The organism is Bacillus sp. OK048, from assembly GCF_900103525.1.
Classification (GTDB): domain Bacteria; phylum Bacillota; class Bacilli; order Bacillales; family Cytobacillaceae; genus Neobacillus.
In genome coordinates, this window is record NZ_FNHN01000008.1 from 173,015 (window position 1) to 283,851 (window position 110,837).

Below are 110,837 nucleotides of genomic sequence, written 5' to 3' on the forward strand. Positions count from 1 at the left end.
AGTTGGATTCAAAACTTAATTAGATTAAAATGGGTGTATGGAAGGGGATTGAAAATGAAGAAAACCTTGATTACACTCATTTTAATAGGTACTTTTGTTATTTCATCAGTACCAGCTTACGCAGAGATAGAGAGAGAAAACCGGGAATGGCAGGACGAGACCATCTATTCCATAATGGTTGATCGGTTTTTTAATGCCGATACAAAAAATGACACGGATGTTAATACACTGGACCCATTAGCCTATAATGGTGGAGATTTTCAGGGGGTCATGGACAAGTTGGATTACCTAAAGGACATGGGATTCACAGCAATCCGACTAACATCCATTTTTGATAATTCTGCTGGCGGATACCATGGCTATTGGGTGAAGGACTTCTATAAAACAGAAGAGCATTTTGGATCGCTGAAAACATTTAAAAAACTTGTTAATGAAGCACACAATCGGGATATGAAGGTCATCATTGATTTTGTGACAAATAATGTTTCGAAAGAACATCCATGGGTTAACGATGCAACAAAGCAAAATTGGTTTATTGAGAAGCAAGAAATTAGTGATAGTGATGCTTTACCTGTTCTTAACCAGGACAACCCAGAGGTGAAGGCATATTTATTGAATGCTGCTAAATGGTGGATAAATGAAACGGATATTGACGGATATAGTCTTCCTGAGGTAAATCATGTATCCGAGTCCTTTTGGAATGATTTTTCAACAGAGGTAAAAAAGGAAAAGGAGAACTTTTTTCTCTTAGGGATTACTTCTATGAACAGTAATGCTGACCTTGATAACTATTTGAATGTTGGAATCGACAGCCTTACTGACTATCAACATAGTGAGGATTTAAGAAATGTTTTCGCAACAACCAATCAATCTTTTAGTGTAATAAAGGAAAGTAACCTACAAAAACCTGAATTGCAGCCACAATTTTTTGATAACGAACTTACAACAAGATTTACAAGTGATATAGTGAAAAATAAACATTTTCCAGGGGCTCGCTGGAAGACCGCATTTGCCTATACATATTCTACTCCAGGTATCCCGGTAATCTTTTATGGAACTGAAATTGCATTAAACGGGGGCGAAATTCCGGATAATCGCCAGCCAATGAATTTTCGTACTGAAAAGGAGCTAATTGATTATATTACAAAGCTAGGTGAATTGAGAAAACAGCTTCCATCATTGACTAGAGGAAGTATGGAAATGCTGTATGAAAAAGATGGAATGGCTGTTTACAAACGAGTATACCAAGATGAAACAGCGATTATCGCCATTAATAATACAAGTGAATCTCAAAATGTGAAGTTAAACAATGAACAAATTGAGCGTGGAAAAGAACTGCGTGGGTTGCTAAAAGGAGACCTTGTCAGGAGTAAGGATGATCGATATGATCTAATCATTGACCGCGATGAAGCGGAAATCTATGTATTAGCCAATAAGAGTGGAATTAATTTACCGTTAATAGGGTCATTAGCAGTCGTCTATATCTTATTCACCATCTTTATCATTAAAATAAGGAAAAGAAGAAAAGTGTAGAAAAAATGCGATACGCAAGTATCGCATTTTACATTGGAATGTTTCCTATCCATTGACGATTTTCCCACCGTTTACATGGATAATTTGTCCGCTAACATAGGAAGAATCATCAGAGGCTAGGTATACATAGCTTGGGGCAAGTTCATACGGCTGGCCAGCTCTACCCATAGGTGTATCCGTACCAAAGCTGATAACTTGGACTTCTGTAAATGTTGATGGTATTAGCGGTGTCCAAATCGGCCCTGGCGCTACACCATTGACTCTAATACCTTTGGATGCAAGCGATTTTGCAAGTGAACGGGTGAACGTTACGATTGCACCTTTTGTGGCAGAGTAATCCAATAATTGCTCATGGCCAGCATAGGCCGTGATTGATGCTGTATTGATAATTGCAGCTCCTTTTTTCATATAGGGGAGCACCATTTTAGACATATAAAAGTAGGAGAAAATATTGGTCCGAAATGTCTTCTCAAGCTGTGCAGAGGTGATATTTAATAGACTTTGCTGTGGATGCTGCTCTGCTGCATTGTTTACTAAAATATCGATTTTTCCAAATTGATTTATTGCATTATGAACAGTCTCTTTGCAAATATCTTCATTGCCTACGTCACCGGGAAAGAGCAGGCATTTTCGTCCTTCTGCCTCGACGAGTTTCTTTGTTTCTTCGGCATCTTGATGTTCCTCTAAGTAGACAATCGCTACATCTGCACCTTCTTTGGCAAAATAAATGGCGACGGATTTACCAATTCCACTATCACCGCCAGTTATTATGGCTGTTTTACCTGCTAATTTTCCTGCACTTTTATAATTTGGATCCACTGATACCGGACGAGGATTCATTTCACTTTCAATTCCTGGTTGATGGTTTTGATGCTGTGGTGGAAAAGCTTTCTTTTGCTTCGAGTTGTTATTCGTCATTCATACTACCTCCTAGGTGGATTACCTATTTAGTTTGAGGAGATTGAAGAAAAATATTAGGAAATAATAAAAGTGAAAAGGATTTTCCTTTTCACTTTTAACTTACCTATAGTTTATAAACTGAACATCAACAGTAAGGTCTGCTTCTCGGACCAATGAAATGATTTTCTGTAAATCATCACGGTTTTTACCACTAACGCGGATTTGGTCATCTTGAATTTGGCTTTTCACCTTAACGCCGCTATTTTTAATGATCGTGTTAATTTTTTTAGCATTTTCTTTATCGATGCCTTGGACAAGTTTTGCCCTTTGACGGACTGTCGCGCCGGAGGCTTTTTCCATTTTCCCATAATCGAGATTCTTAATAGGGACACCCCTTTTGATTAACCTGCCCAGCAAGACGTCTTTAAGCTGGTCCATTTTGTATTCATCATCTGAAACCAGAACGAGCTCTTCTTTATCCAGTGTTACCTCACTTTTACTGCCCTTAAAATCATAGCGAGTTTTTATTTCCTTCATCGTTGCCGTAATTGCATTTGTGACTTCAGTGAATTCAACTTTGGATACAATATCAAATGATTCATCTTTTGCCATCGTAAACCCTCCAGTAAAGTATGTATTTTTATCTTGATATTGATTTTGCTAAAGTTTCCCTTTATGGCTATATTATAGTAAAATAAATCAGTTCAAACAACCTGGGGAAAACTGAAATGAAGAGAAAAGGTGAGTAAAAATGTCTTTACAAGAACTTATTGGTCAAACTGTAACCTTAACTGTAGCACGAATAGCAGACTTCGGCTATTTTTTAACAGATGGTAATGAAGATGTATTATTGCATATGAATGAGGCGGATCGAGAATATGGACTAGACGATTCGGTCGAGGTCTTCCTTTATGTTGATTCCGAAGGCAGAACGTCTGCCTCTACAACCATTCCTGAAATTGCTATTGGCAAATATGCTTGGCTAAAAGTAGTCGATAGTAACCCTCATGTTGGGGTGTTTTTAGATATTGGTCTAAAAAAGGATTTATTGTTAGGAATCGATGATCTCCCTGTCCATAAATCAGTCTGGCCTAAGGAAGGCGATTTGGTTTATGTTACCTTAAGGGTGAATAACAATTATCTTTTATATGCAAAACTTGCAACGGACCCTGTCATAGAATCGATTTCTACTCAAGCTACACGTACAGATTTCAACAAAAATATTCAAGGCCATATCTATCGAACAGCGAAAGTGGGGAGCTGGATTTATACGATAGAAGGCTTTAAAGGATTTATTCATGAGTCGCAAAGACAAATAGAGCCTCGTTTAGGACAAAAGGTAGAAGGACGGATAATTGATGTAAAAGAAGACGGGACGGTCAATGTCTCGCTGCTTGCTAGGAAACAGGAATCACAGGATTTAGATTCTGAGCGAATTCTTGAATATCTAAACAGTAGAAACGGAGCCATGCCTTTTAATGACAAAAGCATGCCCGAGGAAATTCAGGAACGCTTTCAGTTAAGTAAAGGTGCGTTTAAACGAGCGCTTGGTAAACTTATGAAAGAAGGCAGGGTGTATCAAGAGGGCAGTTGGACATACTTGAAAAAAGATTAGAAACGATACATACTCCCTTTCGAAATGACGGACACTAGTCATTGAAGGAATTTTGAAAGGGGTATGGATATGCCGCATACATCTGATAATGATAAAAAGGCGCAAGACAATAATGCAAATAGTCATGAAAAAAACATGATGCGAGAAAAAAACCGTCAAGCTGGTAAAAATCAATATTCGAAGAAAACAGATCATAAATAAAAACAAGCGGGAAAATCCCGCTTGTTTTTATTTATGAAGGTAACTTGTTCAAAAAGAAAATGGCGATAGCACCAGGGCCTGTGTGGGCTCCAACAGCGGAGCCAATGTTGGTGATGCAGATTTCTCTTGGCTGTAATTCTTCCTCAATTAACGCTTTTACTTCTGAGAGGTTTTCTGGAGTATCAGCATGGCTAATGCCGATAACCTGATCTTTAAAGTCTGACCCGCGTTCCTTCATAATTTCAACTAAACGTCGATAAACCTTCTTTTTTCCCCGTATTTTTTCAATAGGTACAAGCTTGCCATCTTCGACATTGAGGATCGGTTTGATGTTTAATAATCCGCCTAAAAAGGCTGATGCTTTCGATACACGACCGCCCTTTGCCAAGTAATCCAAGTCTTCTACCGTAAATACCTGCTCCATATGTTGACTACGGAATAACACATCTTTTATTATTTCTTCCTTTGATGAATTTTCTGCTGCAAGCCTTGCTGCTTCTTTTACAACTAGCCCGAATCCAAGTGAAGCACACTTTGTATCCACAATTGTTAAATTAAAGTTTGGATATTTTTCCTTGACTTGGTCAAGAATCATAACAGACGTCTGATATGTACCGGATAATTCTGAAGAGAAGGCAATATAGATTCCATCTTCACTATTTTCAGCCATTCTCGTAAATACCTCCTCAAATAATAATGGAGATACCTGGGAGGTTTTAGGTACATCACCACTGCGAATAGCGTCATAAACAGTTTTAGGGTCAATAGTTTTTACATCCTCATATTCCTGCCCCTGAACCTGGACCTTTAATGGAAATAAGGTAACGTTATGTTCAGTATAAAATTCTTTTGGTAAATCGCATGCGCTGTCAGCTAGTATTTTTACTGGCATAAGCTCACCTGCTTTCAAGCTAATATAGTTAGTTTTAGTTTATCGGTTTCATGTGAAAAATACAATTATCAAGATGAATTACATATAAAAAACGAAGGAGATGAAGCTTTTGATATGGCTTCAATCAAAAAAAATAGTAATTGTTATTATTGGCGCATTCCTCAATGCATTAGCAATCAATTTCTTTTTAGTTCCAGCAAATGTCTATTCGAGCGGATTTACAGGAATCGCCCAATTGTTATCCAAAGTATTGAGTGAACAGACTCCACTTACTGTATCGATTGGTTTTTTATTACTCGTATTAAATATTCCAGTAGCCATCCTCGGCTGGTTTAAGGTTGGGAAATCTTTTACCGTGTATAGTTTTTTAAGTGTTGCCTTATCATCTATGTTTTTGGAATTAATCCCTATTACTCAGGTATCGGAGGATATTCTTCTTAATTCCGTTTTTGGTGGAGTTATTTTAGCGGTAGGTGTGGGTATAACCTTAAAATGGGGTGCATCTACGGGAGGGCTGGACATCATTGCGATGGTATTATCAAGAATGAAAGATAAACCTATTGGTACTTATATATTCATTCTAAATGCATTTATTATTATAACGGCAGGATTTCTTTTTGGGTGGGAAAAAGCCCTTTATACAATTGTTTCTTTGTATGCCACTACAAGAGTCATTGATGCCATTCATACAAGGCATGCTAAAGTCACTGCGATGATTATTACAAAAAAAGCAGACGAATTAAAAGCAGCTATACATTCACAGCTTGTTAGGGGAATTACCATGATTCCCGCAAAAGGAGCTTTTTCAAATGAACCAAGAGACATGTTAATGATCGTAATTACCCGGTATGAATTATTTGATTTAGAACGAATTATCCGGGACGTTGATCCAAATGCCTTTACCAATATCATTCAGACAACCGGAATCTATGGTTTCTTTAGGCGGGAGTGATAGATAATATAGAAAAGCTGGCATGCGTCATCAACGTGCCAGCTTTTCTATTATTGAATTTGTTCAAGCTCATTTTGCATTTCTTGGAGCTGATGTTGTTCTGCGACCGTTGAATTAGCAAAAGCAGAACTTAATGCATTCTTTGCTTTCGAAACCACAGCATCACGATCAGCAGGGTCGGCAGATTTCGCCATTTCAACAAATCTTCTGGCTTCTTGGAACAACTGGTTACCCATCGTTATATTCCCCCAAGCGAGGATTCACGCACATTGGCCATTTTCTGGGCTTCCGCTTCAGCGTAGGTCATGTGGTAAGGAATACGTTCAGAATGTTTACTTACGGTATCCACTCCTTGCTGGACAAAGCGTTTTGATTTGTTTCGTTTACCCATTGAAATCCCTCCAATTTGGTGAGCTTGGTGTGAAGCAGTGAAACTGCCTCACAAAAATAGTATGCGCAAAGTCTAGTATTTCATTTAGGTAAACTCTGGTGTATCACTGCACTTATTTTAAGTTTAACAAATCTGACAAATATACTCCGATACCGTCTTCTTCATTTGTCAGGGTTACCTCGTTTGCAATAGTTTTTACTTTGTCTATCGCATTTCCCATCGCTACACCACGTCCAGCATATTCAAGCATTTCTAAGTCATTATCTTCATCACCAAATGCAATAATTCTTTCAGGTGGGATGTTGAAATATTCTGATGCCTTTTTTAAACCAACAGCTTTACTTAGGCCAGTTTTAATAATTTCAATTACATGCCATGGTGCCGCCCAGCTGCGATGGTCAATCACCTCTGCGTGAACGTCAGAAAGATGTTTACGGATTTGCTTTAGTTCATCTTCCTCCGTATGGATTAACAAACTTGTTGGAGAATCTTTTAAGAAATCACGGAGGTCACCTGTAGTGACGTTTGGATTGCCCATACCGAAAATATCTAAAAGTTTTTCGTCATGATAGTGGAAATAAACTTCATCAATAACCTCTGCAATAATATTGTGGAATTTAAAGGTTCGGCATGCTTCCACAACATCTTTGGCTACTTTTATGTCGAGAGGATCATGGAAAAATCCCCAGCTTGAGTCGAGCGGATGATGCATAAAGGCACCATTAAAATTAACAATTGGCGTGTCTAGCTGGAGCTCGCGATAATAGGGTTCACTGGAACGATAGGGTCTTCCCGTTGCAATCATCACCACGTGTCCTTCTTCCCTTGCTTTACTTAATATGTTTTTTGTTTTCGTTGAAATGGTTTTATCATCTTTTAATAAAGTTCCATCTAAGTCTAATGCGATTAAATGTTTTTCTGCCATGATGACTCCTTCTTTGAATTGTTTTTTTATACAATAAGTCAAAGCTTTAGTATCTTTGAGAACAAAATGATACACTACAACTATGAATTTTCTTTGAATGTTTGAAAATCAAACTTGTATAAATACTATGTTAACAATTTTATACCTTGCATGTAAAAAAATTCACTTCATAAGAATAAAAATTTCGCTATAATTAATTTTTCCTAGGGGGTTCTGTCATAGTGATTATCGTTGAAAAGGGTTTGCTCAAAACGAAGCCTTTCCTACACATCGTCAAAAAAGATCGACAACAACAGAAACTTCCGCTCATTATTTTTGTCCATGGATTTACCAGTGCAAAGGAGCATAATCTTCATTATGCCTATTTATTAGCGGAGAAAGGTTTTCGTGTCATTCTGCCAGAGGCGATGTATCATGGTGAAAGGGAGCAAGGTTTAACCGAGAATGCGCTATACAAACATTTTTGGGAAATTGTCATTAAGACGATCCATGAATTAAACGATTACAAGGAATACTATGTTAATGAAGGCTTAGCAGACCAGGAGAAAATTGGACTTGCTGGAACTTCAATGGGCGGTATTGTGACCTTGGGAGCTTTAACTCAATACAAATGGATCAAAGCAGCTGTGAGCTTAATGGGGATGCCAGCTTATGAGGATTACTTACATTGGCAAATAGAACAAATGCAAAACCTTGGGATTGGTCTTTCTTTTACAAATGAACAGATTGAAGAGCAATTATCGTTGCTCCGTCAATATGATTTGAGTAATCAACCAGAAAAACTTAAGAATCGACCATTATTATTTTGGCATGGGAAAAAGGATCCAATCGTACCCTTTCACTTAACGTATCAATTTTATCAATCGATAAAGAATTATTATGAGAAGACACCAGCTAATATTCACTTTATCAGTGATGCACAAGCTGATCACAAGGTTAGCAGGGAAGGTTTAAAGGCAACTGTTGACTGGTTTGAGAAACACTTATTAAAATAATATAGAAGGAGTGTATTATAAATGAATGAAGAATTAAAAGAAAATATTATGGGTGCATTAGAGCTTGTAATCGATCCAGAATTAGGTGTTGATATCGTCAATTTAGGTTTAGTATACGATGCCGAAATGGATGATGATGGAAATGTAACGATTACCATGACATTAACCTCGATGGGATGTCCATTAGCTGGAACGATTGTTGACCAAGTTAAAAGAGCATTAGCTGATATTCCTGAAGTAAAAGAAGTAGAGGTTAATATTGTCTTTAATCCGCCATGGAACAAAGAAATGATGTCCCGTTATGCAAAAATCGCCTTAGGTATTAGATAAGGAAGTCAGAAAACAGCAGAAAAACTCTGCTGTTTTTTTATTCACAAAAAGGACAAATCATATTGGAGCGAATGTGAGGTAGTTCACTTATAGATAGTGGAATCCCCTTTATAATACAGGTAATAAGGCTGTTTGGTTTTTGAAATGGCCGTTTTAGGAGGCGTTTCATATGGCTTTTGGCCGAGATTTTAATAAAGATCCATTTATCGTTATTTGGGAACTTACACGTGCATGTCAACTAGCTTGTTTACACTGTCGTGCTGAAGCTCAATTAAAAAGAGACCCACGTGAACTTTCATTTGAAGAAGGTAAAAACCTAATTGATCAAATATACCAAATGAATAATCCAATGCTTGTCTTTACAGGTGGAGATCCATTAATGAGACAAGATGTTTTTGATATCGCTAAATATGCAGTAGAAAAAGGTGTTAGAGTTTCAATGACTCCAAGTGCAACACCAAATGTTACGAAAGAAGCAATAGAAAAAGCGAAGGAAGTTGGGCTTTCCAGGTGGGCGTTTAGTATCGATGGACCAACTGCTGAAGTACATGATCATTTCCGTGGAACTGCTGGATCCTTCGACCTTACAATGGAAAGAATTAAATATTTGCATGAACTTGAAATTCCAATCCAAATCAATACAGTAATATCCAGATATAATATAGAGTACCTAGATGAAATGGCAAAAATGGTTGAGGATTTAGGCTGTGTCCTTTGGAGTGTCTTTTTCCTTGTCCCAACAGGCAGAGGTCAAGAGTCAGATATGATATCACCTGTTGAGCACGAGAAAGTGTTCAGATGGTTATATGACCTTAGTAAGCGTGTTTCCTTCGATATTAAGACTACAGCGGCCCAGCATTATCGCCGTGTTGTGATTCAGCAAAAAATGCGTGAAGCAAAAGATCAGACAGATGAAATAAATTATCTAAGTGCTTTAACAGAACAGGGGTTAACAGGTTCGATTGATGGTCTTGGACGAGCACCTAAAGGTGTGAATGATGGAAATGGATTTGTCTTCATCTCCCATATTGGGGATGTATATCCAAGCGGATTATTACCGGTTAAAGCAGGAAATGTTCGTGAAACACCATTAGCAGAAATTTATCGTGAGTCACCAATATTCCAATCATTAAGAAATCCAGATCTCTATAAAGGGAAATGTGGCGTATGTGAATTCCGCCATGTCTGTGGCGGCTCAAGATCAAGAGCCTATGCGATGACAGGAGATTACCTAGAAAGTGAACCGTTCTGTGTTTATATTCCAAAAGCATTAAGAGAAAAACAAATTCAATCATAATACAAAAGATGGAAGCAATCGCAAATGATTGCTTCCATCTTTTTATTCAATACTGCAATATACAGCAGGACAATTTTCACAGCCGATTTCATCTTTTAAATAGTGAAGATTTAAAATAGTGATTTTCCCTTTTTTGACATTGATAATTTTATCTTTCTTCAATTCACTTAGGATGCGGTTTGTACTCTCTCTTGAAGTTCCGCAAAAGTTGGCAAGCTCTTGATTGGTTAGCGGTAAATCAATTAATATTTCATTATCTTTATGAATACCGTAGCTATTAGACATCCGAATTAAGGTAGAAAATAGTGCCCCGCGTTTCCCATTTAAGACAAGGTCACGAAATTTTGTCTGCGTTTTTCGGAAATGGTCACTCATCCATTTCATAAACTCGAAAGCTAGCTTACTATTTTGGAAAATCTCACTTTCAATCACATCTTTTTTAATGGCAACAATTTCACCTTCCTCTAATACTCTTGCACTTAATAAGTATCTTGGGTTTTCAGTAAAAAGGGTTAATTCACCACAAATATCATTCTCTCCACAGATCCTTAAGGAAAGTTCACGTCCATCAGAAGTGATTTTACTTATTTGAACTTTACCAGAAACAATAATATAAAGTTCTTCGGCAAGCATTCCTTCTTGAAATAAAAAGCTTCCCCGTTCACTTTTAATTCTCCTGTCAGCAAATTTAAGTAATTCTTTTATTTCAATTGAATGAGTAGGTTTTATTTTCGTCATCATTTATATTCTCACCTCGAGAGTTATCGTTAGCCTTCAGCTTTTTTCTGATATTCATTACTCTTATTTTAACGTAGGTTTTGACCAATGACAGAAGTAAACAATGACAATATAGTGAAAACTCGTTTGAATATTTTAATAAATCTATGAGGAGACATTAATTTATTGTAAAAGAAATGTTATGATAGTGAATAATGTAACAGTATTTTAAACTCATAACTGGTACACTTGAAAATATACAATTCGCTTTTTAAAAATAATGGAGTTGATATAATTGGAGAAGACCATTATTAAAGATAAATTAAATCGTCCATTACGGGATTTAAGAATCTCTGTGATTGACCGTTGTAACTTCCGCTGCCAATATTGCATGCCTGCAGACCAATTTGGTGATGATTTTGAATTCCTGCCCAGAAGTGCACTGCTAACATACGAGGAAATTGAACGTATTGCAAAAGTATTTGTTCGATTAGGCGTTGAAAAAATACGTTTAACAGGCGGTGAACCTCTGCTTCGTAAAGACCTTCCAACTTTGGTAGATAAGCTTTCACAAATTGAAGGTTTAAGAGATATCGCTTTAACGACGAACGGAGTCCTTCTTCCCAAACTTGCTGATAAATTAAAAGAAGCAGGCCTAAAAAGAGTCAACATAAGTCTTGATACCTTAGATGATGAGTTGTTTGGTAAAATTAAGGGTCGAGGTGTCGGCACGCAGCCGGTATTAGACGGAATTGAAGCCGCTAAGAAGGCTGGTCTCATGGTGAAAATCAATATGGTTGTTAAAAAAGGCCTTAATGATTCTGAAATTATCCCAATGGCTGACTTTTGCTTGGAGAATGGCTTGGAGCTTCGCTTTATTGAATATATGGATGTAGGTTCTTCTAATGGTTGGAAGATGGATGATGTGATTACTAAAAAACAAATTTATTATCTTCTAAAAGAACACTATCAATTAGATTCACTTGACCCAGCTTATTTTGGAGAAGTCGCAAAGTTATATAATTATCATAACACGGATGTTAATGTAGGCTTTATCTCTTCTGTTTCAGAGTCATTCTGCAGTAGTTGCACGCGCTCACGCCTTTCAGCAAATGGCCAAATTTTTACTTGTTTATTTAATGGTAATGGTCATGATATCCGAAACTTCATGAGAAATGGTGCTTCAGAAGAGGAATTACAAAACCGAATTACTGGCATTTGGAATGGCCGAGATGACAGGTATTCAGACGAACGAACAGAAGAAACAACAAAGAACCGTAAAAAAATTGAAATGTCCTATATTGGCGGCTAACCTCTCTTTTTTGAGAGGTTTTTTTACAAAGAAAAAGAGGCTGATAGTTCAGCCTCTTTTAATCCTTTATTAGAAATATCTAGGGAATAAGATGTTATTTTCAAGATGAACGTGCATAAATGTTAGTCCTTCTAGATCTTCTAGCCGCTTGTAAACTAAACGATATGTTCCACATGCGTCAAGAGGAAGTGTATAATCAGAGGTTACGGCACGAATCTGTCTAAGGATCTCTCCAGCATGATCGTGTTCTTTTTCAAGCTCAACAATCATGTTGATTGCTGCCTCTCGATTTTCCACTGTTCCATCTGCTAGTTGTTTAATTAATGGAAATACAATTTCTTCTTCTTTTGTCATATGCTCAATTAATTCTTTTTTAAATTCATAAAAGAGTTCATATACTTTTAGCAGTTCGGGATGATTGTCACCATGAACACGAGAAACCTTAGTAACATAAGGGCTGAGTAATGATAATTCCTCTTCAGATGTGCGGTGATAATGGTTGATAACGTGATCAATAATAGTAGAGGAATCGGATTTAGTCCAAACCTCTAAGTCAGTTTCAGTTGAACTGTACTTTCCAAATATTGCTTTTAATTCATTCATTAAATCTTCTTCATTTAATCCATTTACAGCAATTGCCTGTGATAATGGAATATTGCCACCACAGCAAAAATCAATTCTAAATTTCTTGAACACATCACTCGTTTTTGGCAGCTCATTTACTATGTCTTTAACCAATGTATTTGTAGAGAAAGGGAAAGTAATCATATTTTCCTCCTAATAATTTTTATTCGTTTATGTTTAACACTAACTTAAGGATAAGTGATTTCCAAAATAATTTGGGTGACCTGCATCACACATTTGATATAATTTCTAACTTTTTGATATATGGTTGTGATGTTTGCTATAGTACAAACCTTACGATACGCTTATAATTAAATAAGTTTGAATGATAAATTATGAACTTTACTAGTTATGGCAGGAGATGTTAATTTTGCTAGAGAGAAGAAGACCGATCCCAATTGGTGAAGCAGTTAAAAAGATAATGGAATTTCAATTAACAGGAAAAACAGAATATGTTTCTATAGATGATAGCTACGGACGCTTTTTGTCAGAAGACCTTAAAGCAACAAGTGATGTACCCCATTTTGACAGAGCACCATACGATGGTTTTGCAGTTAGATCGATTGACACCAAGGCAGCCTCTTCAAACAATGAAGTAGAGTTTAAGGTGGTCGATCATCTTGGAGCAGGTATGACGTCTTCAAAAGTAATTAGAGAATATGAAGCAGTCCGAATTATGACCGGTGCCATGTTGCCTGAAGGAACAGACGCAGTTGTGATGTTTGAAGTTGCAAAAGCATATGAAAAAAATGGGACACCATTCATGTCAATAAAACGCAGCTTTAACAAGGGCGATAATGTTTCCTATAGCGGGGAAGATGCAAAAGAGGGAGAAATCTTAGTAAAAAAGGGAACGTTAATAAACCCTGGTATACAAGCGATGTTGGCAACGTTTGGCTACCATCAGGTGCCTGTTGCGAAAATGCCAATCGTCGGGTTATTTGCTACTGGAACAGAATTGCTCGAAGTTGATGAAGAATTGGTACCTGGCAAAATTCGAAATAGTAATTCATATATGATAGCGGCTCAAATACAAAGGGCAGGTGCGATTGTTCATTACTTTGGTAAATTGCCGGATGTATTTGATACTTGTTTTACAGCAGTTAAAGATGCAATGGATAAAGTGGATTTACTGATAACAACCGGTGGAGTTTCTGTTGGAGATTTTGATTATCTCCCAGCAATCTATGAAAAGCTTGAAGCTGATGTCTTATTTAATAAAGTTGGGATGAGACCAGGCAGTGTAACGACTGTTGCGCAATTACACGGGAAGTTACTTTTTGGTTTATCTGGTAATCCATCTGCATGCTATGTTGGGTTTGAGTTATTTGCAAGACCAATCATTCGCAAAATGCTCTTTTCACCTAGACCTCACTTACGAAAAGAAAAAGCAGTACTTGAGGTTGATTTTCCAAAGGCAAACCCATTCACACGGTTTGTCCGCAGTGCTTATTCAATAAATAATGGCAGGATAATGGCAGAACCAAGCGGTTTAGATAAGTCCAATATCATTATGAGTCTTTCGGGGGCAAATTCCTTAATGATTCTTCCAGGAGGTACTAGAAGCTTCAAAGCGGGAGATGAGGTTGATATTCTGTTGCTCGAAGACCAAGTTGGCAGTGAATGGCCTTGGTAAAGCCAATTATTTATCAAGTGGTAGGATATCAGAATTCCGGCAAAACCACATTTTTATTAAAACTAATTCAAGTCCTAAAAAAGGTTGAATTAAAGATTGTAACCATTAAACATCATGGTCATGGAGGCTGTCCAGACGTATCAAAACAAAAAGATTCATCCAAGCATCTAGATGCAGGAGCAGCTGCATCTTTGGTTGAGGGAGAAGGTAGGATCGTCCTCCAAGCAGAAGATTCCGATTGGAACCTTGATGAACAAATTAGATTAATGGTTTTTTTTCAACCAGATATTATCCTGATTGAGGGGCACAAGAAGCAGCCTTATCCAAAATTACTTATTCTAAGAAATGAAGATGATCTTTTACTTTTGAATAATGTAAATAATATTACTGCCGTCATTGTTTGGAAGTATGCTTTATTGGAACAGGTTCGAGGAATTCTTAATGTTCCTGTATTTCATATTTCAGAGGAACAATCAGTAACAGAGATTTCAAAACAAATAAAAAAACTTGTTCATGCGTAAAAAAAAATCGGTCTAAGTGACCGATTTTTTTAGTCTATTTTACAGATTTCTATTGAGCAGTCTTCACAATCAATTTCATTCTTTAAATAATCTAAGTCATGAATTGTAATAGAACCTTTATCGATTGAAATAATTCCTGTTTTTCTTAAATCACTTAACAGCCGATTTACAACTTCTCGCGATGTCCCGCAGAAATTTGCCAATTCTTGGTTCGTTAAAGGTAATTCAATTAGGATTCCTTGATTTGTGTTACTCCCGTAACTGTTAGTGATACGGATGAGTGTTGAATATAATGCACCTTTCTTACCATGCAAAACAAGGTCTCTAAATTTCGTTTGAGTTTTTCGATACTGTTGACTCATCCATTTCATAAATTCAAGTGAGAGCTCATTATCATGTGTAAGCTTTTCTTCTAAAACATCCTTCATAATAACAGCCACTTCGCCACTTTCAGCTACACGGGCACTTAAAAGATACTTAGCTGCAGAGGAAAATAGATCAAGTTCCCCAATGAAGTCTCCTCTTGAACACATTCTGAGTGTAAGTTCCCGGCCGTCAGGAATAATCTTGCTGATTTGGATAATTCCACTTTGGACAATATATAACTCATTTGCAGCAGAACCTTCTTGAAACAGAAAAGTCCCCTTTTCAATTTTCTTAGTATGGTGAACGGTATCAAATAGTTGAGTCAACTTTACAGGTATTTCTTTTATTGACTGCATATGAATAACCACCTTAAAGGGGCGAAATCAATCGCTAATTTGCTTTGCCAAATAAAAACAGTCAAAAGTTTATTTACTAGATAGTACTATAATTATATTGTTAACAAAGCTTATTTATCAATAATTGTGCCATAAATTCATACAATCGTCAAAAGTTTATCATTAATTGAAAATTATTCCTATACTGACTACTGATTTAATGGAAATAATAAAGATGTACATGAAAAGGAGGGACAACAATGGGGCAAAACCGTCAATTTCGGTCTGGTCAAAAGGCACCAAATAATGGTGTATATATAGAAATCGGTGATACAGAGTCAAATGTCAATAATCCAAAAAAGATAAAGCTAAAAGCCGGAGACAGGTTTCCTGAAACGTCCAATGACGAACGCATTTGGACATACCAGCGTAAACCTTAAATCATTTTAAAAAAGTCATCCAAGACGGATGGCTTTTATTTTATATCTGAGTACATAATCGTATATAATAGAATCAAATAGGTCAAAAATGGTCAAAGAGGTGTGGAATATGGATTTAAATCGAATGACAGAGCGATTGCAGAAGGGTATTTTAGATGCCCAATCCTTAGCAATAAAATGCAGACATCAAGAGGTGGACGAACCACATTTATTCTTAACACTTCTACGTCAAGAGGATAGTCTGTTACGTGCAATTTTAAATAAAGCAGACATTCAGACAAAAACAGTTGAAAAATTTTTACAATCAGTACTTGATCAAAAGCCACAAGTGACTGGGAGCGGTGCAGAGCAAGGGAAATTATACATTACGTCTAAGCTGCAACGACTTTTTGTAAGTGCGGAAGATCTTGCATCAAAGTTCTCTGATGATTTTATATCTATCGAACATATTTTATTAGCTGCTTCCTATGCTAGAGATTCTGAAATGCAGAGGATGCTAAAATCAAATGGAAAAACGGCGGAGTCCATCTTATCCGCCATTAAGGAAATAAGGGGGAATCAAAGAGTGACGTCACAAAATCCCGAAGCTGTCTACGATGCACTTAATAAATATGGAAGAGACCTTGTTGCCGAAGTAAAAGCAGGGAAACTTGATCCCGTTATTGGAAGGGATACAGAAATCCGCCATGTCATCCGGATATTATCTAGGAAGACTAAAAATAATCCAGTATTAATTGGTGAACCCGGAGTGGGAAAAACCGCTATTGTTGAAGGGCTTGCACAGCGAATTGTTAGGAAAGATGTTCCAGAGGGTTTAAAAGATAAAACCATTTTCTCATTAGATATGAGCTCTTTGATTGCGGGGGCAAAGTTTAGAGGAGAATTTGAAGAGAGATTAAAAGCGGTATTGAATGAAGTAAAAAAAAGTGAAGGGCAAATTCTTTTATTTATTGATGAGCTTCACACCATCGTTGGAGCAGGAAAAACGGAAGGGGCTATGGATGCGGGCAATATGTTAAAACCGATGCTGGCTCGAGGTGAGCTTCATTGTATTGGGGCAACAACCCTTGATGAACATCGAAAATATATTGAGAAAGACCCTGCACTGGAGCGCAGATTTCAACAAGTTCTTGTTCAAGAACCAAATGTGGAGGATACTATCTCCATATTGCGTGGGTTAAAGGAAAGATTTGAGGTACATCATGGAGTGAAAATCCATGACCATGCGCTTGTTGCAGCTGCAACGTTATCAGATAGGTATATAACCGAACGATTTCTGCCGGATAAAGCGATTGATCTCGTGGATGAAGCTTGTGCACTTATTCGAACTGAAATCGATTCCATGCCAACTGAACTAGATGAAGTAACGCGAAGAGTCATGCAATTGGAAATTGAAGAAGCTGCTTTGAAAAAAGAGCAGGATGCCGCTAGTAAGAAAAGACTAGAAGTCCTTTTAAAGGAGCTTGCAGAGTTAAAAGATCAAGCAAATAACATGAAAGCTATTTGGCTCCAGGAAAAACAAGCCATACAAAAGGTGCAAGTAAAGAGGGAACAACTGGAGAAGCTACGCAGAGAATTACAGCAGGCGGAAGACAAATATGACTTAAATCGTGCTGCAGAGCTTCGTCATGGACAAATACCTTTGGCGGAAAAGGAATTGAAAGAACTCGAAACAGCAACATCCGACCAAGAACGGTTACTTCGCGAGGAAGTAACAGGAGAAGAAATTTCAAATATTGTAGCAAGATGGACGGGAATCCCCCTTGCTAAGCTGGTCGAAGGTGAAAGAGAGAAACTTCTAAGATTAGAATCGATCCTGCATGAACGGGTAATCGGGCAAAATGAGGCAGTGCAATTAGTGGTTGATGCAGTTTTACGGGCTCGTGCTGGAATAAAGGATCCAAACAGACCCATTGGATCATTTCTCTTTTTGGGACCAACGGGTGTTGGAAAGACAGAACTAGCTAAAGCACTTGCCGAGGCATTATTTGATAGTGAAGAGCAGATGATTCGTATAGATATGTCCGAATATATGGAGAAACATGCAGTTTCAAGGCTAATCGGTGCACCACCTGGGTATGTAGGTTATGAGGAGGGGGGACAGCTTACTGAAGCGGTCAGAAGAAGACCTTATTCTGTTATTCTGATGGATGAAATTGAAAAAGCTCATCCAGAGGTATTTAATATCCTCCTACAGGCACTTGATGACGGAAGAATAACAGATTCACAAGGACGAATAGTGGATTTTAAAAATACTGTCATTATCATGACTTCTAATATTGGTTCCCATTACTTATTGGAACGAAAGGAAGAGGAGGAAGATATTTCGGAAGTGACAAGGGAAAAGGTCCTCGGTCAATTAAAGAGTCATTTCCGACCTGAATTTTTAAATAGGATTGATGAAACGATTTTATTTAAACCATTATCAATAGTTGATATAAAAGGTATTGTGGTAAAAATGCTGAAAGAACTTCAGGACAGGTTAAAGGATCAAGATATTGAGGTAACAATCACAGACCAAGCAAAAGAGTATATTGCTGTAAATGGATTTGACCCAATTTATGGTGCAAGACCATTAAAGCGGTATATCCAAAGGAATATCGAGACAAAACTGGCGAGGGCAATTATTGCCGGTACGGTTCATAACCATTCTGTTGTAAAAATAACAAGCGAAAATGAAGAAATAACAATCTCGATTGATTAAACAAAAAAGGTCATCCAAATGAATGGATGACCTCTTTTACTTATTAGTGTTTTTCAACAGGTTGATTTGGAAGTACTGCAGTTGCAATAATAATTAAAATGGAGACACCGACTGAAATAATTGCCCCAGCCTTGAAGTCAAAAACTCCGCCTTCTGTCATTGAACTAACTACATATGAAAGCATTTGCACTAATAGAAACGTCCAAAAGAATGTCCAAAAGTATCGCATTATGTATCACCTCTACCCTATTTTTCATCTCTCATAATAGTACCATATGCGTATAAAATAATAAACGCAAATTTAGCGATTAGGCAATGGACTAAAGCTTTATCATAAATTCCCAAGTTTAGAAATGAATATTGGGCTATATTCCCTTTCAACTAATGTGAAATCACATACAATATCTTGAGGAAATATGTAAAAGGAGATTTAACGATGGAGAACCGGAATTTTCAGATGGATACCCAGTGGAATATCATCCATTACCCTGAAAAGCCCACAGGTTTTGGAATCTTAATAATTGGAGATGAAAGGCATTTTGTCGACGAAAATAAATGCTTTTGGAGTCAAAATGAAGGTAAACTTGCCATTATCGATGAATTAAAAAAATCAGGATATACTATTTTTTCCTCAAATTTGTATGGGCGAAACTGGGGAAGTGACCATGCGGTTGAGCTTGCGCAAAGGCTGTACCAGCAAGTAATACGCAGTGAAATTCTGAATAATAAAATTCATCTATTAGCAGAGGGTATGGGAGCACTCGTAGCAGTAAGATTAATGGAAAAAATGAAAGGCCAGCTAAGGTCTGTCGTTTTACTTAATCCCATTCTTTCTTTAAAAAATCATATTGAATTAGAAAAAGAGCATAAATTTTTTTATAAAAAATTAATGAGAGAACTGACATCAGCTCATATGAAGGATCAAGTCACGCTTGAAAAAGAACTAAAAAATATGAGCGTAGAGCTAAATTTTGATTGGAGTGTTCCGATAAAAATTATCAATATTATGTCCAGCGGAAAATCGTATAACCAATCAAAACAGATGCAATTATTACTTGCTAAAACAGATATCAATCCAACTTATATTGTTCCTGAAAAAAAGAAACAGCTCGGCTATATGATGAAAAAGTTTTTCAATCAATATGAAAAGTTGTTGTAAATGCATCCCTCCCCAAAAGAGATATATTTCTTAATGAAACCGCATAGGATTCAGTAAAGAAGCTTGGGGAGGCAGGAATAGTAATGGACAAGGTAGTAATTATTGGAGTATTTGATTTTGTGAATTTTCATGTTTGTAAAGCGTTACTAGATAAAGGGATAGAGGTCAAGGGGGTACAGATTGAAACAGAGGAGAATGGGGATTTGCTAGTTGAGAAAAGATTAGAAATCGGGCGAAATGCCAACTTTTCTGTGATTTCAATCGGGGAATTAACAGATGAGCACAACCAGAAAGGGACAATGGTACTCTCTGTTTACGACCTATATATGCAATATCAGGAAGATTTTTTACTTAGTGAGGATATAAAAAAACCATTCATGAATTTTAATAATTGGGAAAAAATTGTTATCCTTGCTCCAAGCCAACTAGTAACGAATGAAAACATAACAGAAGCTGGAGTTATTATGCTAAATTTTATGAAAGGGATAAAGTCCCTAGCGAATAACATACAATTCCTCTATTTACCAACTATATATGGTCCATGGCAGCCAGATACCTTTATGTTTCAACATTCTATTTTAAATGAATGGAATGGGGAGGGGACATTTAGAGGGCTGCGGGAGGAGATAACAGATGCCTTGTTTGTAGAAGATGCAGTAGCATCTATCATTGAAATTGTCGAAAAGAACTCTCCTGGCAGATACCTTCTCCAAAGCGGGAAGAACAATCAATGGGAACAATGTGCAGCTTTTCTAGGAATTGGTGACCACATTTCCAACCAAAGTACAAAAGAGCTGGTAGACAATGAAATTAACAAATTATCCGTTAAAAGTATCATCCCACTACCTGATGCCTTAACCAAGCAAATAGAACATACCCACCGCGTGTATATTTAATGTTGGAAATGTAGAGAAAAAGCTGCCGTTTACCTCGGCAGCTTATTTTTTATTTAAAAACCGTTCGACAAAGGGATAAACCATTTGAACTAATGGTTTTAAATTCTGAGAGGATTCCTTTAATTTCTCAATATTATCAAATATGGCTTCCATATTTATTGATGAAGGGTTCGAATCTGAAACTTTATGAGGTTTCGTCCGCATATCCTCACTTCTGTTCCCAAACATCATTCTTGAAAAACGGTCTTCCGGGTTCTGATGGTGACGATATTTTTCTTTGTCCATATCATAACTCCTCGTATATTTATTTTAGTCTTTGCTCCTTTTAGATTATGAAAGATGTGAACAAATGGTATAGTCATTAGTTGAGTTAAAGCATTTAATGGTTGCTTAAATACGTCTTTATTTGATAAAATTAGTACCAAGTCATAATAATTGATAATAATATCAAGTAAATTATATAGGGAGATGATTCCTTGAACGCTGGAATTATTGGGATTGGCAGGTATTTACCAGAAAAGATCGTTACAAATGCAGATTTAGAAAAAATCATGGATACAACAGATGAATGGATTCGCTCGCGTACAGGCATTGAGGAACGTCGTATTGCAGGCGATAACATTAATACATCTGATATGGGGTTTGCTGCTGCCCAAAAAGCAATCGAAGATGCAGGAATTACTCCCGAAGATATCGATTTAATTTTGGTCGCAACCGTAACGCCAGATCAGCCATTCCCTTCCGTTGCATGTATGCTACAAGAACGGTTAGGTGCTAAAAAGGCTGCAGCGATGGACGTTAGTGCAGCCTGTGCAGGTTTTATGTACGGTATTATTACCGGTAAGCAGTTTGTTGAATCAGGAGCTTATAAGCATGTTCTGGTAGTGGGTGTTGAAAAACTTTCAAGGATTACCGACTGGAATGACCGAAACACCGCAGTCCTATTTGGAGACGGTGCAGGAGCCGTTATCGTTGGTGAGGTTTCCGAAAATAGAGGGATTCTTTCTTTTGAGTTGGGTGCAGATGGTACTGGTTCTAAGCATTTATATCAAGATGAGTATATTATTATGAATGGACGGGAAGTCTTTAAATTTGCAGTACGACAGATGGGGGAAAGCTGTGTTCATGTTCTCGAAAAGGCTGGATTGACAAAAGAAGATGTTGATTTCCTAATTCCTCACCAAGCCAATATCAGGATTATGGAGGCATCTAGACAAAGGCTGGAGCTGCCGATTGAAAAAATGTCTAAGACCGTTCATAAATACGGGAATACTTCATCTGCGTCTATTCCGATTTCTCTCGTTGAGGAAATAGAGGCTGGAAAAATCAAAGACGATGACCTAATTGTTATGGTTGGTTTTGGTGGCGGCTTAACTTGGGGTGCCATTGCGATTAGATGGGGAAAATAAAGGCAAATAGCTAACTATACAATGAAGTGTAATGAAGGAGATGTCTAAATGGAAAAGCGCAGGGTTGTGGTTACAGGTGTAGGAGCAGTAACTCCACTTGGTCTCGATGTTGAAACCACTTGGAAAGGGATTATTGAAGGGAAATCTGGAATTGGGCCGTTAACAAGAGTGAATGCAGATGAGTATCCAGCAAAAGTTGCGGCACAGGTAAACGACTTTACACCCGAAACAATTATGGATAGAAAAGACGCGCGTAAAATGGATCGTTTTACTCAGTTCGCGGTTGCAGCAGCATTAATGGCCGTTACTGATGCGAATCTTACTATTAATGACGATAATGCTAATCGTATAGGAGTTTGGATTGGATCAGGGATTGGCGGAATGGAAACATTTGAAGAACAATATGAAATCTTTCAAAAAAGAGGGTACAAAAGGGTTAGTCCATTCTTTGTACCAATGCTGATTCCAGACATGGCAACCGGGCAGGTTTCTATCAGACTAGGTGCAAAAGGATTTAATTCCTGTACGGTAACAGCATGTGCAACAGGAACAAATTCAATTGGAGATGCTTTTAAGGTAATTCAGCGAGGCGATGCAGATGCCATGATTACTGGTGGAGCCGAAGCGCCAATTACAAAAATGTCTGTAGCTGGTTTCTGTGCAAATACTGCACTTTCTACCAATCCTGACCCGAATACGGCAAGCAGACCATTCGATAAAAATCGTGATGGCTTTATCATTGGTGAGGGTGCTGGTGTTATCGTCCTTGAAGAGTTGGAATTTGCATTAGCCCGAGGGGCGAAAATATATGGAGAGATCGTGGGCTACGGTGCAACGGGTGATGCCTATCATATAACAGCTCCAGCTCCAGGTGGTGAAGGTGGGGCACGTGCCATGAAAATGGCGATTAATGATAGTGGTCTAAAACCAGAGGATATCGACTATATTAATGCACATGGAACAAGTACGGAATATAACGATAAGTTTGAGACGCTCGCTGTGAAAGAGGTATTTGGTGACCACGCGTATAAACTAGCGATGAGTTCAACCAAATCAATGACTGGTCACCTTCTTGGAGCAGCAGGAGGAATTGAAGCGATTTTTTCTGTGCTCGCCATGAGAGACAGTATTCTACCTCCGACCATTAATTATGAAACACCAGACCCTGAATGTGATTTGGATTATGTTCCAAATAAAGCCCGTCAAAAAGAAATCAAAGCAGTAATGAGTAACTCACTAGGCTTCGGCGGTCATAACGCAACGATTGTTTTCAAAAAATATGAAAAATAATTAGCTCGGCTAGGGAATTTCCTGGCCGGCTTTTTTTTTGAGAAGAATGAACCATTTTCCGAACCTATGCACATATCATTCATAAAATGTAAAAAACATATGGAGTGAGGAAATGGGCATCATTCGAACGGATAAATGGCTTGACGAGGAGTTTGATCGTCCAACAAAAATATGCGATAAACTGCTCCCGGTTTTCAAAGGGAGTAGTGCTCCAAAAATTTATCAACAATTAACAGAGTTTGGGATGTATAAACCATCCAGTAGGACGAAGGGGATTTTTCATTCGCTGAAGGAAAACAAAAAATGGGAAGAAGTGGAACGTATTTTACAGGAGTATCAAAAGAAATGGCGAGGTCCAGATATTCCAATCTACCTTTTTCCAATCGGTCAACAGAGGAGTTTCTTTTCCAGACAAGAAGATAAAGTTAAGGGTGGAGTTTCCTACCCAGATAAAATGTTTTTATTTCTTTCAAACAGCCTAACATCCAAAGAGTTAGAGGCGTTATTTGTTCACGAATACCATCACATTTGCAGGTTAACGAATCAAACGAAAAGGTTCGAAGAATATACGCTTTTGGATTCACTCATCATTGAAGGGCTTGCAGAATACGCCGTTTTAGTGAATTGTGGGAGAAACTATTTAGCAGATTGGTGCAGTATGTATTCGGATTCTGAATTGATAAAATTGTGGGATAAATATCTAAATGACAATTTGGAATTGAAAAAAAGTGATAGGAAGCACGATGATTTACTATATGGCACAGGAAGGATTCCTAAACTGCTGGGATATGCAGCAGGCTTTAGGATTGTTGAAGAGTATTATAAAAACAATCAATTTTCTATAAAACTTTCCTTTAAATTACCTGCAAAGAAATTTTTACTAGCTGAGAATAGCTTTACAAAAAAAGGCCGAAAAAAATGAGGCTTTTTTTTTATACATTCCATCTAAGGAATAAATTAACTTATGTCTGCCCATACTGATTGACAAACAGTTTCTTGAAGTGAGGGGTTGTACAATGTTGTATCTTCATGATGTTTGGGTAAATTGGTTTGAAGGGGAAGAAAACGGATATAATGTGTGTCACTTTCATGAATGGCGCAAAGACGATGGTGTAGAGCTGTTAGACCAAGCTCCTTTGTTAAAAGTAGAACCGATTCTCTTTAACTATATAGAGAACGATCTCTCGGAATTACCTCAACAGCTTCTAGATGATATTTTTCAAAAAGCATATTTAAGAAAAAACCATGAAAGAATTCAACTAGATTACTGCTTTGTGGTAACGGATGGGGTTGGAATACTAGCTATTGATACGATTGGATATTCGATACCTATTAGAAAAAGTAGACTAATTCCACGACAAGAGCAACTTGTCTATGAAATGATTGCAACACACGAAGCAAAAGAATATCATTTTCAAACAATCTCAGTGGACAAGGATTTTCATATTTTAGCACCAGAACCTGAATTAATGACAGGACTAACGAGAAAAGAGCGTCAACTAAAACAGCTATTATTTATGGCACTGGATCAATTACATACATCAAAGAACGAAGCAGAAGTGCGTTATTGGTTTACTGAATGGTGTCCAGAGCGTTACTCAGCTATACAAGAATTAAACTTTGAGAGTGCATGGCAGCAGTTGTTTGAAGAAGCGAAATATGGATGGTCTAAACGGCATGAAACATTTTGCGAAAATCTAATTAAAGGTCAGCCATTCTTCGAAAAACTATGGGAAATGGAGCATGGACCAAAAGTAAACTGAAAAAATGCCCGGGCACGAAATAGCTTTCGTGCCCGGGCATTTTATTATTTTCTTTTCCTTCCTAATCCCATGGCATTTTCCATTTTCTTAACTGTTTTACTGGCAACTTGGTTTGCCTTTTCAGCACCTTCGTCTAAAATCCTATCAAGTTCGCTAGATTCCATTAAGTTATTATATTTTTCTTGAATCGGTTTAAATACATTTACAACCACGTCGGCTAAATCCCCTTTGAAATCTCCATATCCTTTTCCATGATACATTGCTTCAATCTCTGGGATGGTCTTATTATCTAATATGGAATAAATCGAAAGCAGATTAGAAATTCCTGGCTTATTGGCCTGATCAAATTTAACAATACCTTCTGAGTCAGTAACAGCGCTTTTAATTTTCTTTTCTATTTGTTTTGGATCGTCAAGCGGTGTAATAAAAGCTTTACTATTTGGGTCGGATTTGCTCATTTTCTTTGTTGGTTCCTGTAACGACATAATTCTGGCACCAACTTCAGGTAGACGAATATCAGGGATCGCTAATACATCTCCATATTTTTTATTAAATCTTTCCGCTAAATCGCGCGTTAATTCCAAATGCTGCTTTTGATCTTCTCCAACAGGTACTAAATTGGCATTGTATAATAGAATGTCGGCAGCCATTAATGGCGGATAGGTTAATAAACTTGCGGATACTGCATCTTTACCCGTAGATTTATCTTTGAATTGTGTCATTCGTTCCAATTCACCAATATAGGCGATACATTGCATCATCCATCCAGCCTGAGCATGAGCTGGAACTTCTGATTGGATAAATAATGTTGCCTTTTCTGGGTTGATGCCAACAGCTAAATAAAGTGCTGCCAAACTTCGGATATTCTTACGAAGTACTAAACGGTCCTGTGGAACCGTTATCGCATGTTGATCAACAATACAAAAGTAGCAATTATAATCATTTTGTAATTCTACAAACTGCTTCATTGCCCCAATATAGTTTCCCAGTGTTATCGTACCACTAGGCTGAATTCCTGAAAAAATCGTTTGCATGACCGCAACCTCCTAAATTTTTATAATAAAAAAAACCATTCATCCCCACAACGATAGGGACGAATGGTTCGCGGTACCACCCTAAATTACTCAAAAGAGTCACTCATTTCCTGAATATCTTGATTGAATAGCCTCAGGACCCTTTTAACGCAAGGTAACGTCTTTTCCTACATTTCATAGAAATTCGGAAAAGAAGCTCGAAAGTCCATTCGGTATTTTTCCGTGTTTGTTTCCACCAACCACAAACTCTCTGAACCGGATAAAAATACGTACTACTCTTTGTCATTGCCAACTACTTTAATTTACTTATTCTTATTATAATTAAATATTTATTCGTAATCAAGTAAACTACAGGGTTTTATTGTTACTTTTTATTGCCGCCAACACTTTTCCAACGTGTTTGGTATTTGGCACTTTGATCTACAAATTCAGAGCGTTTCTTTCCTCCAAAAACGTTTTCGCCAAAGCCATTGGTTATTACACCCATAAGTGCAGTAATACCAATAATAAGAATTGCAACCATTGTTAAATCAGCTATGTATCCACCCATGATAAAACCTCCATTTCAATTCAAAAGTTATGATAACATTTGTATTGTATTTCCCCTCCCTATTATATTAAAAGAACTTGGCAATTATTAAAAGAGGTAAACGAATAAAAAACCATAATAGGCTATAAATTATGTATGCGTTTTCATTAAAAAGTTTTAATTGAGAATAATCACGGGATAAATTTGAAAGCTATATAGTTAAATCGAAATAAAAGTTCAGATTTTTATGTGAATACCTACACAAAAGGAACAACAAATTCGAAGATTGTACTAAATGGTTCTAACTAGGGAAAAAAACAAGATTTAACGATCAAAAAGTATGAAACTTCTTTGTAGTTTATTCGTCTAAGATAATATATATAAAAATTAACGTTACATATTTGACATTCAATAAATTTTGAAAAAAGGATACCTTTTTTAGAAACAGTGGTGTATAATTAATGATATAAATTACTTATTTATAATTATTTTAATCAAGAATCACTTAGTGAATGCGTTTACTATAGTATTGAATAGTAATTAAAAGAGGAGTGTGGAGACAAATGGTTACATTATACACTTCACCAAGTTGTACATCATGCAGGAAAGCGAAATCATGGTTAGAAGAGCATGAGATTCCATATACTGAAAGAAATATTTTTTCCGAACCATTGTCAATTGAAGAAATTAAGGAAATCCTTCGAATGACAGAAGATGGTACGGATGAAATTATATCAACCAGATCAAAAACCTTTCAAAAATTAGACGTAAATCTAGATACAATGCCACTTCAGGATTTATTTGAATTAATAAAAGCTAACCCTGGATTATTACGTCGTCCAATTATCATCGACGAAAAGCGTTTACAGGTTGGTTATAATGAGGATGAGATTAGACGGTTTCTACCGAGGAGAGTACGTACTTTCCAATTGAGAGAAGCCCAGCGTATGGTAAATTAACATGTTGAAAAAGCCTTCAGATATGAAGGCTTTTTTTGCACCACCTTTTAGTTTGAGATTTCCAAGTCATTTTGTTACAATGTAAGGAATATCTAATTAATAGGCAAATGAATGGTTTTTTGCAATTAAGAGTAATATTATTTCCCAATTTAATACTTTTGTCATAAAATGAAAGTACAAGGATTATAGTCTTTTTTTACAACACTATTGATCCTTTCTACTTGGGTAATTGCTAAAAGCATTGTCTGTTTGGGGGTATATAGTCCCTTCAATAAGGAAACGGAAGGGAGTGGCTAAGATGGAAATCGAACGTATTAATGAGAATACCGTAAAATTTTACATCTCATATGGTGATATAGAAGAACGAGGCTTTGATCGTGAGGAAATTTGGTACAATCGAGAACGAAGCGAGGAACTGTTCTGGGAAATGATGGATGAGGTTCATCAAGAGGAAGAGTTTGTTGTGGAAGGACCATTATGGATTCAAGTGCAGGCTTTAGAAAAGGGGTTAGAAATTCTTGTAACCAAAGCACAAGTTTCAAAGGATGGTCAAAAGTTTGAGTTGCCAATTCCAAATGAGAAATTGAAAGATTTACCAGTTGATAATAACATTGATGATATCTTGGATTCTCATTTTAATCCAGGACATCGTGATGATGATGACCTTATAATCGAAGAAGAATCTTTAGAGTTTTTAATTGCCTTCAAAGATTTTGAGGATGTCATTATGCTATCAAATCGTGGCGGCCTTGATGAGTTAATTACCGTATTACACAATTATGAAAATAAATACTATTTATATACTGAGTTTCCAGAAGATGTGTTTGAAGAGGACGAAATTGATGATATTTTAAGTATTTTGCTTGAATATGGCTATGAAACACAGCTAACGATTCATCGTATTCAGGAGTATGGTAAAGAAATCATTTCTAAAGATGTTTTTGCAGAAATAAGAAAATATTTTAAATAAACATGCCGATTTCTATTATTGAAATCGGTGTTTTTTTACATAGGCAGATTATTATTGGTGGTGATGAGACTGAAAAACACAGTAAGAGTTGTATTGTTTGTGCTCGTTTTATCCATACTTTTATATTTCTTTAAGGAATATTTACAGGGTGGAATTTTTGGTTTTTTGAGCCTGTTAATCACGTTGTCTGTCATTTTTATTGCGTTTGTTATTTTTCTAGAGAATCGCCATCCAACCCAAACCATTACCTGGTTGGTTGTTTTAGGAAGCTTTCCATTAGTAGGATTCTTCTTCTATTTACTTTTCGGGAGAAATTACCGGAAAGAGAAAATGTATCGAAAGAAATATTTTCTTGATAAACAAACGTTTTTAACGGTAGAGGGTGAAAATGACCCCAGAAGTGAAGAAAAGCTTAGTTTAATGGGGGAACACCAAGCCAGACTTTTTACTTTAGCACAAAAATTAGGAAATAGCCCAATTTCCTTTGATACCTCAACCAAGGTCTTAACCAATGGAGAGGAAACCTTTCATCATATCCTTGAACAAATGAAAAGAGCCAGACATCACATCCATATGGAATATTATATCGTCAGGGATGATCGGATTGGAGAAGAAATTAAAGAGGTCCTAATTGAAAAAGCGGCTCAAGGGGTTAAAATCCGGTTTCTCTACGATGCAGTGGGTTCGTGGAAATTATCAAGAAAATATATTAATGATTTGAGGAATGCAGGAATAGAAACAGTATGTTTCGGTCCAGTTAAGCTGCCATTTTTAAATAATAAATTTAACTTTAGAAATCATCGAAAAATCATTGTGATTGATGGCATGATTGGATTTGTTGGTGGACTTAATATTGGAGATGAATACTTAGGCAGGAATCCAAATTATGGCTATTGGCGCGACACACATTTAATGTTAAGAGGAGAAGCAGTTCGGTCGCTACAGCTGATTTTTTTACAAGATTGGTATTACATGACCAACCACAGCTTTTTAACAGCAGAGTATTTGTCCCCGCAAATAGATGAAAAAAATCATGGAGGTGTCCAGTTAATTGCCGGTGGTCCGGATAATGAATGGAGTGTCATTAAAAATATATTCTTCTCAATGATCACTTCTGCAAAAGAATCTGTTTGGATTGCTTCGCCATACTTTATACCTGATGAGGATATCTTTTCAGCGATAAAAGTGGCTGCCCTTAGTGGCATTGATGTGAGATTACTTGTACCAAATCGTCCAGACAAACGAGTTGTCTTTCATGCCTCTCGCTCCTATTTTCCAGAGCTTTTAGAAGCAGGAGTAAAGGTGTATGAGTATGAACGCGGGTTTATGCATAGTAAAATCGTAATAGTCGACCACGAGCTAGCTTCTATTGGTACATCAAATATGGATATGCGTAGTTTTCATTTGAATTTTGAGGTAAATGCCTTCCTATTTCGAACAAAAAGTACTCAAAAGCTTGTGGCTGAATATATCAATGACCTTGAATATGCAAAACAGCTTGAACTATCATTGTTTAGAAAAAGACATATTGGCTTACGATTACTTGAGTCAACAGCAAGGTTACTTTCACCGCTTCTTTAAGTTCACAAACTCGTCATAATGACGAGTTTTCTTTTTGTTTAAAAAAGGATTTCTTGTCATGGAAAACGAATGTAAGGGATAAAAGGAGGCTGATATTCATTTGTTAACGGCACGAACAAAATCAGGAACTATATTTAGCTTAAGTAATAAATATGAAAAAGAGAATTTATTGATACTTCGGAACCATGAGAAATTTTTTTGTCCGGTTTGTGGGGAAGCAGTTTCCCTTAAATTAGGAAATCAACGAATTTATCATTTTGCTCATCGAAGTGGTACGGTTTGCAGTGATTTTCATGAAAGTGAATCCCTATATCATATAAAAGGTAAGCTTCAGCTCTTTCGGTGGTTACAAATTCAAGGGATTCCTGCAGAATTGGAGTATTATGATTCGGTGATCGGACAGCGGCCTGATATCATGTTTGATTTTGGTGGCAACAGGTACGCACTAGAATATCAATGTTCACCGATACCTGAAGAGGTATTTATTAAGAGGACGGAGTCATACATCCAACATCATTACATTCCCCTCTGGATATTAGGCAGCAAGCATGTTAAAGCAAAAAGGAGTAATGTTTTCTCCTTGTCCAATTTCAATTATTTCTTTTTAAGAAAAATAACGAACAGGCAATTGGTACTTCCTTCTTATTGCCCCGAAGAAAAAAGGTTTCATATCCTCTGTTCAATCCAGCCATTTTCTATTAAAAACGCTACCGCCAACCACCAACAATTTTCTATTCATAAGACAGGAATTGAAGAAATTCTTGAACCTAGAGTATTTAATTCATTTAACTACCCAAAATGGGCAAATGAAATGGAGAAATTCACGATAAATTGGTCACTCCATCCTAGCCCCGATGTAAATCGATTTCTTCGCGAAATCTATCATCATAACCTCAACTTATATTTGCTACCACCAGAAATCGGATTACCCGTTAGCCATTCCCTCTTGATTCAAACACCACCTATCATCTGGCAAACTTATTTGTATTTGGATGTTTTTCAGAATAAATCACCTCGTTCCTTAATTGATTTAAAGGGTGTGGAGAAAGCTTTCAATAAAAGAGCAAAATTGAATGAACTCTTTCTCAGGAAGTTACCACAACTCCCTAATGAGACCCCTTTTATAGCTGTACGGGAGTATTTTCAACTACTAGAAAGACTCGGTATCATTATAAAAAGGGGCGAATCCATGTATCAAGTGCAAAAAGGATTCATAATCCCAACCTCTAACCGTGAAAAGGAAGAGGGAAAGCACGAATTTTATCAAAAAAATAGAACCATCCTTGGGAAAATATAAATGAAATGATTCTTTAGGGCATAATATAATGGGTAAATCTTTTTAAAAATTAAAGGAAATTGCAGGAAAAAGGAGAATAGTAATAAGGTTAAAGTTCTTTTCGTATACCTAAAAAAGTGAATGGAGGAATTAATATGGCAAACGAAACGGCTGTAAAAGCTCTGCCTGCAAGAAGTGAAATTCCGGTTGAAGATACATGGAGATTAGAAGATATTTTTACTAGTGATGATGTATGGGAAAAAGAATATCAAGAAGTAAAGAGCCAAATTTCAGGGATTAAAGAGTTTGAAGGAAAACTGGGTGAGAGTGCTGATACACTTTATCATGCTCTTCAATTCCAAGATAAACTTCTTGAAAGAATTGGAAAGCTTTATACATACGCCCATATGCGCTATGATCAGGACACGACGAATTCTTTTTATCAAGGATTAGATGACAGAATGAAAAACCTATACTCTCAAGCGGGCAGTCAATTAGCATTTATTGTTCCTGAAATTCTTGCCCTAGAGGAAAGTAAGGTTAATGGGTTTTTAAACGAGAAATCCGAATTAAAGCTTTATGAACATGCGATTGAGGAAATTAATCTGCAAAGGCCACATGTTTTATCTGCAGAGCAGGAAGCTTTGCTAGCAGAAGCTAGTGAAGTCATGGATGCGTCAAGTAACACCTTCGGGATGTTAAATAACGCAGATTTAAAGTTCCCATCTGTTAAAGATGAAAATGGTGAAGAGGTCGAGATCACTCATGGACGGTACATCCGTTTTCTTGAGAGTGGGAAGCAGGAAGTTCGCCGCGTTGCTTTTAAAGCGGTTTTCGAAACCTATGGAAAGTTCCGTAATACCTTTGCCAGCACGATTAGTGGAAATGTGAAAAAGGATAATTTTAATGCAAGAATTAGAAAATATAATTCTGCGAGACATGCAGCCCTTTCAGCCAATAATATTCCTGAAAGTGTATATGATAATTTAGTTAATACGATTAACGATAATTTGCACCTATTGCATCGTTACGTTAAACTCCGAAAAAAGGTGTTAGGGGTAGAAAAGTTGCATATGTACGATTTATATACACCCTTAGTTAAAGATGTGAAAATGGAAATTCCATATAAAGAAGCAGAAGAGTATGTGGTTAAAGGGCTTGCTCCATTAGGTGAGGAGTATTCACAAATTCTAAAAGAAGGTTTTGAGAATCGATGGGTAGATGTTCATGAAAATAAAGGAAAGCGCAGCGGCGCGTATTCATCTGGCGCTTATGGAACAAACCCTTATATTCTCATGAATTGGCAAGATAATGTGAATAACTTATTTACGTTGGCTCATGAATTTGGTCATTCTGTCCATAGCTACTATACAAGAAAAAATCAGCCATATCCGTATGGAAATTATTCAATTTTTGTAGCGGAGGTTGCCTCAACGTGTAACGAGGCATTATTGAATGATTATTTATTGAAAACGATCGGGGATGAACAAAAACGAATCTATTTATTAAATCATTATTTAGAGGGCTTTAGAGGTACCGTATTCCGTCAAACGATGTTTGCTGAATATGAGCATTTAATTCATCAAAAGGCTCAAAATAATGAAGCTTTGACAGCCGAACTTTTAACGAATGAATATTATGCTTTGAATAAGAAGTATTTTGGCGAAGAGGATATAGTAATTGATGAGGAAATCGGCTTAGAGTGGGCTAGAATCCCTCATTTCTATTACAATTATTATGTGTATCAATATGCTACCGGCTATAGTGCGGCAACTGCATTAAGCAAACAAATCCTTGAGGAAGGGGAGCCAGCTGTTAAACGCTATATTGATTTCTTAAGTTCTGGAAGCTCCGATTACCCAATCGAAGTTCTTAAGAAAGCTGGAGTAGATATGACGAGCGCAGACCCCATTAAGGATGCATGTAAGGTGTTTGAAGAAAAGTTAAATGAATTAGAACAGTTATTGTCATAAAAATTTGGGATGGTCCTGCGGGACCATCCCTTTAAAACCCTCTGAATCTTCTTCTGTCGTTTAGATAAAATAGAAACGTAAGGATTCCAATAAATAATAGCGGAGTACTGATGATTAATGGGAAAACTTTCATTAAGGCTAGGATATGAAGAGAAAATCCAATAATAATAAACAAAATCAAGAGGATAATCGGTAAATTTTTCACTGAAGCATGCCACCTTTTTATAAGAGTACGTTTCAACCCTAGTAATAGTTTATTGTCCAAACCAAGATAATATGTTTTTGACAATTATGTGAAATAACACACAATCACATTGTCAAAGAGCTCAAATCCATGTTATATTTTATACGTGAAGTTAATCACAACAAACATATACCCCTTTGTTTGACCGTGAAAAATTTCTCCCATCCCCTTTGTTCGTATTAATAGAAAAAGACCTTGCAGTTTTGCTGCAAGGTCTTTTCACGTTCATGTGGAAATTACCGGTTAGTTTCTTCTCCAATATATCGCCAAAATGTCCCATATTTTGCTGGTAGCAGTTCCACTTTCTGAAGTAAAAGCAATTTTTTCATTTCCCGGTCGACCTGCGAGATAGACATATTATAAACAACGGCAACCTCTTTAGAAGCCACTACTTTAAAATACTTCAAAAAACTCTCTATTGGTGGGGGCTGATTTTTTATCGGCTGTTCAGAAAGCATTTCTTCTAGAATCTGCTCATAGACTTCATATGGGTATGGTCCAGTAATTTTAATTCCTTCATCCTCAGCGTTCTCGTTAAAAAATACAAGAGTAGGAATCTCTTGTACCTCCATCTCTGTTGTAATTTTTAGATCACACTGAAATGCTTTGGCAGCACTATCTGAATGGAAATCAGAGATGAACTCCTCAACATCTAATCCCGCACTTTTTGCACAGGTTTTAAGTACCCCAATATGGGAAATGTTTTGTTTATCAATAAACAGTATTTCTTGCAGCTTACGTAAGAACCGCAAACCTGCACGTCTTCCTTGTAGCTCTGCAGCTTTTATCGCAATTGAAGCAACATAAGGGGATGTTACAGGATTTTCTAACCAAAGGTTCCCGTCACAGGACATACCTGATCTGCTAGCAGTCTTTTCCCATAAATCTGCGATAACTTCATAATTCTTCTTTTTGCGATGATTTAAATTAGAGATCCGTCCACTTAATACATATTTCATGGAAAAATATCGACCATATTCGATATACAGTTTTTTTAGGATTGGTTCAAGTGCCCAACACTCTGGGCATAAAGGATCGATGAACATATATAATTCAAGTGGCTTCTTTTCATTACTATAGGATTGAGGTTTAGAAGTGAATCCTGTGTTACTCACGAATTTTCACCTAATATCTCATCTTCATCTGGTGTGTTGACCATGTGTTGTGCAGTTAGATAGAGCCTAGAATAAAATTCATCTCTTTCTTGACCCTCTAATCCAGTCTTGTCCATCGCTTGTTCCATGCAGAAAAGCCATGCTTTTGCGCGGGTAGGAGTTATGGGAAAAGGCAAATGTCGTGCACGCATCATAGGGTGACCATGCTCCTCTGTATATATTGGAGGTCCTCCCAAATATTGTGTTAAAAATTGCTTTTGTTTTCGGGCAATTTCTGAAAAATCATTTGGAAAGATTGGAGCAAGGTCAGGATGTTGTGCAACCAAACCATAAAAAGCATCCACAAGGCGGTGGAGTGTATTTTCGCCTATGGCCTCATATGGAGTAGGCTTTTTCTCAAACATTTTGACAACTCCTTTAGATATGTTTGTTTTCTTCATTTTATCAATGGATTTTTGATATCTCAAATAAACCGCTTAGAAAATATATTTTTGTCGATAAAACCGTGCAATTTTATTGAAAGTTTTGCGTATGGGAATGTCATGGCGCTGGAGTAGATCTTGGAAATCCAGTTGACCAACATGTATATCCTCCACTTCGTATTCCACCTCATAGTCTTCTGTTTGTAAATAAAAACTATGATCCAATACAAGCAGTCCGTTCTTGTATGGGAATTCAGCCCTATTTGTTAGTAGAGATCCGAAATACTCGATACGGTTTATTGATATATTTAATGTTTCCAACCGCTCATAAACGATTCCCTTAGGAAATGCTCCATGTTCAATGGCTGTTTGGTATTCATTATCTGATAAAAGTTGCGTAGATTCTAAAAGACCAACAGCAGCGGGCTGTTTTAAAGTAAATTCAAAGTTATTATTCTTTTCTCTTATTCTTAGTGCAGCTCCCAAATTCTTTAATTCAAAACCGGGTGTGTCAAAGTAATGATTTTTTTGGCTTATGATTTGCTGTCTTTCTACTTTAAATATATTGAGGAGAATTTCATATTCCTCTTTTGTAAGCAAATTTTTAAATTCTATTTCAATTGTTTCTGACATTTGGTCCATTCCTTTCTCTTCATATTTATTGTATCTTAGCTTATGGTTGAACCGCAATTCTTGGGAGAAATGGGTAGATTATGCTAAAATGGTAGAGTGAATACTGGAGGTAGAAAATGAATAAAAAAATTACAATCAAAAAAGCAACTATTGTAGATAACAAATTATTATTACTTACTGATGAGTCAATTAGCGGTCTTCTTCCATCTGAACAAATTCTTGTTGATTCTAAGCTATTTTCTTTTGTTTATTTAATGGAGAATCCAGAGGGGTATACATATATCGACATTCCAGAACCATTTTGGCCATTGTTAAAAAGCACATATGGAGAACAAACCCCAGTGTTTATTCAAAGCCAGGAAGAGGAAGTAGAATTATCTAATTTCTATGAGGAGCTAGCTTATGTTATTAACAACATAAGGGGTAACAGTAATTACGGTAAAGACATGGTTGCAAAAGTAGAAGAGCATTTTTAAATATATATTAGTTTTTGTTGAGGTGGAATCATGAAGCATTGGGACCAATTTTTAGCTCCATATAAACAAGCTGTGTCTGAGCTGAAGATCAAATTAAAAGGGATGAGAGGTCAATTTGAGCTTGATTCGAGCCATTCTCCAATTGAATTTGTGACTGGCAGAGTAAAGCCAATCGCAAGTATCCTTGATAAAGCAAATCAAAAAGGGATTCCGCTAGATAAATTGGAAGAGGAATTGCAGGATATTGCTGGTATGCGAATCATGTGTCAATTCGTCGATGATATTCATCATGTAGTAAGATTATTAAGAAATCGAAATGATCTGGTCATCATTGAGGAAAGAGATTATATTTCACACAAAAAAACGAGTGGATATCGCTCATACCATGTTGTAATCCAATATCCTGTCCAAACGATACATGGAGAAAAAAAAATCCTTGCTGAAATACAAATTAGAACATTGGCGATGAACTTTTGGGCGACAATTGAGCACAGTTTAAACTATAAGTATAAAGGAATTTTTCCCACTGATATCCAAATGAGGCTACAACGGGCCGCGGAGGCGGCATTTCGCTTGGATGAAGAAATGTCATTAATTCGTGGTGAAATTCAAGAGGCGCAAGCATTTTTTACTAGAAATAAAGAGTTCAAACAAGAGGAGAAAAGCTGACTGGAGATTTGTAAGCATTTCAGTATGAGGAGTTAATAAATATGAAATTTGCGATTACATCCAAAGGGGATCAAAAATCTAATATCTTAATGCACAAGATGCGGACATACCTACTCGACTTTGATCTTATTTATGACGAAGACCAACCAGATATTGTTGTTTCAATCGGTGGTGATGGGACACTTCTATATGCTTTCCACCGATACAGCAGCCGCTTGGATAAGACTGCTTTCGTCGGAATTCATACTGGACATCTCGGCTTTTATGCTGACTGGACCCCTGATGAGATTGAAAAATTAGTCATTGCAATCGCCAAAACACCATACCAAGTGGTTGAATATCCGTTAATTGAAGTGATTATTCGTTATCAGCACGCCGGTAAGGAGTCACGGTACCTTGCTCTGAACGAATCCACTGTCAAGAGCGTGGAAGGGACATTGGTTATGGATGTAGAGATTCGCGGACAGCACTTTGAACGTTTCCGAGGCGATGGATTATGTATATCCACTCCATCTGGCAGTACTGCCTACAATAAAGCACTAGGAGGGGCCATAATCCATCCATCTATTCCTGCGTTACAGGTCGCTGAAATGGCGTCAATTAATAACCGAGTGTTTCGGACAGTAGGATCACCGTTAATTCTGCCGTCCCACCATACTTGTATGCTGAAGCCAGTAAATCGTGTTGATTTCCAAGTAACTGTTGATCATCTTACTTTGCTTCATAAGGATGTTAAATCGATACAATTTAGGGTTCCAGACGAAAAAATCCGCTTTGCTCGTTTTCGGCCATTCCCTTTTTGGAAAAGGGTCCATGATTCTTTTATATCAGATTCCGATTAACTTAAAAGCTGGAGGAAAAATAACATGAATTCACGTTTTCAACTTCAGTGGGAAGTTAATCCATTTCAAGCTGGTCAAACAATCAAGGAATTCCTGAAAGAAGAGGAAATATCTCGGATTGCCCTAACGGATATAAAATTCAGGGGCGGGAATATTCTGGCAAATGGCATAGAAGTGAATGTTCGGTATGTGTTAAAAGAAGGGGAAACCTTAACCGTTATCTTTCCACCTGAAAATCCAAGTGAAGGGATAGCAGGAGAAAGAATCCCATTAGAAATTCTTTTTGAAGACAAATATCTATTAGTTGTAAACAAACCTGCGGGAATGAGTACCATTCCATCAAGGGAACATCCAACAGGAAGCATGGCAAATGCCTTGATGGGTTACTATGAAGAAAATGGTATCAGAGCAACTGCCCATATCGTCACCCGTTTGGACCGGGATACGTCAGGTATTGTATTAATTGCAAAACATCGGCATATCCATCATTTATTTAGCAAGCAGCAACAAAAAGGTAAGGTACATAGAATATATGAAGCATTTGCAGAAGGCAATCTTATCCTTGAGCAGGGCACGATTGTAGAACCGATTGGAAGAAAGAGTGACAGTATTATTGAAAGAGAAGTACGCGGTGATGGACAATATGCACGGACTGATTACAAAGTACTGAAAAGATATAAAGAATTCACCCATGTTGAATTACAGTTAAAAACTGGGAGAACTCACCAGATTAGAGTACACATGTCTTTTATCCATCACCCATTATTGGGAGATGACCTGTATGGCGGCAGTCTTTTGCATATTAAACGTCAGGCGCTCCATTGTAAAAAGATTCATTTTCATCACCCTTTAACTCGCATGGAAATGAATTTTACTGCACCACTTCCATTTGATATGAATGAATTACCCAAAAAGGGCTGACTTTTTAAAGTTCGACCCTTTTTTGCGTAATTTGATGATTTCCTAGGAAATTTGTCGATATCCTTAGGCTTATTTTCCCTATTTCTAAGGAAAGTCTTTAAATTTTTCTCCTATGTATGGCATAGTAGAATCTACAGAAACAATTTCCATCTCTGGGTATCGGAGTAAAGTAAGTTTTCCTCCAAAAACTGCTCCAGTATCAATATTATATGTGTTATTGATAATTCTTGGTTCTTTCACAGGTGTGTGACCGTAAACGATAGTGGCTTTTCCAGTATATTGCTTGGCCCAATCTCTTCTTACGGGTGAACCATCAGGGTGTTTTTCGCCTGTAATATCTCCGTATAGGACAAATGTCTTAACTTTAGAATCTTTCATCCCGATAAATTCTTCCTTTATTCCAGCGTGTGCAATCACAAGCCTATTTTGATCTAAGACTAAATGAAGTGGAGATTTTTCATATAATTCAATAAATTTATTTTGAATTGATTTCTGTTCTTTTTTCGCTAATGATTTATATTCAGCAACAGTTGTTTCAAGTCCATGCGTTTCCTGAACCTTATTTCCAATAAAGTAGCGGTACAATTTATTGCAATGGTTTCCAGGTGTGTAAAAAGCCTTTTTTTGCTCAATTACAAGTCTCCAAATAATTTCAGCTACTAGTAGAGAAGATGGTCCGCGGTCAGTTAAATCCCCAACAAATCCTAAGAACCTATTATCGGGATGTAACGGGATTCCGTCTACCCATTGGTAACCACATTTCTTTGTAAGGACTTCGAATTCTGGCAAACATCCGTGTATATCACCGATAATATCAATTTTCATTGGAATAGTGCCCCCTTTAAATATAGTTTTTGTTTTTTTGTAATTTTTATTAAAGAAACGAAGGAGGAGGATTTATGGAACAGCATGTTTCTGTAATATCTTTATTAGTGGTTGTGACCATTGCTTTTGTAACCCCGATTTTACTCCACCGATTAAAATTAAACTATATCCCAGTGGTGGTTGCAGAAATTATTATGGGGCTGGTGATTGGGAAAAGCGGTTTCGATGTTGTTCACGGTGATATGTGGTTATCAACGCTCTCTACACTTGGCTTTATTTTTTTAATGTTTCTGAGTGGATTAGAAATTGATTTTACTGCTTTCAATGGGGGAAAGCAAAATAATATCCTTCTTAGCGGCAAAAAAGAACCGAACACCTTCTTGGTCTCATCAATTATTTTTATTGGAATATTTATCTTTTCATTAGGCTTATCCTATTTATTTGTCTTCGCTGGATTTATGGATAATGCCTTTTTAATGACTATTATTATATCAACAATTTCTCTAGGGGTCGTTGTACCAACTTTAAAGGAAGCCCATCTAATGAAAACGAACATCGGCCAAATTATATTATTAGTTGCAGTCGTAGCTGATTTAGTCACGATGATCCTTATGGCAATTTTTGTGTCAATCTATGACAAAGGCCAGGGGAATACATGGCTGCTGTTGATTTTGTTTGCAGCAGGAGTTGTCTTGTATTTTGTGGGGAAACGGTTTAAAAATCGCCCATTATTAGAATCGTTGTCAAAAGGGACAGTACAAATCGGCACACGTGCTGTATTTATGCTCATTATCGTGTTGGTTGGACTATCTGAGACGGTAGGGGCAGAGAACATTTTAGGTGCCTTCCTTGCAGGGGTACTCGTTTCGCTCCTATCTCCAAATCAGGAACTGATCCATAAACTTGATTCCTTTGGCTATGGTTTCTTTATACCTATCTTTTTTGTGATGATTGGGGTGGAGTTGGATGTATGGTCTCTGTTTGCGGATAAAAAGTTATTGCTATTAATACCGCTTTTATTGATTGGATTCCTACTTTCGAAGCTTGTCCCAGTTTATTTATTGAAAATCTGGTATGATGCGAAAACCGTACTTGCATCGGGTTTTTTACTAACATCCACACTATCTCTTGTCATCGCAGCAGCTACGATTGGAGAACGGATGAGGATTATCACTTCGGAGATGAGTGGGACACTGATATTGGTAGCTGTCATTACCGCTATATTTACGCCGATTGCTTTTAAAAAATTATTTCCAAAACAAGAAGCGGTTGATCGAAAACTAAGAATTGCTTTTTTAGGCGCAAACCAGGTGACACTCCCTGTTTCAAGGGAGCTAAAGTCAAGTTTATATGAACCGGTTTTGTATCACACGAGAATGGACAAATCAGATAAACTAACATCAAACTCATTATTTGATATTGTTGAGATTCCAGATTATTCTTTGGATTCCATTGAAAGGAATAAGATTTTTCAAGCTGATATTCTTGTTATATCTACCGGTGATGATCAAAAAAATGCTGATTTGTCTTTTAATGCGAAAGAAAAAGAGGTTTCAAGAATCATAACACGAATTGAAACTCCTGAAATTGAGCAAATCTTAAGGGAAAATGACATTGAAGTCTTCTCGTCTTTCATGTCAACAAAAACATTATTGCGTGCCTTAATCGAAACACCGAGTGTCATTAACATCCTAACGAATCAAGAAACAGCACTTTATGAAATAAGCATGCAAAATGAACAGTTTGATGGTATGACATTAAGGAGGTTCCCATTTACAGGAGATGTTATCTTTGTCCGGATATTCCGAGGAAAAGACTCGATTGTCCCTCATGGAGACACAGAGCTCTTGTTAAATGACCGTTTGATTGTTACTGGGTCAAAAGAATATGTAGATGAGTTGAAAAGAGAACTTGAATACTAGTTAAGAGGTTGATACTTTTCATTTTTTAATAAATGGTGTAATATTAGTACCAAGTACTAATAACTAATATAATGCTTCAAATGGGAGGACTTTTTCTTTATGAATCTTTCTTTAAAAGGAAAAACATATGTGGTAATGGGTGTTGCAAATAAACGGAGTATTGCTTGGGGAATCGCTCGTTCATTGCACAATGCAGGCGCGCGTTTAATCTTTACTTATGCTGGTGAAAGACTTGAAGGGAATGTCCGTGAATTAGCCGAATCTTTACAAGCGGAAGGGACTTTAGTACTTCCGTGCGATGTAACAAGTGATGAAGAGGTAGCTAAATGCTTTACGGAGATTAAAGAAACTGTAGGAACGATACATGGTTTTGCACACTGTATCGCTTTTGCAAACAAAGAAGAATTAAAAGGTGACTACATGAACACAACAAGAGATGGCTTCTTGTTAGCACATAATATTAGTTCCTATTCTTTAACTGCGGTAGCAAAAGAAGCAAAAGGATTGATGGTTGATGGCGGTAGTATTGTGACCTTAACATATCTTGGTGGAGAGCGTGCATTGCCTAACTATAATGTAATGGGTGTGGCAAAAGCTTCTCTTGATGCAAGCGTTCGCTACCTGGCTGCAGATTTAGGGAAAGAGGGAATTCGTGTTAATTCCATCTCTGCTGGTCCAATTCGAACATTATCAGCAAAAGGGGTTGGCGATTTTAACGAGATTACGAAAGTAGTCGAAGAAAGAGCGCCGTTGCGAAGAGCGACAACAACGGAGGAAGTTGGCGATACTGCTTTATTCCTTTTCAGTGACCTTTCAAGAGGTATTACGGGAGAAAATATTCACGTTGATTCAGGATATCACATTTTATAATGGTAAAGCCCGCTAATAATTGATTAGCGGGCTTTTTCTATGGCAATTTTTATGAACGAGGATAGGCAATTTGCATACATATAGTATGTAGGGCTAGGTAAATGGAGGTGAATTGGGTGGAGAAAAACACAAAAAAGGGACCATTATTATATGTCTCACAGACTTTTCTAAATACACCTGTAAAAAATAATCAGGAAGTATTTACAAATAGGCAGGAGGTCCGACTGCCAATTGAAGAACCACAGCTAGAGGTTGATAGAGACAAGAAAAAAGTCTTTGAAGTTTCACTGGCTAAGACAGAGTTACCTAATGAATCTAAGTTAAAAGAAGTGAAAGAAGAAAATAAAGCTCAAAAAAATCAAGAAAAACAACGTACTTTCAATCGGGTAAAAGGCTTTAAGGAAATGAAACTTATTGAACGTTTGGAATACCTGGCGAACTTTCCTAAAGCATTGCCGTCTGTTCCATGCGTCTTTATTACTAAAGAAAAGAATTATCAGGGATATTTAGTTGAATACAATGATCAAGATATAACTATTCGAATTCCAAATCAAGAAACAGAAACGATACAAATAAAAGATTTAACAAATATTATGATGATTGGTATAAAAAGGTAAATAAAAAAAGCCAGCCGGGTTATCGACTGGCTCATTTTATTACTAGAATTAATCGCATAGACCTAAGTCTACATCGGCAATACATTGTATTGCACAGAAGCAATTTAAATCAACGGTAATACAGTCATTGCTGGCGCGGAAACGATCCACTTGACAGACTCTTTCAAGGTTAATACAGCACTTGTCTCCTCCAGCCACAAGGTTAACAGGAATGAATCTCCCGTTGTCATCCCTGCGTCCTGGTATTAGGACACGTAGTGTTGCACAGCAATTATCAAATACATCTTCAACGCGGAAGAAAATTGATACGCATGCATTGTTTTCACCGCTAAAGAACGCGTGGAATGGTGAACCATCAGCGTTTTTTAAGACAAATACACGTGTATCAGCGCGATCTCTTCTTGCGGGTGACACCAATGAACCAAGTGGTTCTAAGAAACAACTTGGGCAATCTACACACTCATCATCTAGTGCAGCATTATCCTGGATGTCTTTTATAGCACGAACAACATCGCATACACAGCCATTGCTGCTGTTTGAGTTACTATCTCTACCACAACCCATTAATTTACTCCTCCTATCCGTGATATATATCTTACATTATTAACATATTTCAACAGCACCTTTTGGGTAACGGACAATCGCCTTCTTGAGAAAAATTAGGCTTATTACAGGGAAAGGACAATATCAGAATGGATATCGATTTATTTACTTTTATTCTCTTAGCATTGGCAAGCTTTCGCTTAACCAGGTTAATTGTGTTTGATAAAATTACCCAGTTTATTCGTCAGCCGTTTTTTGATGAAATCAAAGAAGAAAATGAAGAAGGTATCATGGAGGTATTTTACCTGCCGAAACGTACACCAATAAAAAAATTCATTGGCGAGCTCCTAAGCTGTTATTGGTGTACTGGTGTGTGGATTTCGACAGCCGTTGTTGTTGGATTCCTTTTCTATCCAACTATATTTTTGCCCATCATGCTTGTGTTTGCAGTTGCAGGATTAGCAGCAATTTTAGAATCCATTCTTCAGCTCTGGTTATAAAAAATAGCATAAAATAGTCGTTCGTTGAGACGAGTTATAATTTTTCCTCATATCCTATAAATAGAAATAATAATGATGCAGGAGTGGATAAATAATGAACATAGAAAATAAAAAAACTCAATCAACAAAGCCTTCGCTAACGAAAAAGACGACGAAGAAAAAAGGCTGCGGCTGCGGTAAAAAAACTCAAAGATAATAAGGTAAACTGCCAGTATGGGTGGCAGTTTTTTTATTGCCAAAATAAATAAAGTAACAAAACATAAGTCTTTGTAGTCATAATTTTGGTCAAACTCGAAAAAACTATAGTGTAGTGGTATTTCTATATTTCGGATAAGGGAAGGAAATGAAATGGTCTACATACTTCGACTAATGATTGTAACGGCATGTGTATCCTTATTGGTCTCCTGCAGTCAGGGTAAAAACGTAAATGACAGCCAATTGGCGCTAATGAAAACGACCAATCCTAACCCGATTGTTACAGAGAAGAATAACGGCGAGGACACCGTTAAAAAAATTGAAAGAGAAGTCAGCAGTTTTGATGAACTCTATGATGTGGCAGTAGTAAAAGGCAAAAAAGATACACTTGTTGTCTATAAAGTGAAGCATATGCAGCGTTTTAAGATGAAAAAGATTGAAAGGGACTTAACAAAACGGCTAGAAAAAAATTACCCAAAAGAAAACATTGCAGTGTCAAGTGACTATAAGATTTTTCTTGAAGCTGTTCGGTTAGTTGAGAGAAAGAATAAAGGAAAACTATCCGAAATGAAGGCGGAGAAACGGCTTAATGAGATTATCAAAATGACATCTGATTTGAAGTAGGAAGGGTTGGTTGACATGGCTAGCAAGCAAAAAAATATGACGCCACAGCAGCAGAAATATCAGCAGCTTCAACAAAAGCATGAACTGAAAAGACCAGTTCTAAAGAATTGCATAAAGGCCTTTTGGGTTGGCGGTTTGATTTGCGTTGTTGGTCAGGCTATAAGTTATTTATATATTTATTTTTTTGATTTTACAGAACAAAGTGTTGGTAATCCTACAGTGGCAACAATGGTGTTCTTATCAATGCTATTAACAGGTTTCGGTGTATACGATCGCCTTGGACAGTTTGCAGGTGCTGGGAGTGCGGTGCCTGTCACCGGGTTTGGCAATGCCGTGATTTCTGCGGCAATCGAGCACAGGACGGAAGGGTTTGTATTAGGTGTTGGCGGAAATATGTTTAAGCTTGCTGGCTCGGTCATACTCTTTGGAGTATTCTCTGCGTTTGTTGTTGCACTCATTAAAACGTTACTGGGAATGTGGGGGGTTTTGTAATTGTTAAAAGGGCATCAGTCTTGGGTCTTTATGAACCGGCCAATGATAGCTGCAACAGGTGTTACCGGAGGTCCCTTTGAGGCGAATGGAAATTTAGCCAATGACTTTGATATTTTACATGAAGATTTATGGATGGGAATGGATTCGTACGAAAAGGCACAACGAGTGCTGCTTGAAGAAGCAATAAGAACAACATTAGCCAAAGCTAAAATGGAGAAAGAGAAAATTGAATTTTTATTTGCTGGAGATTTAATCAATCAAATCACACCTACGAGCTTTGCTGCAAGGACGATGCAAATCCCTTATTTCGGACTTTTTGGAGCATGCTCTACATCAATGGAAGGTTTGGCGTTAGCCTCCTTTGTTGTCAATTACCAAGGGGCAAGAAACGTCTTGACAGGAGCCGCAAGCCACAATGCAGCTACTGAAAAACAATTTCGTTATCCAACAGAGTATGGAGGTCAGAAGCCTCCTACTGCACAATGGACAGTTACAGGTGCTGGGGTAGCATTGGTTACTCAAAATAGTCCCGGACAACAGGAGCCTGTCACGACATCGGCAACAATTGGAAAAGTGATTGACATGGGATTGTCTGATCCGTTTAATATGGGCGGTGCTATGGCACCTGCAGCGGCGGATACGATTATGGCTCATTTCAGGGATATGGAATTAGATCCATCCTACTATGATTTAATTATTACAGGTGATTTAGGCAGAATCGGCCATGATACCACCTTTGAATTATTAGGCAAGAGCGGACTTAAATTAGAACGGAAACAATTCCAGGATTGCGGGCTATTATTATATAAGGACGACCAGCCTGTTCAAGCGGGGGCAAGTGGTGCTGGGTGTTCGGCTACAGTAGTATATGGTCATTTGTTGAACCAGATGAAGAAGGGAATGTATAAGCGAATTCTAGTTGTTGCAACCGGAGCATTGTTGTCACCGCTAAGTTTTCAGCAAAAAGAATCGATACCTTGTATTGCACATGCAGTGGCTATTGAGATGAATGAAGAGGGAAGGTAATACTATGTTAGCAATGTTTTTTTGGGCATTTGTGGTTGGCGGAATAATATGTGTGATCGGACAACTGTTATTCGATGTTGCTAAGCTAACACCTGGTCACACTCTAAGTTTGCTGGTAGTAGCAGGAGCCGTTTTAGATGGATTTGGTCTGTATGAACCACTGGTGGATTTTGCTGGTGCAGGAGCAACGATTCCAATCACAAGCTTTGGAAATTCATTAGTGCACGGCGCCATGCAGGATGCAGAAAAGCATGGTTTGATTGGAGTATTAACTGGGATGTTCCAAGTTACAAGTTCTGGTATATCTGCCGCCATTATTTTTGGATTTATCGGTGCATTAATCTTTAAACCAAAGGGATAAAAAAAATTCAAAGGTTGTCCTTAGAGTAGCGCCTAGTACACTTTGATGCTAAATCTCATATGTTATTAATGAGACTTACCCAAAGTGAGGTGACACTTTATGTTCGGTGGATATGGTGGATATGGCGGCTGTGGCTACGGTGGTGGATATGGCGGCGGATATGGCGGCGGTTCAACTTTTGTTTTAATCGTCGTATTATTCATTCTTTTAATCATTGTCGGTGCTAGCTTCTTTTAATCATTGTCGGTGCAAGCTTTTCATAAAAAAATGCAAAGCTTGCAGCGAAAGAAAGGTTGGCCATATCAGTGGCCAGCCTTTTTCTTTTAGGCATTCCTTTCACATTTTTCATCTTCCTTCATACACTATCAGTAGTTTATGAAGGAGCGTGAAATATACTATGGATAATGGTTTTTTTAAAAACGTCGAAAAGAAAACGGGCGTTAATATGAAGGATATTTTTGATCTAGCTAATTCCTTGCAAAATGCAAATTTTAAAGATGAAAAGACAGTTCGCAATGTTATCAGACGCGTTTCACAGATTGCGAATAAGCCTGTTAATCAAGAAACGGAAGATAAAATTGTCCAATCAATTGTTGCTGATGGAAAGCAGCTTGATTTTAGTACGATATCAAAAATGATTAATAAGAAATAAAATAAATGGCCTACTTCCACATTGGAAATAGGCCATTAACTTTATTTCTTCTTTTTCGTTAAAGGTGTTAAAAACCGAGTCGGATATGCTTTTTTTCCTCTTCGATTCTGGGGAACTGAAATTAGCAGTTCATGTTTTGCACGAGTCATTGCTACATAAAAGAGTCTTCTTTCTTCTTCAAGTGCAGTAAAATCACCATTCCTACTGCTATCTAATGCATAATCATGCGGTAGACTGCCGTCTACTGACCCAATGATATACACATTTTTATACTCCAAACCCTTTGCACGGTGAATGGTACTTAGGCTGATCGCTTCAGAAAAATGCTTGCTTAAATTTTTAATTTCTTTATTCATCGCTGACATATGTTCTGCATGTGACAATAAAGCTTGAATACTATCAAAGCTTTTTGCTGCAACTTTTAAGTCTTTTAAATCATCAGAGCCTTTATCTTGTTGATTCGATTCATTACCTCTTTTTTTCAAAAAGTCGAGGAAACCTAATTCCTTTTCAATGGTTTCAATGGCCTTAAGGGGAAAGGAATATTTTAATGAACGGATAAGTTGTACGGCTTTCTTTACTTTCTTTTCTTGAAAAGCATGTTTTGTTTTTACATATGAAAGCGCCTCAAGGTAGGTACAATCTTTTAGAATGCTTTCAGCCTTTAAATCTTTTAGTACCGTCTGCTTTAAAAATAAAATAGGTAAAATATCAGATAAAGCCTGATGATCATCCTCATGTTTGCTTATTTTTAGAAACGAAAGAACACTTTTTACAATACGTCGTTCATAAAATGCTTCTGAATCTATATCAATTTTAAAAGGCAGGTTTGAACTTGCTAATCGCTCAAATATTGCCCGTGAACTAGCATTCGTCCGATATAATACCGCAAAATCAGATGGATTTGCACCTTGGACAATTTTTTCTTGGATATCGGTTACAATCAAGGTTGCTTCCTCCTCCTCATCATAGGGAAAGAAAAGAATAGGAGGTGTTTTTGATTCAAATTGTGCGTGCATTTTTTTGCTTCTTCTAATTTTGTTTTTTGAAATCATTTCATTGGCCACTGAGACAATTTCATGTGATGAACGATAATTTTGTTCGAGTGAAACCATCTTTGCGTATGGAAAATCCTTTTCAAATTCCAGCAAATAGCGTGGATCACTGCCTCGAAAAGAATAAATCGCTTGATCATCATCCCCAACTGCACAGACATTTTTATGTTTGCCAGAGAGTAGTTTGATCAGCTCATACTGCACTTTGTTAATATCTTGAAATTCATCAATAAGAAAATAATGAAAGCGATTTTGATATAGTTCGAGCAGAGTTGGGGTAGAAATCAGTAGCTGATAGCAGCCAATCAACATATCGTCAAAATCAAAAAGACCTTGTTGGTTTTTATATTCCTCATATTTTTTATAAAGGAAAGCAGCTTTTTCTTCCCAATCAGATGCAGGTTTTACTTCATGTGGAAAAAGTAACGAGTTCTTCCAAAAGCCAATTTGCTGAAGAGCTAAATCATAGGCAAATTCTTTTTCAGATAACTCGAGTTCCTTTCCTGCTTCTTTTAAAATCTTATCGCGTTGCCAATCCTTTTTCAAAAGACGATCCGAGGACCAATTTCTCCCCTCATGGAACATAAGAATTCGATAAAAAATGCTATGGAAGGTGCCTGTCACCACCTTGTTTATTTGATCCTTTTTCATCTCGGGATAGGAAAGCAAACGATTTTTCATTTCACCTGCAGCTTTTGATGTAAAGGTGACGAGCATGACTGTGCGAGGATCAATTTTTTTTACATCGAGCATATAGGCTGTCCTTGCAGTTAGTACTCTTGTTTTACCACTTCCAGCACCCGCTAGGACTAATAGTGAGCCTTCCGTTTCGACAACAGCGGCTGCCTGACTTTTATCTAGAATGACGCCATTTGCTGCCAGCTTCCCTAAATAGGAGTCTTGTTCAAGATGGTTAGTACGTTCAGTTTTTTTAAATGAAGTAGGGCATTCTAACGTTTTTGCTGGGCGAAATAAACTAGTGCTTTTGGGTGTATTGATCAGTGTTCTTCCTTGGGGAATACGAAATCCATTTCGCTCAACAAAAACAGGTTCAATGTTTTCAATAACTGGTTCCGGGCATGATTTATCCGGAGAATTTATATGATAGAAATGTGGTGTTTCTTGAATTCCAAGTAATAAACGCACTTTTTCTTTGCAAATCGGGCAAGTTAACTCTCCATTTTTACCCTGCATATATATTCGTTGATATTGTTCTCTCGCTACTTGATCGAGAATTACCCTTTGATTTTGATTCATAGCAGATTTCATTTTTTAGCCTCTTTTTTCAAAAAATACGACAAACTACATCATAACAAAATTGGTGCAAATCGAAAAGTGCCCGATCGTTCAAGGAAATACAAAAAGCACTTGCCTCACGAAGGCAAGTGCTTGGATTTAAATATTTTTTATCATAGTTTTATGAGGAATGCCTGCATCTAAAAATTCCTCCGAAACGACCTCATACCCAAGACGAGCGTAAAATGGAATGGCATGAGTCTGAGCATTTAACTTTAATTTATGTAGCCCTTTTGCTAAGGCATAAGCCTCAATTTCCTCCATCAATGCTTTACCAGAACCAGTTTTTCTAGCTTCTTTTAACACACAAATTCGTTCTACTTTCCCATATCCATCAACAATTCGAAAGCGGCCTGCAGCAATTGGTCTGCCTTCCAAGTAGGCTGCAAAATGGGTAGCTTCATTCTCTAACTCATCAATTTCTTCTTCTTCAGGGACATTTTGTTCATCGATGAAAACCGTTCTTCTAACAGAAAAGGCATCTTGTAATTCTTTTTCATTTTCTACAATTTTTACATTCACAATCCATTATTCCTTCCCGAGGCGAAATGTTTCATATACCGTCCAAGAACCATTATCTAATTGATACAGTAAATGGAAGCGGTCAATCGTTTCTTCATGGTCAAATCTTTTCATCCGCAACGAGCCGTAAACATCAGAATGCTCATCACTGGATAGTTTTTGACCAATCGTTATATGTGGAACAAAGGCATAATCTAAACTTTGCTCACTAATTTCTTGGTTAATTTCATTATGCAATTTATTTAATTCTTTAGTAGGTTCAATTTTAAAGTAAATAACATTATTTACTGGCTGGAAAGAACTGATTTTCAATGTTTTTAACCGGAATTCATTATTATTTTTTGCTATTTGCCTTAATTTATCTGCAAAATTTACTACTTCCTCTTCGTTGGCTTCAAATCCATTTTTCAACGTTAGATGTGGAGTAATAAGCGAATAATGCGGGTCATACCGTTTTCGAAAAGAATTTGCTAAATCTTGTAGTTTTTTTGATGGAAAAATGACAACCCCAAATTTCATAGATCTTACCTCCATTTTTCTAAAATTTTCATGTATGAGGTGAGTGCTTTCGATGATCTTCATGATATTATAACAAATATTCAAAAAATATGAAATGATAGTTAAAACAGCATCTTTAGTGCTCTTTTTAAATCGGGTTGCCAATGGGTCCAAGTATGGCCGCCGTTGAATTCATCATAGAAATATGTAAAGGATTTGTTTGTAATGATTTCTGAAAGCTTGCGGTTTGGCTTTAGGAAGTCGCTTATTTTGCCGCTAGTGGTTTGGACTTCTGTTTCTTGGTTTCCAACGATATGATATATTTCTAAAAGATCTGGTTCTGTAAAGCTTTCGACCAATCCAATTACCTTTTCATCAACATATGGTGATTGCAGCAGCACTTTTCCAAAGCTGTGCGGATATTGGAGTGCAGTCATTAACGATATGGTTGCTCCCAGTGAGTCACCGATTAGCGCTCTTGTAGAGCCCATGTGATAGGTTGGAAACTCATTATCTAGGAACGGTACTAATTCATGTGCTAAAAAGCGAATGTATGGTTGATGTTGATCACCATCAGGGTGGTATTTCCTGCGGCGATCCGCTACGTCCTTATAGGGTATCCCAACAATGATTAAATTTTCAATTTTTCGTTCATAAAGGTACTCATCTGCTAAACGGCCAATTCTACCAAGTTGAAAATAATCGCGGCCATCCTGGGCAATTAACAGTGAATATTTGAATAATGGTGAGAAATTTGCTGGTAAATAGACAAGAAGAAGCACTTCTTCCCCTAGTTCACTGCTCTGTATAGTAAGTTCTTTTATCGTGCCTTTTGGTATCTCCATGTGAAAATTCCCCCAATGTTAGTTGGATACAACTGCATTTTATCATAACTGTAATGGAATTGCTCAATTGGAAAGGGGAGCATAGTAGAAGGTGATTTAATGAAGGAATTGGTCCTTTAAACGGTTATTTGGCATAATGGATAAGATATTTTCCCGGCGAAAGGTACGAATCTGTTTTCGGAGCAGACAATAAGCACGAATGTACTCATCATTGACTTCTTTCACAAGTAATTTGCGCTGTGAAATATGCTGGTCTTCCGATAGGTAAATCATCTCTAACGGAAAATTCTCTCCAATTGAACGTAATAAAAGCCCATCCATGTAAATCCCGCCTTTCTTTATCATATTATCATTATATCCGAACGTTTGTTCTTTATTCAATTTATTTAAGAATGTGCGTTCTTTTTTAAAACTATTGACTTTTTTTAATTTTTTACTATAATTATATTTGTAGCTTAATTCGACTTGTTAGCTCAGTGGGAGAGCACTTCCTTGACAGGGAAGGGGTCGTGGGTTCGAATCCCTCACAGGTCATTAAATTAAAAAATCCTAACATCTAAATGATGTTAGGATTTTTTCTTTATTAAAGGGTCAGTCTCCTTAGGGGGCTGACCCTTTCTACGTCTCTAGCCCTAATTGAAAATCAAGCTCAGGCTCAATTATATGAAGCTTAGAAAAAAGGTAAGATGATATCAAGAAAGACAAAGGAGGAAAACAAAATGAAAAAATTTGGTTTAGTTTTAGCAGGAGGAATTGCAGCCATCATCTTACTTTCTTCAATCGGTCCGATGATGGGGTTATTGGTAAGTCTGGCGCTTCTATATTTCATCTATAAACAGTTCTTAAAGGCAGAATCAACCGGAGGAAAAATTGCGCTTGGTATTATCGGAGTTATTTTTCTAATGGCATCTATTTCTAATGCACCTGCCATCATTGGCGTCGCTGCAGCCTATATTCTGTACCTTGTTTATAAAAACTGGGGTGCCAGTAAACACACTGTAATCAAAGAAGAATCTGATCCATTTGTCAATTTTGAAAAGCAATGGAATGAACTAAAAAACTATTAATTTAAGGAGAGAGAATAAAATGACAAACCTTTTCACAAGAATTAAAAATACAGTAACTGCTGACTTAAACGAGGCACTTGATAAAAAAGAAAAACAAAATCCAATTTCAATGCTTAATCAATACCTGCGCCAATGCGAACAGGAAACAGAAAAAGTTGCAAAGTTCTTGGAGCGTCAATCTGCACTTAAGGATGAGTTTACAAAAGAGCTGTATCATGCAGAGCTGTTCGCTGAAAAAAGGAAATATCAAGCTGAAATTGCTTTAAAAGCTGGTGAAACAGAGCTTTATCAATTTGCCTCAGAGGAGCAGCAACTATATTCTAATCGCGCCGAGAGATTAAGAGCATCTCTCGAGCAAGTAAAAGGGCAGCTAGGTGAACTAGAAAGAAAGCATGTAGAAATGAACAACAAACTAAAAGATATGCAGCTTCGCCGGATGGAGCTGATGGGACGTGAAAACGTAACAAGAGCCAACCATCGAATCAATCAAGTATTAGAGTCTAACACTTACTCTGATAAATCAATCTCACGTTTCGAAGAAATTGAAAATTATATCGACCGTCTTGAGAACCAAGTAAATCGTTCGTATAATCAAACAACGATTGACGCACGTATTGAACAATTAGAAAAAGAAATGAAAAATTCTATTCAGAACTAAAAAACAACGCATGGGTGAGAATGTATCCATGCGTTGTTTTTTTTACTTTTGTTTGTTTATCCAATTTATAAAATTATCCATCACAGTATCGATGAACTGAACGGTTGGCTCATGAACCAGTTTTCCAGATTCGTCGAGCTTTTCATGAACTGCACCAATAAATACTTCATTTCCTGGTAAAGTTAGCGCAGATATACCAGGAGAATTTAAAATCTGTCGTAAGTGCATTTGTGCACGTGCGGTTCCTAATACCCCTGGGGAACTGCCGACAATCATGACAGGTTTGTTCACCATTACTTTATCAACACGAGAAAACCAATCAATTGCATTTTTTAAAAAAGCAGGAATAGAGTGGTTGTACTCAGGTGTAACAAATAGAACACCGTCACTTTCAGCCACCTTTTGCTTAATCTCCGTTACGATTTCTGGCGGTGTCAGCTCATCATCTTGATTATACATCGGTAGTTTTTCAATAGGCAAAATTTCAATCTCTGCGGTCATCTGATACCGATTTTGCATATAGAAAGCTAATTTTTTATTAAATGATTCCTTCCGGTTACTACCAACAAGTACTACGATCTTCATGCATATCTCTCCTTTCAAGTCAGTATTAATAGTATCACTATCATGATTGAAATTCATTTTAAAAGAACTTTTTTTATTATTGTTTGCTAAAATTAAGACAGACATGGATAAGGGGGAAAATAATTGGAAAAGTATACGTTTGTTAAGGGATATCGAGAGAACGAACCATTAAGGGATAGTTTTAATCAACTGGCTACTAAGACTTTTGGTATAGATTTTGAAATATGGTACCGAAATGGTTTTTGGACAGACAAGTACCAGCCCTATTCATTTACCGATAATGGGAAAATAGTAGCGAATGTTTCGGTAAACATTTTAAATTTAGTCATTAATAATGAAGAGAAACAAGCCGTTCAAATCGGGACAGTGATGACACATCCTGACTATCGCAATCAAGGGTTAGCCAAACAATTAATGGACAAGGTGTTAAAGGATTATTCGAATGTTGATTTGATCTATTTATTTGCGAATGATTCTGTTTTGGACTTTTATCCAAAGTTTGGTTTTGAATCTGTTGAGGAAATTCAATTTTCGATGGATTATGGCCATGTACCATCGAATCAAGTAAGGGTAAGAAAATTAGATGGAAGAAAACCAGATGATTTAGCGTTTATCAATAATTTGGCAGCTAGAAGGCATCCTATTTCAAGGATTTTTGGTACTACAAGCACTGAAGAGCTCCTAATGTTTTATTGCGTAATGGTTTTTAGTCAAGATCTATATTACTTAGAGGAAGAACAAGCACTAGTAATCTATCAGATTGACGAAAATGTTTTACATCTATACGATCTCGTCAGTATGGAAAAAGTTAAAGTTTTAGATATTTTAAGCAAGATTTCCAATGAAAATATCAATCAAATTGTCTTTCATTTTACTCCTGATGAAAATGAACTTGAGCTGGAAAAACAGTCATACCATTCAGATACAGTCCTGTTCGTTAAGAATATAACAAGGGCAGTGTTGCCCCTGGAGTTTAAACATCCTATTACTTCTCAAGCGTAAAGTAGGAGTAAAGTTATTGGTAAAGTATTGGTGCAAGCGGAGTCTTCTGACCAACTGCAGACGGGGGGAAACAGGCAGCTAAATTACTAAATAATATGCATAAGTTGTATTTGGGCTTCTTCCTGCCAACAAGGCATCCAAATTAGATCCAATCGAATCATTAAGATATGAATAGATTACTAGGGGATGAAATATTATTTTTCATCTTTCTTTTTCGCGTGTTATTATTTGAATATTCTGTAATAAAATTTTATAATAGTTTAAAACTAACAATGTTTAGTTAAATGATAGGAAAAAGGGAGACGAGCTGAGTATGGAAAACGTGAGTGTAGAGAGTAAAGGTTATTTTGGCGAGTTTGGCGGAAGTTTTGTCCCTCCAGAGCTTCAGCAAGTACTAGATGAGATGGAAAAACAATTTTTAAAGTATAAAGAGGATCCTGATTTTATCGAGGAATTCAACTATTATCTAAAGGAATATGTTGGACGTGAAAATCCGTTAACATTTGCTGAAAATTTAACAAAACAACTAGGCGGTGCGAAAATCTATCTAAAGCGGGAGGATCTAAATCATACTGGTGCCCACAAAATAAATAATGCGATTGGACAAATATTATTAGCAAAACGAATGGGTGCAAAACGAATTATTGCCGAAACAGGCGCGGGTCAGCATGGTGTTGCAACGGCATCTGCCTGTGCCATGTTTGGGATGGAATGTATAATTTATATGGGTAAGCTAGATACAGAGCGTCAGGCACTAAACGTCTTTAGAATGGAATTGTTGGGGGCAAAGGTTATCCCTGTTGAGAAAGGCCAGGGTCGGTTAAAAGATGCAGTTGACGAAGCATTAGCAGACTTAGTACAAAACTATCAGAACACCTTCTATCTTTTAGGGTCAGCTGTTGGACCGCATCCATATCCATCTATGGTTAAATACTTTCAATCGATCATCAGTGAAGAATCGAAACGTCAAATTATCGAAAAAGAGGGAAGGCTGCCAACTGCAGTAATTGCCTGTGCCGGTGGCGGTAGTAATGCAATTGGTGCTTTTGCCCACTATATTGACGAAAAATATGTACGTTTAATTGGCGTAGAGCCTGAAGAAGCAGCGACCTTAACAAAAGGGACGCCAGCCATTATCCACGGTTTTAAATGCTTAACATTATTAGATGAATATGGTAATCCGCAGCCAACCTATTCGATTGCAGCTGGTTTGGACTATCCTGGCGTCGGACCAGAACATAGCCATTTGAAAACAGTTGGAAGAGCTGAATATGTAACCGTTACTAGTCAGGAGGCATTAGAGGCATTTCTCCATCTAAGTAAAACAGAGGGGATCATTCCAGCTTTAGAGAGTTCCCATGCTGTAGCATATGCTATTAAACTAGCAAAGGAATTACCACATGATGATGTTTTGATCGTAAACCTATCAGGTCGCGGTGATAAGGATGTAGAGCAAGTATTTAAGATGTTGAAGAAATAAGCAAGATGAAAGGGACGTTTCGGCCAACGATTCGTCTTTTTGTTTTTTAAACGAACTTTACCAGAATAATCTTGTAAATCCCAGGAAATAGTGAGAATCTTGATTATATAAAATACTCCAACGGGAGTGACGCAGATGATCAAGAAAAAAATTCGCCATATCCAACGCTATCGTGACATCGTATATACGTTTACAAAGTACGGATTTGGCTTTGTTATGAAAGAATTAGGGTTACTAGATATTTTATCAATTCCGAAGCGGGTATTTGTTGAAGGAAACAAATCACTCAACTCAAGATCAACAGGTGAAAGGATAAGAATGTTTCTCGAGGAACTTGGACCTACCTTTGTAAAAATAGGTCAAATTGCCAGTACAAGGCCCGATATTATACCTGCAGATATCCTTAAAGAGCTGGTGAAACTTCAGGATCGTGTTCCTCTTTTCTCATTTGGAGAAGTTAAAAGAATAGTAGAGGAAGAATTGGCTGATTCTCTCGAAAACTCCTTTGCTGAATTTTGTGAAATACCTTTAGCGGCAGCTTCGATTGGACAAGTTCACTATGCTGTTTTGCTTACAGGAGAGCGTGCTGCCGTTAAGATTCAACGACCAAATATTATGAGTGTGATTGAAACCGATTTAGAAATTCTGCAGGATCTAGCCAGACTCGCAGAGAGTAGGATTGATTGGGTAGAAAGGTACCAAATTCGGACGATTGTCGAAGAACTATCCAGGTCACTGCGTGAAGAATTGGATTATGAAAATGAAGGTAGAAATGCTGAAAAGATAGCCAAACAATTCGATAATGATCCAAAGATTCATATTCCAAAGGTATATTGGGAATTCACAACCAAAAAGGTATTAACGATGGAATTTATTGATGGAACTAAATTAAATGAAATAGAAAAGCTACATCAACAAGGATATGACACGAAAGTTTTAGGTGAAAAAGTAGTCTATGCTATTTTTCATCAAATTCTACTAGATGGATTTTTCCATGGTGATCCCCATCCTGGTAATATCGTTGCACTGCCGGGACAGGTTATAGCCTTTATGGATTTTGGGATGGTGGGAAGGATTACGCCTGAAATGAGATCACATATGGCCTCTTTCGTCATTGCGTTAATGCGTAAAAACACTGCAGAAGTAGTGAAGGCTATTACGAGTATGGGGCTTGTACCTGATGATGTAAATGTGAAACAGTTGCATTCAGATATCGATAATCTTCGTGAAAAGTATCTCGATGTACCCTTTAGTCAGATGAGTATCGGAACCGCTGTGAATGAACTTTTTTCTGTTGCGTATCGACATAGGATTACCATCCCAACAGATTTAACGATATTAGGAAAAACACTGCTGACTTTGGAGGGAACAGTAGAAAGGTTAAATCATGAGATTAGTATATTAGCTGTGGCTGAACCATTTGGGCGGCAATTACTAATGGAGCGCTTTAAGCCAAAAAATGTGGCAGAGTTCGCTTGGTCAAACTTTACGGAATATGGGGATATTCTTCAGGAATTTCCGAAAACAATTAAAGATTTTACATCGGTTATGAAAAAAGGCAAGATGCAGATTGAACTATCAACTCCTGAAATCGAACCTGTTTTAAAAAGACTGAATCAGATAAGTAACAGGCTGTCCTTCAGTATTGTCCTGCTGTCTTTTAGTATTATTTTGGTAGGAATTATCATTGGTGCCTCCTTATCAGGACATACCTCCAAACTTCTAACAAGTTTACCAGTGATCGAAATAGGTTTTGGAATTGCTGCCATTATGTTCCTCTTGCTCATTTTTTCTATTTTTAAATCCGGGAGATCTTGAACCTCAAATGCAAATGGAATAAAGCAAAGTAAAAGTTTTAGATCGCAAAACAATGCCCATTCATTAAGAGTGGGCATTGTTTTTATCGTGTATTTCAAACGCTCTGCCATAGACCGAATCATTGCTTCAGTTACATAAAATATCTTAACCTGCTTTTTTATGCTTAAGTAAAAATCCCCTTAAAACCTCGTTAAAGGCTTCTTTTGCCTCGAGCTTAGCAACGTGTCCTGTATTTCTAAATATGACAAATTCAGAGTGTTTAATCTGTTTATGCATGAATAACTGGATCCAAACAGGTATAACGGTATCGTATTGACCGCCAATAATGATGGTCGGGACTTTTATCTTTGGGAGCAGGTATAAATTATTTATCTCAAGGCATGCTTGCATGGATGTAAGGTAATATTTCCGGTTGGGCTGATAAAATTTATAGAAGTTCTCAAAGTTTTCTTCAGTCCATGAATAAAGACAAGCTCGTGCAGCTATATTTTTTTGTTCCTCAATGGAAAGGTTTTTTGAACGAGCCTTTTTCAATAGTAAAAATAACTCTCTGAAACATCTAGGTGCATAGTGAAGGGTACTTACGAGCATAAGGGACCGGCACATTCCTGGTTCTTGACGATATATTTCTTGTGCAACCATTCCGCCCATTGATAACCCGCATATGTGAGCGTTGTTAATTCCAAGCGCCTTTAACAAACAAATTACATCACGCGCAAAATTGGCAATGGAGATTTCCCCAGTTGTAATAAACTCACCATGGCCCCGTAAATCTGGAATAATCAGGTCATATTGTTCTGCAAATTCAAACTGGTTGGACCAACCTTCCTTTATTTCACCAAGACCATGAATAAAAACCAATGGTTCACCTGCACCCATACGCAAATATGGTATACCAGAGAATAACTTGCCCAAATAAACTACCTCCTTTGGTTAGTCATATTACATCTTTTTTGCCATAAACAGGTAAAATATTGTAATTAACATATTATACAAAACATCTTTACTTAATAGTACCAATAGGTGTAATTCACATATATGTAAAAGTAAAGAGGACAATCAAATGACGAATGTCCATTATACTTGCTATCCTTCTATCCCACTGTCATCACTGCCTCGGCCTCTACCCTTATCATCATCAGTTTCTACCTTGTAAAAAGTTTGACCATGCTCTGTTTCTACCTCGATTTCTTGACCTTTTTTGATTTCAGGAAAGCTTTGTGTATAAAAATTTATCATGGAAGATTTGTCAGCGTTATTGATGGAATCCTCTTGACGTGTATCGTTCTTCTATTCGTTATAATAAAGACAAAAACCTTTCGAACATATGATCATTCATAAAAGTAAATTTTTCAAAAAATATTACATTTCTGTGAACGAAAAACGATTCTCAATCGTAAAAGAAAAGGATGAAGGTTTTTGAAGGGGGAAAAATTTTGACCACTATCATTGAAGTCAATCAGGTAAGCAAACATTTTAATAATCGAGAAATATTAAAGGATGTTTCTTTTGCCATAAAAGAAGGAAGTATTAATGGACTGCTTGGTCCTAATGGTGCAGGTAAAACGACGATCATACGTTTATTAAATGGGGTCATTGACGCAACAAGTGGAATGATGAGCGTGATGGGTTTTGATCCAAGCACACAAGGGGATGAAATTAGAAGCAGAGCAGGAATTGTCACGGAGAGTGCAAGTCTCTACCATGATATGACGGCATGGGACAATCTGGTTTTCTTTTCTAAAATATACGGTAAATACGACCCCAGGAAAATTACATACTTACTACAGCAGTTTGATATGCTGGCATATAAAGATCAACTCGTAGGGAGCTTTTCTACAGGAATGAAAAAAAGAATATCACTTGCAAAAGCTTTATTGCATAGTCCAAGTCTTTTGTTTTTAGATGAACCGACCAATGGCTTAGATCCAGAGGGGATTAAAGAAGTGATTCATTATTTAAATAAAGTGAATCAAGAAGAAGGGGTAACAATCTTGATTTGTTCTCATGTGCTCCACCAGCTTGAATCTATATGTGATGCTTTTTTGTTCCTTAACGAAGGCAGAATCGTAGAAAAAGGAGCTAAGAAGGAATTAGAAAATAAATACCTAAAAGAAATTCATTTTTTAGTAGAAACGGGGCTCAATCCAGTTAATAGCCAAAACTACAAGGGGTATTCCTATACAAGAAAAGGCCCTAATCAATTAGAATTTCTCTTGGCCTCAAAGGACGAAATTACTCCTTTATTAACGAAAATTATAAGTGAGACATGGGTTCATAGCAGTGAAATAACCAATAGAAGTCTCGAGGCGATTTACTTTAATATAAGGGGAGGAAGAGGGCAATGAATAAAAATATAATCTTAACCATTGCGCGAAAAGATATGAAAGCAACCTTCTCCTCCAAAAAGGTTTGGGTGCCAATGATCATTGTTGCCTTACTATTGTGTATTGTGGTGCCAGCTGGTATTGCCTATTTCGGAATCCATTTTGATTTAGTAGGAACTTCTTCAAAAGATATAGAAAAACCCATCAATGCATTTATTAAAGACTTTCCAAGTGAAGATATGAGAAATACATTAATAACTTTACCTTCACTCGGGTATAAATTTGTCTATTTTTTCTTAACTTTTATGATGATTCCCTTTTTCTTAATGGTCGCGATTATTAATTCGATGGTCACTTCTTCGAATAGTTTTGTTGGTGAAAAGGAACGAAATACATTAGAAACTTTGTTATTTGCGCCCATTTCAATAAAAGATTTATTTCTCGGTAAAGTACTTGCCTCACTGTTACCAACCTTAGCAATTTCATTTGCAGCTTTTCTGATAAATTTTATACTAGTAAATGTAATCACTTATCCATACTTTAAGGTTATCCTCTATTTAAACTCTACTTGGATGATATTAATGTTTTGGGTAATCCCATTATTAGTCATGGTTAATATTATTTTGAATGTGTTGATTTCCGCAAAAGTAAAAACGTTCCAAGAAGCACAGCAATTTGGCGGATTACTTGTATTACCTATCGTTGGAATTATTATTTCACAGGTTAGCGGGCTGTTCTTCTTAAGCTCACTATCATTATTCCTAATTGGTGTCGGTTTACTCATCGCCAACTTATTCCTAATTAAACTGGTAACAAAATTCAACAACCGAAACACACTATTCCAAAGCCAAATTCATTAAAACAAAAATATTTTAATTATAATAAATAAAATATTTGAATTTTTAGAAAACTACAAGTATAATAAGAAAAAGGTCAAGGAGTTGATTTCCATGGAAAAGAGATTATTAAATTCACCACAACAGACAGATGAAAACAACGATTCTGCAATTGCTGAAATGTTCTTAAACCACGCCCTGATTGAATTTAGAAGAGAAGTCCTCCGTAAGGAAATCGACCTCTCCTTACAAGAAAGAAATAAGGAAGCTTTCCTTCAGTTGTCAGAGGAACTAAAGAAAATCTCATAAGAAAATGTTACTAAACAGACTGCATTTTAATATTGGAAGCCCATTTCTCACTAGAAAGGGCTTCTTTTGTTTTTAAAGTTATTTCTGTTTTTCACCTTTTTTATTATTCATTAATAAGAAGGTAAAAGGCTGCAGGATATTTGTCTTTGTTAATATATAGTCCCAATTTGTACACCCCTTATATCATGAATGTATTATTTTATGCTTGAATTGTAAAATATGGGTAAATTTTATTAAAAAACAGGGAAAATGTGTTTCGATGAGGAATAAAGATAGTAAATTATAATATATGAGCATAGAGAGAAGTCTTGTTTACAGGTACGTCTAAAGTCTTAGTGGAAAATAATTCTAGAGATTGTTTATGTCTAGTAGACATGTACGGTATGATATTAATAGAAAATAATATAATCAAGGGATAATGAGAATAAAATCCCTTCCTATAGAAAAATGAAGGGGGAATATAGGATGAGGAAGGTTTACGTACTTCTTACTGATACTGGGACGGTTTTAACAAAAATGATTAAACTTTATACAAAGAAGCCGCATAATCATGCCTCTATTGCACTTGATGATCAATTATGGGATGTCTATAGTTTTGGGAGAAAAAGGCCGCGCAATCCTTTCCTAGCTGGCTTTGTGCGAGAAAATATTCGTGGTGGAATATTTCGGAATGCAGATTGTGCTATTTATTGTTGCACCATCTCTGAAAAACAATATGATGCCATTTACCGAAAGATTAATGAAATCGAAAAAAATAAAAGCGACTATCGCTACAATCTATTAGGCTTATTCGCTGTTATGTTCAACTGGGAGTTAGATCGAAAAAATGCATTCTTTTGTTCCCATTTCGTTGCGGCTCTTCTTGAGGAATCAGGAGTAAAAATTAATAAGCAAAAGCCGCTATCGCTTGTTACCCCAGATGATATTAAAGATTCAGCTTCGTTAGAATTAGTATATGAAGGGAACCTATCATCCTATTTTTCTGAGGAAAATGAGCATACCATTAACGAATTAGCTAACCCAGCATATTATCACGATTTTAGTACGGATAGAGTGGAAGTTATCTGAATTTATTCTTCTATAAAAGCACTTATAATCATATAAATTATAAAAAAGACCTTCAACCACTTGAAGGTCTTTTACATTTTAAAACGAAAGAGGGATACCAAATGCCTAGTGAACAGCAACAAATAGAATTAGCGATCCCTGTAAATGTGATTTGGGACTTCATCAGGGATGCAAATAATTGGGCGCCGCTGGTACCAGGTTATATCCAACATGAGCAAATAAATGATCGTCTAATAACATGGGAATTTAAGGGTGACCTTGGCATTATGAAAAAAAAGATAAGCTTAGTTATTGATATTAAAGAGTGGAATGAACCAACTAGGGTAAGCTTCGAATTAAAACGAACAAATGAAAAGTATATTGGTGAAGGCTATTTTGAAGCTCAAGCACTTAATAAGAATAAAACGAGGATTGTAGGATTTCTCGAAATCAATGCAAGTGGTGCACTAGGCTCAATAGCAAATTCCCTTTTTAAAAATGCTATTCAGATTTCAACAGAAGAAGTGGCTGGGGTGATTTCAACAAAACTTGAAGAATTTAACAAAAAGTAAAGATTCATAGTGGCAATTCGGAAAATTTCCGGATTGTTTTTTTTTTAATAATTTAAAAAACTTTTACTATACACTTAAAGATATGTTATATTAATAAATAAAAAATTTAGTTAATTGACTAGTACAGGGAAGGTGAAAGCATGAATACAGAATTGAAAGTAAACGACAGCAGTCTTCCACTACGGCAGGACGTTAAATTACTGGGACAAATTCTTGGTGAAATCCTTGTAAGTCATGGTGGGACAGAACTATTAGATAAAGTAGAAAAAATTCGACTCATGTGTAAAACACTAAGAACCTATTTTGATCATGAAATTTATACTGAATTAAAACAAGAGATTGCACACTTGAGCAGCCCAATGAGAAAACAGGTTATTCGAGCATTTTCAATGTATTTTCATTTGATCAACATAGCCGAACAAAATCATCGTATTCGCAGAAGAAGACACTATCAACTTGAAGACGATACAATTGTTCAACCCGATTCCATCGAGAGCGCTATTCTTTTTCTAAAGGATAACAATATTAGTGAAGAGATGATTCAAGATGTCTTAAATAAATTGTCACTTGAACTGGTCATTACGGCACATCCTACAGAGGCACAAAAGCGTTCAATTCTAGAAATACAACAGCGTATTGCGGGTATATTAAAAAATCTTGATCATCCTTTATTGACAAAAAGGGAACGTAGCAAGCTAGAAGAAAGTTTATTTAATGAGGTAACGATTCTGTGGCAGACAGACGAACTTCGTCACAATAAACCAACAGTTTTGGATGAGGTCCGCAACGGACTTTATTATTTTGACCAAACTCTTTTTGAGGTTCTTCCAGAAATTCATCGTGAAGTAGAAAATTGCCTCGAAAAGAATTATTCCACTTATAAATGGGACGTTCCTAATTTTCTTCGCTTCGGTTCATGGATTGGGGGGGACCGGGATGGTAATCCAAATGTAACCCCTGACATTACCTGGGAGACACTGCGTAAGCAGCGTAAGCTTGTTTTAAAGAAATATAAAAATGTTCTAATCGATCTTATGAAACGCTACAGCCATTCTACAACTAGAGTAGAAGTAAGCCAAGAATTAATTCATACCCTAGAGGAAGAAGAGGACAGATTCCTGCCCGACCACTATAAATGGCCAGTTAAATCAGAGGTGTATCGTCGTAAATTTGCTATAATTATTGAACGATTAAAGCAAGTTGGTAAATCTGATTTAGGTTATCGTTCTGCGGAAGAATTATTAGAAGATTTATTCTTAGTCAAAAATAGTTTAAACAATCATCATCCTGCTGCACATGAATTAAAATCCATTCAAAAATTAATTCGCCAAGTTCAGCTTTTCGGATTTCATTTGGCAACACTTGACATCCGGAATCACAGTGGTGAGCATGAGGCGGCGATAACAGAAATTCTAAGAAAAGTGCGTATTTGCGAGGATTATGCTCAGCTTTCTGAAGAAGCTAAAATTAAAATATTAGAAGGTATTTTAAAAGACCCGCGTTCGCTTCTTCTATCAAACGAAGATTATACACCAGATACTCAACAAATGATTCAGGTATTCCAAATGATAAGAAATGCTCAAAAGGAATTTGGTTTAAGGTCTATTTCTGTTTATCTGGTCAGTATGACAAAATCGCCGAGTGACCTGTTAGAAGTTCTTGTTTTGGCGAAAGAGGCTGGAATTTATCGACTGCATGCAGATGGAACCGTGGAAAGCCAATTAAATGTGGCTCCATTACTTGAAACCATTGATGATTTATCTGCTGGCCCAAAGATTATGGAAACATTGTTTCAAATGCCTGTGTATCGTAATCATTTGCAAGTGATGAATGACCAGCAGGAAATTATGCTTGGCTATTCAGATGGGAGCAAAGATGGTGGGACGTTAACAGCTAATTGGAAGCTATATAAAGCACAACTTGAAATTCACGAAATGGCAAGCAGGTATAAAATCGGCTTAAAATTTTTCCATGGTCGAGGTGGATCTTTGGGTCGTGGCGGTGGTCCTTTAAACAAGAGCCTACTATCACAACCGGCAGAAACAATTGGAGATGGAGTGAAGATTACCGAGCAGGGCGAAGTGCTATCATCAAGGTATTTACTTGAGGACATCGCTTATCGGAGCTTAGAACAGGCAACGTCAACTCTCATGCTGGCAGCTGCACATGTATCAAAAGAGGCAGAGCATGGAAGTTTGCGGGATGAATCATGGGAGTCAGCCATTGAAGAGATTTCCAGTGTTGCTCTCAAGAAATATCAATCACTGGTTTTTGAGGATTCAGGCTTTTTAACCTATTTTAATGAAGCTACCCCACTAAGAGAACTTGGTGACTTAAACATCGGATCAAGACCAATGAGTCGAAAAAACCGCGGTCGATTTGAGGACTTACGAGCTATTCCATGGGTATTTGCATGGACACAAAGCAGGCAGCTTCTTCCAGCTTGGTATGCAGCAGGGACTGGATTAGAAAGCTTTGCTTCACAAAGTGAGAAAAATTTACAGCAATTAAAGCAGATGTATGAAAAATGGCCATTTTTCCGTTCAACGGTAGATAATCTCCAAATGGCATTGATGAAAGCTGATATCACAACCGCAAAAGAATATGTAACACTAGTGGAAGACCAGGAAATTGCAGAGCGGATTTTTTCAAATATCCTTGAAGAATATGAAAGAACGAAAGAAATTCTCCTTAAAATAACCGGAGATAAAGAGTTGTTGGATCACACGCCGAATATTAAAGACTCAGTCCATCGTCGAAATCCTTATGTTGATCCTTTAAACTTTTTGCAGGTTGAATTAATTAAGCAATTAAGAAATCAGGACGAGCCAACGGAAGAGTTAATAACTGAGGTACTTCTTACAATTAGTGGAATCTCAGCTGGTCTACGTAATACAGGTTGATTTAAATGAAAACCGCACTCAGCCCTTCAAGGGAGGTGCGGTTTTTTGTGTAAAGGTTCAATGAGTTTTTGAACAATTTGTGAAATATTAAAAAATGAATGAATATTCATTCGTTTTTTGGCGAGATTCGACAAACTTCTCGATATTCACCATGATATATTTTATCCAGAATAGTTTAAAAGTGATCATTATTTAGTTTTAAAGAACTTGGAGGGATACGAAATGGCAGTTGAAGAAAAAATTGTCCAGGGGAAACATCAAGTTGCAGCAATGATTGATATTTTAGCAAGAAATGGGGCAAAGGCATTAGCAGAATTTCGCTGTTACAATCAGGAAATGGTTGATGAAATCGTCAAGCAGATGGCCTATACTGCCCTTGATCATCACAAAGACTTGGCAAAGTTGGCAGTTGAAGAAACAAGAAGAGGCGTATATGAAGATAAGGTATTTAAAAATATGTTTGCTACTGAGTTTATTTATAACAATATTAGAGAGTTAAAGACAGTTGGAGTTATAAATGAAAATGAACATGAGGGAATGGTAGAGATCGCTGAGCCAGTGGGTGTCATAGCTGGTATTATTCCGATCACGAATCCAACTTCCACAGTCATTTTTAAAGCGTTAATTTCACTTAAAACAAGAAATCCGATAATCTTTGCATTTCCAAAATATGCGCAAAAATGCTGTGTCGAAACAGCAAGACTTTTGAAGGAAGCTGCCATGAAGGCAGGAGCACCAGAGAATTGTATCCAATGGATTGAGATTCCCTCTCATGAAGCCTTTCAAACCTTAATGAAACATCCAAAGGTATCACTTATTCTGGCTACCGGTGGACCTAATTTGGTGAAAGCAGCGTATAGCTCTGGAAAACCTGCACTTGGTGTTGGAGCAGGAAATGTTCCTTGTTATATAGAGAAAAGTGCAAATATTAAGCGGGCAGTAAATGACATCATTCTATCGAAAACATTCGACAATGGGATGATCTGTGCATCTGAACAAGCACTAATAATCGACAATGAAATCTATGATGAAGTGAAACGAGAATTGATTGATAATAATTGTTATTTCTTAAATAAAGAAGAAAAACAGCTGATTGAAAAGGCAGTAATAGACGAAAAAAGCGCTTCTTTAAATCCTCTAATAGTTGGATTGCCAGCATTTATGATTGCAAAAATGGCAGGAGTCAATGTACCTGTAAATACCAAAATATTAATAGCAGAATTAACAGGAGTAGGTCCTAAATTTCCTCTTTCCTGTGAAAAATTGAGTCCTATTCTTGCTTGCTACAAGGCATATAGCTTAGCAGAAGGTCTGCTTATCGCTGAAGAAACTCTGGAGTATGGCGGGCTTGGACATTCTGCAGCTATTCATACCTCTGACCAAAATGTGATTGATACGTTTGCTCTTCGAATGAAAGCTGGGAGAATTATGGTTAATACACCATCAACTCATGGGGCAATCGGTGATATCTATAATACATCTTTACCGTCACTTACAATTGGGTGCGGAACATATGGAGGGAACTCAGTGTCACAGAATGTAGGAGCGGCAAACTTGATTAATATTAAGAAAGTTGCAAAAAGGAGAAATATGACCCAATGGTTTAAGGTTCCATCACAAATATTTTTTGAAAGAAACTCCATCCAAGTACTGGCGTCGATTCCAAGAATTTCTAAAGTTATGATTGTTACCAGTGGTAGTCAAGTGAAGAATGGCTCTGTTGATAAAGTCATTTATCAATTAGAAAAGAATCCTGGAAACATAAAATACGCAGTTTTTCATGATATTGAACCTGAACCTGGCATGGAAACTGTCAAGAACGGTGCAGAAAGGATGAGGAAATTTGAGCCTGATTGTCTTATTGCTTTAGGAGGCGGGTCTGTAATGGATGCTGCAAAAGCAATGTGGCTTTTTTATGAACATCCAGATGCTGATTTTAATAGCTTAAAGCAAAAATTCTTCGATCCTAGCAAGCGAGTGGTTAAATTTCCTTCTCTTCGTGAAAAGGCAATTTTTATTGCTATTCCAACCACTTCTGGCACTGGGTCTGAAGTAACTTCTTTCTCGGTTATTTCGGATGAAAAGTCGAATATCAAATATCCACTCGCTGACTTTCAATTAACACCAGACTTGGCAATTGTTGACCCACAGTTTGTTATGACAGTTCCTAAGCATGTAACAGCAGATACAGGGATGGATGTTTTAACACATGCCATTGAGGCATATGTTTCAGTGCTGGCTAATGACTTTACAGATGGATTAGCCTTGAAGGCGATACAATTAGTATTTGAGTACTTGCCAAGGGCATATCGTGATGGAACGGATGAACTAGCCCGTGAAAAAATGCACAATGCGTCAACTATAGCAGGGATGGCCTTTGCGAATTCATTCTTAGGTATTAACCATAGTCTTGCTCATGCACTGGGGGCTGAGTTTACTATCGCCCATGGCCGTGCGAATGCCATTTTGTTACCTCACGTTATTCGTTACAATGCAGCAAAGCCAAATAAATTTATGACCTATCCAAAATATGAACACTTTATTGCTGATCAACGTTATGCTGAGATTGCCAAACTGCTTGGACTTCCTGCAGAGACAACAACAGAGGGAGTAAATAGTTTAATTGGAGCCATAATCAAGTTGGCCAAGGAAATAGAAGTGCCAATGAGTATCGAAGAAATGGGAGTAAGCAAGAGTGAGTTTGAGAGAAAGGTAAATAAATTAGCTGAACATGCTTTTGATGACCAAGATACGATTGCAAATCCAAAGCAGCCACTCGTCTCAGAATTAGCGCAAATCTATCATCAAGCATATAAAGGTGAATGATAAATTCGAAATTTATGTGAACAAAAGGTATATTTCCGACAATAATCATCATTCTTCTTAACTATCTACCTGCTTCTTTTTAACAGACCTTTGTAAATGTTAGTGAAAATTGGAAAAATGTGGAAAAATGTCGATTTGGATACGTTTACAAAAAACGATTTTTGAAACAATAATTTAAGTGGTTAAAACTCTCAATTTAGTAGAGTGGGAAGTTTAGAAACCGCTAAATTACTTTGGGAGGCTATAGAAAAGGAGGATTTAGTATGGTTTATATGCAAAAGCCCTGGTTAAAATTTTATGACCCAAGAATCAGTGAAGACGTAACAGTAAATTACGAGTCGTTATTCGATCTTATGGAGCAGGCAGCAAACATTCATGGAGATAATCCAGCTCTAACGTTTTACGGAAGATCCTGGAGCTACAAAGAAACGAAGCTGATTTCAGAATGGTTAGCTGCCTCTTTGTACCGGATAGGTTTTAAAAAGGGAGATAGGATGGGGATTATGCTGCCTAACTGCCCACATTATATTTTTAGCTTATTTGCAATATTTCGTTTGGGTGGAATTGCTGTTCAAGTAAATCCAATGTACGTTGAAAGAGAAATAGAATATGCCCTGAAAGATTCCGAAGCAGAATATATGGTGGTATTTGAATCCTTCTATTCAAAGGTAAAAGAAGTTCAGCCTCAAACGTCTTTGAAAAAAATCATTGTTGTAGGATTTGGTGGAACCAGGATTAATCTAGCAGATGGAGATATTTATTTTGATGATTTTCTTACCCATGACAATGTGATACCTACTATTCCAATTAATCCTTGTGAAGATGTCGCTATTTTACAATATACAGGAGGAACAACAGGGATTTCAAAAGGAGTAATGTTAACTCACCAAAATCTACTTGCGAATATTATTCAAGTTTGTGATTTTACTTATAGTGCAGTTGATGAGAAACCAGAAAACTTCAAAATCATCAGTGTTCTTCCAATGTTTCATGTTTATGGACTGTCATGCAATGCACTTTCGGGAATCAGAATGGGAGGTAATCAATTAATTCTCCCGCGTTTTGACGTAAATGAATTAATTGAACTGATTAATAAAGAAAAACCATTCCAGTTGACAGCTGTTCCAACGATGATATTTGCATTAAACAGCCACCCTGGATTGGAAGAGAGTGGGATTAAAAATATTTTCTACTTCAATTCAGGTGGAGCCCCACTACCGGTAGAGCAGGTAAAAGCATTTGAAAAAAGAGCAGGTATAAGACTTGCAGACGGTTATGGTCTTTCAGAAACAGCACCATCAGCGATCACAACACCACCATTTCTTCCTCGTAAATTAGGAAGCGTAGGGATACCTCTCCCTGGGACTGAAGCAAGAATTGTTAAGGAAATCGAATTGGGGTATGTAGACGTTCCAGTGGGGGAACCAGGTGAATTAATACTTCGCGGACCACAGGTCATGAAGGGATATTGGAAGCGGCCTAGCGAAACTCAAATGGTAATTAGAGACGGATGGCTCTTTACTGGCGATATCGCAAAAATGGATGAGGAAGGATATTTCTATATTTTAGACCGTAAAAAGGACATGATTATTGCCAGTGGTTACAATGTATACCCACGAGAAATTGAAGAAATTATCTACCAACATGAGGCGGTAGAGGAGGCAATTGTTATTGGAAGACCTGATTCCTATCGCGGAGAAACCGTCAAAGCTTTTGTAAAACTGAAAGTTGGCGCATCGATTACACCAGAGCAATTAATAGAATATGCAAAACACTATCTGGCTCCTTACAAAGTACCTAAAGAAATTGAGTTTCTATCAGAACTTCCTAAATCATCTGTAGGGAAGCTATTAAGGAGAATGTTACGTCAAGAAGAAAATGAAAAGGTTCACTCTTAAGATCTATCAACCTACTACTCAAATAGACTTCGCGCAGAATACATCTAGAATCCTTCTTAGAACATATCACTTGAATTATTATGTTAGCCGATTAAAGAAATTCCTTATGTATGTAGGAGGAGTATATGCAGACATCAAGTAAAAGTCCATGTGAATTTTTTAAAGAAATAGAGGACGATTTGAATAGAAAGCTATACTCCTATACAAATTCATCACCTTTTATCGCAATGGCTGGAAAGGCCATAGATCAGCACTTAGAAATGGTAAGGGTTATTAGAATGATAACTGTTCAATGGTTAGAAATAAATGGTTATCCTTCAAGAGATGATGTAGCAGATATTGCCAGAAGAATAATAAGGTTGGAGGAACGACTTGACTCGTTGGATGAAGGACTATATCTAACATTAGTAGAAATCAACGTACATCGAAATCAAATGGATAATCTCAAAAATGAATTGGCAATTTAGATAAATGATTTAAAGGAGGAAAAGATGAAATGGCTGAAAAGAAGGATTCAAAAGTAAGCACAGAAGAATTACCAAAGACGACCAAAAGGAGACGAAATGCTGTGGAAAATCATACTGTTGAAAATGAAGTCAAGGAAAATGAAGTGCTTGAAACTGTAGTAGAAGAAACCATCCATGACGAGGAAGTTAAACAAAATTCAGCTGAAGTAAGTCATGAAGGGCAAGAAAATCATGACCAAATATCTAGCTTGGATATGTTATGGAATCATGCGTTTCGTGAGTTAGACCAATGGTCGAAGCATGCAGATTTTCGTGATGATGTGTTTTTAAAAGAAGCTTACTATTTTGCAGATAGCATAAAACGTAATCAGGAGAATATGAAATCTGTCAGAGAACAGTTCACTAAGGAATTTGCAAATTGGGAAAGGACAGCGAGAGAAGAATTTTTAATGTCCACAACCGCCTTACAGCATCTATTTCCAAAAATCTCTTATGAAGAGATGAACCAGCAGTTTGATCAGATTCAAAGCCGGACTGCTTCGATTCTGAATACTCCTATACAGATGATCTCTAATATTCAATTGATGGACCAGTATATAAAGATGATAGACCAATATATAGCATTTAGAAAAAATGGTAGGAACCAATATATTAATACTATTAAACAAGCAGCATCTCTTATCTATGAGAGTCAAAAAGGGTTTGTTAACCTTTTTTCCGGTCCAATCAAATCGCTTATGTTTCCTTTAAATAAATACTTGGAAAAAGCAGAAGAAGTTACAAAATCATAAGAATGAGGATGATGAAGGATGTCAAATGAAAAGATGTTTGATCCGTTTGAAGGCATTAAACAATTAAGTGAAATGGTTGAAAAACAAATTAATGGACTATTATTTATGGCAGCAGATAATAATGAATTTGTCCGTTTAGCCAATGCAGGTTTAGGTGGTCACTCGCGGTACATGGAGCTATTAAGAAAAAATCAAGAGCTAATGGCTGGCTTCATGAACATTCCGACAAAAAAGGATGTTGCTAATGTTGCAAATCTATCGATTCAAGCTGAAGGGAAAATCGATATTCTAGAAGAACAGATTTGGAATTTACAGGACAGTCTTGGAGCTTTAAATAAAGAAAACTTAGAATTGTTTCAAGAAATGGTTAAGATGATTAAACAAATGCAGGCAGAGTTTGCAAAAAACCTTCATGAAGTAACTGAATTAAAAACAATCAAGGAAGACCTTAAGGAATTGCGAAAAGGTATTGTCGACGTAAAAATCATTCAGGTAAACCTTCGTGAGATGAAGGACGAACTTATTGAAATTAAGGAAGCCCAGAATGAACTAGTCGGGATGAATAGTCAGAGTGAGACAAAAACCATTCATTCTGAAATACAAGAAATTAAACTAGGACTAGATCAATTAACAGAAATAAAAAATGAAATAGCTGTGTTGAAGGGACTTGTTATGAAAGAAAGCCCAAAAGGAAAAGTAAAAGAAAAAGAATTAGTAACAACTAAATAAACGAGTGGGGGATAGTTGATGACCACCCAAGGAAGTAGTAACGACTTCATTCCACTCTTTGATGTTGAGAAAGAGACAAAAAGATGGCAACAGGTTTACAAAATAGTAACTCAACCTAAACCTGATATTATTCCTACACCTAGAGAGGTTGTATGGAAAAAAAACAAATCAATCTTGTGGTATCATCCCGCAAAAGAAAAAAAATATAAAATACCTTTGTTCTTTGTTTATTCACTATTAAATAAATCTTATATTCTTGATATTGGTGAAGGTAGCAGCGTGATTGGGGGATTAACACAATTAGGCTATGATGTGTATCTTCTTGATTGGGGGTCCCCAGGTTATGAAGATAGCAATCTTTCAATTGATAACTATGTGCTAGATTATTTAGAAGTTGCAGTGAAACGGGCTTTACGTCACTCTGGGGTAAATGAAATATCACTGGTAGGTTACTGTTTAGGCGGGACACTTGCAGCGATTCTTGCATCAATTACTAAGCTTCCAATTAAGAATTTAGTGCTTTCAACAATTCCAATTGATTTTAGTATTGGAATCGTTCCTAATAAATGGCAGGAGGCTCTTCAAAGCGGTCAATTAAGTTTTGACTCCATTGCGGATGTATATGGTGTAATACCAGCAGATATTATGTATGCGATGTTTAGAGGACTGTCTCCAATTTATATTAGTCCGATGGTAAACCTCATAGCACGGGCGTATGATGAAGATTATGTTGATAAATGGCGGCGGATGGATAAGTGGACAAAAGATGCAACCCCCTTTTCCGGTGCATCCTTTAAGCAGCTTTTTAACGATTTGTTTAAAGAAAATAAGCTGGTAAAAGGTGAATTAATGATTGGCGGTATGGAAGTTGATCTGCATAACATTAAGTGTTCTCTTTTTGTTTTTTCCACTTCAAGGGACACACTTGTGCTAGAGCCGCAGAGTCTGCCAATTATGGATTTGGTTTCAAGTGTAGATAAAACCTATCAAGTAGTTGAAGCAGGTCATGTCTCACTTGCACTGACTGGTAAGTTTGCAGTATTTGCTGATAAATGGCTTTCTTCAAGATCTGAAGAATTGCATCCAGCAATCTCATAATGTGAAAGAATTGCATCGTGATGTATAAGCGGGAAGGGCCCCCATCCTTCCCGCAAATAATATTAGGCAGCAGTCTTATACCGGTTTAAGAACTTTCGTAGCAGAAGATTAAACCGGTTTGTTGCTTCTAATTTAGCTAAATGCCCTGAGTTTCTCAAAATAATAAATTCTGAATGGGGTATCAATTTGTGCATACAAAATTGAATCCAAACTGGTAAAACCGAGTCATATTGACAACCAATGATTAGGGTTGGAACTTTTATCGTAGGCAATAAAGAAATATTATTTACTTGGAAACAAGCTTTGAGCGATTTTAAAAAGATGTTCCGCTTTGGCTGGAAGTATCGTTTAAACTGCTCCAAATTTTTCTCTGACCAAGAATATAAGCTCATATGAGCTGCTTTTTCTATCAGGGCGACGTCTGTTGAAGCGACACCCAACCGAACCTTCTTCAAATTAAACAGTGGTTTTCTGAGTTTTTTAGGGAAAAAGTGGAATGTACTAATCAACATGAGAGAGCGAACTAGGTGGGGAGCTTGACGATAAATTTCTTGAGCAACAGCACCGCCCATGGACAAACCTAAAATGTGAGCGCTTTCAATCTTTAACTCGTCTAATAAATGAATAACATCTGCTGCAAAGTTTGAAATAGAAATGCCTTCCGATTTAAAACATTCACCATGTCCCCGTAGATCAGGAATAATTAATTCGTATTGATCTGCTAATTCAAATTGTGACTCCCAACCTTCTTTCACTTCTCCTAAACCATGGATTAGAACTAACGGCTCTCCATCACCAAAATGTAAATACGGCATCCCTAACATACTAACGTTCGATATTCCCATTTGACACCACCTTCAATTTTTTTTAATTTTATTACCAAGTTATTAAAATTATAAACGTGATTTTACACCATATAATAACATTTATTTGTCGAGTTGACAAAATATTACTGATAGGTGTAAAATACATATAGGTGAGGTGATAAGGAAATGGTAAATCAAGACAATCAATCTGTCAATCCTTCGAAAAATTTTGTTCTGCCATTTATTCTATTGCTTCTTAGCAAGATGTCTTTTCACGGGTATGAGCTAAGTCAGAAATTGCAAACATTTGGGTTTAAAACGATTGATCAAGGTAATCTTTACCGAATGTTAAGACAGCTAGAAAAGGAAGAACTAGTTTCATCAGAGTGGGATACAAATGGAAGCGGTCCCGCTAAAAGAAGATATTCCATAACAAAAGCTGGTATTACATACTTAAAAGGCTATGCCAATCAACTAGAATCGTACCAATCGATGCTGGACCAATTCTTCAAAATGTATTCAAGTTTCTTAGAGCTCTATATTCCTTCATTTCAAAAGAGGGATCCAATAGAGAAAGTAACTAGTAAAAAGAGGAGGAAGGACGATGGCACAGAAAAAGAGTGAAGCTGTTCATGCTGAGGAAGAAAAAGTGATTCCTACAGCTGAAGAGCCTAAAAATGAAGGATTATTTGTAGATACACTTTGGAATCAGTATGAGCAATCGCTTGAGCGGGCTAGACAAATGCGTGAAAGTCGTGAAGATGCGTATATAAACGCATTAAGGGAAGTCATCAAGTTTAACAAACAATATAGAAAATCACTAGGTAATCTCTTCGAGCAAACAAAGAAAACGAACAAAGAAGTTGTTTCTGGATTCATGCAGCAAATGAACACACGCAGGGAAGAAATGATGAACGAAGAAGCCAAGGCGGATGCAGAAATGCTGAATGAGCGGGAAGAACTTAAACATCAACTTAAAGGAGTCTCCCAACAATTAGAAAACTTAGCGCTCACTCCAATTAAATCTATTTTTCAAGTTATTGACCAGCTAGAAGACACTTTTGAAAAGAGTACTGAAGCCAACATCGCATATAGCAGAGAACGCCGAAATGCATGGCAGCATGTTACTGATGAGTATGTTAAAATGGCTAGAAATACTCATGGGGAAATTGTAAACCGCGGGAAAAACAGTGTTAAAGAGCTTTTTAAAGTTAACTAAATGAAATCATTGAAAACGATTAGCAGGCCAACCGATGATTGGTCTGCTTTTTTATGTTAATTTATGAACAATCATTTGAAAAATATGAAATATAAATTTAATATTCATAATATTGTAAAATTGGACGCGCGTGCTATACTTCTAATTGTAATGGAGATGAGTAGAATAATAATGGTCGCTTTGGATGGTTTTTAAAACCCCATGCTCATATCAATATTCAGAATTACATAAATAATGGCTGTGTTAGAGGTAAATGATGATTTAATAACTATGTTGATTTTTGCGGAAGGCGCGAGACTCCTCGAAAATGCTATCGCATTTTCTTCGTGCGTGGGCAGATTCGAGGATGTAATTCAAAGTCCTGCAGGAGGACGGGACAGGGGAGACCCCGCAGGCGCTTTAGCGTCGAGGAGGCTCCCCGAACCGCCTGCGGAAAGCGAAGTGCCTGGAGCACAAATCAACAGCCTAGTTTAACACAGCATAAATAATAAAAGGATTGCAAGGTGGAATTGTTAATTGCAATGAAGGAAAGCAGGGGAAAAGGTTGAAAAAAAAGATTATGGCGTTTTGTACAATAATCACATTTGGCAGTCCAACTGTATTACTTCATGTAGACGCAGAAGAAAATAATAACCAGCAGGTAATCGACGAACAACGTTCAAAACTACAATTAGGAATTTTAAAAGGGAATATAGAACTTAACAATGTAAAAAATGAAATTGAACAAATTAATGCACAGATAGGCAGGGTCGAGCAAGCGATCATTGATAATAATAATATAATTCTCGAAACAGAGGAAAAAATTAAAATTTCTCAATTAAAGATACAGGAAATGGAAAAAGAAATTTTAGCTCTAAATGATAAAGTATCAAAGCGTCATGAAATTCTAAAAAAACGAGCTCTTACATTTCAAGAATTAGGTGGAAAGGTAAATTACCTTGATGTTTTACTGGGGTCCTCAAGTTTTAAAGACTTTGTAGATCGCGTTGGTGCAGTAGCATCGCTTATTGAAGCCGATCAAGACCTTGTCAAACAACATGAAACTGATAAACAAACTGTAAAAACGAAACAGGCAGAGGTAAAAGGGAAATTAATAGAGCTTCAGAGTATGAATATAGAATTAGAAGGAATGCAATCTCAAATATTAGAGCAAAAATTACAAAATGAATTATTAAGGTCCCAATTAAAGGAAAAAGAGCAAGTTAAACTAGCTGAACAAGCAGGGTTAATGCAACAAGATTCTGTTCTCGCTACAATGAATGATTTAAGAAGCATGGACCCAGCCCAAATCTTGAGTTCTTCCTTATTGTTTTCTAATAAAACAGTTGAAAGCCTAATTACCGAAGGGCTTAAATACATAGGGAATTCTGTTTATGTATTTGGCGGAGGTCGAAATGATTTCGATATCGCCAATGGAAGATTTGACTGTTCGGCCTTTGTTAGCTGGGCATTTTCACAGGTCAATATAAATATTGGTGCTAGTACTGAGGCCTTGAAAAATACAGGAACAGCTGTCAGTGTGGAAGAAATGTTGCCAGGAGACCTTGTATTCTTTGATACCTATAAGATAGATGGGCATGTCGGTATTTATCTTGGTGCTGGGAAGTTCTTAGGTTCACAAAGTTCTACTGGTGTTGCCATTGCAGATATGACAAATGGATATTGGCTGGAAAAATTTAACGGCCGGGTTAATCGGTTAATTTCTGAATCATTTGAGGTGCGAGACTAAATAATCTCGCGCCTTTTTTATCTTAGTCCTTGCTAAAGCGAATAGAAATTCAGTACAATTAAAAGGTTATTTCATATAAACAGAAGAAATAGTTAGGAGAAGTACTTAACATGGATTTAATATTGATAATTAAAGCAATTATTTTAGGATTAGTGGAGGGGCTAACAGAATTTGCTCCGGTATCATCAACCGGTCATATGATCATTGTCGATGATATGTGGCTTCAGTCAGAAAAGTTTTTGGGCAAGTATGGAGCCAATACCTTTAAAGTAGTTATCCAGCTGGGTTCTATTTTAGCCGTGGTAGTGATATTCAAAGACAGGTTTATTGATCTTTTGGGAATGGGGCGAATAAAGAATAAGCATTCTGAACAAACTGGCGGACGATTAAAACTAACTCAAGTAATTGTTGGATTAATTCCAGCTGGTATTTTTGGTGTCCTGCTAGAAAACTATATTGATGAGTATTTATTTTCAACGGAAACGGTTTTAATTGGATTAGTGATTGGTGCTGTTTTCATGATTATCGCTGACCGATTTGGTCCTAAAAATCCAAAAGTCCAAAGTGTCGACCAAATTACCTATAAACAAGCACTAACAATCGGGTTGATCCAATGCTTCTCATTATGGCCAGGATTTTCTCGGTCGGGCTCAACCATTTCAGGAGGAGTACTAATCGGATTGAGTCACAGAGCTGCAGCTGATTTTACTTTTATTATGGCAGTTCCGATTATGGCTGGTGCAAGCTTTCTTTCATTATTAAAGAACTGGCAGTATATGACGTTGGATGCACTTCCGTTTTTTATTACAGGATTTCTTAGTGCATTTATTTTTTCATTAGTTTCTATGCGCTTTTTCCTAAAACTTATTAATAAAATTAAACTTGTTCCCTTTGCCATTTATCGAATTCTTTTAGCGTTAATCATTTATTTAGTGTATTTATAATTTTTTAAGGCAGCAACTCAGAATTTGAGTGCTGTCTATTTTTTTGTCTAGTTACATGTATGTGACCGTGAATATTTATTGCCTTTCTTGTCAGGATTAAACTCCTAATGGAAATAGTTTTTTCATATTTCTAAACACTTGTCCCCGATTTTTTATACAGGCAACTGTCACACATTAAATTTATTGGTCAAATAACGGTTCGTACATAATGAACATGCCTACACCAACTAAATAAAAATGAATATTTTATTTTAACAGGTAAACTATCACAAAAAGGTAATTCTTTAGTGGGTGCAAAAGATGAAATCAATTGTATTTTTAGGTACAAACAAATCAGGATCAAGCTATGAAGGAATTAAAGCGGCAAAAAGGCTAGGATATGAGACAATTCTCTTAACAAATCGCACGGTTTTTGTAGAGGAAAGGGAGTGTTATCTAGAGATAGATGATGTTAGGATAGGAAATATGTCAGATACTGATGAAATATTTTCAGCGGTAAATGACCTAATTGTTGAGGGGAAAGAAATTGATTGTTTTATAAGCTTTTTAGATGAGTATGCCTATTTGGCTGCCATGCTTACAAATATTATTTCCAGTACACCACTCACTTATGAACCATTAAGAATAATGACCGATAAGATTTTAACAAGAAGCTATTTATCAGGAAAAAGGTACAATCCTTTGTTTAAGGTATTGAGTTCACCAGAATTAATAATGGATGAAATAAATGGGTTAACGGACCTATTTCCATTAGTCCTAAAGGCACCTCAATCTAACGGTTCCAAGGATGTACTACTGGTAGAAGATATTTGGCAATATCAGAAGGGTGTGAAACAACTTCGTCGTAAAGACCCTGAAATGCCTATATTAGTAGAAGAGTATTTAGAGGGTCCGCAATTTTTAATCGAAGTGGTTGTCAATAATTCCATTGTAACGATTGCAGCTATCGTTGAACAGGAAGTAACAAAGGGAGAACGTTTTATTATTACTGGTTATTCGATTTGTCCGGAGATGACAGTAGAGCAACTGGCAGGGCTAAAAGAAACTGTCTTTTCAATCATAGAGGATTTTCAGTTAAGAAATGGTACTTGCCATTTAGAAATGAAGGCAACAGATAAAGGCTGGAAGTTGATTGAAATTAATCCGAGGATGGCTGGGGGAGCGATGAATCGGATGATTGAAGAAGCGTTTGGTTATAACCTTGCAGAACAGACCATTATGTTGTACGCAGGTCTAGAACCGAATTTTACGAAGGTACATGAAAATGCCGTTTATACACATTATTTAATTGTGGGTACCATTGGAAAATTACTTAAAGTGTCCGGGTGTGATTCGGCCAAACAACAAGCAGGTATAATTGAGGTTTTCACGAAGGTCGAAAATGGACAGATGGTTACACCTCCACGCTCAATGGGACAACGGTATGGATATGTTCTTGCAGCAGCAGATACAAAAGATCAAGCGAAAGAGTGTGCTATTAATGGCGCTCAACTAATTCAATTTTACTTGCAGCCAATTTAGAATCAATTGAAAGGAGGTATAATCATGGGGGAAAATAAAAATGATAGATGTATTTGTCAGGACCTAGAACGGCTTTTAGAAGAACAGAAAAAATTGTCCTTTGAAGATTTTCGTTTTATATGTGAGGACATTGGCTATGATACCATTCCATTTATTCTTTCAAACGGAAAATGTGAATTTGAGGCTTGGGGATGGACAAATAATGGGGATTTTTTTACAACCAAGTACTTTAGAGTAGAAGCGATTGATACCAATAAATGTTGTGCAACCTTATCTCTTCTTGAACCGGTCGACATTGATGGTTGTCCTATTGATGAATGTGAAGTTTTTTCATTAAGAACAACAATGAACTGTGTTATTGTTGACCTCTCCTGTTTTACTACACTACAGCCACTGTCACCGAGATTAGTGAATCGCCTTCTTCCAATCGTAGATCCAAAATGTTAAGCCCAATAAGAATGGGCTTATTCTTTTTTTTGAAAAGTGGGTTATTTGGATATGTGTCTATCGCACATTTTTAACCCTATGAATAGGATATATGGAATTAAATAAAGGAGGTAATGTAAATGTCTGGTTCACACGTCGGGCACGGTGGCGGCTTTGCCCTTGTAGTTGTATTGTTCATTTTGTTAATTATTATCGGAGCTTCTTGGTGCTAAGGATACTATTAAATTAAAGAGGGGGTAAAAATTATGCCATATGGATATGGAGGCTTTGGCGGTGGCTGTGGATACGGTGGAGGCTACGGCGGTGGCTGTGGTGTTGGCGGTTATGGTTACGGCGGATGCGGATTTGGCGGCGGCTTTGCGCTAATCGTAGTATTATTTATCCTATTGATCATCGTAGGTGCAGCTTGTTTTAGATAAAAAGAAAAGCGCAAGCGCCCTGGTCAGCGGCGTATGGCCTGGAGCGCTCCAACCGAGATAAAGGAAACACGAAGAGCCGGAGGCGATTCGATGTTGACTTATCGTAGGGCGGAGAGCGAAGGACACTAGCCGTTAGGGCGCTGGAGCTGGACAGTAAACTAAGTTTCAAAAACTTATCTTATCGTAGGAAACCCTCTTGACTATTCAAGAGGGTTTCCTACTGTTGAATGTTTCCAATTTTTAAATTTATCAATTTCTGCTGATACCTTTTTAAGCGTAAAGCTTATAACAGCTGCATCATCAAGTATTCCTAACCCAATGAGAAAATCGGGAACCATATCTATTGGTGACACGAAATAAAGAATTGCACCAATAATGGATAAAATCGCGGCAGGTGCAACATTGCGATATTCGCCTTTTGAATAAGCTTGAACTAAATCAAAAAATAATTGCAGCTTTTCCCAGGCATCTCCTAAAGTTCCTTTGTTATTTCTTGCCTTGATGATTGCCTTCTTTAGTAGACCATCTGTCTTTTTTTGATTATCGAGATAGCCCTTCGCACTGTCTCGATGTTTCTTTGTTACAAAATCTATTTCAGGGTCAATCATTACAGACACTTCCTTTAAGTAAAATACATAAAGTTAGTTTACCTCAAAATATTGATTTCATTTAGATTAGTAGAAAAAATACCAAGTCCTCTAGGCACTTGGAACAATTTATGCAGAAACAAATTTATCCGTCCTATCTTGATTCTTACCCCAAACAATTTCATCGACCTCAAAGCCATCTAGTGTTTCTTTCTTTAATAAGCTTTCGACTAATTGCAGATACTGATGGTAATGACTATTCATAAGGGACTCCGCCTTCTCTAACCCTTTTTGAAACAGTTCTAGCATTTTTACTTCTTTATCCTGTTTGTTAAACGTCAGGGTAAATCCTCCCTGAAGCATACCCGTATCTACCATTTGTTCGATTATTTTCTTTGCTTGTTGTACATCACCACTGACTCCTATGCTATGTTCGCCAAGAAGCATTCTTTCTGCGACACCACCCGCTAATACCATAGCGACACGGTCTAATAGGTCACTGGTTGTTGATAGATGTAGTTCTTTTGGAATTGGTGCCACATAACCTAGTGCCTCACCGCGTGGGATGATCGTTGCTTTTCTTACCGACCCTGGCTTCGTTAATGAGGCTACAATGGCATGTCCTGCTTCATGAATGGCTACCCGACGCTTAGTGTCTAGATCCTGTAAAGAACGAGAAGTACTTCCTAATATGGTTCGGTCAAGGGCATAGTCTAGATCAGCTCTCGTTAATTCATCTTGCCCGTTTCTTACTGCACGCCGACTTGCAGTTTCAAATAATGATTGCAGCTCTGCTCCAGAGAAACCAGAAGTACTTTCAGCTAACTCATCTAAAGAAGCTAAAACCTCATCATTAAGTGATTTTCCTTTTGTATGAATTTCGATAATTTCTCTTCTTCCTTTTGTATCAGGAAGCGGTACTTGGAAAGTGAAGTCTATTCTACCTGGTCTTAAAAATGCTTCATCTAGCATATCTTTTCTATTCGTTGCGGCGATAAACAGAACTCCATCGTTTGAATGACCTCCATCAAGCTGAACAAGCAGTTCTGTTAATGTTTTTTCTGCTTCCTCTCCTCCATGAGCGTTTCTTCTTCCAGCTAAGGCATCCACTTCATCAATAAAGATAACAGTAGGGCCTTGTTTTCTTGCTGCTTGGAATAAAGACCGGACTCTGCTGGCGCCAACACCAACAAATAATTCATTAAAAGCCGAGCCGCTTGCAGAAAAGAAGGATGCGTTTAACTCGCGTGCAATTGCTTGAGCCAATAATGTTTTTCCCGTGCCAGGCGGTCCATATAAAAGAATTCCTTTAGGTGGTTTTATCCCCATCTTTATGGCTCTTTCCGGTTCTTTAAGGGTTGACAGTGTTTGGAGTATTTCTTCCTTCATTTCTTCCCCAATCCCACCAACATCTTTCAAACTAATTGTCGGAAGGGGGCGTGCCTGGGAAAGACTATTTTTCATCGAGTTAGAAAGCCCAAAACCCCCTTTTGTTTTTTGAAGTGCAAAACCTGCTCCAACGAGGGTTAGTAAGACAGCGGCCATAATCCATTTCCCATAACGGCTGCTATTTGAAAATGAATAGTAAATAGTATATTTTTCAATCAGCTTGTTGATCATTTGGCTGTTTGGAGGAACATGTGATACGTACTTTTTGCCACCAGCTTCAAGATCAATGCTTCCATCTGAATGTTCAGTTAGTGTAACAGTTTTGCCATTTTGGTTTTGAATTGTATTTTCTACCGAAGAAAACGGAATTTCTATTTTTTCTGTGGTTGTTTGGATTATCCAAGCAATCCCTGCCATTAATAATAATAGTGCTGAGATGAGTGGAATAATCTTTGAAGCTAGTTTTTGACTTTGATTCAATGAAAGTCATCTCCTTTAGCAGAGTCATACTTTATTATAAAAGGAAAATAACAAAAGGGGGTGTGGAAATGACTGGAAATAATTTTCCAGTTGGATTGTATTTAAAGGATTGCAAATTTCACGGTGAAACTATAAGATTAAGGGTACGAGAAAAATTTTTGGTTGTTAAAAGAGAGGAATTAGAAATGGGTAACAATTTTAAAGAAGAAGTATTATCGCGAAGAACATTTGCGATCATTTCTCACCCGGACGCCGGGAAGACTACGTTAACTGAAAAATTATTATTATTTGGCGGGGCAATTCGTGACGCAGGTACTGTAAAAGCTAAAAAAACAGGTAAGTTTGCGACAAGTGACTGGATGGAAATTGAAAAACAACGTGGAATTTCGGTTACATCCAGTGTGATGCAATTTGACTATAATAATTTCCGTGTCAACATTTTGGACACTCCTGGACACCAGGACTTCAGTGAAGATACTTACCGAACCTTAATGGCTGTGGATAGTGCTGTTATGATTATCGACTCTGCTAAAGGGATTGAGGAACAAACATTAAAGTTATTTAAAGTCTGCCGGATGCGTGGAATCCCTATTTTTACTTTTATTAATAAACTTGATCGTCAAGGGAAGGCTCCGCTAGAACTTTTGGCTGAATTAGAAGAAGTTTTAGGAATAGAGTCATACCCAATGAACTGGCCAATTGGGATGGGGAAAGAGTTTCTTGGAATCTACGATCGATATTACAATCGAGTAGAACAATTCAGAGTAAATGAAGAGGATCGTTTCATCCCCTTAAATGATGAAGGTGAGATAGAAGGGGAACACCCGCTAAAAATGTCTGGACTTTATGACCAGACACTTGAAGAAATTATGCTGTTGAACGAGGCAGGAAATGACTTTTCAGCAGAAAAAGTAAAAGAGGGTAAAATTACCCCTGTTTTCTTTGGCAGTGCATTAACTACTTTTGGGGTCCAAACATTTTTAGAGACTTACTTGCAATTTGCTCCACCTCCAATGGCCCGTAATTCATCCATTGGTGAAATTAATCCATTGGCTGATCAGTTTTCAGGATTTGTCTTTAAAATCCAAGCAAATATGAATCCTGCCCACCGTGATCGGATTGCTTTTGTCCGGATTTGTTCAGGTAAATTTGAACGAGGAATGACTGTTAATATTCCTCGATTAAGTAAACAAATTAAACTTTCACAATCCACGTCATTTATGGCTGAGGAAAGAAATACGGTTGATGAGGCTGTCAGCGGAGATATTATCGGACTGTATGACACTGGAACATATCAAATTGGCGATACCATCACGTCAGGAAAAGATAATTACCAATTCGAAAGACTTCCGCAGTTTACCCCAGAGCTATTTGTCAGGGTTTCAGCGAAGAATGTAATGAAACAAAAGTCATTTTATAAAGGAATCCAGCAGCTTGTTCAAGAAGGAGCGATTCAGCTCTACAAAACAGTGAAAACAGAAGATTATTTGTTAGGTGCTGTTGGACAATTACAATTCGAGGTTTTTGAACATCGGATGAAAAATGAATACAATTCTGATGTAATAATGGAACGTATGGGTTCTAAGATAGGCAGATGGGTTGAAGGGGACGTTGTGGATGAAAATCTTTCGAGCTCTCGGAGCATGCTTGTAAAGGATCGCTTTGATCATTATGTGTTTTTATTTGAAAATGATTTTGCGCTTCGATGGTTCCAAGAAAAGAATCCAACTGTTAAACTTTATAACCCTATGGATCAGGATTAAAAATGACGGGACACACTCCCGTCATTTTTTTAGATATAAAATACTGAAAATTCAGATTAATTACTTGACTATTTTTTTTATTCCGACATACAATTAGTACAAATGAATTTCAAACTATAGTTTGGAGGAATCGTGATGAAGAATGGGTATTTTTTTACAGGATTTCCAGGGTTTATTTGCAACCAATTAATTCGTGAGGTACTAAAACAAAATGAATACAATGGTGTTATTTATGTACTAGTTCTTCAGGGGATGATGGATAAAGCAAGGAATGAGAAGAAAGCCATTGTTTCAGAGCTTGGACTTAAGGAAGAGGCATTTGTACTCATTGAAGGCGATATTACCAAACCATTTCTAATGATCAGTGATAATGACCAAGAGCGATTAATAGAAAAGGTAACCCATGTCTTCCATCTTGCCGCGATTTATGATTTAGCCGTACCAAGAGATATAGCGTTTAAGATAAATGTAAATGGGACTAATAATGTAAATAATTGGGTAAAAGGGCTGACTCATTTAAAAAGATATGTTTATTTCAGTACTGCTTATGTAGTCGGGGAACGGGAAGGGACACTTTACGAGACCGAGCTTATTCGTCCAACAAGCTTTAAAAATCATTATGAAGAAACGAAATTTGAGGCAGAAGTCTTGGTCGAAAAGCTAAAAGAAGAAATTTCAATTACGATAATTCGTCCTGGAATTGTCAAAGGTCACTCACAAACGGGTGAAACGATTAAATTCGATGGTCCTTATTTTATGATGAATTTTCTAGAAAGGTTAAAATTTCTTCCTTTGCTCCCACGATTAGGTAAAGGAGAAGCGTATGTGAATTTGGTTCCAATTGACTATATCATTCAGGCAACGGCCTATCTCAGCTTTTTAGAAAAGGGTATAGGAAAAACATATCATTTAACTGATCCACATCCTTATCGTGCTGCTGAAATATACAGTTTTATGATGGAGGAATTATTGAATAAAAAACCAAAAGGAACCCTGCCATTATCGGTTGGAAAATGGTTTCTTTCGATTAGACCGGCAAGAAAATTTCTAGGGGTAGAAAAGGAGGCACTCGATTATTTCACATGGATGGGTCAATTTGATTGTACTCAGGCAGTGAAAGATTTAGAAGGATCAGGAATAGTATGCCCTAATTTTAAGGATGGGTTAAAGCCAATGACAACCTTTTATCTAAAACAAAAAGACAATCCAAACTACCAAATACCAATTTTATAAGCAAATGAATAGAAAAATTTCTTCTTCTACTGATTATTCATGGGGTTACTGGAGAAACTAAGCTGGAAGTAACTTAGAGTAGAAGCGGGATAAAGAAATGAAAAAGATAAGTAGGTTAGAAGCGGTTTTATGGAATATTGCCTTTCCAGGATTCAGTCAACTATTAACTGGTCATTACATCAAAGGTGTTTTATTTGTTAGCTTAGAATTTCTAATGAATGTAAACAGTCGTTTTAATTCTGCCATTATGTATAGCTTTTTAGGTGAAATTGACAAAGCTGAAAGAGTAATTGATTATCAATGGCTGTTGTTTTATCCTTGTGTCTATATGTTTTCCATGTGGGATGGATACCGTACAGCAATGCCCGAAAATGAAAAGTACTCCTATTTGCCGTTTGCCTTTTGTGCCTATATGGTCACGGTTGGATTAATGGTTTCACCCAAAGTTTCTATTTTTAATATTCATCCAGGTCCAGTTTTTTTACCAATGCTGTTTTTAATTCCAGGATTACTGATTGGCTTTTTAATAAAATGGATATTGAAATCTCGGCGTTAAACGTAGCTTCGAATCAGACAATGATTTGGAGCTTTTTTGTGGAAAATTTTTTTGTGCCCCCATAAAATGCTGTTCATTATACGTAAATCTTTAGGAGGAAGAAATCTTGCCAAAACCTACAAAATCCAATCTACCATCTGTATGATATAATTGGGTTAATAGAGAGGTGAGGCAATGCTAGGTTTATTGTTTTTAACCAAAAGTAAAAAACGAACATTAGAAGAGTCGGTTCGGTTAATTCAACAAGGGGATCGCTCACTGCTAAATGAAATAATAGATGCATATAAACCATTTATTGCAAAAAATGTTTCTTCCGTTTGTAAACGATATATTTATGAAACCGACGATGAATTTAGTATTGGTCTTATTGCATTCAATGAAGCGATTGAAAAGTTTTCCCCAGAGAGAGGAAGCTCTTTACTTAGTTTTTCAGAGGTAATAATTAAAAGACGAGTAATTGATTATCTCCGGAAACAAACAAAAAACCAACATATAAGTATCGACTTAACATATTCGTCACTTGAAGAAGAGTCTGCCGGAATGGTGATCGTGAATGACCTATCATTCGAGGAATATAAGAAAAAGTCAGATGAAGAATTAAGGAAAGAAGAAATTATTCAATTTCAAGAATTATTAACATCCTTTGACTTGAGCTTTAGTGATTTAGTTATCAGTTCCCCAAAACATGCAGATGCGAGAAGTAATGCAGTTATGGTAGCTAAAACATTGGTTGAAAATAGTGAGTTGAAAATTTTCTTGTTTGAAAAAAAGCGGCTACCCATTAAGCAACTTGTGGAAATGGTTGATGTTAGCAGAAAGACAATTGAACGAAACCGTAAATATATTATTGCCATTGCACTTATATTATCTAGTGATTATTTATATTTAAATGATTATTTAAAGGGGATGCTTGAGACATGAAAAAGGGAATTGTAATGGAAGTGGATGATCCTTTTTTGACTTTATTAACCCCAGATGGAGAATTTTTACGTGCCCGCAAACAGGATAGGCTCTATATAGTAGGAGAAGAAATTGACTTTATTCCGGTAATGGATTCTAACAGCAGTAAATATCCAATTCCATTCAAAAACATTTTTAAACGTAAAAGTATCTGGATGTCAGTAGCTGGTTTGCTGGTTTGTTTTGCTTCTATTTTTCCAATCTACCAAAGTAATAAGGCATATGCCTACATGTCTATTGGTGCGGATACAAGTATTGAATTAGGGCTAAATAAAAAGATGCAGGTTGTGGAATTAAAGGGTTTTAATCAAGAAGCAGAAGATATCATTAGCCAGATTGACAATTGGAAAAAAAAGGATGCTGCCGAGATAACTACTATCATTCTGACAGAATTAAAAGATGAAGGTTTGCTTGCACCAGCCGAACCTGTAGTCATTTCAACGGTAAAGACGGAGCAGCTTAAAGAAGATGCATTGACTAAACTTGAGGAAAATATCAATAAAATAAAGAAAACTGCGGATAAACAGGTAGAGGTGAACCAATATACAACCACCAAAGCAGAAGTGGAAAAAGCTGAGAGTTTAGGTGTTTCTAAAGGAATTTATCATAAAAAGAAAAATGATACTGCAAAAAGCAAAGAAAAATTGAAATCGGCAGAAAAGGAACTAAAGAAAAGTACTTCTCCTCAACCATCAACATCACCTTCAACTTTGCCTCCAGGTCAGGCAAAGAAAATAGATGAAACTATCAACAATCATAATAAGCAGGTTCAAATTGATAATGGGAAAAAACTAAATAATAATCACCAAATTAATAACAGTGAAAATAAGAACATGAATGGTTATGAAAATAGACAAGACAAAGGAAATCAGGCAGCAACCGAATCAATTAAAAAAAATAATGGGGTGCAGAACCGCACTGAAAAACAAAATAATCATGATAATAAGTCTGTGGAGGAAAATAACTCAAATAATCATGATAATCGGTCACAAAAAAATAACTCAAATAATCATGATAATCGATCACAAGAGAAAAATAACTCAAATAATCATGATAATCGGTCACAAAAAAATAACTCGAATAATTATGATAATCGATCACAAGAGAAAAATAACTCAAATAATCATGATAATCGATCACAACAGAAAAATAATTCGAATAATCAAGAAAAACATTGGAATAAATAAGTCCGGCAAATTTGCCGGACTTTTTCCATGTTATTAGGTTGTTATTGTTGTTGACCTGCCATTTGAGCTTGAGCCTGTTTAACTAACCGCTTTGTAATTTCGCCGCCAACTGAACCATTGGCACGTGAAACAGTATCGGAGCCTAGATTTACACCAAACTCTTGTGCAATTTCATATTTTACCTGATCAAGGTATTGCTCTATTCCAGGAACTAATAATTTATTGCTGCTATTAGCCATTTGTTTCATCTCCTTTATCCAGTTCAGAGAAAAATCTTATCTCTGTAATGGTATTATGATTCAAATTTTTTTTTTCATAAGTGGTAATGTTTTGTGGATTTGGATATTTAATCACTGCCCTTGCTTACATCTTTATCTGGGTGCATAAACGGAAAAGCTTGAGGTTTCTTTTTACTTTCAAGTAATTCACGATTTTCTGGAGTATTCCAGCCGATGTCATTTGTAGGATGAATCCAATCGTCACCAGCCATAACTTCAGGATCAGAAGCTTCTGACCAATTTTCTAAAGGAGAGTTAGGAGAAGCATATTTACTGTCCCCAATAATGACACCGTATTTGTTTTCAAATGGAGGTTGCATTTTAATTCCTGTATCCTCAAAGCTTGGTGCATTGATCTGGTGAGGCATTGTTTCATTAATACTTAGTTTTTCAGGGGATGGTTTCTTTTTGTTTGTCAAAATTTTCACTCCTATTTTTTCTTATTTTTTGCTAGATGAACAAATTTATTTATGAAAAATAAGGAAGTGTTGAATCTCATCTTTTGAAGAAACTAATCATGTAACATCAATGAAGGGAGGAAAGAAAATGGCTAAACGAAAAGCGGAACATAATGCGGTTGAAAAGTATTCAAAAACGCCTCATAAAAATGTTCAGGAAAGCGAATTTTCAGCAGAATTCGCTGATAATAACAATGCAATTAGATTTGCAAACCGCAATTCAAAGCAAGGTGAAAAAGGAAGAAGTTAAAATAGCCGGCTCTAAGCCGGCTATTTTACACTTGTTATAAATGAATAGATTCGTGTCCCTTTGTTTGCAGGGTCAAAATAAGCTAACAAGTAGGAGGGCTGGGTTTCAATTTTTCCGGTTGATATATAAGCAGCGAGGTCGAAGTTTAGTTCTTCAATCATTGTGTGCTTATATAAATCCTTTTCATCAAGCCCTAAATCTAAATAATTCTGATCCAACAGCGATGGATTTTCAATAATTTGTTTATAGATTTCAACTCTAGTCTTCTTGTTCGTACTTTGCTCCCACCAAGGCTTTCTTGGCTTATATTTATGAGTAATTAAATAATCATATTTCATAAGAGATTTGATAGTATCAAGGTCATTTACTGCTCGACTTTCAAGAAAGTCGAATAATCTACGGAATAAATCCTCTAACTGGTGGCCAATCCTCGACCAGCCCTGCTTATCCCAAAAGGCACCAAACTCTTGGAAAAAATCAAATGGCGATGGAAACACCTTTGTTACCAAATACTCAATCGTATGGTTCATACGATGATCATTCCAATATTTTTCTAATACATCTTCCACTTGTTTGATTCTAAGAATATCATCAAAGGTTAAGACATTATTACCCAAGATTTCATAGGGGGAATGGTCCATATATACATACTCATGTTCAGCAGCACGAAGTCTTAGACCAGTGCCTCGTAGCATTTTTAAAAAACCGAGCTGAAGTTCTTCTGGGCGAAGTTCAAAAACATCATTAAATGTTTTACGAAACGACGAGTAATCTTCCTCGGGGAGACCAGCGATTAAATCTAAGTGCTGGTCAATTTTTCCGCCATCCTTCACCATCGTTACTGTTCTCGTTAATTTTGCAAAATTTTGTTTTCGCATAACAAGCTCATTTGTATAATCATTTGTTGATTGAACGCCTATTTCAAAACGGAAAAGTCCTTTTGGTGCTTCATTATTTAGAAATTCAATAACCTCTGGCCGCATGATATCAGCTGTAATTTCAAATTGAAAAACAGTCCCAGGTAGATGTTCATCAATTAAAAATCTAAACATTTCCATGGCATAGCTTCTGCTAATGTTAAAGGTCCGGTCAACAAATTTTATCGTCTTGGCACCATTTGCCATTAAATACCTGATATCATCCTTGATTTTTTCTCTGTCAAAATAGCGAACTCCGACTTCAATAGAGGAAAGACAAAATTGACAGCTAAATGGACAGCCCCTGCTTGTTTCGATATAGGTAACACGCTTGCCTAAATGATTTTTATCCTCGGCAAAGCGGTATGGAGATGGGAGTTCTTTTAGGTCGAGTTTATTCATTTGTGGGGTGACTTTTATTTGCCCATTCTCACGGAACGCAATGCCGTGGACATTATGATAGTTACTATCTCCATTCATTTCGGTAAGTAATTGCTTAAATGAATATTCACCTTCACCCATAACGATAAAGTCGACATTTGGAGCTTTTTCCATCCATTCAACCGTATCATAGGTTACTTCAGGGCCACCTAATACAATCTGAATGGATGGGTCAACCTTTTTGATCATATTAACAACTTTAAGCGTTTCTTCAATGTTCCAGATATAACAACTAAAACCAATGGTTTTTGGTTTTTGCTGATAAAGGTCAGAGACGATGTTCAAGACTGGATCCTTTATCGTATATTCCTTTAATTGTATGTTAAATTCAGGCGCAGCAAAAGCCTTTAAGTAACGAATCGCCAGGTTAGTATGTATATATTTAGCGTTTAAGGTACTGCAGATAACGTTCATAGTAAAACTCCTTTGACATGTTAACAACAATATTATATTATATCCCATTTTTGGACAAAAGGTAAACCAGATGATAATAAACATCTGTTATACCACAGTTATTTTTCTGTTATACAAAAAAACAAAGACCAAAATGTACAGAAATTAACGTTTTTTTAGATTTTTTAAAAGTGTTACATAACTTTTTTAGTGATGTTTGATTTTTATCACAGCGTAATAAAATAGATTGTCCTAAAATGAATTATGGGGAAATGATTTTTTTATGAATTCATGATGTTTTGAACAAGAAGGGGAGGACACTATGTCAATTTTACCGAAAAAAAATGAGCTGGGGTTCTTTGAGATTCGCCTAGAATCAATCGGGGGTCTTGGAGCAAACTTGGCTGGAAAAATGCTAGCAGAAGCTGGAGTATTAGGTCTTGGCTTAAATGGATCTAATTTCTCATCATATGGCTCTGAAAAGAAAGGGTCACCTGTTAAAAGTTTTATTCGCTATTGTGAACCAAATATTGAAATAAGAGATCATAGCCCAATTGAACAACCACATATTGTAGCAGTTTTTCATGAAGCACTTTATAAAACAGTTGATGTTGTCAGCGGATTGAGTGCTGATGGCATTGCTCTAGTAAATACAGTGAGAGAATTTGATGAAGTTAGACAAGATTTAAAGTTAGAATACGGCACACTTGCTATTGTAGACGCATTAACAATTGCGGTTGAGGAAAAAACAAAAGTAAACACAGCGATGTTAGGTGCATTATATCGTATTTGTGACTTCTTGGACCCAGATTCAATGCGGAAAGTTATTACCAAAACGTTTGAAAAAAAATATCCACATCTTGTTGAACCTAATATTCGCACATTCGATCGCGGCTATAATGAAGTACAATTTAAAACCTATGCCGTTCCCGAGGGCGCAGAAGGAAAAAGTTTCAGCCGTCCACTGCCACAATTAGGGTATATGACTCAAGAAATTGGCGGAGTGATGACTGCACAAGCAAATAGTATTCTAAAAGATTTAAGCGGATCAAGACAAGGATTCCTTCCACAGTTTCAGCAGGAAAAATGTATTCACTGTGCTGCGTGTGATAATGTCTGTCCTGATTATTGTTTCGTTTGGGAAGCTGGCGAAGATAAAAAGGGTAGAAAGCAAATGTTCCTCAAAGGGATTGATTACCAATATTGTAAGGGCTGTTTAAAATGTGTAGAAGCATGTCCTACTGATGCACTAGGCGATCTCCGTGAAATGATTGGCTATGCAGAAGCTAACCGTGTTAAACAGAACTTTCCGTATCTTGCAGGGGGGATATCATAATGGCAATGTTAGAAGATCAAATGACAAAAATAGCTGTTGCTGAACAGCTTTCAACCTTTGAATCAGGAAATGAAATGGCGGCAATGGCTGCTGCACAAATCAATTATCATATTATGGGGTATTTCCCTATTACACCTTCTACTGAAGTTGCCCAGTTCTTGGACCAAATGAAATCCCGCGGCGAGCATGATATTAAGTTAATTCCTGCGGATGGCGAGCATGGCTCTGCAGGTATTTGCTACGGTGCTGCTGCAACTGGTGCCAGGGTTTTCAATGCTACAAGTGCAAATGGTCTGCTCTATATGATTGAGCAGCTTCCAGTTCAAGCTGGAACTCGTTTTCCGATGGTAATGAACCTTGTAACGCGTGCAGTCAGTGGGCCACTGGATATTAGGGGGGATCACTCTGACCTCTACTATGCGTTAAACACAGGCTGGGTAATCTTAACAGCAAGAACACCTCAGGCAGTCTATGATATGAATATTATGGCGCTTAAAATTGCCGAACATTCTAAGGTCCGGTTACCAGTTATTGTGGCCTATGATGGATTCTTTACTTCCCATCAAAAGCGTCGAGTTGAATACTTTAAAGATCGGAAAGTAGTACAACAATTTGTTGGTGAATGTCCAACAGATTATCATTTTGCCAGAGATCCTAAGAAACCAGTAACAATTGGTGCCCATATGAATGGGGATGATCTTTTGAACAACCATTTCCAACAATCGGAAGCGATTTATGCTGCTGGTGAAGTATTTAAAGAGGTAGCTGCCGAATATGCACGAATTTCAGGACGTGAATATCCAGTTCTTGATTTATATAAAATGGAAGATGCAGAAGTAGCATTATTCTTATTAAACTCTGCTGCTGAATCTGCGAAAGATGTTGTTGATCAATTACGTGCTAAAGGAATCAAGGCTGGTATTATTAGTCCAAATATCATACGTCCTTTCCCTGCAAAGGAGATTCGTGAAGCTCTTAAAAATGTAAAATCATTATTAGTGGGTGAACGTGCTGATTCATATGGTGCAAATGGACCGAATTTAACACATGAAGTGAAATCTGCACTTCAAGAAGATCGCAATAATCAAACGATCGTACTTAGTCGTGTATTTGGACTTGGGGGCAAGGATTTCTACGCAAGTGATGCCGAGAAGTTTTTTGATATGACGATTGAGGCTATGGAAAAAGGCTTCGCTGAAAAGCCATTTGATTATTATGGTCATGTACCGGGTAATCCTGAAAAAATTCTTAAACCTGTGATTACACCACAGCACGGTGATGTATATAATTCTGGTTTAATTGATGTGAAAATGGATGAAGCTACCAATAAGCTAAAAGTAAAAATACCGCCGCTCCGTGCGCTTACATCGAAACCGAAGCGGATTGCTTCTGGACATGGGGCATGTCCTGGCTGTGGTATCTTTGCTGGCCTAGAATTGTTCTTTAAAGGGATAGAAGGTGACATCGTCACATTATTCCAAACAGGCTGTGCATATGTAACTACAACATCTTATCCACACAGTTCTCATAAACAAACGATGATTCATAACTTGTTCCAAAATGGTGCTGCTACCTTATCAGGAACTCTTGAAGCATTTTTAGAATTGAAGCGCCGTGGCGAAATTGAAGTTTCCGATGACGCTACGTTTGTAATGATTACCGGAGATGGCGGTATGGACATTGGAATGGGTTCTGCTATTGGTACAGCCCTTCGTGGACATAAGTTAATTATGCTTGAATACGATAATGAAGGATATATGAATACGGGTTCCCAAATGTCTTATTCAACACCGATAGGACATATGACAAGTACATCAGGAGTTGGAAAAGCACAAAAAGGAAAAGGATTCCATCATAAAGATACTGCACAAATTATGGCGGCAACCAATATTCCATACGTATTTACAGGTGCGGAAAGCCACCCTCAAGACCTAGTTAAAAAGGGTGCAAAAGCACAATGGTATGCACAAAATGTAGGCACCGTTTATGGAAAGATATTGATTACCTGTCCACTTAACTGGAAATCAGAAGATCGTTACGGAGCAACCATACTTGATGCTGCGGTAAATTCCTGTTTCTTCCCACTATATGAGGTTGAACAAGGTGTTACGAGCATTACTTACAACCCAGAAGATAAAAACAAACGAATTCCTATTTCTGAATGGCTTAAATATATGGGAAAAACAAAACATCTTCTAAAAGAAGAAAATAAAACAATCTTAGAAGAATTTGAATCAGAAGTAGAAAAAAGATGGCAGCGTCTCAAAGCAAAACACGAAAATCAATATCTATAAAATAGCAAAAGCGTGAATCAAGGGGGTTACCCGTAAAGGGATACACTCAGCAAATCTAAAAGATTGCAACAGTTTCATTTCCATGATAATCTTTGCTATAATTTTGTTTATATTGTTTTAAAGTAAAAGTAGGAGAATGCTAGATTACTAGCGAGTCTAACTGCTACTACAGTTTAGGATTATAACAAAGATTAGGAGAAGGAAGCTATGTGGTTTATTTTTGCTATTGCCGCTGCCAGTTGTTTTGGCTTAAGGGGAATTCTATATCATTGGACGTCACAAAGACCGATCAATCGTAATTTACTGCTCTTCGGTGTTTATTTATCGGGAACCATCATTACGTTGGCTGGGAATATGTTCATCGGGCAATCATGGACAACAGAGGCGTTGTTTGGAATCTTAATGGGGACATTTTCGTTTGTTGCCAACGCTTCAATGTATAAAGGGTATGCTGTCGGAAAGGCCTCCATTGTTGCTTTATTTACGGGCCTGCCTCCGTTGGTTGTTATGATTGTTGCCTACTTCCTTTGGGGTGAAGGATTAACGGGCTGGCAATTTATAGCTTTTTTCATTGTGTTGGCTGGACTGCTACTTGTCAAATATTCACAGGACTTAAAGCTAAACCAATTAAATGGAATTCAATGGGGAATTTTAACGATGCTCTTCTTTGGGTTTACGGATGTATCGGTGAAACAGGCAACCCTTTCAGGAGCGTCCACCCTCCCTGTATTAACTGTTATGTTTACAACTGGCAGTATTCTTTTCGCGATTTCATGGGCAATAACCATGCGAAAAGAAGCAGGATCCTTAAATAAGGAAAAAACACTTGAAAGGTGGAGCAAGAAAAAAACAATCGTTTGGGGAATGTTCGTAGGAATTACAAATGCCGTTGGTATGATCCTGATTTTTCCGGCATTTCGTGATGGAATTACCGGAATAGTCTCCGCAATCGTTGCCATGAATGTTGCGTTGGTAATTTTATATGCCCGTTTTTATTTGAAGGAAAATTGGAGCAAGCGTGAAATAACTGGTCTATCTATGGCTTTTCTAGGAATTCTTATCCTCCGTCTTGCCTCATAAAGCGGTCATTTGACTCGATGTTTGTCGAATACAATTAATTTAATTAAACCCAGCTAGGTGATTAGGTTCCTAGCTGGGTTTTTTTATAAATTTCCCAAGCTAAATCAAGAATATTTTTTGTCAAGTAAAAAGGATTTTAAATTATAATGTAGAATATAGGATTTATGATATTACCTTATTTTGGGTTCCATGGGGTGGGTGAAAGAAACTGGAAAAAATACTAAACCAGAACAAGGAATTGAGAGAAAGTGAACGTAAATTTCGAATAATATTTGACGAATCAATGGATGGACTAATTCTATGGAACGAAACCTATCAAATTGTGGATATCAATGGTTCAGCAGAAAGAATTTTTGGTCTCCCAAAAGAGAAGTTGCTAGGTCAATCTTTATTTGATTTATTTAATCGTCTAGAAAAGAAAAAACAGGAAATCATTAATCATATTGATTATGTAGCGAAAAATGGTAAGCAAAATTCAACAATGATCATTAAAAAGAATGATGGGAGACTGAGGCATTTTGATTACTCCACAAAGCGTGGAATTGTCGATGGGTTAAATCTTACAGTTGTTATCGATGTAACTGAAAAAGTTGAAGTGCAGGAACAGCTGCGAAAATCAGATCGTTTAAACATTATCGGGGAGCTTGCGGCGGGAATTGCTCATGAAATAAGAAATCCTATGACTGCTTTGAAGGGGTTTATCCAATTACTTGAGCCTAGTATTAGAGCTGAGCATTCTCTGTATTACGATGTCATTACTTCTGAATTAGCGAGAATGGACTCGATTATTAATGAGTTTTTAATCCTTTCAAAGCCTCAAGAAATAAGATTTCTAGAAAAAGATGTTTGTCAAATTATGCAGGAAACGATTGATTTATTAAATGCTCAAGCAGTCCTTTACAATGTACAAATCAACACTCAATTTGAAAACGATCTGCCAGTCTATTGTGATCCGAATCAATTAAAAAAAGTTTTTATAAATTTCATAAAAAATGCAATTGAAGTAATGCCTAACGGTGGGGAAATTTCTATTTCAATAAATCGAATCAATGAACAATATTTACAGATATCAATCCAAGATGAAGGAATCGGGATTCCAAAGGATAGGTTAAAAAGACTTGGAGAACCCTTTTATACCACAAAAGAAAAAGGTACGGGATTAGGTTTAATGGTCAGTTATCGAATTATTGAAGAACACAATGGGACTATACAAGTCGAAAGTGAAGAAGGAATAGGAACAAACTTTAAGCTTGTTTTACCATTAAGTAAAGAGTAAAAACCAATACTATAAAAGGAAAAAACTTTACTAAAGTGAATCAACGAACGAGTGTGATTTGTCGTAAAAACAATTTAAGTCAAGGGAAAATTGTCGAAAAATGCTTGTTTTGTCTACTTTTGCGAAAGTGTTTACTTTTACTATAAATCTTGTCATAATTCATCAAGTAAATGAATTATATAGTAGTTTAATGTAAAAGAGTAAAGAGTAGGTGGAGACTTGCAAATGTATAATAATAACACTTCAGAGATGCTTAAAGCAATAAAAACGAAACGTGCGATGATGATAAATTGTGCGAATAAGAAAGGTTTTACAAGTGAAGAGACCGTTAAATACAGTCAGGAGCTAGATATATTAATCAATGAATATCAAAAAGCTTCACAGCAGTGCTCACGTCCAAAGGAAGAAGTGAGATTTGCGTTTAATCAAATGACTTTGATTTTTCCAAAGGTATGTGATTATTTTCAGTGAGTTTTAGAATAGGATAAACCACCATTGCATCTACAGCAAAAAAACTATATGGGACAAGCCCTTGAACAATGAAAATTAAATAAAACCAATAATTGAAAAAAGTTTCAATTGCATCAGCTAGGATGACAGCATGAAGGCCTTGATTTTTGTTTGATTGACTAAAAATGGGCAGTAAAAAGGCCTTCGGGTGCAATTTGAAAAGCGATTACCAATTCCTCGTTTCTGTTAGTGAAGAATACTAGTGCTCCAGCACCAGGTGAATAAGGCAGAAAGAAAGTCCCGCAAAAAGCTTCAACTACTGAAAAAATTTCTACATAATTAGACAATAACTGTGATTTATATCATTGTTTATTTCCGAAAATTTCTTATAGTTATATTAACTGTATTATTACACTATTAACTTACAACAAGAAAATCTATAGATCTGATACTTCTAGACCTCAACCTAAAATTTATCAATTCTCATTAAAGAAATCTATCAATGTTTGGTACTATGCATGTGTTGCGATTCATATATCGTAATATGGCATTTTTTATAACCAAGTTAGGCAAGCGCTTTCAAAAACAAACAAAGCAAATATGGGGGAGGGAAATTCCTACATGCACATTGTCGTATGTGTTAAACAAGTACCAGATACAAAGATAATTAAAATTAATCCCAAAACAAACACACTTGACCGACGCAGCGCACCAGCCATTTTAAATCCTTACGATGCTCACGCTGTCCAAGAAGCAGTAGGCATTAGAGAAAAAACTGGAGGGACCATTTCGGTTTTGTCGATGGGACCACCGCAGGCAACTGCAGTTATTAAAAAAGCCATTGAAATTGGAGCTGATCAAGGATATTTGATAACGGACCGTGCATTTGCAGGGGCTGATACACTTGCAACTAGTTATGCCTTATCTAAAGCATTAGAAAAAATAAACAAAGAACTTCCGGTTGATATGGTGATTTGCGGCAAACATGCCATTGATGGCGACACTGGCCAGGTTGGACCTGGTATTGCAAGAAGAATGGATATACCGCCTATCACGAATGTAATTGAAGTATCCGAAGTGAACTTTGAAGAAAAAACGGTTTTAATCAAAAGGAAATTAACGAATGGATATGAATTAATTCAAGCGGATTTGCCCTGCTTATTGACAGTAGAAAAAGAAATTAATCACATTGAATATTCACCAATGCCGAATATGATCAAAGCAGCAAGATATGAACCAGTCATTTGGGCGGTAAATGATTTTGAAAACGTTGACAGAGCTCAGCTTGGTTTAAAAGGTTCGCCAACGATTGTTGGAAAAATGTTTACACCTCCACGGCCAGAAGGCGGAAAGAAGATAGAAGGTTCCTCTGATGAGCAGGTAAATCAACTCATGGAAATCTTGATGGAGAAAAAAGAGGTATTATCGCTACAGTCATCTAAACAGTAAGGAATATTCTTTTTGACGTTAGGAGGGGTTTACATGAATTTTAATGATTACCGTGGTGTCTGGATATTCATTGAACAAAATGCAGGTAAAATTGAAGGAGTTTCACTCGAACTACTTGGTGCAGGTCGAAAGCTTGCTGATAAATTACAAGTACCATTAGCAGGATTTTTACTTGGGAGCGGAATAAAACCATTAGCTAACCAAGTAATCGCCTATGGTGCGGATGAAGTATACCTTGTTGACCATCCAGTTTTGAAAGATTACCGGACAGAATCCTACATGAGGGGTGTCATGCAGCTCGTTCCCAAATACAAGCCAGAGATCATTCTTTACGGAGCAACACCAAATGGTAAAGATTTAGCAAGTGCTGTGGCAACGGATTTAGTAACAGGTTTGACTGCTGATACAACGATGCTCGATGTTGACGTAGATAACCGTTTACTTGAAGCCAGCCGTCCTGCCTTTGGCGGAAATATTATGGCTACGATTCTCTGTAAAAAGCATCGTCCGCAAATGGCGACTGTTAGACCGAAAGTAATGAAGGCTCTAGAGCCAGAGACAGGTAGAACAGGGAAAATTATTGAAGAAAGCATTACCCTTAAGGAAGAAGATATGCGTACAAAAGTGCTGCAAATTGTGAATGACGTAACAAAAAAGGCGAATTTAGCTGATGCACATGTTATTGTTTGCGGTGGAAAAGGAATGGGAGATGTGCAAAACTTCCAGATACTTTATGAATTAGCGGATGCGATAGGAGCAACGGTTGGTGGAACCAGAGATGTGGTTGAGGCAGGCTGGTTACCGCATGAGCTACAAATTGGCCAGACTGGTGAAACTGTAACCCCGAAAATTTATTTTGCCATTGCTCTATCTGGTGCTATTCAGCATGTAGTAGGCATGAAAAACTCTGATTTAATCATCGCTATTAATAAGGATCCAAATGCACCGATATTTGATGTAGCCACATATGGAATTGTAGGAGACGCAATGGAAATTGTCCCTAAATTAATCGAGCAATTTAAACAGCTACGAATTGAAAAAGGCGGTGAGATGAGCTATGCCAGAAAAATTTGATGTCATCGTTGTTGGGGCAGGACCAGCAGGAACATCTTGTGCACTTGTGTGTGCCCGAAACGGTTTAAACGTATTGCTTATTGAAAGAGGAGAATATCCAGGAAGTAAAAACGTAATGGGCGGTGTACTTTATCGAAAGCAAATGGAGGAGTTAATTCCAGAGTTTTGGAAAGAAGCACCACTCGAGAGACCGGTGATTGAGCAGCGATTCTGGATGATGGATACAGAGTCAGTGGTTCAATTTGGATACAAGGGGCTTGAATGGGGGGTTGAACCCTATAATAATTTTACTGTTTTACGGGCGCAATTTGATCAATGGTTTGCGAAAAAAGCAGTGGAAGCAGGTGCACTGCTAATAAATGAAACGGTCGTAACGGAGTGCATTGTTGAAAACGGAAAGGTAATTGGTGTCCGGACTGACCGGCCAAACGGAGAAGTATTTGCGGATGTAGTTGTTCTGGCTGACGGGGTAAACTCATTACTATCCAAACAGTTAGGCTTCCATAAAGAATTCCGTCCCGATGAAGTTGCGCTAACGGTAATGGAAGTTATTAATTTACCAAAAGAAAAAATTAATGATCGCTTTAATCTAGAGGATAATCAAGGTTGTACAATTGAAATATTCGGAGATTCAACAAAAGGTAACTTAGGAACTGCCTTTTTATATACGAATAAGGACAGTTTGAACATCGGAGTAGGTACCACTCTATCAAGCATGATCAAATCAAAAATGAAGCCTTATGACCTTCTAGACTATTTAAAAACACATCCTATGGTTAAACCGATGCTCGCTGGTGGAGAATCAGCAGAGTATCTTGCCCACCTCATTCCAGAGGGAGGTTATCGCTCGGTACCGAAAGTAGCTGGAAACGGTGTAGTGGTTATAGGTGACGCTGCGCAGCTTGTTAACGCCATTCATCGTGAAGGTTCGAACATGGCAATGCATTCTGGCTTACTTGCTGCTGAAACGGTAATTGAGGCGAAGCACCGTGGAGACTATTCTGAATCTAGCTTAAATATCTATCGTCAGAAACTTTATGATAGCTTCATAATCAAAGATTTAGAGAAATATAAAGATGCCGCCCACACATTTGAGAAGTATCCACAATACTTTAAAGAATATGTACCGATGATGAATAAAGCTATGAGCAAATTCTTCACAGTCGATGGAACACCAAAGCGACAGAAACAAAAAGAGATTATGAAGAGTGTAACAGCAGAAAGAGGAACGATTAAAGTAATACAAGATATCTATCGTGCTTGGAAGGCGGTGAAATAATGTCAACTAAAAATATCGAAGAAAAACAGTACCTTCTTCGTTTTAGAGCTGATACAAAGTCCCACTTAACCGTTATGGATGATGATATTTGTATGACAAAATGTCCTGATAAGATTTGCACGATTTTCTGCCCTGCTGAAGTATACAAATGGGAAGGATTACGAATGCAGGTTGGATATGAAGGCTGCCACGAATGTGGAAGCTGTCGTATCGGCTGCCCGCACCAAAACATTAAATGGGAATATCCAAAAGGCGGACATGGAATTGTCTTCCGTTTGGCATAATTACTAAAAAAGTTTTTTGTATGATCTTAAAGAGGTGGCACATCCCTTGACATGGGGTGTGCTACTTTTTGTTGTTTCACAGAATTCCTTTTGTTAGTTAAATTCAGAATATTTGTGTATAATAATATAGTATCAGGTGCTAGTATCTGATATAAATAGTTCATCCAAATAGAATACAACTGAATTTCATACAATGGGGGATAATGATGTTAACAAATGATTTGGACTTTAGGTTGGAGCCTAAACTTATAGAATTATATGAAGAACATAAAAAGCGGTCTGAAAAAATTGATTGGGGTTATCATGATTTCCTGCCGTGGGATAAAGGGGTAGATTTCCGACGCGTTCCTTGGGATGAAAGCCAGGTTACACTACCTGCTGCCCTTATTACTGCAGTTGAAACGGCCCTATTAACCGAAGTGAACTTGCCTTGGTTTACATCTCATTTAGATCAAACATTTAAAGGGTCTTTAACGGTTATTAAGGATTTTGTCCATACTTGGACTTCAGAAGAAGACCAGCATTCTAACCTCCTTGAAACGTATCTTTTACTTACACGTAATGTTGATCCTAAGCGACTCCACCAATTACACAAGCAAACGGTTGAGAATGGCTGGAATCCGGATTATCATACGCCATTTGAAACCATGGTCTATACCTCATTGCAAGAATTGGCAACAATGGTCTTTTATAATAATGTTGCAAAATCAGCTGGACCACATGATAAGGATTTAGCTAGGCTGCTACGCCGATTAGCAAAAGATGAAACGCTGCATTATGCTTTTTATCGCGATGTCATTAAATTTCATCTCCAATTGGAACCTAACTACTGTTATCATTTAGGACATGTTATTAAGAACTTCCAAATGCCGGGTACAGTGATGCCTGATTTTGAAGATCGTATGTCGATCATTGCAAAAGAGGCAAACTATGGTCCATTGGAATATTTTGATCAAGTATTAGATGTGATTGTTAACTATTGGGAGCTGGAAACATTACGGCCGATTGCACCAGAAGCAGAAAAGGCTAGACAGGACATCCTAAATTATCACAATCGGTTGAAAAGAGTAAGAGATCGTTTTTATAAAAATAAATAGGGATAATTTTCAAATCCACCATTCGTATCCATGGGTTTATTACTATATGTAGATTATTTCACAAAGGAGAGTAAAAAGAAGGTGAAGCGGAAAGGGGAATATTTTTTTAGTTAAGATATTTTCTCTTGTACTTTTAATGTGGAAAGTTGGTCTTGTTTGCTTAAGGAAGTAAAAGAACAGGCAATATCATGTGCTCTATCCATAGATTCCATACTTGGAGAGCAATAGAATGGTTTCTGCCAATTCATATCACCTTCACAATTTGACGGGTAAATACTTACTTTCCAATGATAGTAGATCTTTGTTTGAGAGAGCTGCGCTCCTTCAATTGCTATGAGCCAATGAGTGAAAGGTGAATCAATGTCATATGACTCTAATTCATTTAGAGTCAACAGATCATTTAACCCGATTGGGACTAATGCCTTTTGATAAAAGTCATGATAATTAGGTGTTTTCATGATTTTTTGCCCTCCCTTATTTGTTGTAACTATATTATATGATAGTTTTCAAGTTTTTTTGAACAAAAATGTTAAAAATTTTCGAAAATTCAACGAAATTTACATAATAAAGAAAGGATGGGCAAATGCCCATCCTTTCCTAATTCTCTTGATTCCATTTTCGGACTACTTGGTCACTTGGAAGCATGAATGCAATTAACCCTAGCAATGGTAAGAATCCTAACGAAGAGACCATAGATGATAAACTAAATAGGTCAGCTATGTATCCAAGTCCTACTGAACCGATTGCGCCCATTCCAAATGCGAGTCCCACCGTTAATCCGGACATCGTCCCGATTTTTCCTGGTACAAGTTCTTGTGCAAAAACAACGGTAACCGAAAAACTTGCCATTAAAATAAAACTTGCCACAGGAAGAAGGATAAACGCAATTGCGGAGGGTACAAATGGAATTAGTAAGGAAAATGGTGCGGTTGCCAACATGGAAACTGCAATTACTTTTTTCTTACCAAAGCGATCTGCTATTGGCCCGCCAAAGAAAGTCCCGAATGCGCCGGCAATTAAAAAGACAAATAGAAATAACTGTGATTCTTTAATGGAAAACGAATATTTTTCGATTGCATAAAATGCATAAAAATTAGTCATCCCCGAAATATACCATGACCTAACAAAAATGATCAAAAGAATGACCAGCAATGCCCGTTTTACACTTTTGGATAGACCAACCTTTTTTGCGGGTAAGATATTCTTCTTTTTAAAATACGGGAGTTCACTGGCTAATCTTTTATTATACCAATTAGCAATATAGATTAATAATAGGACTGCAATTGCTGCAACAATGGTAAACCATGATGCACCTCTTTGTCCGAGCGGAACAAGAATAAGTGCAGTTATGAGTGGAGCTAATGCTTGCCCCGTATTACCGCCTACCTGGTAAATTGATTGTGCCAGTCCTCTTCGTTTTCCTGCTGCCATATAGGCGACCCTTGAACCCTCAGGATGAAATACTGCGGACCCAAGCCCAATAAAAATGACTGAAAAAACAATTAGACCAAAGGAAGGAGCAAACGCTAATCCGAGAACACCGCCAAGTGTTAATGTAAGCCCTATTGGCAGGACATATGGCATCGGCTTTTTATCTGTTACAACACCAACCACTGGCTGGAGTACCGATGAAACCATATTTAAGGAAAAGGCAATAATTCCTAGTTGAGTAAAAGATAATCCCATCGATTTTTCTAGGATTGGAAACATTGCCGGTACCACTGATTGAATGGCATCGTTAAGTAAATGGCAAAGCCCGATGATAAAAAGAATATTAAACATTGTTTTCTCAGAAGCCTTGGTTGTGTTTGCAGACGCTGCTGCAGGTTGACTCATCATCACACCTCATTTATTTTAAATAAACTTTTAATATACCTATCTTACATAATTTTTTGAAAAATGAGAACTGGATTGTTTCGAACCTCTACCTAAATTTAATGCTGAAAGGTTTGAGAGCGAATCCAAAATACATACAGATTGATGAAATTAACCTTAAGAGCTAAATTGACACAAGTAGAAAAGTTTTTTATAATAATCTTGAAGTCGAGATAAATAGAAAAGCGGAAGCGCCTTGCTCAGCCCCGACAAGCACTGGAGGGCCTGTGGATGAAGTCATGCTTTTCGACTTCATCTGCAGGACCGAAGTGACCTCGAGGGGCTAGGCGCTGGAGCTGGACAAATTATAAAAAGGATGATTCTTATGGAAAATGATTCTGTAGCACAATCGTTGAAGCTATTTATTGTTCTTTCAAGGGCTTTTAAAGCGATTAATGAGCATGTGAATAAAGTTATTCAAGCAAGTGGATTAAACCCAACCGAATTTGCCGTATTAGAGCTTTTATTTCATAAAGGTGAACAGCCAATGCAGCAAATTGGCGGGAAAATATTACTTGCTAGCGGGAGTATCACCTATGTGGTGGATAAGCTTGAGCAAAAAGGACTGCTAACCAGAATCGCCTGTCCCAATGACAGAAGAGTTACATTTGCCCAAATCACAGATAAAGGAAAAGAATTTATTCAAGAAATTTTTCCAGAGCATGCCCAACAGATTCATACCCTAATGTCTAGTTTGACAGATTCTGAAAAACAAGAAGCGATTGATTTATTGAAGAAACTTGGATTGCCAGCAGGGAAATTTTAATACGGCTTCGGCCGTATTTTTTTTCATTAAAGGAATATGAATAGATAATGTCGAAATGATTTACTTGCAAAAATCAATTTTAAGGGGTGTACCAATGAGATTTGAAGAGTATACATATGTCCGTCCAAACCTTGATGAAGTAAAAACAAGTTTTGAGGCAGCGATTGAAAAGTTTTCAAAAGCCTCTTCTGTGGAAGAGCAAAGCTTAGCTATGAATGAAGTAAACGGAATTAGAAATGATATTGGAACCATGTTTAATCTGTGCTACATCCGCCATTCTGTGGACACAAATGATGAGTTCTATAAAGCCGAGCAAGATTATATGGATGAAGTTCAGCCGGAAATTGAAGGCTTTGTTACTAAGTATTATCACGCTCTGATAAATTCTAAGTACCGGAATGAATTAGAAGCTAAATGGGGTCAGCAATTATTTGCCCTTGCAGAAGGACAATTAAAGACCTTTAAACCGGAAATTGTTCCTTTACTACAAAAGGAAAATCGCCTTTCAACAGAATATACAAAATTAGTGGCATCTGCAAAAATTAATTTTGAAGGTGAAGAGCGAACTTTAGCACAATTAGAGCCCTTCACTGAGTCAACAGATAGAGAAATGAGAAAGCGGGCAACTGAAGCAAAGTTTGGCTTTTTAGCTAATCATGAACAAGAGTTTGATCGTATCTATGATGAACTAGTTAAAGTAAGGACGGAGATTGCTCAAGCACTAGGTTATAAAAATTTTGTTGAATTAGGTTACTATCGGATGATGAGAACAGATTATAATTCTGAGATGGTAGCGAATTTCCGCCAGCAGGTGAAGGATTTTATCGTTCCAATTGCAACGAAACTTAAAGCAAGGCAGCAGGAACGAATCGGTGTGGATCAGTTAAAATACTATGATGAAGTTTTTAACTATAAAACAGGCAATGCCGTGCCTAAGGGCAGCCCCGAATGGATAATTGAAAATGGGCAAAAAATGTATGAAGAACTATCAACAGAAACGGGAGAGTTTTTCCGATTTATGCAGGATAATAACTTAATGGATCTTGTGGCCAAAAAAGGAAAAGCTGGCGGAGGATATTGTTCATTCATTGAAAACTATAAAGCACCGTTTATCTTTTCTAATTTCAATGGCACCTCTGGAGATATTGATGTATTAACACACGAAGCAGGCCATGCATTCCAAGTTTATTCAAGTAGGAATTTTGAAATCCCAGAATATAATTGGCCGACTTATGAAGCATGTGAAATTCATTCGATGAGTATGGAATTTTTTACTTGGCCATGGATGGACTTGTTTTTTAAGGAAGATACAGATAAGTATAAATACTCCCATTTAAGTTCAGCCTTATTATTTTTACCATATGGGGTTTCTGTTGATGAATTCCAACATTGGGTATATGAAAATTACGAAGCAACACCACAGGAGAGAAAACAGGCGTGGCGCAAAATTGAGAAAAAGTATCTACCGCATAAGGATTATGATGGGAATTCTTATTTAGAAAATGGCGGTTTCTGGCAGCGCCAGGGACATATTTTTAACTCACCTTTCTATTATATTGATTACACTTTAGCCCAAATTTGTGCCTTCCAATTTTGGAAACGTTCTAGAGAAAACCAAGAAGAGGCTTGGGCTGATTACGTTAGTCTTTGTAAACTTGGCGGCAGCATGTCGTTTACAAAGCTAGTAAAAGAAGCAAATCTGATTTCACCTTTTGAAGATGGCTGCGTACGATCAGTAGTGGGTGAAATTGAAGCCTGGTTAAACACAGTAGAAGATCAAAAGTTATAAAAAATTCTCATGAATTGTGGTCATCATCGGGATGATGATGACCATTTTTACGATTTTTCGATGCGTTTTGGTTGTCATCAAGGTTATGATGATCATTTTTGAACTTTTATTGATTTGCATATGTAAATTTTTTTTATTACTAAATTGACGGATTGGAAAAAAGCTCGTCTTTGTTTGTCCTCTTGCTCATATATTGAATTTGAGGGGGAGATGAGGTGAAAAAGAATTGGTCAGCAGCTTTTCAAATCGCCGCAGTATACGTGGGTACGGTTGTTGGTGCGGGATTTGCAACAGGAAGAGAGATCGTTGAGTTTTTCTCTCGGTTTGGCTTCATTGGCTTTTTAAGCATATTACTGAGTGGCTGCCTCCTTATCCTGTTAGGATCAAAGTTGATGAGAATAGCTGCTCGAATTAATGCGGTTTCATACCAGGAATTTAATGTACACTTGTTTGGGAAATGGGCAGGCAGGGGTATTAATATAATTATGCTTTTTATGCTTCTTGGAGTAACTGCTGTAATGCTTGCAGGAGCAGGGGCTGTATTTGAAGAACAATTAGGTCTTACAAAGAATTTAGGTATATTTATAACAATCTTTTTTTCCTTTGTAGTGATGATGGTTGGTACTAAGGGGCTATTTGCAGTGAACTCGTTCGTTGTTCCTATTATGGTTTGTTTCAGTTTAATGTTAATGACACTTTCTATCAAACAACCCGATTTCATCAATCACTTATTATTTATCCCACATGCGGAAGATGGATGGAAAAGCATAGTAGCACCTTTTTCTTATACAGCATTAAACTTAGCCTTAGCACAAGCAGTGCTCGTTCCCATCGCGAATGAAATTAAGGACGATTGGACAATCAAATGGGGCGGAATCTTAGGGGGGACAGCTTTAACAGTCATTTTAATATCCAGTCATTTTACACTGATTATGCTGCCTAATCTAGAGATATATGAGATACCGATGGCAATTATTATGAAGCAAATCGCACCTTTTTTTTATTGGATTTTTGTTCTTGTTATTTATGGTGAAATTTTTACTTCAGTCATTGGGAACGTATATGGAATTGAGCGGCAGATAAGGCAAATTGTAACAGTACCTACATTTATTACAATATCAGCTATATTCATCGTTTCTTATCTCATCAGTCTGATTGACTATAGTAAGCTTTTGTCTAGTCTCTATCCATTATTTGGCTATATCAGCCTTATCTTTTTTATCCTTTTATGGATGAAGCCATTAAAAAATGATCGCAATAATCCTTAAAATAGGAAAAGCATCGTCTCCTACGTAGACTGATGCTTTTCCTATTTTAACGGCAAAATAATAAAAATCATGATGTCAAAAACAATATGTGAAACAATTACCAGTGGCATACTCTTTTTCCACAAGTAGAGGGCACCCCACATAAGTCCCGAGAGAAATGCGGCCAGCATTAGGATAAAGGTTCCTGAATAAATATGAACCAAAGAATATAGTAAGGCTGCCAATGTAATACTTCCTAACGGTCCGAAATAACGAAGGAGTCTTTTTTGAACAAATCCGCGCCAAAAGAGTTCTTCTCCTGGAGCTGCTACTAAAATCAATGCAAGATATTGCCAAAATAATGATGGGGCAAACCAACGGTATAGTTTCTTAATACTATTTTCAAATGGCAGGTTAAGTATATCAAAGGCTTGAACACCCAGCCAAAAAAGAGAATAGAGAAGTATTCCTGATAAAGCACCAATGAATATATAGGTAAAAAATGATGACTCATCTTCAACATCTTCTTGAAACATAGCAAAGGTGATTAATATGAGAAGCGAACCTGTAAAGATATACCAAAAAATCGCTCGATCATGGAAGGTGAAATACATGAGAGCATGGGCAAGTATATAGCCAGTAATAAGCCGCAGGTCATAGAAGCGATTCTTCAATTATTTTTCATCTCCTTCCACAATAAGACTTTTTTTGCAACAATCATTAAGATAACAGCCAACAATAAAATTTATTGTAGCAAAAATGATTTATGAAAGGAAATGTTTACAACACAATTCTACTCATAAGACTGAAAAGAAATAGGAAAAATAGTTATGTGAAAGGAAAGGAGGACAAACAATGAGCAAATCACAAAGTCAACAAGAGCGTGAATGGACCGTTCGTAAACAAGACCAAAACCCGCACGGAAAAGTAAAATCACTAAAACAGCTTTCAAAAGAAGCTGATAAGGATCGGTAATATTATTAAAATAGACTACGTTTTTATAGATTTTAACCTGTTGATTTGAGCGGAAGGCGCTCGATCCTCGAAAATGCTACCGCATTTTCTTCGTGCGGTGATTATTCGAGGAAGAAAATTCATAGTCCTGCGGGAGGACGGGGCAGTGGAGACCCCGCAGGCGCTTCAGCGCCGAGGAGGCTCCACGGACCGCCCGCGGAAAGCGTAGCGCCTCGGTACAGGCAGAGATCGCCTGTCCCTGCGATGATAATTCCTTAGTGGAGCTCAAATCAACAATCCAGTTTAAACACAGCCTTAAAAAATAGAAAAGGCAGCGACTGGCGAGACTGCTGAAAATATAGGCAATCTAAATTTACTGCAATAAAAATTAAAAAGATTAGGGATGTTTTTCAACATTCCCTAATCTTTTTTCGTGTTTTGGATTTTTAAAGGTAAAATAATGGGCTATTACTTACCCATTAACGTGATAATTCGTTTCATATTCAC

The 110,837-nt window shown here is 37.0% G+C and carries 119 protein-coding genes, 1 tRNA gene and 1 other annotated feature; of the genes, 83 read left to right on the plus strand and 37 right to left on the minus strand.

Annotation, left to right across the window (positions count from 1 at the left end):
- Positions 1-54: 54 nt before the first annotated feature.
- Entirely contained in the window at positions 55-1,533 is a 1,479-nt protein-coding gene (locus BLR86_RS16060; protein WP_090763383.1) for an alpha-amylase family glycosyl hydrolase, read from the plus strand.
- A gap of 45 nt (positions 1,534-1,578) precedes the next feature.
- On the opposite strand, the gene BLR86_RS16065 is transcribed toward BLR86_RS16060, so the two are convergent.
- Positions 1,579-2,451, minus strand: a complete 873-nt coding sequence (locus BLR86_RS16065; RefSeq protein WP_090763386.1) for an SDR family oxidoreductase — start codon at positions 2,449-2,451, stop codon at positions 1,579-1,581.
- 102 nt (positions 2,452-2,553) lie between these two features.
- Positions 2,554-3,045 carry a YajQ family cyclic di-GMP-binding protein gene (locus BLR86_RS16070; protein WP_090763389.1) on the minus strand — a complete coding sequence of 164 codons (492 nt, stop codon included), beginning with the start codon at positions 3,043-3,045 and terminating at the stop codon, positions 2,554-2,556.
- A gap of 139 nt (positions 3,046-3,184) precedes the next feature.
- Between BLR86_RS16070 and BLR86_RS16075 the strand changes: the two genes are divergently transcribed.
- Both BLR86_RS16075 and BLR86_RS16080 read left to right on the plus strand, forming a co-directional pair.
- Positions 3,185-4,048 carry a CvfB family protein gene (locus BLR86_RS16075; RefSeq protein WP_090763392.1) on the plus strand — a complete coding sequence of 288 codons (864 nt, stop codon included), beginning with the start codon at positions 3,185-3,187 and terminating at the stop codon, positions 4,046-4,048.
- A gap of 69 nt (positions 4,049-4,117) precedes the next feature.
- Positions 4,118-4,249: a DUF3941 domain-containing protein gene (locus BLR86_RS16080; RefSeq protein WP_090763395.1), complete on the plus strand. Its 132-nt coding sequence runs from the start codon at positions 4,118-4,120 to the stop codon at positions 4,247-4,249.
- A gap of 31 nt (positions 4,250-4,280) precedes the next feature.
- Here the strand turns inward: BLR86_RS16080 and BLR86_RS16085 are convergent, their stop codons facing one another.
- Complete coding sequence (locus tag BLR86_RS16085) at positions 4,281-5,141, minus strand: DegV family protein (RefSeq protein ID WP_090763398.1); 861 nt, start codon at positions 5,139-5,141, stop codon at positions 4,281-4,283.
- Between the two features lie 109 nt (positions 5,142-5,250).
- On the opposite strand from BLR86_RS16085, the gene BLR86_RS16090 reads away from it, so the two are divergent.
- Entirely contained in the window at positions 5,251-6,093 is an 843-nt protein-coding gene (locus BLR86_RS16090; RefSeq protein WP_090763402.1) for a YitT family protein, read from the plus strand.
- Between the two features lie 50 nt (positions 6,094-6,143).
- Here the strand turns inward: BLR86_RS16090 and BLR86_RS16095 are convergent, their stop codons facing one another.
- The 3 genes from BLR86_RS16095 to BLR86_RS16100 all read right to left on the minus strand — a co-directional run bounded on the left by BLR86_RS16095 (position 6,144) and on the right by BLR86_RS16100 (position 7,409).
- Positions 6,144-6,329, minus strand: coding sequence for a DUF3813 domain-containing protein (locus BLR86_RS16095; protein ID WP_090763404.1), 186 nt, complete (start codon positions 6,327-6,329; stop codon positions 6,144-6,146).
- Positions 6,330-6,331: 2 nt separating this feature from the next.
- Positions 6,332-6,484, minus strand: a complete 153-nt coding sequence (locus BLR86_RS26150) for a hypothetical protein (RefSeq protein ID WP_165902987.1) — start codon at positions 6,482-6,484, stop codon at positions 6,332-6,334.
- 112 nt (positions 6,485-6,596) lie between these two features.
- The gene (locus tag BLR86_RS16100) at positions 6,597-7,409 is read right to left on the minus strand and encodes a Cof-type HAD-IIB family hydrolase (protein WP_090763407.1); all 813 of its coding nucleotides are present in this window, start codon (positions 7,407-7,409) and stop codon (positions 6,597-6,599) included.
- Between the two features lie 221 nt (positions 7,410-7,630).
- Between BLR86_RS16100 and BLR86_RS16105 the strand changes: the two genes are divergently transcribed.
- From BLR86_RS16105 to BLR86_RS16115, 3 genes are all read left to right on the plus strand, one after another.
- Positions 7,631-8,404 carry an alpha/beta fold hydrolase gene (locus tag BLR86_RS16105; RefSeq protein WP_090763410.1) on the plus strand — a complete coding sequence of 258 codons (774 nt, stop codon included), beginning with the start codon at positions 7,631-7,633 and terminating at the stop codon, positions 8,402-8,404.
- A 21-nt stretch (positions 8,405-8,425) separates the two neighbouring features.
- On the plus strand, positions 8,426-8,734 hold the full coding sequence (locus tag BLR86_RS16110) for a metal-sulfur cluster assembly factor (protein ID WP_090763413.1): 309 nt from the start codon (positions 8,426-8,428) through the stop codon (positions 8,732-8,734).
- Positions 8,735-8,903: 169 nt separating this feature from the next.
- Positions 8,904-10,031, plus strand: coding sequence for a TIGR04053 family radical SAM/SPASM domain-containing protein (locus BLR86_RS16115; RefSeq protein ID WP_090763416.1), 1,128 nt, complete (start codon positions 8,904-8,906; stop codon positions 10,029-10,031).
- A gap of 42 nt (positions 10,032-10,073) precedes the next feature.
- Here BLR86_RS16115 and BLR86_RS16120 read toward each other — a convergent pair whose 3' ends face one another.
- Complete coding sequence (locus BLR86_RS16120) at positions 10,074-10,772, minus strand: Crp/Fnr family transcriptional regulator (protein WP_090763419.1); 699 nt, start codon at positions 10,770-10,772, stop codon at positions 10,074-10,076.
- Positions 10,773-11,043: 271 nt separating this feature from the next.
- On the opposite strand from BLR86_RS16120, the gene moaA reads away from it, so the two are divergent.
- Positions 11,044-12,060: a GTP 3',8-cyclase MoaA gene (gene moaA / locus BLR86_RS16125; protein WP_090763425.1), complete on the plus strand. Its 1,017-nt coding sequence runs from the start codon at positions 11,044-11,046 to the stop codon at positions 12,058-12,060.
- A gap of 69 nt (positions 12,061-12,129) precedes the next feature.
- Here moaA and ric read toward each other — a convergent pair whose 3' ends face one another.
- On the minus strand, positions 12,130-12,825 hold the full coding sequence (gene ric, locus BLR86_RS16130) for an iron-sulfur cluster repair di-iron protein (protein ID WP_090763737.1): 696 nt from the start codon (positions 12,823-12,825) through the stop codon (positions 12,130-12,132).
- A gap of 229 nt (positions 12,826-13,054) precedes the next feature.
- Here ric and glp point away from each other — a divergent pair, with 229 nt between their 5' ends.
- Together glp and mobB are read left to right on the plus strand one after the other, a co-directional pair.
- Complete coding sequence (gene glp, locus BLR86_RS16135; protein WP_090763428.1) at positions 13,055-14,320, plus strand: molybdopterin molybdotransferase MoeA; 1,266 nt, start codon at positions 13,055-13,057, stop codon at positions 14,318-14,320.
- Positions 14,308-14,841 (plus strand): molybdopterin-guanine dinucleotide biosynthesis protein B, encoded by a 534-nt coding sequence (gene mobB, locus BLR86_RS16140; protein WP_090763431.1) that lies wholly within the window; start codon positions 14,308-14,310, stop codon positions 14,839-14,841. The genes glp and mobB overlap by 13 nt, the downstream gene beginning before the upstream one ends.
- A 29-nt stretch (positions 14,842-14,870) precedes the next feature.
- On the opposite strand, the gene BLR86_RS16145 is transcribed toward mobB, so the two are convergent.
- On the minus strand, positions 14,871-15,563 hold the full coding sequence (locus tag BLR86_RS16145; protein ID WP_090763434.1) for a Crp/Fnr family transcriptional regulator: 693 nt from the start codon (positions 15,561-15,563) through the stop codon (positions 14,871-14,873).
- A 239-nt stretch (positions 15,564-15,802) separates the two neighbouring features.
- On the opposite strand from BLR86_RS16145, the gene BLR86_RS16150 reads away from it, so the two are divergent.
- Both BLR86_RS16150 and clpB read left to right on the plus strand, forming a co-directional pair.
- Positions 15,803-15,982, plus strand: a complete 180-nt coding sequence (locus BLR86_RS16150; RefSeq protein ID WP_090763438.1) for a YjzC family protein — start codon at positions 15,803-15,805, stop codon at positions 15,980-15,982.
- 109 nt (positions 15,983-16,091) lie between these two features.
- Complete coding sequence (clpB, locus tag BLR86_RS16155; protein WP_090763441.1) at positions 16,092-18,686, plus strand: ATP-dependent chaperone ClpB; 2,595 nt, start codon at positions 16,092-16,094, stop codon at positions 18,684-18,686.
- 43 nt (positions 18,687-18,729) lie between these two features.
- On the opposite strand, the gene BLR86_RS16160 is transcribed toward clpB, so the two are convergent.
- Entirely contained in the window at positions 18,730-18,915 is a 186-nt protein-coding gene (locus tag BLR86_RS16160) for a YjzD family protein (protein ID WP_090763444.1), read from the minus strand.
- Between the two features lie 207 nt (positions 18,916-19,122).
- Between BLR86_RS16160 and BLR86_RS16165 the strand changes: the two genes are divergently transcribed.
- Both BLR86_RS16165 and BLR86_RS16170 read left to right on the plus strand, forming a co-directional pair.
- A complete protein-coding gene (locus BLR86_RS16165; protein ID WP_090763446.1) occupies positions 19,123-19,845 on the plus strand; it encodes an alpha/beta fold hydrolase in 723 nt (240 codons plus the stop codon).
- Between the two features lie 83 nt (positions 19,846-19,928).
- Complete coding sequence (locus BLR86_RS16170; protein WP_090763449.1) at positions 19,929-20,741, plus strand: hypothetical protein; 813 nt, start codon at positions 19,929-19,931, stop codon at positions 20,739-20,741.
- Between the two features lie 42 nt (positions 20,742-20,783).
- Here BLR86_RS16170 and BLR86_RS16175 read toward each other — a convergent pair whose 3' ends face one another.
- Entirely contained in the window at positions 20,784-21,026 is a 243-nt protein-coding gene (locus BLR86_RS16175) for a hypothetical protein (protein WP_090763452.1), read from the minus strand.
- A 191-nt stretch (positions 21,027-21,217) separates the two neighbouring features.
- Between BLR86_RS16175 and BLR86_RS16180 the strand changes: the two genes are divergently transcribed.
- From BLR86_RS16180 to BLR86_RS16195, 4 genes are all read left to right on the plus strand, one after another.
- Entirely contained in the window at positions 21,218-22,150 is a 933-nt protein-coding gene (locus BLR86_RS16180; protein ID WP_090763455.1) for a beta-ketoacyl-ACP synthase III, read from the plus strand.
- Between the two features lie 48 nt (positions 22,151-22,198).
- Complete coding sequence (gene fabF, locus BLR86_RS16185) at positions 22,199-23,440, plus strand: beta-ketoacyl-ACP synthase II (protein ID WP_090763458.1); 1,242 nt, start codon at positions 22,199-22,201, stop codon at positions 23,438-23,440.
- 112 nt (positions 23,441-23,552) lie between these two features.
- Positions 23,553-24,362 carry a DUF2268 domain-containing putative Zn-dependent protease gene (locus BLR86_RS16190; RefSeq protein ID WP_090763460.1) on the plus strand — a complete coding sequence of 270 codons (810 nt, stop codon included), beginning with the start codon at positions 23,553-23,555 and terminating at the stop codon, positions 24,360-24,362.
- A gap of 94 nt (positions 24,363-24,456) precedes the next feature.
- Positions 24,457-25,203 carry a YjbA family protein gene (locus tag BLR86_RS16195; protein ID WP_090763463.1) on the plus strand — a complete coding sequence of 249 codons (747 nt, stop codon included), beginning with the start codon at positions 24,457-24,459 and terminating at the stop codon, positions 25,201-25,203.
- A 44-nt stretch (positions 25,204-25,247) separates the two neighbouring features.
- Here BLR86_RS16195 and trpS read toward each other — a convergent pair whose 3' ends face one another.
- Positions 25,248-26,237 (minus strand): tryptophan--tRNA ligase, encoded by a 990-nt coding sequence (gene trpS, locus BLR86_RS16200; protein ID WP_090763466.1) that lies wholly within the window; start codon positions 26,235-26,237, stop codon positions 25,248-25,250.
- Positions 26,238-26,289: 52 nt separating this feature from the next.
- Positions 26,290-26,532: a binding site (T-box leader), on the minus strand.
- Between the two features lie 69 nt (positions 26,533-26,601).
- Positions 26,602-26,787: a hypothetical protein gene (locus tag BLR86_RS16205; protein WP_090763468.1), complete on the minus strand. Its 186-nt coding sequence runs from the start codon at positions 26,785-26,787 to the stop codon at positions 26,602-26,604.
- A 542-nt stretch (positions 26,788-27,329) separates the two neighbouring features.
- Between BLR86_RS16205 and spxA the strand changes: the two genes are divergently transcribed.
- The 5 genes from spxA (at position 27,330) to pepF (ending at position 33,525) form a co-directional block, all read left to right on the plus strand.
- Positions 27,330-27,725 (plus strand): transcriptional regulator SpxA, encoded by a 396-nt coding sequence (spxA, locus tag BLR86_RS16210; RefSeq protein ID WP_045519743.1) that lies wholly within the window; start codon positions 27,330-27,332, stop codon positions 27,723-27,725.
- A gap of 298 nt (positions 27,726-28,023) precedes the next feature.
- Complete coding sequence (gene mecA / locus BLR86_RS16215) at positions 28,024-28,695, plus strand: adaptor protein MecA (protein WP_090763471.1); 672 nt, start codon at positions 28,024-28,026, stop codon at positions 28,693-28,695.
- 69 nt (positions 28,696-28,764) lie between these two features.
- Complete coding sequence (gene cls, locus BLR86_RS16220; RefSeq protein WP_090763740.1) at positions 28,765-30,276, plus strand: cardiolipin synthase; 1,512 nt, start codon at positions 28,765-28,767, stop codon at positions 30,274-30,276.
- Positions 30,277-30,376: 100 nt separating this feature from the next.
- Positions 30,377-31,573 carry a competence protein CoiA gene (locus BLR86_RS16225; RefSeq protein ID WP_175492921.1) on the plus strand — a complete coding sequence of 399 codons (1,197 nt, stop codon included), beginning with the start codon at positions 30,377-30,379 and terminating at the stop codon, positions 31,571-31,573.
- 134 nt (positions 31,574-31,707) lie between these two features.
- Positions 31,708-33,525, plus strand: a complete 1,818-nt coding sequence (gene pepF, locus BLR86_RS16230; RefSeq protein ID WP_090763476.1) for an oligoendopeptidase F — start codon at positions 31,708-31,710, stop codon at positions 33,523-33,525.
- A 31-nt stretch (positions 33,526-33,556) separates the two neighbouring features.
- On the opposite strand, the gene BLR86_RS26155 is transcribed toward pepF, so the two are convergent.
- The 4 genes from BLR86_RS26155 to BLR86_RS16245 all read right to left on the minus strand — a co-directional run bounded on the left by BLR86_RS26155 (position 33,557) and on the right by BLR86_RS16245 (position 35,939).
- A complete protein-coding gene (locus BLR86_RS26155; RefSeq protein WP_175492922.1) occupies positions 33,557-33,730 on the minus strand; it encodes a hypothetical protein in 174 nt (57 codons plus the stop codon).
- Between the two features lie 275 nt (positions 33,731-34,005).
- Complete coding sequence (locus BLR86_RS16235) at positions 34,006-34,884, minus strand: ClpXP adapter SpxH family protein (RefSeq protein WP_254782350.1); 879 nt, start codon at positions 34,882-34,884, stop codon at positions 34,006-34,008.
- Entirely contained in the window at positions 34,881-35,288 is a 408-nt protein-coding gene (locus BLR86_RS16240) for a globin domain-containing protein (RefSeq protein ID WP_090763479.1), read from the minus strand. Before BLR86_RS16240 ends, BLR86_RS16235 begins: the two co-directional genes overlap by 4 nt.
- A 72-nt stretch (positions 35,289-35,360) precedes the next feature.
- The gene (locus tag BLR86_RS16245; RefSeq protein ID WP_090763747.1) at positions 35,361-35,939 is read right to left on the minus strand and encodes a CYTH domain-containing protein; all 579 of its coding nucleotides are present in this window, start codon (positions 35,937-35,939) and stop codon (positions 35,361-35,363) included.
- Between the two features lie 116 nt (positions 35,940-36,055).
- Here BLR86_RS16245 and BLR86_RS16250 point away from each other — a divergent pair, with 116 nt between their 5' ends.
- The 4 genes from BLR86_RS16250 to BLR86_RS16265 are packed head-to-tail and all read left to right on the plus strand — an operon-like array spanning position 36,056 to position 38,847.
- Complete coding sequence (locus BLR86_RS16250) at positions 36,056-36,415, plus strand: UPF0738 family protein (protein WP_090763482.1); 360 nt, start codon at positions 36,056-36,058, stop codon at positions 36,413-36,415.
- Between the two features lie 30 nt (positions 36,416-36,445).
- Complete coding sequence (locus tag BLR86_RS16255; RefSeq protein WP_090763484.1) at positions 36,446-37,084, plus strand: GTP diphosphokinase; 639 nt, start codon at positions 36,446-36,448, stop codon at positions 37,082-37,084.
- 41 nt (positions 37,085-37,125) lie between these two features.
- Entirely contained in the window at positions 37,126-37,926 is an 801-nt protein-coding gene (locus BLR86_RS16260) for an NAD kinase (RefSeq protein WP_090763487.1), read from the plus strand.
- 24 nt (positions 37,927-37,950) lie between these two features.
- Positions 37,951-38,847 (plus strand): RluA family pseudouridine synthase, encoded by an 897-nt coding sequence (locus BLR86_RS16265; RefSeq protein ID WP_090763490.1) that lies wholly within the window; start codon positions 37,951-37,953, stop codon positions 38,845-38,847.
- Positions 38,848-38,931: 84 nt separating this feature from the next.
- Here the strand turns inward: BLR86_RS16265 and prpE are convergent, their stop codons facing one another.
- Positions 38,932-39,672, minus strand: coding sequence for a bis(5'-nucleosyl)-tetraphosphatase PrpE (gene prpE, locus BLR86_RS16270; RefSeq protein WP_090763493.1), 741 nt, complete (start codon positions 39,670-39,672; stop codon positions 38,932-38,934).
- A gap of 74 nt (positions 39,673-39,746) precedes the next feature.
- Here prpE and BLR86_RS16275 point away from each other — a divergent pair, with 74 nt between their 5' ends.
- From BLR86_RS16275 to BLR86_RS16285, 3 genes are all read left to right on the plus strand, one after another.
- Positions 39,747-41,594, plus strand: a complete 1,848-nt coding sequence (locus BLR86_RS16275; protein WP_090763496.1) for a monovalent cation:proton antiporter family protein — start codon at positions 39,747-39,749, stop codon at positions 41,592-41,594.
- A 99-nt stretch (positions 41,595-41,693) separates the two neighbouring features.
- Positions 41,694-42,464, plus strand: coding sequence for an enoyl-ACP reductase FabI (gene fabI / locus BLR86_RS16280; protein WP_090763499.1), 771 nt, complete (start codon positions 41,694-41,696; stop codon positions 42,462-42,464).
- A gap of 116 nt (positions 42,465-42,580) precedes the next feature.
- A complete protein-coding gene (locus BLR86_RS16285) occupies positions 42,581-43,081 on the plus strand; it encodes a CotO family spore coat protein (RefSeq protein WP_175492923.1) in 501 nt (166 codons plus the stop codon).
- A 48-nt stretch (positions 43,082-43,129) separates the two neighbouring features.
- On the opposite strand, the gene BLR86_RS16290 is transcribed toward BLR86_RS16285, so the two are convergent.
- Positions 43,130-43,645, minus strand: a complete 516-nt coding sequence (locus BLR86_RS16290; RefSeq protein WP_090763505.1) for a CotY/CotZ family spore coat protein — start codon at positions 43,643-43,645, stop codon at positions 43,130-43,132.
- Positions 43,646-43,773: 128 nt separating this feature from the next.
- On the opposite strand from BLR86_RS16290, the gene BLR86_RS16295 reads away from it, so the two are divergent.
- The 7 genes from BLR86_RS16295 to BLR86_RS16325 all read left to right on the plus strand — a co-directional run bounded on the left by BLR86_RS16295 (position 43,774) and on the right by BLR86_RS16325 (position 47,474).
- Positions 43,774-44,124 carry a DUF1360 domain-containing protein gene (locus BLR86_RS16295; protein WP_090763508.1) on the plus strand — a complete coding sequence of 117 codons (351 nt, stop codon included), beginning with the start codon at positions 43,774-43,776 and terminating at the stop codon, positions 44,122-44,124.
- A 348-nt stretch (positions 44,125-44,472) separates the two neighbouring features.
- A complete protein-coding gene (locus tag BLR86_RS16300; protein ID WP_090763510.1) occupies positions 44,473-44,943 on the plus strand; it encodes a YhcN/YlaJ family sporulation lipoprotein in 471 nt (156 codons plus the stop codon).
- A gap of 15 nt (positions 44,944-44,958) precedes the next feature.
- The gene (gene spoVAC / locus BLR86_RS16305) at positions 44,959-45,435 is read left to right on the plus strand and encodes a stage V sporulation protein AC (protein ID WP_090763514.1); all 477 of its coding nucleotides are present in this window, start codon (positions 44,959-44,961) and stop codon (positions 45,433-45,435) included.
- Positions 45,436-46,461 (plus strand): stage V sporulation protein AD, encoded by a 1,026-nt coding sequence (gene spoVAD, locus BLR86_RS16310; protein ID WP_090763517.1) that lies wholly within the window; start codon positions 45,436-45,438, stop codon positions 46,459-46,461. It abuts the gene before it with no gap.
- A gap of 4 nt (positions 46,462-46,465) precedes the next feature.
- Positions 46,466-46,822: a stage V sporulation protein AE gene (gene spoVAE, locus BLR86_RS16315; protein ID WP_090763520.1), complete on the plus strand. Its 357-nt coding sequence runs from the start codon at positions 46,466-46,468 to the stop codon at positions 46,820-46,822.
- Between the two features lie 99 nt (positions 46,823-46,921).
- Positions 46,922-47,059: a sporulation protein YjcZ gene (yjcZ, locus tag BLR86_RS16320; RefSeq protein ID WP_090763526.1), complete on the plus strand. Its 138-nt coding sequence runs from the start codon at positions 46,922-46,924 to the stop codon at positions 47,057-47,059.
- Positions 47,060-47,219: 160 nt separating this feature from the next.
- Positions 47,220-47,474, plus strand: coding sequence for a sporulation-specific transcription regulator SpoVIF (locus tag BLR86_RS16325; protein WP_090763530.1), 255 nt, complete (start codon positions 47,220-47,222; stop codon positions 47,472-47,474).
- Positions 47,475-47,515: 41 nt separating this feature from the next.
- Here the strand turns inward: BLR86_RS16325 and BLR86_RS16330 are convergent, their stop codons facing one another.
- From BLR86_RS16330 to BLR86_RS16350, 5 genes are all read right to left on the minus strand, one after another.
- Positions 47,516-49,798 (minus strand): UvrD-helicase domain-containing protein, encoded by a 2,283-nt coding sequence (locus BLR86_RS16330; RefSeq protein ID WP_090763533.1) that lies wholly within the window; start codon positions 49,796-49,798, stop codon positions 47,516-47,518.
- A 126-nt stretch (positions 49,799-49,924) separates the two neighbouring features.
- Positions 49,925-50,347 (minus strand): GNAT family N-acetyltransferase, encoded by a 423-nt coding sequence (locus tag BLR86_RS16335; protein WP_090763536.1) that lies wholly within the window; start codon positions 50,345-50,347, stop codon positions 49,925-49,927.
- A gap of 6 nt (positions 50,348-50,353) precedes the next feature.
- Positions 50,354-50,866, minus strand: a complete 513-nt coding sequence (locus BLR86_RS16340; RefSeq protein ID WP_090763539.1) for a YjcG family protein — start codon at positions 50,864-50,866, stop codon at positions 50,354-50,356.
- A gap of 101 nt (positions 50,867-50,967) precedes the next feature.
- Positions 50,968-51,690 (minus strand): alpha/beta hydrolase, encoded by a 723-nt coding sequence (locus tag BLR86_RS16345; protein ID WP_090763543.1) that lies wholly within the window; start codon positions 51,688-51,690, stop codon positions 50,968-50,970.
- 96 nt (positions 51,691-51,786) lie between these two features.
- A complete protein-coding gene (locus BLR86_RS16350; RefSeq protein ID WP_090763546.1) occupies positions 51,787-52,011 on the minus strand; it encodes a hypothetical protein in 225 nt (74 codons plus the stop codon).
- A gap of 141 nt (positions 52,012-52,152) precedes the next feature.
- Between BLR86_RS16350 and BLR86_RS16355 the strand changes: the two genes are divergently transcribed.
- The 3 genes from BLR86_RS16355 (at position 52,153) to BLR86_RS16365 (ending at position 53,415) form a co-directional block, all read left to right on the plus strand.
- Positions 52,153-52,224 (plus strand) — tRNA-Val (locus BLR86_RS16355).
- 185 nt (positions 52,225-52,409) lie between these two features.
- On the plus strand, positions 52,410-52,757 hold the full coding sequence (locus BLR86_RS16360; protein ID WP_090763549.1) for a lmo0954 family membrane protein: 348 nt from the start codon (positions 52,410-52,412) through the stop codon (positions 52,755-52,757).
- Between the two features lie 19 nt (positions 52,758-52,776).
- Positions 52,777-53,415 carry a PspA/IM30 family protein gene (locus tag BLR86_RS16365; protein WP_090763552.1) on the plus strand — a complete coding sequence of 213 codons (639 nt, stop codon included), beginning with the start codon at positions 52,777-52,779 and terminating at the stop codon, positions 53,413-53,415.
- Positions 53,416-53,457: 42 nt separating this feature from the next.
- Here BLR86_RS16365 and BLR86_RS16370 read toward each other — a convergent pair whose 3' ends face one another.
- Positions 53,458-54,000 (minus strand): NADPH-dependent FMN reductase, encoded by a 543-nt coding sequence (locus BLR86_RS16370; protein ID WP_090763555.1) that lies wholly within the window; start codon positions 53,998-54,000, stop codon positions 53,458-53,460.
- 123 nt (positions 54,001-54,123) lie between these two features.
- On the opposite strand from BLR86_RS16370, the gene BLR86_RS16375 reads away from it, so the two are divergent.
- The 3 genes from BLR86_RS16375 to BLR86_RS16385 all read left to right on the plus strand — a co-directional run bounded on the left by BLR86_RS16375 (position 54,124) and on the right by BLR86_RS16385 (position 58,300).
- Positions 54,124-55,002, plus strand: a complete 879-nt coding sequence (locus BLR86_RS16375; protein WP_090763558.1) for a GNAT family N-acetyltransferase — start codon at positions 54,124-54,126, stop codon at positions 55,000-55,002.
- Between the two features lie 313 nt (positions 55,003-55,315).
- Positions 55,316-56,482, plus strand: coding sequence for a tryptophan synthase subunit beta (gene trpB / locus BLR86_RS16380; protein ID WP_090763561.1), 1,167 nt, complete (start codon positions 55,316-55,318; stop codon positions 56,480-56,482).
- Between the two features lie 135 nt (positions 56,483-56,617).
- Positions 56,618-58,300 (plus strand): ABC1 kinase family protein, encoded by a 1,683-nt coding sequence (locus BLR86_RS16385; RefSeq protein ID WP_090763564.1) that lies wholly within the window; start codon positions 56,618-56,620, stop codon positions 58,298-58,300.
- 144 nt (positions 58,301-58,444) lie between these two features.
- On the opposite strand, the gene BLR86_RS16390 is transcribed toward BLR86_RS16385, so the two are convergent.
- Both BLR86_RS16390 and BLR86_RS26160 read right to left on the minus strand, forming a co-directional pair.
- Positions 58,445-59,215 (minus strand): alpha/beta fold hydrolase, encoded by a 771-nt coding sequence (locus BLR86_RS16390; protein ID WP_090763567.1) that lies wholly within the window; start codon positions 59,213-59,215, stop codon positions 58,445-58,447.
- Positions 59,216-59,386: 171 nt separating this feature from the next.
- A complete protein-coding gene (locus BLR86_RS26160) occupies positions 59,387-59,539 on the minus strand; it encodes a hypothetical protein (RefSeq protein ID WP_175492924.1) in 153 nt (50 codons plus the stop codon).
- A 197-nt stretch (positions 59,540-59,736) separates the two neighbouring features.
- Between BLR86_RS26160 and BLR86_RS16395 the strand changes: the two genes are divergently transcribed.
- From BLR86_RS16395 to BLR86_RS16450, 12 genes are all read left to right on the plus strand, one after another.
- The gene (locus BLR86_RS16395; protein WP_175492925.1) at positions 59,737-60,648 is read left to right on the plus strand and encodes an ABC transporter ATP-binding protein; all 912 of its coding nucleotides are present in this window, start codon (positions 59,737-59,739) and stop codon (positions 60,646-60,648) included.
- Complete coding sequence (locus BLR86_RS16400; RefSeq protein ID WP_090763573.1) at positions 60,645-61,487, plus strand: ABC transporter permease subunit; 843 nt, start codon at positions 60,645-60,647, stop codon at positions 61,485-61,487. The genes BLR86_RS16395 and BLR86_RS16400 overlap by 4 nt, the downstream gene beginning before the upstream one ends.
- A gap of 90 nt (positions 61,488-61,577) precedes the next feature.
- Positions 61,578-61,772, plus strand: a complete 195-nt coding sequence (locus BLR86_RS16405) for an IDEAL domain-containing protein (RefSeq protein ID WP_090763575.1) — start codon at positions 61,578-61,580, stop codon at positions 61,770-61,772.
- A 465-nt stretch (positions 61,773-62,237) separates the two neighbouring features.
- Positions 62,238-62,840, plus strand: a complete 603-nt coding sequence (locus BLR86_RS16410) for a hypothetical protein (protein WP_175492926.1) — start codon at positions 62,238-62,240, stop codon at positions 62,838-62,840.
- A gap of 101 nt (positions 62,841-62,941) precedes the next feature.
- A complete protein-coding gene (locus BLR86_RS16415) occupies positions 62,942-63,391 on the plus strand; it encodes an SRPBCC family protein (RefSeq protein WP_090763580.1) in 450 nt (149 codons plus the stop codon).
- A gap of 140 nt (positions 63,392-63,531) precedes the next feature.
- Positions 63,532-66,294 carry a phosphoenolpyruvate carboxylase gene (ppc, locus tag BLR86_RS16420; protein ID WP_090763583.1) on the plus strand — a complete coding sequence of 921 codons (2,763 nt, stop codon included), beginning with the start codon at positions 63,532-63,534 and terminating at the stop codon, positions 66,292-66,294.
- 222 nt (positions 66,295-66,516) lie between these two features.
- The gene (gene adhE / locus BLR86_RS16425; protein WP_090763586.1) at positions 66,517-69,120 is read left to right on the plus strand and encodes a bifunctional acetaldehyde-CoA/alcohol dehydrogenase; all 2,604 of its coding nucleotides are present in this window, start codon (positions 66,517-66,519) and stop codon (positions 69,118-69,120) included.
- Positions 69,121-69,383: 263 nt separating this feature from the next.
- Positions 69,384-71,018: a long-chain-fatty-acid--CoA ligase gene (locus tag BLR86_RS16430; RefSeq protein ID WP_090763590.1), complete on the plus strand. Its 1,635-nt coding sequence runs from the start codon at positions 69,384-69,386 to the stop codon at positions 71,016-71,018.
- Positions 71,019-71,143: 125 nt separating this feature from the next.
- Positions 71,144-71,485 carry a hypothetical protein gene (locus tag BLR86_RS16435; RefSeq protein WP_090763593.1) on the plus strand — a complete coding sequence of 114 codons (342 nt, stop codon included), beginning with the start codon at positions 71,144-71,146 and terminating at the stop codon, positions 71,483-71,485.
- Between the two features lie 29 nt (positions 71,486-71,514).
- The gene (locus BLR86_RS16440) at positions 71,515-72,276 is read left to right on the plus strand and encodes a hypothetical protein (protein WP_090763596.1); all 762 of its coding nucleotides are present in this window, start codon (positions 71,515-71,517) and stop codon (positions 72,274-72,276) included.
- A gap of 18 nt (positions 72,277-72,294) precedes the next feature.
- A complete protein-coding gene (locus tag BLR86_RS16445) occupies positions 72,295-73,005 on the plus strand; it encodes a hypothetical protein (RefSeq protein ID WP_090763599.1) in 711 nt (236 codons plus the stop codon).
- Between the two features lie 18 nt (positions 73,006-73,023).
- A complete protein-coding gene (locus tag BLR86_RS16450; RefSeq protein WP_090763602.1) occupies positions 73,024-74,103 on the plus strand; it encodes an alpha/beta fold hydrolase in 1,080 nt (359 codons plus the stop codon).
- 62 nt (positions 74,104-74,165) lie between these two features.
- On the opposite strand, the gene BLR86_RS16455 is transcribed toward BLR86_RS16450, so the two are convergent.
- On the minus strand, positions 74,166-74,948 hold the full coding sequence (locus BLR86_RS16455) for an alpha/beta fold hydrolase (protein WP_090763606.1): 783 nt from the start codon (positions 74,946-74,948) through the stop codon (positions 74,166-74,168).
- Between the two features lie 147 nt (positions 74,949-75,095).
- Between BLR86_RS16455 and phaQ the strand changes: the two genes are divergently transcribed.
- The 8 genes from phaQ to BLR86_RS16500 all read left to right on the plus strand — a co-directional run bounded on the left by phaQ (position 75,096) and on the right by BLR86_RS16500 (position 81,188).
- Positions 75,096-75,533 (plus strand): poly-beta-hydroxybutyrate-responsive repressor, encoded by a 438-nt coding sequence (gene phaQ, locus BLR86_RS16460; protein ID WP_090763610.1) that lies wholly within the window; start codon positions 75,096-75,098, stop codon positions 75,531-75,533.
- A complete protein-coding gene (locus tag BLR86_RS16465) occupies positions 75,514-76,128 on the plus strand; it encodes a hypothetical protein (protein WP_090763613.1) in 615 nt (204 codons plus the stop codon). Before phaQ ends, BLR86_RS16465 begins: the two co-directional genes overlap by 20 nt.
- A 544-nt stretch (positions 76,129-76,672) precedes the next feature.
- Positions 76,673-77,857 (plus strand): C40 family peptidase, encoded by a 1,185-nt coding sequence (locus tag BLR86_RS16475; protein ID WP_254782351.1) that lies wholly within the window; start codon positions 76,673-76,675, stop codon positions 77,855-77,857.
- A gap of 110 nt (positions 77,858-77,967) precedes the next feature.
- A complete protein-coding gene (locus BLR86_RS16480; protein ID WP_090763619.1) occupies positions 77,968-78,801 on the plus strand; it encodes an undecaprenyl-diphosphate phosphatase in 834 nt (277 codons plus the stop codon).
- A 300-nt stretch (positions 78,802-79,101) separates the two neighbouring features.
- Positions 79,102-80,322 (plus strand): ATP-grasp domain-containing protein, encoded by a 1,221-nt coding sequence (locus BLR86_RS16485; protein WP_090763622.1) that lies wholly within the window; start codon positions 79,102-79,104, stop codon positions 80,320-80,322.
- Between the two features lie 24 nt (positions 80,323-80,346).
- Entirely contained in the window at positions 80,347-80,769 is a 423-nt protein-coding gene (locus BLR86_RS16490) for a CotY/CotZ family spore coat protein (RefSeq protein WP_090763625.1), read from the plus strand.
- A 119-nt stretch (positions 80,770-80,888) separates the two neighbouring features.
- Complete coding sequence (locus BLR86_RS16495; RefSeq protein ID WP_090763628.1) at positions 80,889-80,981, plus strand: YjcZ family sporulation protein; 93 nt, start codon at positions 80,889-80,891, stop codon at positions 80,979-80,981.
- Positions 80,982-81,014: 33 nt separating this feature from the next.
- Positions 81,015-81,188 (plus strand): YjcZ family sporulation protein, encoded by a 174-nt coding sequence (locus BLR86_RS16500; protein ID WP_090763632.1) that lies wholly within the window; start codon positions 81,015-81,017, stop codon positions 81,186-81,188.
- 200 nt (positions 81,189-81,388) lie between these two features.
- Here BLR86_RS16500 and BLR86_RS16505 read toward each other — a convergent pair whose 3' ends face one another.
- Positions 81,389-81,796, minus strand: coding sequence for a YkvA family protein (locus tag BLR86_RS16505; protein ID WP_090763634.1), 408 nt, complete (start codon positions 81,794-81,796; stop codon positions 81,389-81,391).
- Between the two features lie 108 nt (positions 81,797-81,904).
- Positions 81,905-83,581, minus strand: coding sequence for an AAA family ATPase (locus BLR86_RS16510; RefSeq protein ID WP_175492931.1), 1,677 nt, complete (start codon positions 83,579-83,581; stop codon positions 81,905-81,907).
- 248 nt (positions 83,582-83,829) lie between these two features.
- On the opposite strand from BLR86_RS16510, the gene BLR86_RS16515 reads away from it, so the two are divergent.
- The 5 genes from BLR86_RS16515 to BLR86_RS16535 all read left to right on the plus strand — a co-directional run bounded on the left by BLR86_RS16515 (position 83,830) and on the right by BLR86_RS16535 (position 89,343).
- Positions 83,830-85,407 carry a peptide chain release factor 3 gene (locus BLR86_RS16515; RefSeq protein ID WP_090763754.1) on the plus strand — a complete coding sequence of 526 codons (1,578 nt, stop codon included), beginning with the start codon at positions 83,830-83,832 and terminating at the stop codon, positions 85,405-85,407.
- Between the two features lie 135 nt (positions 85,408-85,542).
- Positions 85,543-86,640: an SDR family oxidoreductase gene (locus BLR86_RS16520; RefSeq protein ID WP_090763639.1), complete on the plus strand. Its 1,098-nt coding sequence runs from the start codon at positions 85,543-85,545 to the stop codon at positions 86,638-86,640.
- A 97-nt stretch (positions 86,641-86,737) separates the two neighbouring features.
- Positions 86,738-87,196, plus strand: a complete 459-nt coding sequence (locus tag BLR86_RS16525; RefSeq protein WP_090763641.1) for a hypothetical protein — start codon at positions 86,738-86,740, stop codon at positions 87,194-87,196.
- 174 nt (positions 87,197-87,370) lie between these two features.
- On the plus strand, positions 87,371-88,117 hold the full coding sequence (gene sigI / locus BLR86_RS16530) for an RNA polymerase sigma factor SigI (protein WP_090763644.1): 747 nt from the start codon (positions 87,371-87,373) through the stop codon (positions 88,115-88,117).
- Positions 88,114-89,343 carry an anti-sigma-I factor RsgI family protein gene (locus BLR86_RS16535; RefSeq protein ID WP_090763647.1) on the plus strand — a complete coding sequence of 410 codons (1,230 nt, stop codon included), beginning with the start codon at positions 88,114-88,116 and terminating at the stop codon, positions 89,341-89,343. Before sigI ends, BLR86_RS16535 begins: the two co-directional genes overlap by 4 nt.
- A gap of 41 nt (positions 89,344-89,384) precedes the next feature.
- Here the strand turns inward: BLR86_RS16535 and BLR86_RS16540 are convergent, their stop codons facing one another.
- Positions 89,385-89,582 (minus strand): alpha/beta-type small acid-soluble spore protein, encoded by a 198-nt coding sequence (locus tag BLR86_RS16540; RefSeq protein ID WP_090763659.1) that lies wholly within the window; start codon positions 89,580-89,582, stop codon positions 89,385-89,387.
- 107 nt (positions 89,583-89,689) lie between these two features.
- Positions 89,690-90,040 (minus strand): DUF3905 domain-containing protein, encoded by a 351-nt coding sequence (locus tag BLR86_RS16545; protein WP_090763662.1) that lies wholly within the window; start codon positions 90,038-90,040, stop codon positions 89,690-89,692.
- Between the two features lie 127 nt (positions 90,041-90,167).
- Here BLR86_RS16545 and BLR86_RS26165 point away from each other — a divergent pair, with 127 nt between their 5' ends.
- A complete protein-coding gene (locus BLR86_RS26165) occupies positions 90,168-90,329 on the plus strand; it encodes a hypothetical protein (protein WP_175492927.1) in 162 nt (53 codons plus the stop codon).
- 20 nt (positions 90,330-90,349) lie between these two features.
- Here BLR86_RS26165 and BLR86_RS16550 read toward each other — a convergent pair whose 3' ends face one another.
- Positions 90,350-92,101, minus strand: coding sequence for a B12-binding domain-containing radical SAM protein (locus BLR86_RS16550; RefSeq protein ID WP_090763665.1), 1,752 nt, complete (start codon positions 92,099-92,101; stop codon positions 90,350-90,352).
- Between the two features lie 301 nt (positions 92,102-92,402).
- Here BLR86_RS16550 and BLR86_RS16555 point away from each other — a divergent pair, with 301 nt between their 5' ends.
- The 10 genes from BLR86_RS16555 (at position 92,403) to BLR86_RS16600 (ending at position 103,699) form a co-directional block, all read left to right on the plus strand.
- Positions 92,403-93,416 (plus strand): 2-oxoacid:acceptor oxidoreductase family protein, encoded by a 1,014-nt coding sequence (locus BLR86_RS16555; protein WP_090763667.1) that lies wholly within the window; start codon positions 92,403-92,405, stop codon positions 93,414-93,416.
- The gene (locus BLR86_RS16560; RefSeq protein WP_090763672.1) at positions 93,416-95,710 is read left to right on the plus strand and encodes a thiamine pyrophosphate-dependent enzyme; all 2,295 of its coding nucleotides are present in this window, start codon (positions 93,416-93,418) and stop codon (positions 95,708-95,710) included. The genes BLR86_RS16555 and BLR86_RS16560 overlap by 1 nt, the downstream gene beginning before the upstream one ends.
- 207 nt (positions 95,711-95,917) lie before the next feature.
- Complete coding sequence (locus BLR86_RS16565; protein WP_090763675.1) at positions 95,918-96,790, plus strand: EamA family transporter; 873 nt, start codon at positions 95,918-95,920, stop codon at positions 96,788-96,790.
- A gap of 238 nt (positions 96,791-97,028) precedes the next feature.
- Positions 97,029-98,066: a PAS domain-containing sensor histidine kinase gene (locus BLR86_RS16570; RefSeq protein WP_254782352.1), complete on the plus strand. Its 1,038-nt coding sequence runs from the start codon at positions 97,029-97,031 to the stop codon at positions 98,064-98,066.
- A 225-nt stretch (positions 98,067-98,291) separates the two neighbouring features.
- A complete protein-coding gene (locus BLR86_RS16575) occupies positions 98,292-98,537 on the plus strand; it encodes an aspartyl-phosphate phosphatase Spo0E family protein (RefSeq protein WP_254782353.1) in 246 nt (81 codons plus the stop codon).
- A 600-nt stretch (positions 98,538-99,137) separates the two neighbouring features.
- Positions 99,138-99,965: an electron transfer flavoprotein subunit beta/FixA family protein gene (locus tag BLR86_RS16580; protein WP_090763683.1), complete on the plus strand. Its 828-nt coding sequence runs from the start codon at positions 99,138-99,140 to the stop codon at positions 99,963-99,965.
- Positions 99,966-99,998: 33 nt separating this feature from the next.
- Positions 99,999-101,039 (plus strand): electron transfer flavoprotein subunit alpha/FixB family protein, encoded by a 1,041-nt coding sequence (locus BLR86_RS16585; protein WP_090763692.1) that lies wholly within the window; start codon positions 99,999-100,001, stop codon positions 101,037-101,039.
- Entirely contained in the window at positions 101,023-102,318 is a 1,296-nt protein-coding gene (locus tag BLR86_RS16590) for an FAD-dependent oxidoreductase (RefSeq protein ID WP_090763693.1), read from the plus strand. Before BLR86_RS16585 ends, BLR86_RS16590 begins: the two co-directional genes overlap by 17 nt.
- Positions 102,318-102,602, plus strand: a complete 285-nt coding sequence (locus BLR86_RS16595; protein ID WP_090763694.1) for a ferredoxin family protein — start codon at positions 102,318-102,320, stop codon at positions 102,600-102,602. The genes BLR86_RS16590 and BLR86_RS16595 overlap by 1 nt, the downstream gene beginning before the upstream one ends.
- Before the next feature lie 206 nt (positions 102,603-102,808).
- A complete protein-coding gene (locus tag BLR86_RS16600) occupies positions 102,809-103,699 on the plus strand; it encodes an acyl-ACP desaturase (protein WP_090763695.1) in 891 nt (296 codons plus the stop codon).
- A gap of 110 nt (positions 103,700-103,809) precedes the next feature.
- On the opposite strand, the gene BLR86_RS16605 is transcribed toward BLR86_RS16600, so the two are convergent.
- Positions 103,810-104,157: a hypothetical protein gene (locus BLR86_RS16605; RefSeq protein ID WP_090763696.1), complete on the minus strand. Its 348-nt coding sequence runs from the start codon at positions 104,155-104,157 to the stop codon at positions 103,810-103,812.
- A gap of 139 nt (positions 104,158-104,296) precedes the next feature.
- A complete protein-coding gene (locus tag BLR86_RS16610) occupies positions 104,297-105,535 on the minus strand; it encodes an MFS transporter (RefSeq protein ID WP_090763697.1) in 1,239 nt (412 codons plus the stop codon).
- A 364-nt stretch (positions 105,536-105,899) separates the two neighbouring features.
- Here BLR86_RS16610 and BLR86_RS16615 point away from each other — a divergent pair, with 364 nt between their 5' ends.
- Together BLR86_RS16615 and BLR86_RS16620 are read left to right on the plus strand one after the other, a co-directional pair.
- A complete protein-coding gene (locus BLR86_RS16615; RefSeq protein ID WP_090763698.1) occupies positions 105,900-106,340 on the plus strand; it encodes a MarR family winged helix-turn-helix transcriptional regulator in 441 nt (146 codons plus the stop codon).
- 94 nt (positions 106,341-106,434) lie between these two features.
- Positions 106,435-108,129, plus strand: a complete 1,695-nt coding sequence (locus BLR86_RS16620) for a M3 family oligoendopeptidase (RefSeq protein ID WP_090763699.1) — start codon at positions 106,435-106,437, stop codon at positions 108,127-108,129.
- On the opposite strand, the gene BLR86_RS26840 is transcribed toward BLR86_RS16620, so the two are convergent.
- A complete protein-coding gene (locus tag BLR86_RS26840; RefSeq protein WP_302847227.1) occupies positions 108,124-108,249 on the minus strand; it encodes a hypothetical protein in 126 nt (41 codons plus the stop codon). The genes BLR86_RS16620 and BLR86_RS26840 overlap by 6 nt on opposite strands.
- Before the next feature lie 95 nt (positions 108,250-108,344).
- Here BLR86_RS26840 and BLR86_RS16625 point away from each other — a divergent pair, with 95 nt between their 5' ends.
- Complete coding sequence (locus BLR86_RS16625) at positions 108,345-109,397, plus strand: YkvI family membrane protein (protein WP_090763701.1); 1,053 nt, start codon at positions 108,345-108,347, stop codon at positions 109,395-109,397.
- 41 nt (positions 109,398-109,438) lie between these two features.
- On the opposite strand, the gene BLR86_RS16630 is transcribed toward BLR86_RS16625, so the two are convergent.
- Positions 109,439-110,050 (minus strand): CPBP family intramembrane glutamic endopeptidase, encoded by a 612-nt coding sequence (locus BLR86_RS16630; protein ID WP_090763703.1) that lies wholly within the window; start codon positions 110,048-110,050, stop codon positions 109,439-109,441.
- Positions 110,051-110,231: 181 nt separating this feature from the next.
- Between BLR86_RS16630 and BLR86_RS26650 the strand changes: the two genes are divergently transcribed.
- On the plus strand, positions 110,232-110,351 hold the full coding sequence (locus tag BLR86_RS26650) for a DUF6254 family protein (protein ID WP_254782354.1): 120 nt from the start codon (positions 110,232-110,234) through the stop codon (positions 110,349-110,351).
- Positions 110,352-110,837: the final 486 nt, after the last annotated feature.

Bases quoted from the DNA above. Each gene is read 5' to 3' on its own strand.
- BLR86_RS16145 (WP_090763434.1), bottom strand. From the start codon at position 15,563: ATGCAGTCAATAAAAGAAATACCTGTAAAGTTGACTCAACTATTTGAT.
- BLR86_RS16480 (WP_090763619.1), top strand. From the start codon at position 77,968: ATGGATTTAATATTGATAATTAAAGCAATTATTTTAGGATTAGTGGAG.
- BLR86_RS16255 (WP_090763484.1), top strand. From the start codon at position 36,446: ATGAAGCATTGGGACCAATTTTTAGCTCCATATAAACAAGCTGTGTCT.
- BLR86_RS16100 (WP_090763407.1), bottom strand. From the start codon at position 7,409: ATGGCAGAAAAACATTTAATCGCATTAGACTTAGATGGAACTTTATTA.
- BLR86_RS16600 (WP_090763695.1), top strand. From the start codon at position 102,809: ATGTTAACAAATGATTTGGACTTTAGGTTGGAGCCTAAACTTATAGAA.
- BLR86_RS16165 (WP_090763446.1), top strand. From the start codon at position 19,123: ATGGAGAACCGGAATTTTCAGATGGATACCCAGTGGAATATCATCCAT.
- BLR86_RS16435 (WP_090763593.1), top strand. From the start codon at position 71,144: ATGCAGACATCAAGTAAAAGTCCATGTGAATTTTTTAAAGAAATAGAG.
- trpS (WP_090763466.1), bottom strand. From the start codon at position 26,237: ATGCAAACGATTTTTTCAGGAATTCAGCCTAGTGGTACGATAACACTG.
- BLR86_RS16595 (WP_090763694.1), top strand. From the start codon at position 102,318: ATGTCAACTAAAAATATCGAAGAAAAACAGTACCTTCTTCGTTTTAGA.
- BLR86_RS16515 (WP_090763754.1), top strand. From the start codon at position 83,830: ATGGGTAACAATTTTAAAGAAGAAGTATTATCGCGAAGAACATTTGCG.
- BLR86_RS16205 (WP_090763468.1), bottom strand. From the start codon at position 26,787: ATGGGTGGATACATAGCTGATTTAACAATGGTTGCAATTCTTATTATT.
- BLR86_RS16505 (WP_090763634.1), bottom strand. From the start codon at position 81,796: ATGATTGACCCTGAAATAGATTTTGTAACAAAGAAACATCGAGACAGT.
- BLR86_RS16195 (WP_090763463.1), top strand. From the start codon at position 24,457: ATGTTGTATCTTCATGATGTTTGGGTAAATTGGTTTGAAGGGGAAGAA.
- BLR86_RS16525 (WP_090763641.1), top strand. From the start codon at position 86,738: ATGAAAAAGATAAGTAGGTTAGAAGCGGTTTTATGGAATATTGCCTTT.
- BLR86_RS16605 (WP_090763696.1), bottom strand. From the start codon at position 104,157: ATGAAAACACCTAATTATCATGACTTTTATCAAAAGGCATTAGTCCCA.
- BLR86_RS16345 (WP_090763543.1), bottom strand. From the start codon at position 51,690: ATGGAGATACCAAAAGGCACGATAAAAGAACTTACTATACAGAGCAGT.
- BLR86_RS16560 (WP_090763672.1), top strand. From the start codon at position 93,416: ATGGCAATGTTAGAAGATCAAATGACAAAAATAGCTGTTGCTGAACAG.
- sigI (WP_090763644.1), top strand. From the start codon at position 87,371: ATGCTAGGTTTATTGTTTTTAACCAAAAGTAAAAAACGAACATTAGAA.
- BLR86_RS16490 (WP_090763625.1), top strand. From the start codon at position 80,347: ATGGGGGAAAATAAAAATGATAGATGTATTTGTCAGGACCTAGAACGG.
- BLR86_RS16410 (WP_175492926.1), top strand. From the start codon at position 62,238: ATGAGGAAGGTTTACGTACTTCTTACTGATACTGGGACGGTTTTAACA.
- BLR86_RS16615 (WP_090763698.1), top strand. From the start codon at position 105,900: ATGGAAAATGATTCTGTAGCACAATCGTTGAAGCTATTTATTGTTCTT.
- BLR86_RS16065 (WP_090763386.1), bottom strand. From the start codon at position 2,451: ATGACGAATAACAACTCGAAGCAAAAGAAAGCTTTTCCACCACAGCAT.
- BLR86_RS16565 (WP_090763675.1), top strand. From the start codon at position 95,918: ATGTGGTTTATTTTTGCTATTGCCGCTGCCAGTTGTTTTGGCTTAAGG.
- BLR86_RS16550 (WP_090763665.1), bottom strand. From the start codon at position 92,101: ATGAACGTTATCTGCAGTACCTTAAACGCTAAATATATACATACTAAC.
- pepF (WP_090763476.1), top strand. From the start codon at position 31,708: ATGGCAAACGAAACGGCTGTAAAAGCTCTGCCTGCAAGAAGTGAAATT.
- BLR86_RS16450 (WP_090763602.1), top strand. From the start codon at position 73,024: ATGACCACCCAAGGAAGTAGTAACGACTTCATTCCACTCTTTGATGTT.
- BLR86_RS26840 (WP_302847227.1), bottom strand. From the start codon at position 108,249: ATGCAAATCAATAAAAGTTCAAAAATGATCATCATAACCTTGATGACA.
- BLR86_RS16495 (WP_090763628.1), top strand. From the start codon at position 80,889: ATGTCTGGTTCACACGTCGGGCACGGTGGCGGCTTTGCCCTTGTAGTT.
- BLR86_RS16250 (WP_090763482.1), top strand. From the start codon at position 36,056: ATGAATAAAAAAATTACAATCAAAAAAGCAACTATTGTAGATAACAAA.
- BLR86_RS16385 (WP_090763564.1), top strand. From the start codon at position 56,618: ATGATCAAGAAAAAAATTCGCCATATCCAACGCTATCGTGACATCGTA.
- BLR86_RS16590 (WP_090763693.1), top strand. From the start codon at position 101,023: ATGCCAGAAAAATTTGATGTCATCGTTGTTGGGGCAGGACCAGCAGGA.
- BLR86_RS16575 (WP_254782353.1), top strand. From the start codon at position 98,292: ATGTATAATAATAACACTTCAGAGATGCTTAAAGCAATAAAAACGAAA.
- mecA (WP_090763471.1), top strand. From the start codon at position 28,024: ATGGAAATCGAACGTATTAATGAGAATACCGTAAAATTTTACATCTCA.
- BLR86_RS16295 (WP_090763508.1), top strand. From the start codon at position 43,774: ATGGATATCGATTTATTTACTTTTATTCTCTTAGCATTGGCAAGCTTT.
- BLR86_RS16070 (WP_090763389.1), bottom strand. From the start codon at position 3,045: ATGGCAAAAGATGAATCATTTGATATTGTATCCAAAGTTGAATTCACT.
- fabF (WP_090763458.1), top strand. From the start codon at position 22,199: ATGGAAAAGCGCAGGGTTGTGGTTACAGGTGTAGGAGCAGTAACTCCA.
- BLR86_RS16170 (WP_090763449.1), top strand. From the start codon at position 19,929: ATGGACAAGGTAGTAATTATTGGAGTATTTGATTTTGTGAATTTTCAT.
- BLR86_RS16115 (WP_090763416.1), top strand. From the start codon at position 8,904: ATGGCTTTTGGCCGAGATTTTAATAAAGATCCATTTATCGTTATTTGG.
- BLR86_RS16275 (WP_090763496.1), top strand. From the start codon at position 39,747: ATGGAACAGCATGTTTCTGTAATATCTTTATTAGTGGTTGTGACCATT.
- BLR86_RS16535 (WP_090763647.1), top strand. From the start codon at position 88,114: ATGAAAAAGGGAATTGTAATGGAAGTGGATGATCCTTTTTTGACTTTA.
- spoVAC (WP_090763514.1), top strand. From the start codon at position 44,959: ATGGCTAGCAAGCAAAAAAATATGACGCCACAGCAGCAGAAATATCAG.
- BLR86_RS16260 (WP_090763487.1), top strand. From the start codon at position 37,126: ATGAAATTTGCGATTACATCCAAAGGGGATCAAAAATCTAATATCTTA.
- BLR86_RS16580 (WP_090763683.1), top strand. From the start codon at position 99,138: ATGCACATTGTCGTATGTGTTAAACAAGTACCAGATACAAAGATAATT.
- BLR86_RS16465 (WP_090763613.1), top strand. From the start codon at position 75,514: ATGGCACAGAAAAAGAGTGAAGCTGTTCATGCTGAGGAAGAAAAAGTG.
- BLR86_RS16365 (WP_090763552.1), top strand. From the start codon at position 52,777: ATGACAAACCTTTTCACAAGAATTAAAAATACAGTAACTGCTGACTTA.
- BLR86_RS16540 (WP_090763659.1), bottom strand. From the start codon at position 89,582: ATGGCTAATAGCAGCAATAAATTATTAGTTCCTGGAATAGAGCAATAC.
- BLR86_RS16300 (WP_090763510.1), top strand. From the start codon at position 44,473: ATGGTCTACATACTTCGACTAATGATTGTAACGGCATGTGTATCCTTA.
- BLR86_RS16110 (WP_090763413.1), top strand. From the start codon at position 8,426: ATGAATGAAGAATTAAAAGAAAATATTATGGGTGCATTAGAGCTTGTA.
- BLR86_RS16440 (WP_090763596.1), top strand. From the start codon at position 71,515: ATGGCTGAAAAGAAGGATTCAAAAGTAAGCACAGAAGAATTACCAAAG.
- BLR86_RS16555 (WP_090763667.1), top strand. From the start codon at position 92,403: ATGTCAATTTTACCGAAAAAAAATGAGCTGGGGTTCTTTGAGATTCGC.
- BLR86_RS16520 (WP_090763639.1), top strand. From the start codon at position 85,543: ATGAAGAATGGGTATTTTTTTACAGGATTTCCAGGGTTTATTTGCAAC.
- BLR86_RS16455 (WP_090763606.1), bottom strand. From the start codon at position 74,948: ATGGGAATATCGAACGTTAGTATGTTAGGGATGCCGTATTTACATTTT.
- clpB (WP_090763441.1), top strand. From the start codon at position 16,092: ATGGATTTAAATCGAATGACAGAGCGATTGCAGAAGGGTATTTTAGAT.
- BLR86_RS16190 (WP_090763460.1), top strand. From the start codon at position 23,553: ATGGGCATCATTCGAACGGATAAATGGCTTGACGAGGAGTTTGATCGT.
- BLR86_RS16610 (WP_090763697.1), bottom strand. From the start codon at position 105,535: ATGAGTCAACCTGCAGCAGCGTCTGCAAACACAACCAAGGCTTCTGAG.
- BLR86_RS16400 (WP_090763573.1), top strand. From the start codon at position 60,645: ATGAATAAAAATATAATCTTAACCATTGCGCGAAAAGATATGAAAGCA.
- BLR86_RS16075 (WP_090763392.1), top strand. From the start codon at position 3,185: ATGTCTTTACAAGAACTTATTGGTCAAACTGTAACCTTAACTGTAGCA.
- BLR86_RS16120 (WP_090763419.1), bottom strand. From the start codon at position 10,772: ATGATGACGAAAATAAAACCTACTCATTCAATTGAAATAAAAGAATTA.
- BLR86_RS16620 (WP_090763699.1), top strand. From the start codon at position 106,435: ATGAGATTTGAAGAGTATACATATGTCCGTCCAAACCTTGATGAAGTA.
- BLR86_RS16415 (WP_090763580.1), top strand. From the start codon at position 62,942: ATGCCTAGTGAACAGCAACAAATAGAATTAGCGATCCCTGTAAATGTG.
- BLR86_RS16325 (WP_090763530.1), top strand. From the start codon at position 47,220: ATGGATAATGGTTTTTTTAAAAACGTCGAAAAGAAAACGGGCGTTAAT.
- spoVAE (WP_090763520.1), top strand. From the start codon at position 46,466: ATGTTAGCAATGTTTTTTTGGGCATTTGTGGTTGGCGGAATAATATGT.
- BLR86_RS16265 (WP_090763490.1), top strand. From the start codon at position 37,951: ATGAATTCACGTTTTCAACTTCAGTGGGAAGTTAATCCATTTCAAGCT.
- trpB (WP_090763561.1), top strand. From the start codon at position 55,316: ATGGAAAACGTGAGTGTAGAGAGTAAAGGTTATTTTGGCGAGTTTGGC.
- BLR86_RS16585 (WP_090763692.1), top strand. From the start codon at position 99,999: ATGAATTTTAATGATTACCGTGGTGTCTGGATATTCATTGAACAAAAT.
- BLR86_RS16405 (WP_090763575.1), top strand. From the start codon at position 61,578: ATGGAAAAGAGATTATTAAATTCACCACAACAGACAGATGAAAACAAC.
- ppc (WP_090763583.1), top strand. From the start codon at position 63,532: ATGAATACAGAATTGAAAGTAAACGACAGCAGTCTTCCACTACGGCAG.
- BLR86_RS16085 (WP_090763398.1), bottom strand. From the start codon at position 5,141: ATGCCAGTAAAAATACTAGCTGACAGCGCATGCGATTTACCAAAAGAA.
- BLR86_RS16095 (WP_090763404.1), bottom strand. From the start codon at position 6,329: ATGGGTAACCAGTTGTTCCAAGAAGCCAGAAGATTTGTTGAAATGGCG.
- BLR86_RS16080 (WP_090763395.1), top strand. From the start codon at position 4,118: ATGCCGCATACATCTGATAATGATAAAAAGGCGCAAGACAATAATGCA.
- BLR86_RS16350 (WP_090763546.1), bottom strand. From the start codon at position 52,011: ATGGATGGGCTTTTATTACGTTCAATTGGAGAGAATTTTCCGTTAGAG.
- fabI (WP_090763499.1), top strand. From the start codon at position 41,694: ATGAATCTTTCTTTAAAAGGAAAAACATATGTGGTAATGGGTGTTGCA.
- BLR86_RS16500 (WP_090763632.1), top strand. From the start codon at position 81,015: ATGCCATATGGATATGGAGGCTTTGGCGGTGGCTGTGGATACGGTGGA.
- BLR86_RS26160 (WP_175492924.1), bottom strand. From the start codon at position 59,539: ATGATAAATTTTTATACACAAAGCTTTCCTGAAATCAAAAAAGGTCAA.
- BLR86_RS16340 (WP_090763539.1), bottom strand. From the start codon at position 50,866: ATGAAATTTGGGGTTGTCATTTTTCCATCAAAAAAACTACAAGATTTA.
- BLR86_RS16150 (WP_090763438.1), top strand. From the start codon at position 15,803: ATGGGGCAAAACCGTCAATTTCGGTCTGGTCAAAAGGCACCAAATAAT.
- BLR86_RS16330 (WP_090763533.1), bottom strand. From the start codon at position 49,798: ATGAAATCTGCTATGAATCAAAATCAAAGGGTAATTCTCGATCAAGTA.
- yjcZ (WP_090763526.1), top strand. From the start codon at position 46,922: ATGTTCGGTGGATATGGTGGATATGGCGGCTGTGGCTACGGTGGTGGA.
- spxA (WP_045519743.1), top strand. From the start codon at position 27,330: ATGGTTACATTATACACTTCACCAAGTTGTACATCATGCAGGAAAGCG.
- BLR86_RS16175 (WP_090763452.1), bottom strand. From the start codon at position 21,026: ATGGACAAAGAAAAATATCGTCACCATCAGAACCCGGAAGACCGTTTT.
- BLR86_RS16360 (WP_090763549.1), top strand. From the start codon at position 52,410: ATGAAAAAATTTGGTTTAGTTTTAGCAGGAGGAATTGCAGCCATCATC.
- BLR86_RS26165 (WP_175492927.1), top strand. From the start codon at position 90,168: ATGGCTAAACGAAAAGCGGAACATAATGCGGTTGAAAAGTATTCAAAA.
- BLR86_RS16370 (WP_090763555.1), bottom strand. From the start codon at position 54,000: ATGAAGATCGTAGTACTTGTTGGTAGTAACCGGAAGGAATCATTTAAT.
- BLR86_RS16510 (WP_175492931.1), bottom strand. From the start codon at position 83,581: ATGGCAGGGATTGCTTGGATAATCCAAACAACCACAGAAAAAATAGAA.
- prpE (WP_090763493.1), bottom strand. From the start codon at position 39,672: ATGAAAATTGATATTATCGGTGATATACACGGATGTTTGCCAGAATTC.
- BLR86_RS16240 (WP_090763479.1), bottom strand. From the start codon at position 35,288: ATGTTTGAGAAAAAGCCTACTCCATATGAGGCCATAGGCGAAAATACA.
- BLR86_RS16245 (WP_090763747.1), bottom strand. From the start codon at position 35,939: ATGTCAGAAACAATTGAAATAGAATTTAAAAATTTGCTTACAAAAGAG.
- BLR86_RS16060 (WP_090763383.1), top strand. From the start codon at position 55: ATGAAGAAAACCTTGATTACACTCATTTTAATAGGTACTTTTGTTATT.
- BLR86_RS16485 (WP_090763622.1), top strand. From the start codon at position 79,102: ATGAAATCAATTGTATTTTTAGGTACAAACAAATCAGGATCAAGCTAT.
- mobB (WP_090763431.1), top strand. From the start codon at position 14,308: ATGGCCTTGGTAAAGCCAATTATTTATCAAGTGGTAGGATATCAGAAT.
- BLR86_RS16445 (WP_090763599.1), top strand. From the start codon at position 72,295: ATGTCAAATGAAAAGATGTTTGATCCGTTTGAAGGCATTAAACAATTA.
- phaQ (WP_090763610.1), top strand. From the start codon at position 75,096: ATGGTAAATCAAGACAATCAATCTGTCAATCCTTCGAAAAATTTTGTT.
- adhE (WP_090763586.1), top strand. From the start codon at position 66,517: ATGGCAGTTGAAGAAAAAATTGTCCAGGGGAAACATCAAGTTGCAGCA.
- BLR86_RS16160 (WP_090763444.1), bottom strand. From the start codon at position 18,915: ATGCGATACTTTTGGACATTCTTTTGGACGTTTCTATTAGTGCAAATG.
- BLR86_RS16430 (WP_090763590.1), top strand. From the start codon at position 69,384: ATGGTTTATATGCAAAAGCCCTGGTTAAAATTTTATGACCCAAGAATC.
- BLR86_RS16290 (WP_090763505.1), bottom strand. From the start codon at position 43,645: ATGGGTTGTGGTAGAGATAGTAACTCAAACAGCAGCAATGGCTGTGTA.
- BLR86_RS26150 (WP_165902987.1), bottom strand. From the start codon at position 6,484: ATGGGTAAACGAAACAAATCAAAACGCTTTGTCCAGCAAGGAGTGGAT.
- BLR86_RS26650 (WP_254782354.1), top strand. From the start codon at position 110,232: ATGAGCAAATCACAAAGTCAACAAGAGCGTGAATGGACCGTTCGTAAA.